This window comes from Ochrobactrum sp. AP1BH01-1 (assembly GCF_018066705.1).
Lineage (GTDB): Bacteria > Pseudomonadota > Alphaproteobacteria > Rhizobiales > Rhizobiaceae > Brucella.
The window spans coordinates 115,343-230,434 of the sequence record NZ_JAGPOU010000004.1 but is presented as its reverse complement, the minus strand read 5'-3'; the positions used below and the strand labels follow the sequence as shown (position 1 = coordinate 230,434).

Here is a 115,092-nt window from a genome sequence, read left to right as displayed (position 1 = left end):
GCGTCAGCCATGAGGCAAAGCAGATTCTCGCTGTCGTGGCGGGCGGCATTGCCGGGGTTATGGCAATCATCGGTGCCAGCATGCTGGTGCATCGCCGCCTGTTCGATCCGCGTGTCCGCGCATCTTCAAGGCCGACCGATACGCTGATCATCATGCTGTTGTGGGTGCAGCTTCTGCTGGGCCTCGGCACCATTCCGATCTCGCTGCAACATATCGACGGTGGCGAAATGGTGACGTTCATGAACTGGGCGCAGGGTATCTTCACCTTCAACCCGGCTGCATCGAGCTACATCACCGATGCGTCGTTTGTCTTCAAGATGCATATCTTCCTGGGGCTGACCATCTTCCTGCTGTTCCCGTTCACGCGTCTTGTGCATATGCTGAGCGCGCCGGTGCGCTATATCTGGCGTCCGGGCTATCAGGTGGTGCGTGAGCGCAACCATACGGCTCAGCCCTCACATATGCGCGTTCCTGCGGAGTAGGGCTGATGGTGACGCTTTTCGACCGGAAACAACCCGCTGCCGGGCAGCACAATCACCCAACCGGCTACACGACCTATCAGGAGCCGGATACGCGGGTTCCGCCAAAGCCGCGTCCGGTTTTCGATGCGGTGTCCGTCAATGGCGTGGCGATCAACGAAACCGACATTCTGACGGAGGCGCAAAACCATCCGTCGGACAATCCGGGCGCAGCACTTCTTGCCGCTGCCCGCGCGCTCGCGGTCCGCGAGCTTCTTTTGCAGCGCGCAAGGGAAGCAGGTATCGTGCCGGAACGCGAGAAAGACGCCGAGGGCCGCAGCGAAACCGACGAGGATGCGCTGGTGCGCATGGTGATCGAACTGGAGGTTGAAGTGCCGTCCGCCACGCGGGAAGAAGCCTTGCGCTTTTACGAAAACAACCGCCATCGCTTCGCCAGTGCACCCATTCTGGAGGCAAGCCATATCCTGATCACCGCCGATCCTGCCGACAGCCAAGCCCGCGAAAAGGCCCGGACAACCGCTGCCCGCCTGGCTTCGGCGGTGATTGCCGAGCCCACTACTTTCGCTTCCGTTGCGCATGAATATTCGTCTTGCCCTTCGGGCGCGCAAGGCGGCAATCTGGGCCAGCTCACGCGCGGCAGCACGGTGCCTGAATTTGAAAGGGCGCTGGAGCGCATGGCGGGAGGCGAGATCACGGCCAATCCGATTGAAAGCCGCTTCGGTTTTCATATCGTGCGGCTTGACCGCCGCATCGAAGGCGAGGAACTGCCGTTCGACTATGTGGCCGACCGGATTGCGGGCTGGCTGGAAGCCTCCACCTGGTCGAAGGCCGTGTCGCAATATATCGCGATCCTCGCAGCCGATGCTGATATTACCGGCATCGATCTGCTGTCGAACGAGGGAGCTGCGGCATGAGCCTCGAACCGATGCTTGCCGCCATCCTCGCCGCAAAGGATGTGCCGGTGGACCAGCTTCTGGCAGGTGTGGCGCACCGGGCGAGGCAGGCTGGCCTGCGCGTGGCGGGCTTTCTCCAGCGTCGCGAAACCGGCGGGGAGGAATGCTGCCGCGATATAGAGATCGAGCATATCGGCACCGGCGTCACGCAGATCATTTCGCAGTCGCTCGGTTCCGGGTCGAAGGGGTGCCGCCTCGATCCGGCAGCCCTTGCCGATGTGGCAGGTTCGCTTCTGGCGGAACTAGACGACGGCGCCGATATTCTGATCCTCAACCGTTTCGGCAAGGGCGAGACGGAAGGGCATGGTTTCCGCTCCATCATCGAAACGGCCTATGCGCGCCAGATTCCGGTGCTGACCGTGGTGCGCGAAACCTATGTGGAGGGCTGGAACGACTTTGCCGGGGATTGCGGCGTTCTTCTGGCGCCCGACAGCAAGGCCGTGCTCGGATGGTTCGACCGCGTGGCGGAATCCCGGCAATCGCTGGAAGTGATTTAACAGCTGCCTACAGATCCAGTTGATCGCGGCGGTCTTCCGCAATCAGCTTGCGGATCTGATAGACGATCTGATCGCCATGCGCCTTGCCAAGCAGATCGGCGGTGTCGACATCCCGCTCTTCGATAGCGCGGATCATGTCCTCATGCTCGGTGACGTAACGCTCCGGCAGGCGATCAGCGAAGGACTGATAATAGAGGCGCAGCAGCCTGCGTCCCTCATCGAGAAGCCGCGAAAAGAACGTGGTATAGAAGGGATTGCGGCCCGCTTCGGCAATGGCGGCATGAAAGTCGCGGTTCGTCGCGATCATTTCCAGCGCGTTTTGCGAGCGGACGGCGCGGGCAAAAGCTTCCTGATGCGCCCGGATGTTCTCAAGGTCCTTGTCGGTCCGGTTGCGGGCGGCAAGCCGCGTCGTCACGCGGTACATGAGCGTTACCGCGTCGAAAAAGGCGGGCAGGCTCAGAAAATCGATATTGGAAACAACCGTCGAGCGGTTGGGCAGCGTGGTCACGAAGCCGTCGCTCGCAAGCCGCACCAGCGCCTCGCGGATCGGCGTGCGCGACATGGAAAAGCGCTCTGCGAGCTGGTTTTCATCGATGGGGCTGCCCGGCGCGAGCGAAAGATCGATAATTTCGTCACGCAGCACGTCGTAAACCAGCTTTACGCCTGAACCCTTCTTCCGGTCGGCTGTCTGGTTTGCGTCGTCTTTGTCCATGTCCTGTCTGTCCTCTTTCGGTGTATGCGACGCAGCACAACTGCATTCTAACACCAGTTTAAATCGCACCCGTCAAGCAATCCTAACCCGAAACAAAATTTTGGTCGACAAGAAAAATACAAAGTGTATATTTGATTCAATACAAGGTTTGGCAGACCGATTGTAGATCCAGCTTGCGTGAAAACGCTCAAGGAAAAACGTCCAAGGAACGACGCTATGACCTCTAACATTTTCTCCGGTTGCATTCCGGCCCTCATGACCCCCTGCAAGCCCGACCGCACCCCGGATTTCGATGCGCTGGTCCGCAAGGGCAAGGAACTGATCGCGAAGGGCATGTCTGCGGTCGTCTATTGCGGTTCGATGGGCGACTGGCCGCTCCTCTCGGACGAGGAACGCATGGCTGGCGTCGAGGCGCTTGCTAAAGCTGGCGTGCCTGTCGTCGTCGGCACCGGCGCGGTCAACACGAAGATTGCCGCCGCCCATGCCGCGCACGCGCAGAAAGTCGGCGCGAAGGGCCTGATGGTTATTCCGCGCGTTCTCTCGCGCGGCTCTTCGATCTCGGCGCAGAAGGCGCATTTCAAGGCGATCCTGTCGGCTGCTCCCGACCTTCCGGCTGTCATCTACAACAGTCCGTATTACGGCTTTGCGACCCGCGCCGACCTGTTCTTCGCGCTGCGCGCAGAACATCCGAACCTCATCGGCTTCAAGGAATTCGGCGGCGCGGAAGCCATGCGTTACGCTGCTGAAAACATCACCAGCGCCGATGACGATGTGACCCTGATGGTCGGCGTCGATACCGGCGTCTTCCACGGCTTCGTCAATTGCGGCGCAACCGGCGCGATCACCGGCATCGGCAATGTGCTGCCGAAGGAAGTGCAGCATCTGGTTGCCCTGTCGAAGGCCGCAGCCACCGGCGACGTCGAAGCGCGCAAGCTGGCGCTGGAACTCGAAGCCGCGCTCGACGTTCTGTCGTCCTTCGATGAAGGCCCGGACCTCGTTCTCTTCTACAAGCACATGATGGTCCTGACCGGCAATCCCGAATATGAGCTGCATTTCAACGAGACGGACAAGCTCTCCGATAGCCAGCGCGGCTATTGCGAAACCCAGCTCAAGCTGTTCCAGGACTGGTATGCAGGCTGGAACAAGCAGGGCAGCGCGGCAGCAAAATACGCCGCCTGAAATCATCATAAGTAAAGAAAAAGGCGCCGAGTTCGGCGCCTTTTTTATAAGATCAGGACACGGCGTCCAGACTCTTTTCCTTCAGCTTTTCCAGCAGCGCCATTTCGGCGGCGGTCAGCGTGATGCCTTTGCTGAGTGAATCGCGGCGGGCGGCAAAGCGGCGCTGCGACGGCAGGCGCGCGCCCTGTCCGGCAATCGCATCAATCAGGATTTCGCCGCGCTCCTGCGGGTTGCCGCGACCGCCCGCCATGCGGGCAGGGTCGAAGGCGATGATGAGCTCGCCATGGCGCGGCGCAAGCGTCGTCGTGCCGAGGAAGTCGAGCGCTTCGGGGCTGGTGAAATCACCGATCATCACACCGGCCAGAAGTTCGATCATCGTGGAAATGGCCGATCCCTTGTGCCCGCCAAATGGCAGCATCGCGCCCGCAAGGGCGGCTTCCGGATCGGTGGTCGGATTGCCGTCCGCATCGACGGCCCAGCCTTCGGGCAGCTGCTTTCCGGCGCGGCGATAAAGCTCCAGCTCGCCACGCGCGGCAACGCTGGTGGCAAAGTCGAACACATAAGGATAATCGCCGGGGCGCGGCCAGCCGAAGGCAAACGGGTTGGTGCCGAGAAGCGGCTTCGTTCCACCTGCGGGCGCAACGGTTGCATAGCTCGGGCACATGGCGATTGCGGCAAGCCCCTGTTCTGCGAGCGCTTCCACTTCAGGCCAGAGGGCTGCGAAATGGGTGCAGTCGTTGATCGCCAGCGCCGCGACGCCGAGCTTGCGCGCCTTCTCGACGAGGGCAGGCGTGCCGCGTTCAAAGGCCAGATTGGCAAAGCCGCCCTTGGCGTCGACGCGAACAACGGCGCTGTCGTCGGTCGTGACGACCGGATCGGCATCGGCAATCACCTTGCCGCTTTTCAGCGTGCGCAGGCAGCCTTCAATGCGGTAGACACCATGCGATTTGCAGCCGTCGCGCTCGCCCGCCACAATCGTCTTGGCGATGGCTGCGGCATGGTCGGCGCTGAAACCCGCCTTGTTCAGGATTTCCCGCACAAGCCCGGCGAGTTCGTCTGTCGAAATCGAAATGGTGTCGCTCATTCTCTCATCCCTTGCAGCGAATATTGTTCCCTAAAATGCATACAAGATGCATGCAGGGTTGTCATGCCGGGCAAGCGGACCGGAGCCTGCGGCAAAAGGGCTGTCAGCCGTCCGGAATGATGCGATGGCCGGGCGCGGAAAATCAATCGCTTGTTCCGATTGAAATTTGAGCGATATTATCATGAATAACTCAGACTGTTTGATCCAGATCAAAGAGATCGGCAGGCGGCAGGTCTAAATCCCGTTGTGTGGCGCGTTGAAGCCGAGACGGCAGCTGCGCCCATCCGATGGAGATCAGGACGAAAATGCGTAAACTCGCAATCAAATTTGCTGCAGCAGGCATTCTTGCTGTGCTGGCGGCCCCCGCTCTTGCCGAAAATATCGAAGTCCATATGCTCAACAAGGGTGCTGAGGGCGCCATGGTTTTCGAACCCGCCTATATAAAGGCCAATCCCGGCGACACGATCACCTTCGTGCCGGTCGACAAGGGACACAATGTCGAATCCATCAAGGACATGATCCCTGAAGGCGCGGAGAAGTTCAAAAGCAAGATCAACGAGAATTATGTGCTGACGGTTACCGAACCCGGCGCCTATCTGGTAAAGTGCACCCCGCATTATGCCATGGGCATGATCGCGCTGATCGCCGTCGGCGACAGTCCGGCCAATCTCGACCGGATCGTTTCGGCCAAGAAGCCGAAGGTCGTTCAGGAGCGGCTGGAAAAGGTCATCGCCAGCGCTCAGTAATATGGCAAGTAGTATCGAAACTCGATGAGCCGGACTTGACCGGCTTCATGGCGAGGACATCATGACCAGACAGCCAGGCCTGCAGGCAGTACCTGCTGCGATGCCATCCGATCAAAAAGGTATGCCGCGCGGACTGAAGATGACCGGTCCCGTCCTCCTCAGCTATGGCTTCCGCCCATTCTTTCTGGGCGGAGCCATATGGGCCGTTCTGGCCATGCTTTTGTGGATATTGTCGCTGACGCTCGGGATGCCGCTCGGCGGTTCCTATGGCGGGCTGAACTGGCACGCCCATGAAATGGTGTTCGGTTTCTCTTCCGCCGTTCTCGCAGGCTTTCTGCTGACAGCCATTCCGAACTGGACGGGTGGCCTGCCCGTATCGGGAACGCCGCTCGCTATAATTGTCGGCGTGTGGCTTGCGGGGCGGCTGGTGTTTCTGGAGCCTGACCTTATCGATGTGCGGTTTGCCGTTGCGGTCGAAAGCCTGTTCCTGCCTTCGCTGCTTTTCATCTGCGGGCGGGAAATCATCGCCGGACGCCAATGGAAAAACCTGAAGGTGCTGATTGGCGTCGCGACGGTGATGGTCGCCAACCTGGTCTTTCATTATCTGATCCTGACCGATGGCGATGTAGCCTTGGCCAACCGCATCGGGGTCAGCGCCTATGTCCTGCTGGTGATGGTGATCGGCGGGCGCATCGTACCGAGCTTTACCCGCAACTGGCTGAACAAGATGGGGAAGGCGCGTTTTCCGGTGCCGTTCAACCGTTATGACGGGTTCAGCATTATTGTCGGCGCGGTGGCCTGCATCGGCTGGATCGCCGCTCCCGACCAGACGATCACCGCAGTTCTGGCGTGGATTGCGGCGCTGTTTCATATCGTGCGGCTTTATCGCTGGCGGGGATGGTCGGTTGCGCGGGAAAAGCTGCTGCTCGTGCTTCACGTCGCCTATGCCTTCATCCCGCTCGGTTTCATCGCCATCGGTCTCTCAGCCATCAATCGCCTCAACCCTTATTCGGCCTTGCATGTGGTGACTGTGGGCGCGATGGGCTGCATGATGCTCGCCGTCATGACGCGGGCGACACGCGGCCACACCGGGCGCGAACTGACAGCCTCGCCCATCACGCAGGTCGCTTATCTCTGCCTTGTCGCTGCTGCCCTGATCCGCCCGCTGGCGGAAATCATGCCGAATTTCTTTCACACCATCCTCGCCGCATCGGCCTTGCTCTGGATGGGCGCTTTCGGGCTTTACGTTCTGGAATATGGTCCGATGCTGCTGCGGGAACGCCGCCAGCGCATGGCGGGCGCGTAATCCACCCATCGCAAGGATCATTCCAATGGCAGTCCGTGGTCATCCATGGGCTGCCTTTTGCGTTTTGCGGGTGAGTCGCGACGCTGATTCTGCGATTTCGCCCGTCTGGCGAGGCTAAAACAGGCGTGTGGAAAGAAAAATCACACTCAAGATCACATTTAAATCGTTATAATGTTATGACCATATTGTTATGCTTTTGAAACGGTGTTACCGGAATTGGTGTCCGGGGCCGACCCTCACAGGACCGCGCAATCCCGGGCAGCATGAGCGCATTGCATCCAGTCGCCGTTACACAATGCGCCCTGGCTTTGTTGTTTATACGCCTGCCGGAGTCGGAACCCGGGTTTCGTTTGCCGGAAATGCCTGAGACTTTGCATTTGGCAAGGAGGTTGCCGCCGATGAATTTCGCCCCGCCCGTATCAGATATGCTGCAACTCGCCAACTGCATTCGCGCTCTTTCGATTGATGCCGTCGATGCCGCCAATTCCGGCCATCCGGGAATGCCGCTCGGCATGGCAGATGCCGCCGCCGTTCTGTTCTCGAAGCATCTGAAATTCGACGCCTCGGCACCCAAATGGGCGGATCGTGACCGTTTCGTGCTTTCCAACGGCCATGGTTCGATGCTGCTTTACAGCGCGCTTTATCTTGCGGGCTACAAGGACGTGTCCATCGACGAGCTGAAGAACTTCCGCCAGTGGGGTTCAAAGACCGCAGGGCATCCGGAATATGGCCACACCGAAGGCGTGGAGCTGACCACCGGGCCGCTCGGTCAGGGGCTTGCAAGCTCGGTCGGCATGGCAATCGCCGAACGCGCGCTGGCCGACCAGTTCGGCAAGGATATTGTCGATCATCGCACCTATGTTTTCTGCGGCGACGGCTGCCTTATGGAAGGCGTGGGACAGGAAGCGATTTCGCTTGCCGGCCATCTTCGCCTCGGTAAGCTGATTGTGCTCTATGACGATAACGGCATCACCATCGACGGCAGCACGGAAATCGCCTTCACCGACGATATTCCGGCCAAGTTCAAGGCTTGCGGCTGGAATGTCGAAAAAGTCGATGGTCATGATCACGACGCCATCGATGCGGCTTTGACCCGCGCAAAGGCTCAATCTCACCGCCCGACGCTGATCGCGCTCAAGACCGTCATCGGCTACGGTTCGCCGAACCGCGCCGGTACGAGTGGGGTTCATGGCGCGCCGCTCGGTGCCGCTGAAAATGCCGCCACCAAGGCAGCGCTCGGCTGGACGGCGGAAGCCTTTGAAATTCCGGCCCCGTTGCTCAATGCCTGGCGTGAAGCCGGTGCCCGCGGCGCGTCCGAACGCGAAGCCTGGCAGAAGCGCGTCGATGCGCTGCCCGTGAGTGAACGCGCCGAATTCGACCGCCGTATTGCCGGCACTCTGCCGGAAAGCTTCCAGAAGACCGTTGCCGACGCCAAGCAGCGCCTGCTCGACAAGCCGCAGAACGTTGCAACCCGCAAGGCAAGCCAGATCGCGCTTGAAAGCCTGACGGCGGCGCTCCCGGAAATGATCGGCGGCTCGGCTGACCTCACCCGCGTTCCGGCTGTCGACAGCGATTTCACGCCGGAAAAGAGCGGCCGCTATGTAAGCTACGGCGTGCGTGAGTTCGCTATGGGCGCGGCCATGAACGGCATTGCGGTCCATGGCGGCTTCATTCCTTACGGCGGCACCTTCATGGTGTTCTCCGATTATGCCCGCAACGCCATCCGCCTTTCGGCGCTGATGGGCGTGCGCGTTATCCATGTGCTGACGCATGACTCCATCGGTCTTGGCGAAGACGGCCCGACGCACCAGCCGGTCGAACATCTGGCCAGCCTGCGCGCCATGCCGAACCTTCATGTCTTCCGCCCGGCGGATACGATTGAAACGCTGGAATGCTGGGCTGTGGCGGTTTCCGACCCGCATACGCCTTCGGTTCTGGCCCTGTCGCGCCAGAACGTGCCGCAGTTGCGCACCGACAATGGCGAGAACCTTTCCGCACGCGGCGCCTATGTGCTGCGTGAAGCAAAGGGCGAACGCCAGATCACGCTGCTTGCCACGGGCACGGAAGTCTCGCTCGCTGTGAAGGCTGCCGAAAAGCTCGCCGAGGAAGGCATCGCAACGGCGGTTGTCTCCATGCCGAGCTGGGACCTCTTTGAAAAGCAGAGCAAGGAATACCGTAACGGCGTGCTGGGCGATGCGCCGCGCATCGCCGTGGAAGCTGCGGGCAAGTTCGGCTGGACACGCTATGTCGACAGCGAAGACGATGTGATCGGCATGGATGGCTTCGGCGCTTCGGCCCCTGCCGAAGTGCTTTATGAAAAATTCGGCATCACGGCGGAGGCGATTATCGCCCGCGCAAAATTCTTGCTGGAGCAGGGCAAATGACGATGGCTGGCAATTTTTCTCCACTGGTTCTGGTGGGCGATAGCGATCGCGTGGAAGCCGAAGCGGTCGGAGCCTATCTCGACAACTGGGCTGGCAAGGATGGTTTGCGCCTTGCGACCGCCGATGCGATCAAGGCCATTCTGGCTGGCGCGACGCGGCTTGCCGGTCGTATCGCACGCGGCTCGCTTCCCGGCGATCCGGGCAAGCTCGTTGGCGTCAACAGCGATCAGGACCAGCAGAAGTGCATCGATGTCGGTTCGCACAACCTGTTTGTCGAACTGCTGATTGCCGCAGGCGCTGCCTCCATTCTTTCGGAAGAAGCAGACCTGCCGGTGGCAGGCAAGGCCGATGGATTGATCGCCGTCGCCATCGATCCGCTTGATGGCTCTGGCAATGTGGGTCTCGGTGCACCGCTTGGCACGATCTTCTCGATCCTTCCCGCCGATGTGGAAGAGCCGTTTTTGCAGCCCGGCAACCGCCAGATTGCAGCCGGTTATGTTTCCTACGGCAATTCGGTCGATCTTGGCTTTTCGGTCGGCGAGGGCGTGATCTTCGCGACCTTCGACCCGGCGAGCGGTGTTTTCCATATCACGCGCCGCAAGGTGACGCTGCCGGAACGCACGTCTGATCTGGCGTTCAACGCATCCGTGTATCGTCATCTGTCCCCCGGCATGAAGGCCTATGTGGACGATGCCTATAACGGCAAGGACGGTCCGCGCGGGCGCAATTTCAACATGCGCTGGCTTGGTGCCGCGGTGGGCGACATGCACCGCATCATGCAGCGCGGCGGTCTGTTCTTCTATGTGAATGACAGCCGCCCCGGCTACGAGAAGGGCCGCCTGCGGCTCGTCTACGAAGCCAATCCGATTGCCTTTCTCGCCCGCGAGGCAGGCGGGAAGGCAACCAATGGTGCAATGCCGATCCTCGATATCGTGCCGCAAACCTATCATGAGCGCAGCGCGCTGGTGTTCGGTGTGGCCGAAGAGGTGGATATCCTCGGCGAATATTTCGCGAAATAGTCTGATAGTGGGAATTCAAGGGAGTCTGGAAAATGGCGCGCATTACGCTGCGGCAATTGCTCGATCACGCCGCTGAAAAGGGTTACGGCGTACCGGCATTCAACATCAACAACATGGAACAGGCGCTGGCCATCATGGAAGCGGCGGATGCCGTCGATGCGCCGGTGATCCTGCAGGCTTCGCGCGGCGCGCGTGCCTATGCCAACGATATCATGCTCCGTCACATGATGGACGCGGTGACGGAAATCTATCCGCATATCCCGGTCTGCGTGCATCTCGACCACGGCAATGAAGCCGCCACCTGCATGACCGCCATTCAGGCAGGCTTCACCTCCGTCATGATGGACGGTTCGCTGAAGGCGGACGGCAAGACGCCTGCCGACTGGGACTATAACGTCTCGGTCACGCGTCAGGTCAGCGAGATGTCGCATCTGGGCGGCATTTCGGTGGAAGGCGAACTTGGCGTGCTGGGCTCGCTCGAAACCGGCATGGGCGATGCCGAAGACGGCCACGGTGCGGAAGGCGTGCTGTCGCACGACCAGCTTCTGACCGATCCGGACGAAGCCGTGAAGTTCGTGCGCGAAACCAAGGTCGATGCGCTGGCGATTGCCATGGGCACCTCGCATGGCGCCTACAAGTTCAGCCGCAAGCCGGACGGTTCCGTCCTCGCCATGCATGTGATCGAGGAAATTCATCGCAAGCTGCCGAACACGCATCTTGTCATGCACGGCTCGTCGTCGGTGCCGGAAGAATTGCAGGAAATCATCAACAAGTATGGCGGCCAGATGAAGCCGACGTGGGGCGTTCCGGTCGAGGAAATCCAGCGCGGCATCAAGCATGGCGTGCGCAAGATCAACATCGACACGGATAACCGCATGGCGCTGACCGGCCAGATCCGCCGCGTCCTGCAGGAAGACCCGAGCGAGTTCGACCCGCGCAAATACCTGAAGCCAGCAATGGCTGCCATGACCAAGCTCTGCAAGGAGCGTTTCGAGCAGTTCGGCACTGCCGGTCATGCCGCCTCGATCCGCCCGATCCCGCTTTCGGACATGGCAAAGCGCTATCGCGATGGTTCGCTGGACCCGAAGTTCAGCTAAATCTTTGCTGAAATGACAAAAGAAAAGCGGAGGGGAAACCCTCCGTTTTTTTGCTTTTGAGGAGCGTTGATAATAGTTGATAATGGCCTTATCCTGCGATCCCGCAACCAATGGAGGCCAACCATGATTAGCGCAGACCTTGGCAAGCAGCTTGAAAGCTACATTCAAAACCTTGTCGATACGGGGCGATACGGCTCGAAAAGCGAGGTTTTGCGAGAAGGCGTGCGTCTGGTTCAGGAGCGGGAGACCCGGCTTGCTGCGCTCGACGCCTCGATCATGCGCGGGATTGCCGACGCTGATGCGAACCGCACATCCGGCTCGGAGGAGGTTTTCGGGGCCTTGCGTAAACGCTATCAGGCAATGCTGCCGGACACGACCGAATGAAGGTCCATTTCACGGACGAAGCGACGGATGACCTCCTGCGGATAGGCGACTATATCGCGAGGGACAATCCGCTCAGAGCTTTATCCTTTATTGATGAAATAGAACGGGAATGCCTGGCGCTTGCTGCCTCTCCAAAGGCTTTTCCCATAGTGCCCCGATATGAAAAGCAGGGCATTCGCCGAAAGGTTCACGGCAATTATCTGATCTTTTACCGTGTGGATGCCGACCAGTTGGTTGTCGTCCATGTCCTGCACGGCGCAAGGGATTATGCCGCCATAATTCCTGAAAATTGAGGCGTTCCGTTCACACCGGCCCGAAAATCATTTTCGGGCCGGTGTGACAAATCCGGACAATCAGGCCTTGTTGTATTTCGCGTCAACTTCGTTGATCGCGTTGACATTGCCAGCCGAACGGCCGTTTTCGTCAAAGGTCTGCGCGAGGAAGGCATCGGCAATGGTCTTGGCCACTTCCGAACCGATGACGCGGGCGCCCATGGTGATGATCTGGGCGTTGTTGGAAAGCGCTGCGCGTTCTGCCGAATAGGTGTCGTGCGTCAGCGCGGCGCGGATGCCCGGAACTTTGTTGGCGGCAATGCACACGCCGATGCCGGTGCCGCAAACGAGGATGGCGCGGTCATAGGTGCCGTCGAGAACAGCGGAAGCCACGCGGTCGGAAAGGTTGGCGTAGAACGCATCCGCGCCAGCATCGGTGCGCGAGATTTCCGAAACCTCGAAACGGTCCTTGAGATGATCGGCGAGAACCTTGGCCAGACCTTCGCCGGCGCTGTCGCCTGCTACTGCTACTTTCATGGGATTGCTCCTTTAATTGGATTGAATCTTTCTGGCGCACTTGTCCAGAATGTCGAGATAGCCTTCCACGTTCCACGCCGAGCGGCCGATGAACAGGCCGTCGATATGCGGGCAGGCAATGAGTTCTTCGCAATTGCCGGGATTGACCGAGCCGCCATAGAGGCAAGGCACGCGGCGTCCGAGAACGCTTTCGGCAACAGCAATGATTTCGGCCTGCCGCGCGTCGGCATAATCGGCGGAAGCGGGGATGCCGTTCTCGCCGATGGCCCACACGGGCTCATAGGCGAACAGGATTTCAGCCTTTTTCTGGTCGTCGGAAAGCTTGGCAAGCGCACCGCGCACTTCTTCTTCCAGCACTTCAGCCGCGCGTCCGCTTTCGCGGTCTTCCAGCGTTTCGCCGATGCAGATGAGCGGGATCAGGCCGTGGCGCACGGCGGCTTCCACTTTCAGGCCAACCGTCTCGTTGGTCTCGCCGAAATGCTCGCGGCGTTCCGAATGGCCGAGTTCAACAATGTCGAGATTGCAATCTTTCAGCATCAGCGGCGAAACTTCGCCCGTCCATGCGCCCTGGTCGGCCCAGTGCATGTTCTGCGCGCCCACCTTGACGGAGGTGCCGGACAGGATTTCCTTCACTTCGCGAACGGCGGTGAACGGTGGAATGACGAAGCGCTGGATATCGGCGGAACGTCCGCCGTCGGCAGCTTTCAGCGCTTCCGCAAAGACACGGGCTTCGGCCAGCGTCTTGTTCATTTTCCAACTCGTTCCAACCCAGAATCTGCTCATGCGTAACTGTTCCTAGTCTGCTGCTATTGTCAGTCTGATCCCGGCCTGCTCTAGCTCGTCCAGTATGGCCGCGCCGGGTGATGAATCGGTGATGATCGCGTCGAAATCCGACAGGTTTGCCATGACGTGGAGGGCAGGGCGTCCGAACCGCTGGTGATTGACGAGAAGGCAGGTGCGGGCGGCAGATGCGGTCATGGCGCGCTTGGTGCGCACCACGTTTTCATCCATGTGATAGACAAGCTGCCCGTTGACGGCGGGCGACGAAATGAAGGCGATATCGGCGCTCAAATGCGACAGCGCTTCTTCCGTCAGGATACCGAAAAACGCGTTGAACTTGGCTGAATAGGTCCCGCCGAGCGCGATCAGATTGATCCCGTTCTCGCCCTTCAACTCATCGACGATGACGGCATTGTTTGTGATAACGGTCAATGGGCGCTTTTCCAGCAGCATGCCGCCGAGAACCGCCGCCATGGAACCGTCATTGACCATAACGGTCATGCCGGGTTCGACAAGCTCGAGCGCGGCGCGGGCCATTTTCTGTTTTGCTTCGCCGTCCTGCCGCTCGCGGAAACGGAAATCGCTTTCGAATTGGGTGCCGGTATCGATGGTCGCGCCGCCGCGCACCTTGCGTAGTACGCCGGAATGCTCCAGCGAATCCAGATCGCGGTGGATCGTCATTCTGGAAACCGCAAACCGATCCGCCAGATCGTCCAGGTCGACGGCCTGATTTTCGATCAGAAGGTTTATGATCGCCTGTCTTCTGTCGTCGCGCTTCACGCTTTATCCGATCTGTTGGCGGAACATTTATTGCATGAAGTTAGATCACAAAATCACAAAAAAATCCACGAGAAAATGTGATTTTGTTATTTTCCATTCGGTTGCCGGACAAGGGCCTTTGCCGTGCGCTCATCTGTAATGAGACCGTAGAGCCGCCCGCTTTTCAGCACGGCGCGAATGGCTTCCGCCTTGGAGATGCCGCCCGCAAGCCCGATGATTCGGCTCATATCGGCGTTTTCCACCGAGGCGGCGATGGTGCGGGCGGTGAGCGCGGTTTCGAGACGCTGGCCGTTTGCGTCGAAGAAATGCCCGAGCATTTCACCGACGCCGCCGAGGTTGGCAATCTCCTCGACTTCACTCAATTCTATCATGCCGGATGTGACGAGCTGGGCTTGCGCATCAACTGTGCCAATGCCGACGATCTTCAGTTCGGCGCGGCAACCCATGTCGAAAACAGTGGTGACGCCGCGCTGGGCGAGCAGCACTTCACGGTCTTCCGCCGTGTTGGCGAAAAACGGAACCGGCATCACATAAGCGGGCATGCCGGTTTTTTCCGCGATGCGGTGCATCACATCATGCGGGTTGGCGGCGAAATTGCGCGTGAGGCCACCCAGCAGCGAAACGAAACGCACATTGCTGGCCGCAACACGCGGCATGTAGCTGACGGCGGCAGACAGCGTGCGGCCATGGCCGATGCCGATGACTTCATGATCGCCATGCTCGATCTCGCGGCGCAGAAAATCCGCTCCCGCATGGCCGAGAACCATCAAGGGCAGGCCTTCCTCGCCAATGTCGGGCGCGACCTCGCAATAGTCGAGGCCGTACATATCGGCGAGACGGTTTTCGAGGTCGATGCATTCGGTAATGTCGCCGTCGATACTCACCTTCACCGCGCCGTCGGCAACAGCCTTGGCGATCAGGCGATGCGCCTTCACCGAAGGCAGGCCGAGGCGCTTGGCAACGGCTGACTGGGTCATGCCGCCCACGAAGTGAAGCCAGGCGGCGCGCAGCGCCAGTGAATCGTCAGCATCTGCCATCGAAAACGGTCCGGTTGGTGAAATTACCTATATTTTCAAGTCCTTGGCGCCGGTGTCAATGTGGGGAGCCCAGAAAGCCACACTTTCCGCAATCTGCGGAATGACTTCGCGGTCGTTCGGCTCACGTTCCTTGAAGGAAAGTTCGAGGCAGATTTCATTATCCACCGCGCCGCCCTCGGCGAAGGCTTTCAGGAGCGGCTCCGGCTGGATGCGGCCCTTGGCGTTGAACGCGGCGGTGAATGGGCGATGCCCGCCCTTGTCCATCAGGCTCTGCTTGATATGGATGATCGGCGAGACTTTCGGCACGGCGCGCGCCCAGGCATAAGGGTCGTAGTCGTCCGGGTTGGACGAGGTCACGTCGCCATGGTCGATGTCGGCCATCATCCACATGGGGATCGCCATGTCGGCGGCGGTGAGGCGATCCTGAAGCTTCATGCATTCGGCGATCGTCTCGCCGAACTCGCGCCCGATGCTCATCGGCTCCCAGAACACATAGTCGAGACCGGCGTCCGCCGCATGTTCAGCAACTTCAGCCCAGCAATCGATGGCGATCTTGATGAGGTCTTCGCGGCGCGCCGGGTCGTCGAAATCCTTATAGGTGAAGATCGCGAACTGCGTGCCGACCGACTTGCCGCCGAGATCGCCGATGATGTCGGCAAAGATCTTGAACCAGTCGACATAATAGCGGCGCACTTCCGCATCTGGATGGCCGAAATGGTTGAGACGGCCATACGGACCGGTCATGCCGGAGGTGACGCGAACGCCGGTGCGCTGCAAGGCCTTGTCCATGTCACGCGTCAGGCGACGGATGGTCGAGGCGTGCCAGCTCGGATTGATGAATTCATGCGTAAGCTGGAGGTCGCGCAGGCGCAGGTCGCGGGCAACCGTTTCGATCAGGTCGCCCGGTTCGGCAAAGCGATTGACCAGCGGATTGGTGTTGAGCGAAAGCGTAAGGGCCATGTCGTCCTCAAGCAACTAGATTGGCGTTGTCGAACCATTCCACGAATGCGGCGCGTTCGGCTTCGGTCAGGTGCAGATAGTGCTTGGTACGGCGATAGAGAATGTCTTCCGCCGTCTTCGCCCATTCCTTGGCCACCAGATAGCGCACTTCGGCTTCGTGGAAGTTGCCGCCGAAATGACGGCCAAGCCCTTCGAGGTTCTGTGCGCCCGCAACCACGTCCTTGGTGCGTGCACCATAGAGACGCCCGTAATGATGGACGAGCATGCGCGGCATCCACGGATAGGTGTCGCGCAGGGAATTGGCGAAGGTTTCATAATCGGCATTGGCGATTTCGCCGCCCGGAAGCGGCGCGTCATGCGTCCAGTCGCCGCCCATGTTCGGGAAAATGTGCTTGAGGCGATGCATGCCGCGCTCCGCCAGCTCGCGGAACGTGGTGATCTTGCCGCCAAAGACATTGAGCAGCGGCGCATCGTTGGTTTCATCGAGGTCGAAGACATAATCGCGGGTGACGGCGGAAGGATTGCCCTTGCCATCGTCAAACAGCGGGCGCACGCCGGAGAAGGAGTGCAGCACGTCCTCGCGGCGCAGCTTTTCCTTGAAATAGCGGTTCACGGCGGTCAGCAGATATTCGATTTCCTTCTCGTCCGCCGCAACGTCTTCGGCGCGACCTTCATAGGCAATGTCGGTGGTGCCGATCAGGGCCTTGTCGCCCTCATAAGGGTTGATGAAGATCACGCGCTTGTCGTGGTTCTGGACCAGATAGGCATTTGCGCCCGACCAGAATTTCGGAACGATGATGTGGCTGCCCTTGACCAGACGCACATTGCGCGACGAGTTCGATCCGGCGACATTGTGGATGACGTCCGTGACCCATGGCCCGGCGCAATTGACGATGCAGCGGGCGCGTAACGTCCGGATCTCGCCGGTATCGCGGTTCTTCGTTTCCACGATCCAGCCGCTTTTTTCGCGACGGGCGGAGACGACAGGCGTGCGGGTGAGGATGGTCGCGCCCTTTTCGGCAGCGCCCACCGCATTGAGTGCCACCAGGCGGGCATCGTCCACCCAGCAATCGGAATATTCAAAACCCTTGGTGTACTGGTCGAGGATCGGCGTGCCTTCCGGGTCGCGGCGCAGATCGAGCGTGCGCGTGCCGGGAAGCTTCTTGCGTCCGCCGAGATGGTCGTAGAGAAACAGGCCGAGCCGCACCAGCCAGGCCGGGCGGTCCTGTGGGCTGTGCGGCAGCACAAAGCGCATCGGCCAGATGATGTGCGGAGCGGCGTTGAGCAGCACTTCGCGCTCGATCAGCGCCTCGCGCACAAGGCGGAACTCATAATATTCCAGATAGCGCAAGCCGCCATGCACCAGCTTGCCGGAGCGCGACGACGTCCCCTGCGCCAGATCGTCCTTTTCCGCCAGCACGACCTTGAGGCCGCGGCCGGCAGCGTCGCGGGCCACGCCCGCGCCGTTGATGCCGCCGCCGATTACAAACAGGTCGCAGGTTTCCGGTTCAGCCATTTCAATGTTTCCTTATTTGCCGGAAGCGAGTTTGTCCCAGACCGGCGTGAGAGCCAGCCGCGCTTCCCGATAGGCAACGAAAAGTTCTTCATAATGCCGGGCGCGCGCCGCATCCGGGGCTTCGCTCGCGCCCAAAAGCGGCTCCACCCATTCGGCGATGCAATCGTCCATGCTCGGATAGGCGCCGATGGCGACCGCAGCCATCATGGCGGCACCAGCGGCACCCGCTTCCTCGCGGGCCGAAACACGCACCGGCGCGTTGACCGCAGCCGACAGCGTGCTGCGCAGCGCTTTCGAGCGCGCAGCGCCGCCTGTAATGCGCAGTTCGGAAGGCATTTCGCCCATGGCGGCGTAGCAGTCACGTGTCGCCATGCCGAGGCCTTCCACGACCGAGCGCACCAGTTCCGGAAAACGGTCGCGGCTGGAAAGGCCGATGAAGCCGGCCCGTGCATCGGCATTCACGAAGGGGCCGCGCTCGCCTGCTTCCGAAATATATGGATGGTAGAGGATGGCGCCCGGACGGCTGGCGTTGAACCAGTCGTCGAGGCGCGGAATGAGATCGCCAAGCGAAACCGGCTTGTCCGGCGTCGACATAAGGTCGGCTGCGACTTGCAATATCCAGTCGATATTGATCGTCGCGCCCATGTTGGTCTGCACCTGCGTGACGATGCCGGGGATCGGCAGCGCGATGACGTAGCCGGTGCCTTCCTTGTTCAGATGAATATCGGCGACCGGCTTGGCGCGCATATGCACGCCTGTCGAACCGATGGTCGAGCACCCGGCGCCTGCCGTGCCGCCGCGCACGCCAGCCCCGAGCGCTGTCATCGCCATGTCCACATAGGCAAGGCTCACCGGCGTTCCCGCCCGCAGACCCGTCGCAGCTGCCGCTTCGGGGGATAGCGGATGCTGGACCTCGGTGCCGTCGATGATCTCCGGCAGCAGCTTGCGCCGCTTCTGCAAGCCAAGCGCTTCGATCACCACATCGTCATATTGCCGATTGCGGAAATTGCCGAAGGTGAAGCTTGCTTCCGAGGGATCGGTGGCGCGAACGCCGGTGAGATTGAGATAGAGCCAGTCCTTGCAGTGAAGGGCCGCTTCGGCATTGTCGAGAAGCTCCGGCGCGGTGGCGTCCATATGCGCCATCTGCGAGCCCTGCTGGCAGGTATTAAGCCCGGTGCCGGTCGCTTCAAAGCGCGCGCGGTTCATCGGGCCTGCGGCAAGCTGCGTGACGGTCGAGGCGGCACGGGCATCGAGCCACAGCCATGCGTCGCCTACAGGCTGGTTGTCGCGGCCGACAAGCCAGGTTCCATCGCCCTGTCCGGTGACGGCAATCGCCGCCGTGCGTTCGGCAAGGCCCGGCACCTTGGCGCCAAGATCGCGCAGGGCGCGCGCGCAGTCCTGCCACGTTTGGGAAAGCGATTGAGTAACGGCGCCGTGATCGCCGGTATCGTATTTGTTGCGAACCGCAGCAGACTCAATCTGGCGTCCACGGAGATCGAAAGCGACCGCCTTGAGCACGGATGTGCCTGCGTCGATCCCGATGATGATGTCACCTGTCTCACGCATGGCGGGTATGTGCCTTTATTGACATTTGGATTCCTCCCGCGACTGAAAATGCATCGCTCGCGGCCCCGTTTATAATGAAATCGGGCAATGGCGTATGCTGGAGATAACATAACACTATCATGTTGTCTGTAAAATTTTCGAGAGCGCGCATTTTTTTTCACCAAAGAGTGAATGTGGGGAAAGTCGCTACGCCTTCAGATGCGGTATTTGCCATGTTTTTCGCGGTTGGATCGTCCTCTTGCGTCGTGCAAATTCTATACATCTTATTGAAAATAAAACAGAAAAATGTTTACTTCAGTTAGGGTGGGCTGGGGCTCTCCTGGAAAAGATAGTGCTGTGAATGCTGCCAGCGATAACGAATTATGTAGTGGATTTCCCTGGATCGTGAACGTGATTCAGCGTGAAATTGTGCTAATTGGCGGGTGTTTCGAAAACATCGGATTGACAGCTTTCGAGCTTTATAACATCATTATTGGAGTTAATAACACGCCGCTATCATAAGTTCCGATCGCGGCGCATCTGTTCCAGGATGCACGGAGGAGCGGCCCTGGATTCACGTGGAGGATATCATGCTCTCGTCCGTCGCATCTTGCACCGCTCCGGCGGAGGCTTTCGTCTACCCGGCGAGCGCGGAAACGATGGTCAAGGATAGTCTCCGGGCGGTCTGATTTCAGCCGCATCTTCTGTTTCAATAACGACAATCCGGCAGAATTGCTGAAGGCGTTTGATAATGAGTGCACAAACCAGTCAAGTTTCACAAAAACCCGCCAAGCTGAGCCGCGCCATCGTCTGGAGCGTGATCGCTGCGGTTGTGGTTGTCGGCGCGATTGCTTTCGACACGAAGGTCGTGAAGATCGGGTCTGATTCCGATGTGCGCCAGCAGGCTTTCTCTCCCGATGCCTATGGCGCTTCCGAATTCCCCAAGGTCAAGGCCAGCGTCGAGCAGCGCGCCGTCGATGCCGTCGAAGTGGGCAATGCGCTTGTCGCTGACAAGGCTGCGGCCGGAAAGAAATATGGCGTTGGCGACGTCAATCCGGTCATCCCGGTCAAGTTCACCGGCACGGTCGAAGAGCGCAAGTCCAACTACAATGTCATCAAGGTCGATGGCTTGCCGGAAGGTGTGGCGATCCGCGTTCAGACCGGTCCCGCCGTCAACGGTACGGACCTGCGCGACGCGACCGGCGAAATCCAGTTCGGACAGTTCAAGAACCAGATCGAATATCAGAATGCCGGTTCGGCCCTGAACAATGAGATGAAGAAGCAGGTGCTTGCGGGCGTCGACGTGGAAAATCTCGTCGGCAAGACCGTAACGGTTGTCGGCGTGTTCAAGGTCGTCAATCCGAAAAACTGGCTCGTCACGCCGGTGGGGCTCGAAGTGAAATGAGCACCGCTCCGAAAATCGAAGGCAAAAACGGCGATGTCGTTCTTGCCGCGCACAACGTCGCCAAATCCTACGGGCGCATTCATGCCCTGAAGGGCGTGAATTTTGAAATCCGCCGTGGTCAGGTCACGACGCTTTTCGGCGAAAACGGCGCAGGCAAATCGACGCTGATGAAAGTGCTTTCGGGCGTCATCCAGCCGACTTCCGGCACGATCATCCTTGATGGCGAACCGGTAACGTTCAACTCGTCCACCGAAGCGCGTGACCATGGCATCTCGATCATCCATCAGGAGCTGAGCCTCGCGCCCAACATGAATGTGCGCGACAACATCTTCATGGGGCGAGAAATCCGCACCGCCACCGGCGTCGATTTTGCCGAGGAAGAACGGCTGACGCGCGAGCTTCTGAAGGAGCTGGAAGAGGACATCGACCCGCTGACGCCGGTTGAGGAACTTCGCCTCGGCCAGCAGCAGGTGGTTGAAATCGCCCGCGCGCTTTCGGTCAATTCGCGCATCCTCATCATGGACGAACCGACTTCGGCGCTCAGCGCCTCGGAAGTGGAAGTTCTGTTCAAGGTCATTCGCGACCTGACGGCGCGCGGCGTCGCCATCGTCTATATCTCGCACCATCTGGAAGAAGCGCTGCAGATCACCAACCATGCGGTGGTGCTGCGCGACGGAACCATGACGGCCTACGCGCCGCGTGAGGAAATCGATCTGGAATGGATCGTGCGCAACATGGTCGGCGAGAATTTCGATCTCGGCTCGCCGCCGACCGGATATGACTGGGGCGATGTGGCGCTCTCCGTCGAAAACCTGACCGTTCCCGATCCGGGCGGCGCGGGCTTCTCGGTGGTCGACCGCATGTCGCTCGATGTGCGCGCCGGTGAAATCGTTTGCATCTATGGCCTCATGGGTGCCGGTCGCACGGAACTGCTGGAAACTATCGCCGGTCGTCTCAGGGCAAGCGGCGGACGTGTGCTTCTGAAAGGGCGGGATGTTTCCGGCCTCACCATCGCGCAACGCATCGAAAAGGGGCTTGTGCTGGTGCCGGAAGACCGCCAGCGCGACGGTCTCGTGCAGACGATGACGGTCGGCAAGAACCTGTCGCTCGCCAGCATCGCCGAAATGACCAAGGGTCTTTTCACATCGCGCAAACGCGAAAAGCAGATCGTCGATCAGTCGATCAGGAATGTGCACATCAAGACGGATGGCGGCGAAGCGGCCATCGGTTCGCTTTCGGGCGGCAACCAGCAGAAGGTCGTGATCGGCAAGATGCTGGCGACCGAGCCGGAAGTCATCCTGCTTGATGAGCCGAGCCGCGGCATCGACATCGGCGCGAAGGCGGAAGTGTTCAAGCTTCTGGCCGAAAAGGCGAAGCAGGGACTGGCTGTGGTCTACACGACTTCGGAAGTCGGCGAATGCCTCAGCATCGCGCACCGTATCATCGTCATGCACCGTGGGCGCATCTCCGCCGAATTCGGATCGGACGTGTCCAAGGAAAAGATCATGGCCGCCTCGGGCGAAGCCATGGTCGGTCACTAAAATAGTCATGGAGCACTGATAGAATGTCAGTCACAAGCACCAACAAGGAAACAGCGGCTCCGAACGGCGCGAAGCGGAAACCCGGCCTCGTGCATCTGCTGCTCGAAGGTCGTGCATTTTTTGCACTGATCGCGATCATCGCAGTTTTCTCGTTCCTTTCGCCTTATTACTTTACGGTCGACAATTTCCTCATCATGTCGTCGCACGTGGCCATTTTCGGCCTGCTTGCCATCGGCATGCTGCTGGTCATTCTCAATGGCGGCATCGACCTTTCGGTCGGCTCCACATTGGGCCTTGCCGGTGTGGTCGCCGGTTTCCTGATGCAGGGCGTGACGCTGCAGGAATTCGGTATCATCCTCTATTTCCCGGTATGGGCGGTTGTGCTGATCACCTGTGCGCTTGGCGCATTCGTCGGCGCGGTCAATGGCGTGCTGATTGCCTATCTGCGCGTTCCGGCCTTCGTCGCGACGCTCGGCGTGCTCTACTGCGCCCGCGGCGTGGCGCTGCTGATGACCAACGGTCTGACCTACAACAATCTCGGCGGACGCCCGGAGCTTGGCAATACAGGCTTTGACTGGCTCGGTTTCAACAAGCTGTTCGGCGTGCCGATCGGCGTTCTGGTTCTGGCGGTTCTGGCCATCATCTGCGCAATCGTTCTCAACCGCACCGCATTCGGCCGCTGGCTCTATGCATCGGGCGGCAATGAACGTGCGGCTGAACTGTCCGGCGTTCCGGTCAAGCGCGTCAAGGTGTCGGTTTACGTCATTTCCGGCATCTGCGCCGCCATCGCCGGTCTGGTTCTTTCTTCGCAGCTGACGTCGGCAGGTCCGACGGCAGGCACCACCTACGAACTGACGGCAATCGCTGCCGTGGTTATCGGTGGCGCTGCGCTCACTGGGGGGCGCGGTACTATCCAGGGGACGCTTCTCGGCGCCTTCGTGATCGGTTTCCTTTCCGACGGCCTCGTGATTATCGGCGTTTCCTCCTACTGGCAGACCGTCTTTACCGGCGCGGTCATCGTGCTCGCGGTTCTGCTCAACAGCATTCAATACTCCCGGCGATGATCGGTAGCGGCTCTTTCCACCGTTCCGGACGAAGCCGCGAAAACAGCCGGGCGTATCGAAAGACTTCCAAAAGGGCACGAAATCTCGAAAACGGCCTGATGGAAATGAGTACCGCCGGGGAACCGGCATAACGCAAACGAAAATGTTAAGGGAGTGAGACCATGTTCAAGAAGGGAATGCGCGTTCTGTTCGCCGCGGCGGCAGCGTTGCCTCTCATCGCCAGCTCGGCCTGGGCCGAAGGACTGATGACGATCATCGTCAACGATCCATCCAACCCGTACTGGTTCACCGAAGGTGAAATCGCCAAGAAGACCGCTGAAGGTCTCGGCTACAAGGCTGTTGTCGGTGGCCACAAGGGCGACACCAACACCGAAAGCAACCTGATCGACACCGCCATCACCAACAAGTCGGTGGCAATCATTCTCGACCCGGCCAATGCGGACGGTTCGGTCGGCGCGGTCAAGCGTGCAATCGCCGCCAATATTCCGGTTTTCCTCGTCAACGCGGAAATCAACCAGGAAGGTCTGGCCAAGGCGCAGCTCGTTTCCAACAATGCACAGGGTGCGGCCATCGGTGCGACCCAGTGGGTCGAAAGCGTTGGCGACAAGGGCAAGTATGTCGAGCTGTTCGGTTCGCCATCGGATAACAACGCCGCAACGCGCTCGAACGGCTATGAAACCGTTCTGTCGCAGTATCCGGATCTGGTGAAGGCCGGTCAGGACGTGGCCAATTGGGACCGTACCCAGGGTCACGACAAGATGCAGGCCCTGCTTCAGGCCAACCCGGACATTATTGGCGTTATCTCCGGTAACGACGAAATGGCTCTGGGCGCGATTGCCGCTCTGAAGAAGGCTGGCAAGCTGGACCAGGTGAAGGTCGGTGGTTTCGACGGTTCGCCGGATGCGGTTGCAGCCATCAAGGCCGGTGAACTGCAGTACACCGTTCTGCAGCCGGTTGCCGTGTTCTCGGAAGCTGCCGTCAAGCAGGCCGACAACTTCATCAAGACCGGCAAGACCGGCGTGGATCACGAAAAGCAGCTCTTCGACTGCATCCTGATCACCAAGGACAATGTCGACAAGTATACCTCGCCGTTCGTTCTGGAACAGTAAGGTTTGAAAAGGCGCATCCCGACAGCCGAAATGCTTTCGGGATGCGTATTCTGAAAGTCCTCTTCTCAGGAAATTCCCCGCAATCACTCGCTGGATTTCGGGGCTGAAGACGGCGCAATATAAAGCCTATCCGGCGATTCCGATGCGTTTGGAACGCGCAAGCATGGGGACAAGTGGCAGGCATGGCAGTGAGCAACAAAGCAAGCATTGACAAGCTGATGACCGATGGCCTCATGACGGGGCAGGTGCCGAATGACAGCCGGCATGCGCGTCAGCTCGTCCGACGCCAGCAGATTGCTGAAACTGTAATGGCTGAAGGCTCGATGCGTATCGAGGACCTTACCGAGCGGTTCGGCATCAGCCTGATGACGGCGCATCGCGACGTCGATGAACTGGTAAGCCGCGGCCTGTTTCGCAAGTCGCGCGGCATCGTGTCGGCGGCGCCCACGAGCCTCATCGAGGCAAGCGATCTTTATCGCGTCACCCGCCAGTCGGAAGAAAAGAAGCTGATCGCCGAAGCTGCGATGCAGTTCGTCGAACCCGGCCAGGCGATTTTCTTCGATGATTCCACCACCGTCCTGCAAATGGTGCCGCATCTGCCGGAAAAGGGGCCGCTTACCGTCATCACCAATTCGCTCATCCTGATGAACGAAGTGCGCGACATGAAGGACGTGACGCTGCTTGGGCTGGGCGGCCAGCTTTATAACTGGTGCAACGCATTTGTGGGCGGCATGACGATCCATGAAATTCGCCGTCTTCGCGCCGATGTGGCTTTCATATCGATTGCCGCGATCACCGACGATCTTCTGTTCCATCAATCCCCGGAAATGGTGGAGACCAAGCGCGCCATGCTGGATTGCGCCGCCAAGCGCATCCTGCTGGCCGACCATACAAAGTTCGAGCGGCGCGCCCTCCATAATTTCGGTGCGCTGACCGATTTCGATGTCGTCATCGTCGATGAAGATACGCCTTTTGCGCATATCGAGCGGATGGAAGCGCAAGGCATCAATGTGGTGGTTGCGCGCGCCCGGACGGGTGGCACGCAGGAATAGCCTCAGCATATTTATCAGGAATACGATACATGCCTTCTCTGCTCGGAATCGATAGCGGCCTCACCGTCACCAAAGCCGTATTGTTCGACGTTGACGGAACCACCCTTGCCGTTGCGCGCCGCCGTGTGGCGCAATCATTCCCGCGCCCGCGCCATGTCGAACGCGACATGGATGAATTCTGGAGCGCGACCGCCGATGCGATTGCTGAAGCCATCGCCAAAAGCAGACGGCCAGCTTCCGACATTCTGGCAATCGCCACGACTGCGCATGGCGACGGCATCTATATGCTGGATAAGGACCGCCGACCGCTCGGCGCGGGCATCCTCTCGCTCGACAGCCGCGCCGTGGATGTGGCGGAGCGCTGGGTGAACAGCCCTGTCGCGGACCGCGCCATTGCCATAACCGGCCAGTTGCCCCATGCGTCGGCACCATCGGCCATTCTGGCGTGGGTGAAGGAAAACGAGCCGGAACGTTATCACCGTATCGCCCATGTGATCGCCTGCAAGGACTGGCTGCGCTTCTGTCTCACGGGTGACGTGGGTACGGATCGCACCGAAGCCTCCACTTCGTTTACCGATGTGAACACGCAGGAATATTCGAAGGAAGCGCTCGCCTTGTTCGGGCTCGACGCGCTTTGGGATGCGCTGCCGCCCATGTCGCGCTCTGATGAGATCGTGGGCAATGTTTCCGCCGAATGCGCGAAGCGCACCGGTCTCGTCGCCGGTACGCCGGTTGTCGGCGGCCTGCACGACGTGACGGCCTCCGCGCTCGGCGTGGGCGGGCTTGGCATCGGGACCGTTGCCGTGGTTGCCGGGACCTATTCCATCAACGAAACGCTGTCGTCCGAACCCCGCGTCGATAAAAGCTGGTTCTGCCGCAACGGCATTGCGCCCGGCGAATGGAACAATATGTCGATCTCGCCCGCATCGACCGCCAATTACGACTGGTTTCTCGACAAGCTTTGCCCGGCGGAACGCCGCGAGGCGGAGGAAACAGGGCGTTCGATCCACGACATGCTGCGTCCGGAAATTGATGCCGCATTGGCCAAGCCTTCGACAACGATGTTCCACCCTTATCTTTTCGGCTCGCCCTATGGGGCGATGGCGAGCGGTGCGTTTTTCGGTCTGCGCGGCTGGCAGGATCGAGGCGACATGCTGCGTGCCGTGTGGGAAGGCATTGCCTTCAACCACCGCATCCATGTCGATCACCTGAAGGATGGTTTCGCAATTTCAGCCGCGCGACTTACCGGCGGCGTGTCGCGCAGCCCGGCTTTTGCACAGATGTTCGCCAATGTGCTCGGCATGCCCGTTACCGTAACGGATACGGACGAGGCTGCGGCGTGGGGCGCGGCGCTTTGCGCTGGCAAAGGCGCTGGCGTTTTTGCCGATGTCTACAGCGACCCGCGCGATCTCGATGCCATCGGGCGGACCTATCAGCCGGATGCGGAGCGGAGCGCGCTCTATCAAAAGCGCTATCAGCTGTTCAAGGAAATCGCGTCGGCACTCGGGCCGATCTGGCCGAAGATCGAAGCCCTCACGGATTGAAATGAAGGGCGTGTCCCGCGCCTCAGAGAGAATTGAAATGAACGATTTCGTAAGTCATGCCGACATGAAGAACCGCATCGGGCAGCTTGAAGCCGGGGGCGTGGATGTGCTCATCCTCGGCGCGGGCGTCAATGGCGCGGGGCTTTATCGCGATCTTTGCGAACAGGGCGTGAATTGTCTCATCGTGGACAAGGCGGATTTCGGTTCCGGCACGAGCGCCGCCCCGTCGCGGCTTATCCATGGCGGATTGAAATATCTGGAAACCGGCGAGTTCGGCCTTGTGGCGCAGTCCACGCTGGAGCGCAATCTCCTGCTGAAGAACGCGCCGCACAATGTCGAGCCGCTGCCAACCTTTATTCCCGTCTTTTCGTGGACCAAGGGTATCACGGCGGCGCTGCGCACCCTGTTCGGCTCGACGACCGCGCCGCGCAGCCGTGGCGCCGTGCTTATCAAGATCGGCCTGGCGCTCTACGACTATTTTGGCGCGCGCGAACGCGTCATGCCGCGCCACCGTTTTCTGCTGAAGGAAACGGCGACGAAGGAAATGCCCTATATCACGCCTGCAATCGTGGCGGGCGGCATCTATCACGACGCGAAGGTCAGCCAGCCGGAACGTCTGGTCTATGAACTCGTCAGCGACGGCCTGCGCGCCAATCCGAAAAGCGCCGCCGCCAATTTCACGGCGCTCGTTTCCGCCGAAAATGGCACGGTCGGTTTCGAGGGGCCGGACGGGGCGAAGTTCGCCGTCAGGCCGAAGCTCGTCATCAATGCAGCCGGTCCGTGGATCGACCGGGTCAATGCCGCGCTTGGCAAACCGACCAAGATGATCGGCGGCACCAAGGGCTCGCATATTCTTGTCGATCATCCCGAACTGGTGAAGAGCCTGAACGGGCGGATGATCTATTTCGAGGCAGATGACGGGCGCATCTGTCTCGTCTACGACTATCACGGTCTGGCGCTGGTGGGGTCCACCGACATTCCGTCAGACGATCCCGACAATGTGCGCTGCGACGATCACGAGACCGATTATTTCATCGACAGCCTGCGCTCGCTGTTGCCGAAGCTCAAATTCGACCGCAGCCAGATCGTCTATACCTATAGCGGCATCCGCCCGCTTCCCGCTTCCAACGCTTCTGAACCGGGTCTCATCAGCCGCGATCACTCCGCGCCCGTCATCGAGCCGGATAGTGAACGTCCATTCGCGATCATTGCGCTGGTTGGCGGCAAGTGGACCACATTCCGCGGCTTCGCCGAGGAAGTGGCCGACAAGGTTCTGACCCGGTTCGGCAAGACGCGGCAAGTGTCCACGCGCAACCTCGCCATTGGCGGCGGCAGGAACTATCCTGCCGATGATCGCGCCCGCAAGGCCTGGGTGACGAAATATGCCACCGAAACACGGCTGCCTGCCGCACGGGTCGAAACCCTGTTGAAGCGTTATGGCACCACGGCCCTGCCCATCCTCCGGGAAGAAGCCGAGGCTCCGGTCTCGATGCTGCCTGAAACCGATACCGTCAGCGCGACGGAAATCGCATGGATCGCGCGCAACGAGTTTGTCGTGCATCTGGCGGACGTCGTTTTGCGGCGCACCACGCTTGCAATCGACGGCGCGCTGACGACCGGCAATCTTGCCGCAATCGCCAATATTCTTGCGCGTGAGCTTGGATGGGATGATGCGCGCAAGGCGCAGGAAATCGAGGCGGTCAACGTCGAGCTTGAAAAACGGCATAACGTGATTTTGCAGGGACAGCCCGCCAAAAGGCGCTGATCTCCCCGCCAACTTGATCTATGGTGCACCTCTCATATTCGAAAGGAAATGCGCCATGGATATCAAGCGAAACGGAACCGATCCTTCCGGCAAAGGTCCAGCCGACTGGTTTACGGGCAATGTCCGTATCGATCCGCTGTTCTCTCCAAACAATGCCAGGCGTGCCGCGGCTGCGACCGTGACCTTCGAGCCGGGTGCGCGCACGGCCTGGCACACGCATCCGCTTGGCCAGACGCTGATCGTGACTGCCGGGCTTGGCCTCGTGCAGCGCGAGGGCGGGCCGATCGAGGAAATCCGGCCCGGCGACGTCGTGTGGTTCGAGCCGGGCGAGAAACACTGGCACGGCGCATCGGCCAGCAACGCCATGACCCACATCGCCATTCAGGAACAGCTCGACGGCAAGGTTGTGGACTGGATGGAGCATGTCAGCGACGCGCAATATGGTGCGGGCAAGTAAATCTTGTCCCGGTTTTGCGCAGCTTTCTAAAACCAACCCGGCCAGTTGAGGGCCAAAGGCTGCGCAAAACGCAAAGATGATTGCGCATATTGCGAAGAGGCGTTTCCTGTTTTCCCTATCATGTTGTTTCCAATAAAAACAAAGGGGAGAAGAGAATGAAACACCTATTTCTTTTGCTTGCTGCAAGCGTCGCTAGTCTTGCCAGTGTGCAGGCGCACGCCGCCGAAAGCGAAACCTGCAAGGCGCCCAAATTCTCCGATGTCGGCTGGACCGACATTACCGCAACAACGGCGCTCGCTTCGCTGTTGCTGGAAAAGGCCGGTTATCAGCCGCAAACGACCATTCTTTCGGTGCCCGTCACCTTCCAGTCCCTGGAAAACGGACAGATCGACATTTTCCTCGGCAACTGGATGCCGCTTCAGGAGGAAGCCCGCAAACCCTATCTGGACAAGAAGGTGATCGAGCAGGCCGGCATAAATCTTGAAGGCGCCAAGATCGGTCTTGCGGCGACGGGCAAGGACCTCGGCATCAAGACCTATGCAGACATAGCGAAATTCAAGGACCAGCTTGGCGGCAAGATCTACGGCATCGAGGCCGGCAGCAGCGCCAATGCCACGATCCAGTCGATGATCGAGAAGGACAAGTTCGGTCTCAAGGATTTCCAGCTTGCAGAGTCGAGCGAGCAGGCCATGCTTTCACAGGTCCAGAACGCTGTGCGCAAGGAAGAGCCCGTCGTGTTCTTTGCCTGGACGCCGCATCCGATGAACATTCGCTACAAGCTGACCTATCTGCAAAATGGCGAGAACCTGTTCGGCCCGGAAGATGGGGCTGCGACTGTCGAAACATTGACCCGCAAGGGTTATGCTGCGGATTGTCCCAATGTCTCGCGCTTCCTGTCGAACCTGAAGTTCAACACGGAAATGGAAAGCACGATGATGAATATGATCCTGAATGACGGCATGGAAGCCAAGGACGCCGTTACGAAGTGGATCAAGGAGAACCCGGCGCAGCTCGACGCATGGCTCGACGGTGTGACCACCGTCGACGGCAAACCGGCACTTGCAGAAGTGAAGTCCGGTCTGGGCCTCTAAATAAGGCGCTTTTACTGCCGCAACTTGCTCGGCGACTGACCGAAATGCCGCTTGAAGGCGCGTGACAGCGAACTGATTGACGAAAAGCCGGTCTGTTCCGCTGTGTCCGCCATCGAAAGACGGGTGTCGAGGATCAGCCGCCGGGCAGCTTTCAGCCGGAGCGACAGATAGTAATTGCCCGGTGACTGCCCGATCACATTGGCGAACAGCAATTCAAGGCTGCGCGTCGAAAGGCCGAGCCTGCGCGCTATGCTCGACACGGGGATCGGGCGGTCGATATGGGTTTCCATGATTTTTATGGCATCGGCCAGTCGCGGCTCGCGATTGAGCAATCGGCCAAGGGAAACCAGCGGCTGCGCATCGGAAGCCTGTTTCACCTCATCGTAGATATAGAGGCTCGCCACATCCAGCGCGATGGAATAGCCGTGGCGGGCGCGAATGAGCGCGAGCATCATGTCGAGCGCCGGGGCAGCACCGCCGGTCGTCAGGAGAGCCCCGTCCCGCACCCAGCGATCCGATTGCATTTCGACTTCCGGAAAGCGCTGCGAAAATGCCTCCAGATCTTCCCAGTGCGTGGTGGCCTTGCGCCCGTTGAGCAATCCGGCTTTTGCCAGCACCCATGATCCGGCTTCCACACCCACGATGAGCTTTGATTGCTTGGCGGCCTGGCGCAGCATGGCGAGAAGCCTCGGTGTCGCATGTTCCAATGCATGAAAGGCGCTGACGATGATGAGAATGTCCTGCGCACCGGCCTCGAACTTCCCGTCCGCCGAAACCTTGAGGCCGCTGGATGTGACAGGATCGCTGCCGTCCGGTGAAACCACGCGCCAGCGATAGAGCGAGCGCCCGGTGACGCGGTTGGCGCCGCGCATAGGGTCGAGCGTCGCCGCCAGCGACATGAGTGAACAATCCGGCAGGACCAGCAGCGTAACGCTCAGTTCTTCGTCGGACGGTTCAAAGATCATGCTCTTCGCTCTTCGCCAAATAGATTTCGTAAAATGATAATCCCGGCATTTCGCGACCTGTCAAGCTCGGCGAAAATTGAGGGAAACGAACATGCCTTTAAAGCCCGCCCGCGAAATATTCATCACCGCTGCCGTCACCGGTGCCGGAGCAACGACCCACCGCTCGAACAAGGTGCCCATTACTCCCCGCCAGATCGCGGATGCCGCCATTGAAAGCGCCGAGGCAGGCGCCGCCGTCGCGCATATTCATGTTCGCGATCCCGAAACGGGCGAACCATCGCGCAAGCTGGAGCTTTTCCGCGAGGTTGTGGACCATATCCGGGCGTCCGGCGTCGATATCGTGCTGAACCTGACCGCAGGCGTTGGCGGCGATCTGGTTCTGGGGTCGGCAGAAGCCCCGCTGCCGCCGGATGCCGCCAAGACCGACATGGCGGGCGCGACGGAGCGGCTTGCCCATGTTGCTGAACTCCTGCCGGAAATCTGCACGCTCGATTGCGGCACGATGAATTTCGGCGAGGGCGATTATGTGATGACCAACACGCCTGCCATGCTCAAGGAAATGGCCGCGCAGATAAAGCGGCTTGGCGTGCGCCCCGAAATCGAGATCTTCGATACCGGTCATCTGCCGCTCGCCCAGTGGCTGCAGCAGCAGGGCCTGCTTGACGATCCAGTTCTGGTGCAGCTGTGCATGGGAATCCCGTGGGGCGCGCCCGACGATCTGGCGACGCTGGTTTCGATCCTCCACAACCTGCCGGATAACTGGATTTTCTCGGCATTTTCCATCGGTCGCAATCAGTTGCCTTATGCAGCGCTCGCGGTGCTTGCAGGCGGCAATATCCGCGTGGGGCTGGAAGACAATATCTGGCTCGACAAGGGCGTTCTGGCGTCCAATGGCGATCTGGTGGAACGGGCCAAAGCCATCGCCGTCAATATGGGAACGAAGGTTCTGACGCCCGCCGAAGTCCGCGAAAAACTCAAGCTTACCAAGCGCTGGTGATATTCATGAACAGCCATCCTCCCAAGATTGCCTGCATCGGCAGCGGTGTCATCGGCAGCGGCTGGGCCGCGCGCTTTCTGCTCAATGGTTTCGATGTCGCGGTCTACGATCCGTCGCCCGATGCCAAGGCGACGACCGAACATATTCTCGACAATGCGCGCAAAGCTCTGGCGGCGCTGACAACAGTGCGTCTTCCGCAGGAGGGGCGGCTGTCCTTTTCCGCTTCGCTGGCGGAGGCTGTTGCAGGCGCGGCGCTCATTCAGGAAAGCGTGCCCGAGCGCCTCGACCTGAAGCTTGCCGTGATGGCGGAGATCGAAGCGGTTTGCGCAGACGATGCGTTGATTGCCTCATCGACTTCCGGCTTTCTTCCAAGCAAGTTGCAGGCCGGGTTGCGGCATCCCGAACGGCTCCTGATCGCGCATCCCTATAATCCCGTTTATCTGCTGCCGCTGGTGGAACTTGTTCCCGGCGAAAAGACCGCCGCCGCCCCGATTGAAGCCGCTTCTGCGCTTTATCGCCGGACCGGCATGGAGCCGGTGGTGCTGGAAAAAGAGATCGACGCCTTTGTCGGCGACCGGCTTCTGGAAGCGTTGTGGCGCGAGGCCCTGTGGCTGGTGCGCGACGGTATCGCCACGGTTGAGCAGATCGATGACATCATCCGCTATTCCTTCGGGCTGCGCTGGGCGCAGATGGGGCTGTTCCAGACCTACCGCATTGCTGGGGGTCCCGCAGGCATGCGGCACTTCCTTGCGCAATTCGGGCCTGCGCTGCAATGGCCATGGACGAAACTGACGGATGTGCCCGACCTCGATGACAGCCTGATCAATCGCATCGCCGATCAGTCGGACGCGCAGAATGAAGGGCTTTCAATCCGCGATCTGGAGCGGATCCGCGACGAGAATCTGGTGGCGATCATCCGAGCTCTTTCGCAACAACAGCAGGGCAGGGGTTGGGGCGCGGGCGCGCTTCTCAACGGCTATAACGCGCGGCTTGAAACGGCGGCAGACCGCCCCGATGCGGGTTCCGGCGCTTTGCGGCTTCTCGACGTGCGGGTGATCCCCGAATGGATCGATTACAACGGACACATGACCGAGCATCGCTATCTCGACGTGTTCGGGCAGGCGACGGACAGATTTCTGGCGCATATCGGCGTAGACGAGGCCTATCTGAAATCAGGGCACAGCTACTACACGGTCGAAACCCATATCATGCATCGCGGCGAGGCGAAGGCAGGCGATGCGCTGCATGTCGAAACGCAATTGCTCTCCTTCGACGAAAAGCGCGCGCATGTCTTTCACAGCCTCCGGCGCGGCGATACGGAAATTGCCAGTGCCGAGCAGATGCTGCTGCATGTCGACAGCAAGGCGGGCAAGGCGGTGGCGGCAAAGCCGGGCATATGCGAGACTCTGGAGCAGGTCTTTGGTTCGCATCGGAATATGCCCGCACCGATAGCTGTCGGACGTCATGTCGGCAGGCGTGGCTGACACGTCTGCGTTTGTCAGAAATCCAGTTACCGGGCGACCGCGGCGCTTATTCCGCCGCAGGCCGCAGCGAACAGCGGACCGTAGCCCCCGAACGGCCTCCGTTGTTCGCTTTGCTTGACATTTAATCAATCGATTGATTAAATAAATTGTATGAGCACATCGGCAAATATCGCGAAGGCGCAAGGTCGTCCGTCTGCGGAGCAGACACGCGCCGCGCTTATTCATGCGGCATTGCAGCTTTTCGGGACGAAAGGTTTCGACGCCACATCGACACGCGAGATCGCGGGTCTCGCCAAGGCGAATATAGGCTCCATCGCCTATCATTTCGGCGGCAAGGAAGGGCTTCGTCTGGCGGCGGCGGACTATATTGTTGAAACGATACAGGGCGTAGCCGGTCAGGCGCTCGGCCATTATGCGGTGATCGGCGCGTCCGCCAACACGAAGGAAGAGGCGCGGCAGCTTCTTGCCATGGCGGCCGAGCGGATGACGCGGTTCATCGTGGCGCAGCCGCAATCCGGCGAAATCGTGCAGTTTCTTCAACGCGAGCTGGCGCATCCGACGGCTGCGCTCGACCGCATCTATTCGGGCGTGTTCGAGCCGACGCATAAAAGGCTTTGCGCCATCTGGGAAGTCGCTACGGGCGAGCCCGCCGAAAGCGAAAGCACGCGGCTCGTGATCTTCACCCTGATCGGCCAGATCGTTTATTTTCGCATCGGCCGTGAGGCAGTGAAACGGCGCATGGGCTGGTCCACGATGGGCGAGGACGAGGCTGCGGCGATAGCCGCCATTGTGCGGCAGAACCTTGCAGCGATCCTCGCAGCCAAAGATGGCAAGGTGTTGTCATGAGCCTTCTCTGTGTTCTTCCCTTCGCCTCCTATCTTTTCGCTGCCTGTAGTGCGCAGCCGCTTGCGGTCGGTTATGTCGAGGGGGAATTTGTGCAACTCGCCCCGCTGGAAGTGGCACAGGTTAAGTCTGTCGCCGTCAGGCGCGGCGATCGCGTTGAGCCGGGCAAACCGATTGCACAAACAGAAGACGCAGACGCAAAGATCGCCGTCGCGCAGGCCGAAGCCGCGCTGGAGCAGGCACGCGCGCAACTGGCCGATTTGCAGGTGGGCAAGCGCCCGGATGAAATCGCCGTTCTGGAAGCGGCGGTCAGAACCGCGAGGGCGCAAGCCGACGATGCCCGCCGAACGCTTTTGCGCACGCAGGACCTGACGAAGCGCGGAGTGATGACACAGGCGCAGCTCGACGATGCGGCGACAAAGGTGGAGGTGGCGGAAGCCGCCATCAATCAGGCGACGTCCAATCTGGCGGTCGGCCGGCTTCCGGCCCGTCCCGAAACGATCAAGGCGGCGGAAAATGCCGTCAAGAGCGCAGAAGCGCAGCTCGATTCCGCCCGCTGGCATCTGGCCAAGCGAACCATCGAAGCGCCCGCGCCGGGACGCATCACAGATGTCATCCGCAATCCCGGCGATATTGCCGGTCCGTCCGCGCCGGTTTTGACCATGCTGCCCGACGGCGCGGTCAAGCTGAAGGTTTACATACCGGAAGACAAGTTTTCAGCGATACAGGTTGGCGATATGCTGTCGGTGCGCTGCGATGGTTGCGTTCCGGGTTTGCAGGCCCGCGTCAGCTATGTTTCGCCCGACCCGGAATTCACGCCGCCGGTGATCTATTCGCTCGAAACGCGCCAGAAGCTTGTCTATCTGGTCGAGGCGCATCCCGTTGATCCCGCGTCGCCTCTCCAGCCCGGCCAGATCGTGGACGTCGATCTGGCCCCCCGGTAAGCGGAGGCGGCAATGTCGAACGCCATTGAAGTCAAGGGATTGGTCAAGCATTTCGGAAGCGCCACCGTTGTCGATCACGTGAGCATGTCGGTAGCCGAGGGTGAAATTGTCGGCTTTCTGGGGCCGAATGGCTCCGGCAAGACCACCACCATCCGCATGATGTGCGGTTTGCTGACGCCCGATGAGGGCGAGGGCGAAGTGCTGGGTTACGATCTTCGCACGGAAGGGCTGAAGATCAAGCGCGAGGTCGGCTACATGACGCAGCGCTTTTCCTTCTATGAAGACCTGACCATCGCTGAGAACCTCGAATTTGTCGCGCGGCTTTACCGGCTGAAGCCGGTGAAGGAGCATGTAGCGCGCACGCTTGACGAGCTGGGCCTGACCTCACGCGGCAACCAGCTTGCGGGAACGCTCTCAGGCGGCTGGAAGCAGCGGCTGGCGCTGGCCGCCTGCATCATGCACAAGCCGAAGCTTCTGCTGCTGGACGAGCCGACCGCAGGCGTCGATCCCAAGGCGCGGCGCGATTTCTGGGACGAGATTCATCGTCTCGCCGATGGCGGTCTGACCGTGCTTGTCTCCACCCATTACATGGACGAGGCCGAGCGCTGCCACCGCATCAGCTATATTTCCTATGGCAGGCTTCTGGCCACCGGCACGGTGCAGGAGGTGATCGACAAGGCCGGGCTTTTGACCTTCATCGTCAGCGGCAAAAGGCTTGGTGAGATTGCTCGCCTGCTGGAAGGCGAACCGGGTGTGGAGCAGGTGACGCCCTTCGGCGCGACGCTGCATGTGGTCGGTTCCGACCGCGCCAGGCTCGAAGAGGCGCTTGAAAAAGTCCGGCATCGCGACGGGATCAGCGTCGAACCGGGCGAAACGAGCCTTGAAGATGTCTTCATCCAGTTCATGGCGAATGCGCGTGACAATATGTCGAAGGAAGGTCCATCATGAGTGGCGGGTGGTTCTCGTTCGAACGTCTTGGCGCGATGCTGATGAAGGAATTCATCCAGATGCGGCGCGACCGCATAACCTTCGCCATGATGCTGGTGGTTCCCTTGATGCAGCTTTTGCTCTTCGGCTTTGCCATCAACAATGATCCGAAAAGCCTGCCCAGTGCCTTGGTTGTAACCAGTCAGGATCACTATACGCGGGCGATGGTGTCGGCGCTGGAGACAACCGGCTATTATCGCTTCGACCATGTCGTGCAAAGTGCTGCGGAAGCCGAGGCGCTGATCGCAAGCGGCACGGTCTCCTTCGTGGTGACGATCCCGTCCGATTTTGCAAGGCGGGTCGATGCGGGCGACGGGCCGCAAATCCTCATCGAAGCCGACGCCACCGACCCCTCGGTGGCAAGCGGGGCAATATCGACGCTTGGCACCATGGCCAGTCAGGCGCTCCTGCGCGAACAGGGCAAGCAGGCCGAGGCCGAGAATGCCGCACGCAGCCAGCTTCAGGTCGTCGTGCACCGCCGCTATAATCCGGAAGGCGTGTCGCAATACAATATCGTTCCGGGGCTTCTAGGCGTCATCCTGCAAATGACCATGGTGATGATGACGGCGATGGCTTTGACCCGCGAGACGGAACGCGGCACCATGGAAAACCTGCTCGCCATGCCAGCCACCCCTGCGGAGATCATGCTGGGCAAGGTATTGCCTTTCCTTGTGGTCGGCGCGGTACAGGTGGTGGTGGTCCTTGTGGCCGCGAAGCTTTTGTTCGGCGTGCCATTCGTCGGTTCGCTGGCGCTTCTCCTGACCTGCGTGCTGATCTTCGTCCTGTCGCTGGTGCTGCTCGGCTATACGATCTCGACGGTTTCGCGCACCCAGATGCAGGCCATGCAGCTTACCTTCTTCTTCTTCCTGCCGTCGCTGATGCTGTCGGGATTCATGTTTCCGTTTCGGGGCATGCCGGATTGGGCGCAGACGCTGGGCGAGATTTTTCCGCTGACGCATTTCCTGCGTATCGTGCGGGCGGTCATGCTCAAGGGCGCTCACCTTTCCGACATTGCCGGAGAGGTGAACGCCCTCTTATTCTTCGTATTCCTGTTCGCGTCGCTTGCGCTGCTTCGCTTCCGGCGGACGCTTGATTAAGCTTGCGCTACGGGTTCAGCAAGCCGAGACGGCTAGCGCCGCTTTCGGACGGCGCGACAGTGTGAACAGCAGGCCCGCCGCTGCGAGAAGGCCACCGGCCATCGGAATTGCCGCATAACCATAACCCATGCTGATGACACCGCTGCCCAGAGCCGCGCCAACGGCATTGCCGAGGTTGAACGCTCCGATATTGATCGACGATGCCAGCCCAGGGGCTTCGGCGGCGGCCTGCATGACGCGGGTCTGGACCGGCGGCACGATGGCGAATGCCGCGGCACCCCAGGCGACGAGACCGAGAGCGGCACCGACATGGCTGGTAAGCACCAGCGGCAGTGCAAGGCTGATAATCGCAAGTGCCGCCAGGAATATGCGCGTCGCGCCGTCTAGCGACCAGTCGGCCAGACGTCCGCCAAGCGCATTGCCGATGGTGAAACCGAGGCCAATGAGGACAAGCGCCAGCGTCACAAAACCTTCCGATGCGTGGGTCAGGTCGGTCAGAACGGGCGCCACAAAGGTGTATAGCGTGAACATGGCGCCTGCGCCCATCACGGTCGTTGCCAGCGACATCAGCACCGTCGGGCGCATCAACACGCCAAGCTCCTGCCGGATATTGGGCATCTTACCAGCTTCGCCACGCGGCAAGGCAAGCCATAGCGCGGTGATCGTGACGAGACCCAGAACGGCGGTTCCGGCAAAGGACATGCGCCAGCCGATCTGCTGGCCGACCCATGTTGCCGCCGGAACCCCGCCAATATTGGCAATGGTCAGGCCCATGAACATGGTAGCGACGGCACTTGCGCGCTTTTCAGGCGGCACGACGCTGGCTGCGACAACGGAACCGAGCCCGAAGAACGCACCGTGGTTGAGGCTGGTCACGAGGCGTGCTGCCAGCAGCGTCCAGTAATCCGGCGAGAGCGCGGACAGGATGTTGCCAAGCGTGAAGATTGCCATGAGCAGCATCAGCGCCGTGCGCTTGCCAAAGCGTCCGAAGGCCAGCGTCATGATCGGCGCGCCGACCATCACGCCAACTGCATAGGCGCTGACGAGAAGGCCCGCCGTCGGGATGGAGACGTCTACGCCGTCCGCGATGACGGGCAGCAGGCCCATCGGCGAAAACTCGGTGGTGCCGATGCCGAAGGCACCGATTGCAAGCGCGAGCAGCGGCCAGTTGAAACCGGCCGCCTTCGTCGCGCTGTCGTGAGGTTTTGTAGCGCTCATGATGAGATTTCCTATTTGTCCCAGACGGGAGCCAGACCTTCGGGGCTGACGATGCGGCCGTCAGGGCGGGCAAGCTTTGCGATAGCGGCCATGTCTTCCGCGTTCAGTTCAAAGTCGAAGACATTGAAATTTTCCGCTACGCGTTCCGGCTTGGCCGTCTTGGAAAGGGCGATGAAGCCGCGTTCGATCAGCCAGCGCAGCCCGACCTGCGCGGCGGTCTTGCCGTATTTCGCGCCGATGGCCTGAAGTGTGGCATCACCTGGCACCGCGCCGTCGGCCATGCCGTAATAGGCCGTGATGGCGACGCCGGCGTCCCTTGCGGCCTTAGCAATTGCATCCTGAGCGAGATAGGGATGGACCTCGATCTGGTTGGTCACGATGGGTGCGGCGCTCCGCTCAATGGATTCACGCATCTGCGCGATGTTCTGGTTGCTGACGCCGATAAAGCGGGTCTTGCCTGCTTCGCGTACGGTGTTCAGCATGTCGATCTGGTTGGCGATAGCGACCTTGTCGGCGGGCCAGTGCAGAAGCAGAAGGTCCACCTGATCGACCTTCAGCTTGTCGAGGCTTTCATCGACGGAAGCCGCAAATTTTTCCGGGCTGTAATTATCGACCCAGACCTTGGTGGTCAGGAACAGGTCGTCGCGCTTTGCTCCGGCTTTTTGTAAGGCGCGGCCGAGGGCAGCTTCGTTGCCATAAATCTGCGCCGTGTCGAAATGGCGAAAGCCTGCTTCAAGAGCGGCCGGGACAACGCTTTCCACTTCGGCGTCCGTCATGCGGAACACGCCGAAACCAAGCGCGGGTATGGTCGCGCCATGTGCGTTTACGATTTTCATGTTATCTCCTGTCGATTGGCCTTCGGCATATCGCGTCGATTGCGCGAGCTTGGGAGGCTCATGCTTCGGGCCTTAAATTTGCGATCCTGTACCATCTCGTTTCGGCCAGGTCTGATCTCGGATGCAGAAATAGGATAATCCCGAGGGCTTGAAAATCCGCTCGGAAACCACATTATCTGTGAAACGATTTCACAGATGGAGCGGGATGATGGACAATCGCGTCGGCGAAATGCAGGTTTTCCTGCGCGTCGTGGAAACGGGCAGCTTTTCCGAAGCCGCCCGCCTTTTGCGCATGAACCCTTCGACCATCAGCAAGCTCATATCCCGCATAGAGGCGCGGCTGGGGGTGCGGCTTCTGGAACGCTCTTCACGCAGGCTGTCGCTGACGACAGAGGGGCAGATCTATTATGAGCGCAGTCAGGGGCTGCTGCACGATTTCGAGGAAGTGGAGCGCGAGCTTTCACAAGGGTCGGCAAGCACGGGCGGCACGGTGCGGGTCAACGCGTCCGTGGCTTTGGGCACGCTGGCTCTGGAACCGCTGTTGCCGGAGTTTCTGGCAGCTTACCCGAATATCGTGATTGATCTCTCGCTGTCGGATGAACTGGTTGATCTTTATCTCGATCGTACCGATGTGGCGTTCCGTATCGGCACCTTGCCCAATTCCAGCATGACGGCGCGCAAGCTCGGCACGGCCCGGCGCAAGATCGTGGCTGCGCCCTCCTATCTGGCGCGTCACGGCACGCCTATGACCGTGGACGATCTCGCCGATCACAACTGCATCGGGTTCAATTTCCGCCGCGCTGCCCCCGTCTGGCCGCTCAAGGAAAGCGGCCGCATCGTGGATCGCGCCGTCTCCGGCTCGCTTCTGGCCAATAATGGCGAGACTGTGCGCCGCATGGCGGTCGCGGGGCTGGGGCTCGCCCGCATCGGTGATTTTCACGCGCGCAACGATCTTGCTTCCGGCGCATTGGTGGAGGTCCTCGCCGATGCGGTCGAGAACGATCTGGAGGAAGTTCACGCCGTCTTTCTGGGAGGTGCGCGGCTGCCGCAACGTGTCCGCGTTTTCCTGGACTATGTGGTGCCGCCGCTTCAGGCTTATATCGCGGCGCAATAGACTCATCTGGTTGGAATCCATGGGCTGGGTGCCGGAAATCCCGCCTTCCGGACCGGAAACAGACTGTTCAGCAAAAAATTTGGTATTTCGATAGGCGAACGATTTCAAGTCGTTGCCTCTGGCGCGTCGTCTGTTCACGGCTTGGTGCTCCGCTTTTGTGTTGACTATTAACATTGCGTTAACCACAGTTTGTTGCAATATGTAACACAGCGTTACATTTCTTGATGGCAAACGAGGTATGGATTGAGCAGAAACCGGCAGACCAGACAGCAATCCTTGCAGGCAAGGGAGAGGTCTGCCGTGGCTGACATGACGTCGTTCTGGGGGCTGATGCGCGCCTACTGGATCTCCGACCGCTGGAAGGAAGCCTGGGCTCTCACACTCGCTATTTTTCTGATGACGGCGTTCGTCAGCAAGACCACCGTCTGGGTGGCGGAGGCTTCGGGCCTGCTGATGAACTCTATCGTCAACGTGAATACCGCACCGGTCCAGCACCCGCTTGTGACGATTGCCGCCAACGCGGGCGTCCTCGTTCTCCTGATGCTGGCGAAGGATGTGCTTCTGGTCGGTTCACGCCATTTCCTGTCCACCACGCTGCACCGCAAATGGCGCAAATGGCTGAACGACCAGTTCTCGACGGCACTTCTGAACGGCGGGCACACGCACTTCCATCTGCAGCAGGGGCGGGCCAAGGACCAGCCTGACAATATCGACCAGCGCCTGCAGGAATCGATCAAGGGCATGACCGGCGGCGCCATTGGCCTTGTGATGGGCATCGTTGGCGTGTTCCTGTCGGCGTTCTTCATCGGGCAGAAGCTGATCGAGATGTCCACCCATGTGGAGGGGCTGGATTTCCTCGGCAGCTATGGCAGCGCGGTTCTCGCCTTTGCGGCAATCGCCGTCTATGTCCCGCTCGGCACGCTGGTCGCCATCAAGATCGGCAAGCGTCTGGAGCGCCTCAATCTCGGCATCCAGAAGGCCGAAGGCTCCTATCGTGGCGAATGGACGACGCTTCTGCGCCGCAGCTTCCAGATTTCCGCGTCTGGCGGCGAGGCCGTGCAGCGTTCGGTCAATGACCGCCTCTACAGGGAGGTGGACGGCACATGGAACCGGCTCAACCGTTTCGATGCCGCCTATCTCGCCTTCTCGCAGGCCTATGGATTTCTCTCGAACCGTATCGTTGCCTATATTCCGGGTCTTCTGCCCTATATGAGCGGTTCGGTCAGCTTCCGTAACTATGTGACGGGTGCGGAACTGGTTGCCGCGATGATCAACGATTGCTCATGGTTCATTCAGGTCATGCCCGCGATTGCCAATCTGCGCGCCAATGCTGGCCGCGTGACCGGCCTCGCGCAGGCCATCGAGAATGTTCAGGAGCCAGCCGAGTTCTACAGGCGGTCGGGCATCAACCGTTTTGCTTTCGCCGAACAGCATCCGCGCTTCGGCCTGACGGTGCGCAACCTTACCCTTATGCAAGGGCCTGACAGCGAAGCGCCGTTCCTGCGCTCGGGCGTGATCAATATCCGCGCCGGTGACTGGGTCTATATGCGCGGTGAATCCGGCTCGGGCAAAACCTCTTTCGTGAAGGCGCTGAACGGCCTGTGGCCCTATGGCACCGGCGATATCATCTATCCGCAGAACGCAACCTCGTTTTATGCGACCCAGGAGGCCAAGTTCCCTTCGGTGTCCCTGAAACAGCTTGTCAGCCTGCCTGCCGACGAGGGCTTGTTCAGCGATCTGGCCGTCGCCGCCGTGCTGCATGAGGCGGGACTGGGTGAATTCATTGAACGCATGAACGACCCCGACGCCGGCGGTGCGCCGTGGGACATGATCCTGTCGGGCGGGCAGAAGCAGAAGGTCGTTCTGGCACGTATTCTCCTGCACAAGCCGACCATCATCTTCCTCGATGAAGCGACCGGCGCGCTCGACCCGGCTGCGAAAATGCGGTTCCACGAAGCGCTGAAGGCGCGCTGCCCGCAGTCCATCGTCATCAGCATCATGCATGAGGAAAAGCTGCCGTTGCTTGAAAACGGCCAGGATATCTATTCGCATGTGCTGGATATCCGCAACGGCTATGTCTCGCTGCTTCCCGTTCATTTCGATACGATGCCGGAAATCGCAGCCGAAACCGCCCTCATTGCCGCCGAATAGGGCCTCTCTGACCGGACAAAACACAGTGAGGTTGCATTAGTCCAAATTTGGACTATATTCTGATCTGGATGATCGGAGGCAATCATGGCCAGAAGCAATGCGGCGTTGAACACCAGGATAGGCAAGGGTCCGGATATCCTCGATGCCGCCCGTTTTGCTCCTCACTCGCGCAAGCGGTTGAGCGGGCCGGGGCTTCGCACTTTCCTGACTATTGCCGATCTGTGGGGCCTGGACGAACAGCAGCGGCTTATGGTGCTGGGGCTGCCTTCAAGATCGACCTATTACAATTGGGTGAAGGCGGTACGCGAGCGTCGCGACATTACGCTGGATGTGGATGTGCTGATGCGATTATCCGCCGTGCTCGGCATCCATCAGGCGCTGGGTGTGCTTTATCCTGATGAAAAGGCTGGTATTCGCTGGCTGAACACACCCAACCAGGCTGGTGTCTTCGGCGGGTATCCACCATTGCGGCTGGTGACGAGCGGCTTGCAGGACGGGTTGCTGACCGTCCGCCGCTTTCTGGATGCGGCACGCGGGGGGCTTTATATGGAGCCGAACGAGTTGGACCGCGAGTTCCGGTCTTATCGCGACGAGGACGTGGTGTTCTCTTGAAACGCAAGCCTGCTCCACAGCCGAGCTATCGACTGATCCCGTCGCGCTTTCCGCCGATTGGCCTTTTCGACACGGTTGCCACCGCGGCCGATCTGGAAGCGGTGATGGAACTGGCAGGCTGGACGAATGACCGTCTTTTAGCCGAGCGATTGCAGCGCCTTCCCCGCGAGGAATGGGTGTTCGGCAGGCCCAATTCCAGCATCGTCATGGCCACCTTTCTCCATGTTGCGCCGGGCGGCATGCGCTTTAACGGACCGGAGCTTGGTGCATGGTATGCGGCAGCGCGGCTTACCACCTCCGTCATCGAGGTTGCGCATCACATGCGTCGTGAAGCGGTTACGACAGAGCAGGACGGTCTGGCCCGCACCTTCCGGGTCTATACCGCAAAACTGGAAGAGGATTTCGTCGATATATGCGGCGAGCAGGCAGCACTGCCTGCCGTCTACGACCCGGCAGATTACTCCGCGTCACAGAAGTTCGGCGAGGAAATGCGCAAGGCTGGCGAGTTCGGGATCTTGTTCGACAGCCTGCGTCACGAAGGCGGCATCAATGCCGTTGCATTTCGTCCGAGCAGGATCGCGGATGTGACGCAGAGCGATCATTACGAAATCACGGTTGAAAGAGCATCCAGCCGTATTCAGGCGAAAAAGCTCAGTGCCTGATGAGGCAGGCATCGCCGCCCGCCTGATTTCGTCCAATCATGACCAGCCATATTCCTCATCGAGATCCTGAAATTTTTTCAGGTCAACGATGTCGCAATATTGCTGATAGGTGATCATGTCGCCCGCGCGGGCCCTCGGCGTGCCGTCGCGCTTCAGGACTGACAGCGTGTCGCTCACCGCCTTCACTGCGGAGAACAGCGTGGACAGAGCATAGAACACGACGTTGAAGCCCATTTGTTCGAGATCGGCGGCGGTCAGGGCCACAGTTTCATTGCCATCGACAATGCTCACCACCTTCGGTCCTTCGACGTGCCGGGCCACGGCTTCAACTTCCGCAATGGTCTTGATGCCATCGACGAAAACAAGATCGACACCCGTATCCTGATACATTTTTGCGCGGCGAATGGCTTCTTCGGCACCGGCTGCGGGCATGGCATCGGTACGGGCGATAATGAGTAGGTCCTTGTCAGAACGCGCTGCAATCGCGCATTTGAGACGGCGCACATTTTCTTCCGCCGGGATCAGCCGGATACCGGCAAGCTGGCCACAGCGCTTCGGCGCCATCTGGTCCTCCAGATGAATGGCCGCAACGCCGGACTGGATATATTCCTCCACCGTGCGAACGATATTGGCCGGGCCTCCATAGCCCGTATCCGCATCGGCGATGACGGGAATATCCACCACGCGGGTCATATCCCGTGCGTGGGTCGTCATCTCGGTCTGTGTGAGAAGGCCAAGATCGGGCGTGCCGAGGCGGCTCGCCGTCGCGCCGAAGCCGGTCATATAGATAGCGGGAAACCCTGCCTGCTGCACAAGGCGGGCGGTCAGCGGATCAGGCGCTCCCGGCGCCTGAACAATGCGGCCGGTTTCGATGAGGTTTTTCAGGGCCTTGGCCTGCGTCATCGTCGTCTCCTAGAGCATTTTCAGCAAAAGTGTGAAACGGTTTTGTGTAGGAAAATGCGAAAAAACAAATAGTTAGAGCGGTTCTGGCGATTCTGTTAAAACAGGAACCGCTCTATCTCCCGCCTGAAACATCGAGCACGACCCCGGTGATATAGGCTGCTCCCGGCGACAGCAGCCAAATGGCCGCGTCGGCAACTTCATCGGCAGTTCCAAGCCGTTTCAGCGGAATGAGGTCCGCCATCTTCGCGATGCTGGACGGATCTGCGAACACGTCTTTCTGAATTTCCGTGTCGATCACGCCGGGGGCGAGAGCGTTGACGCGGATTTCCGGCGCGAGTTCCTTGGCAAGCGCATAGGTATAGGATGCGATTGCACCCTTGGTCGTCGCATAGGCGATGTTGCCGACCATGCCGCCGGTGCGCCCGGCGATCGAGGACAGGCCGACCACGGATTTGTTCGGCTTCGTGCCCGGATTGTTGAGGAACGCGCTGGAAACGTAGAACACGCTTTTCAGGTTGACGGCCAGAACCCGATCGAGTTCGTCCGCATCGAAATCCTTCACGGTCATGCGCTGGCCGATGATGCCCGCATTATTGACCAGATGGTCGATGCCGCCCCATCTGGTGGCGATGTCATGCGCTGCGCGGTCAACCGCGGCCTTGTCTGAAACGTCCACACGGGCGGTCAGGACCTGCTCGCCGTGCCTTTCTGCCATTTCCTCTAGGCGCGCATCATTCACGTCCCAAAGCACGACCCTGGCCCTGAGCGCGATGAGCTTTTCGGCAATGGCCTTGCCGATACCGGATGCGCCGCCGGTGACGAGCACCACCCGGTCTGCGAAGAAATCGGTCGGGAACGCTGTCGGGGCGTTGTTTGCGGTCATGTTATTCCTCCTCGAAAACGAACGCTGCCGCGCGTCCAGGGGTCGCCGAAGAGAAGCCTGGGACTCGTCCATACGGCGACGGTAGCTTTAAAAGCCATGTGAACAGAGCTCTGTCAATCTAAGGTACAAGATTTTGTATGCTACTTGTAAAGTGATTGTTGCCACGCTAATCATTGCAACGGATTGAGATGATCACGACCGGGTCCGCGCCAATGGCTCGCCGTTCGCGATTGTCCATCCGAAACGGGAGGCGCGCATCACCGCGTGACAGCTTCCGCAAAGATTATTGCATGCCGCTCATGCTGGGACGTGGGCGGAGATATGGGAGGATATCGTGGTCAATTCCACTGTGAGTGCAGTCGGCGCAACGCCTGACCTGCGCGACAGCACCATTCGCAAGCTCAATCTGCGGATCGTTCTGTTCTGCTTCATCTGCTTCATCGTCAACTATCTTGATCGGGTGAATATCGGCTATGCCGCGCTTCACATGAACAATGATATTGGCCTGACACCCTATATGTTCGGCGTCGGTGCCGGCATCTTCTTCATCGGCTACATGCTGTTTGAAGTGCCGAGCAACATGATGCTGCACAAGCTTGGCTCACGCGTGTGGATAGCGCGCATCATGGTGACGTGGGGGCTTGTGTCCTGCGCCATGGCTTTTGTGCAGGGGCCGGTTTCGTTCTATATCCTGCGCTTCCTGCTGGGCGTTGCGGAAGCCGGTTTCGCGCCGGGCGTGCTGCTTTATCTCACCTATTGGTTCCCGGCCAAGGAACGTGGACGCGCAACGGCCCTGTTCATGACTGCAACCGTGCTTTCCATCGTCGTCGGCGCGCCGTTCTCCGGCTGGCTGATGGATGCTGGCGAGGGGCTTTTCGGGCTGCATGGCTGGCAGGCCATGTTTATTCTGGAAGGGCTTCCCGCCGTGATCCTCGGCGTTGTAACGTTCTTCTATCTGGTCGATAGTCCGGAAAAGGACAAGCACTGGCTGACGGCGGATGAGCGCGCCTGGCTGATGGCTGAACTTGCCAGGGAAAATCAGGGCAAGCAGCCCGATACCCGTCATTCGCTGAAAGAAGTTTTCAGCGACTACCGCGTCTGGCTTCTGACGCTCGTCTATATGTTCAACGGCATTGCCGTTTATGGCGTCATCATGTGGCTGCCGCAGATCGTCAAAAGCCTTGGTGATTACAGCGCTGCCCAGACGGGGCTCATTTCGGCCATTCCATTCGTGTTCGCAGCCATTGGGCTTGTGGTGATTTCGCGCAGTTCGGATCGTACTGGTGAACGCAAGATCCACACGGCGATTGCCGGCCTGTTCGGCGGCGTGTTCCTTGCCGCCAGCGCGCTGTCTCCTTCGCCGGTCCTGAGCCTCGTGCTCCTCTCGGTCTGCGCCTTCTTCCTCTGGTCCTATCTGGGCGTGTTCTGGACGCTGCCGACCCAGTTCCTGTCGGGCGCGGCAACCGCTGGCGGGCTTGCCGCCATCAACGGTTTCGCACAGCTTGGCGGCTTTACCGGACCTTATCTCGTCGGCTGGGTCAAATCCACCACCGACAGCTTTTCGCTGTCGCTGCTTGCCCTGTCGATATTCCCGATTATCGGCTTCTTCCTCTGCATGAGCCTGAAAGCCAAACGGGACTAATCCGAGCGACGGGCCTGATCTTCGATCAGGCTCGTTATCCTTACGAGTGTAATTTGAATGCGGTTTCAACCGCTCTGTACGTTGCAATAAGGCGTCTGTAAGATTCGGGCATGAAAGAGATTCGAGGCAAGAACAAGAAGTCGCTGGCAAGCAGCATCGCCGAACGTATTCGCGGTGCGATTGTCGATGCGGAGTTTCTATTCGGGGAAAACCTCTCCGAAGACATGCTTGCTGCGGCTTTCGATGTCAGCCGCACGCCGGTGCGCGAGGCGCTCAACATTTTGCAGATGCAGGAACTCGTCCACATCGTTCCGAAGTCCGGCACCTATGTTTTCACGCCGACGCAGGAAGACATAGCCGAGCTGTGCGATTTTCGCGTCGGTCTTGAGGATCAGGCCATGCGTCTGGCCCTGATCTGCAATCGCAAGAAACTCGTTTCGCAATTGAAAAAGCAGTACGATCTCATGCGTACGGCAATAGACGAAGACGATCTGCGCGCTTACGGGCGCTGCGATACGGAATTCCATCTGGCTTTCTTCCGTGTCTGCGGCAACCGTTATCTTGCGCGCGCTTATGACAGCATTCTCGGGCGTGTCGCAGCCTTGCGAACTCATCTGGCCATCGGCGCCGAGGGGGAGCCTGCACGCTCATTCGCCGATCACGCCGCCATCATCGAACTGGCTAATGCCGATAAACCTGAAGAACTGAGGGAAATCCTGGACGCGCACATCATGCGCACCAAGAGCAATTACCTGAACGCCTTCAGCCGGTTGCCCCGCCAGCCGGGCGACAGCCGCACGATGCGGCTGCGCCGTCAATTGTCGCTGACCAACGAATAAGGCTTCAGGTCAGACTGCCCATTCCACATCCGTGGTGAAAGCGATGGTCAGCCACCGGTCGGGCCCTTCGCCGCCGAGCGCATTGCCGACTTCATCGCGCAATGCATCCCACTCCTCAAGCTTTCGCGGTGGAAGGTTGGGCGGAACGATGAAATAGAGTTCGATCTGCTTGCCGCGACCGACCTTGGCGACATAAGCGCGGAAGGAGAGGAAGCCGTGCTGCCGGACGAACTCTTCCGCAACGGCATCGACATGCTTCTTGAGGTCCAAGGGCGTCACAAGGAATATGTCGGCCAATGCCTGCCTGATCGTGCCGATCGGCATGGGAATGATGACAAGACAAACGACCGCCAGAACTGCCGGATCGATATAGGGCGTCAGCCAGCCGAGTTCTGTTCCTTCGATGGCGTAGCCGATCGAAAAGGCGATCAGAAGCGCTGCCGTAATGCCGCCCGACATGATCCAGGCTTTGGCATCGAGCGCAACGAAATCCGATTTCAGGGTCCGGTTTGCGCGTGTTTCCAGTAACGCCATGCCGAGACAGGCGATTAGCGCAACGATGGCATAGAAGATCGCATAGCTGAATTCGAGATCGCGTCCGCCATCCATCAGGCTGCCGACAGCGTTTATGAGGGCATAGATCGCAACGCCGGTCAGCATCATGCCGTTGAGGCCGAGCACCATGGGTTCCAGATGCCAGAAACCCATCGTGAAGCGATCACGCAGCTTTCCGCGTGGCTGCTCGGGCAGGGCAGAGAGTGCGATGAGACGCGAGACGAGCAGCGCAAGCCCGCTCATGGCTGCGTCGGCAAGCATGTAAACACCGTCGAACACTATAGAAAATGAGCCGGATAACAGGCCGAAGACGACGCCGAAACCAGCAACCATAATAGTAACTGCTATTGATATTTGAAGAATAGATTGTTCACTGCGCAATTTTTACTCCGATTTAACCACATGCAACGCGGTTTGGCTTCGGAATGCGCTTCTTCAAGCGCCGAGCCAATTCCGCGTTGCACGGCAAATCTACACCGGCAGCGTGAAACTGGCAAATCATGTCAGCTATTCGATATTTCAGGCCCATTCGGGTACACGAGTGGCCGATTCCCGCAGGATGAGCTCGACCGGCCATAATTCATGGATATCGGATGCGGCGCGTCCGTCCAGTATGTCCATGAGAAGATCGGCGCAACGTTTGCCCGCAGCGCGCATCGACGAGCGCGTCGCCGTCAGTGAGGGGACCATATTGTCGGCGCTCAGAAACGAGATGACGTCGTCATGGGCGATGACCGAGATATCCTTGCCGATGGTCAGGCCGAAGGAGCGCGCGGCCCGGTATATGCCAAGTGCGGTCATCATGGAACCGGCAACGAACGCCGTCGGGCGCGGATCGCGCTCCAATAACTTGCGGGCGAGGCGATAGCCGATTTCATCCGTGAAATCGCCGTGCTCGACAAGTTCCGGATCGAAGGCAATGCCTCTGCTCTCAAGGGCTTTGCGGTAGCCTTCGTCGCGGTGCAGCGAGAAGGTGAAACCGTAGCGCCCATTGATCATCGCAATGCGCCGATGGCCGAGATCGAGCAGATGGGCAGTCGAACGATAAACCGCGCCTTCGTTGTCGATGTCGAGCCATGCGTGCGGAATGTCTATTTCCGAGCGTCCGTGAACGAGAAATGGCATGCCCAGTTCGTGCAGCATGCGGATGCGCTCGTCATTGGGCTTGGGAGACGTCACGATGACAGCATCGACACGGTGACTGGTGGCGAGCCGCCGGCACAACTGCACTTCGTCATCGGTTCCATTGTTGGCGATGGGGCTGACAAGAATATCGACTTCGTCCTGGCTGAGCCGTTCCGCCATGCCCCGCATGAATTCGGCGAAGTGAAATTCGCTATTGCGCCCCATCACGACACCGATTGCACCTGCGCGACCTGTAACAAGCCTGACCGCGTTGACATTGGGTCGGTAACCGAGACGCACCGCCTCGTCCATGACCCGCTTGCGCGTGCTTTCCGCCACTTCGGGATAGCCGCTCAACGCCCGGCTGACGGTCGTGGCCGAAAGGCCCAGATGTTTGGCGAATTCACGGAGTTTCATTTGGCTTTCGAATTATACAGGCAGGCAAGGCGGCGGATTATAGCCGCTTCCCTGCGATTAACAATTGGTCGGCTGAGTTCTTTGCGTGCTGCAACGTATAGGGTGCATGAAATCCAAACCGATTTCAAGTTTGTTCGGATTCTTGCTCCAGCGGGCCGCAAGGAAAGCCCGCCCGAAATGCTGATCAACAGCGGAATGAAATCCTAACCCTTTGAATTATCTTGAAGCGCAGATCGGGAATGGGTGAAATGGATCGCACTGTAGATTCTGCTGCTTGACAGAAATGCGGTCCTCTGCAACCTTTTCGCCATCCAAACCGTTTTCGATTTTATCAAACCGCTTACAGAATGGATGGGAGGAGGGAACTATGAAGACTTTTCAAGGTGTGCTCGCAGCGTGCGTGGCGCTTGGTCTGGCGACGGTCAGCGCCCATGCGGTGGAGATTTCCATCGCGGCCAATTCGACGGGCAACAACATCAAGTTTCTGCAGGAGCAGATCGTCAAGTTCGAGAAAGATACCGGCAACAAGGTCAATATCGTCTCGATGCCGCCGTCGAGCAGCGAGCAGTTCAGCCAGTATCGCCTTTGGCTCGCAGCTGGTAACGCCGATATCGACGTCTACCAGACGGATGTGGTCTGGGCGCCGCAACTGTCCGACCAGTTTGTCGATCTGACGGAGGCGACCAAGGACGTGACTGGCGCTCACTTTCCTTCCATCATCGCATCGCAGACCGTGAACGGAAAGCTGGTTGCCCTGCCATTCTACACCGACGCGCCAGCGCTTTTCTATCGCAAGGATCTGCTCGAAAAATATAACAAGCAGGTTCCCAAGACCTGGGACGAGATGACCGCAACCGCCAAGGAAATCATGGACAAGGAGCGGGCCGAAGGAAAGTCCGATCTCTGGGGCTTCGTGTTTCAGGGCAATGCCTATGAAGGACTGACCTGCAACGCGCTTGAATGGATCAAATCATCAGGCGGCGGCCAGATCGTTGAAGCCGACGGCACGATCTCCATTAACAACGAGAAGGCTGCGGCAGCCATCGACCGCGCCAAGGGCTGGATCGGTTCGATTTCGCCGCAAGGCGCGCTTGCCTATCAGGAAGAGGAATCGCGCGGTGTCTGGCAGACTGGCAATGCGGTCTTCATGCGCAACTGGCCTTATGCCTATGCGCTCGGCAACAGCGCGGATAGCGGCGTAAAAGGCAAGTTCGACGTCGCGCCTTTGCCCGCCGGTGCGGAAGGCGATGCGCCATCCTCGACGCTTGGTGGCTGGAACCTCGCCGTTTCCAAATATTCCACCAAGCAGGATGCGGCCATCGCACTGGTCAAATATCTGGCCTCGCCGGAAGTGCAGAAGGTTCAGGCAGTGGAGATTTCGCGCCTGCCGACCATCGAGGCGCTTTATGATGACAAGGATATCATTGCGGCGCAGCCTTTCATGGCCAACTGGAAGCCGATCTTCCAGAATGCCGTGCCACGTCCGTCGGCTGCGACAAAAGTAAAATATAATGAAGTCTCATCGAAATTCTGGACGGCAGTGCACAAGACGCTTTCGGGCAACGGCACTGCGGCGGAGAATCTCGAAATGCTTGAGGTCGAGCTGACTGAGCTGGAAGGCTCCGGCTGGTAGGACCGATCAAGCCGCGTTCGGGCGGCCTCCCAAGCCCCTTTTGGGCAGCCCGAACGCTCCAATCCCTCTGATCAGGACCAAGAGTGGGATCATGACGGAGACTTCTCTCGATATTTCGGGGAGTTCGGCCAGGAAAAGCCGGGTTCACTCCGATCTGCGCGCGCAGCGTATCCGCTCGGCGTGGCTGTTTCTCGCCCCAACCTTGTTCGTGCTGGCGCTGGTGGCAGGCTGGCCCCTGCTGCGGACCGTCTATTTCAGTTTCACCAATGCCTCGCTGACGAGCCTTGGCACGGCGGAATTCGTTGGCCTCAACAATTATCTGTCGTGGGTGACGCTCAAGAGCGGGCGAACCATCTATCGCGGTCTACTGGCCGATCCCGCCTGGTGGGGCGCGGTCTGGAATACGATCCGGTTTACCGTTCTTTCGGTCAGTCTGGAAACCGTCTTCGGATTGATCGTTGCATTGGTGCTGAACGCAAATTTTCGGGGGCGCGGCCTTGTGCGCGCCGCAATCCTGATCCCATGGGCGATCCCCACCATCGTCTCGGCCAAGATATGGCACTGGATGCTCAACGACCAGTTCGGCATTCTCAATCATATTCTGCTTAATCTGGGACTTATCAGCCAGAAGATCGCATGGACCGCCAATCCTGACACGGCGATGATTGCGGTGCTGATTGTGGATGTCTGGAAGACAACGCCCTTTATGGCGTTGCTTATTCTGGCCGGTTTGCAAATGGTGCCCACGGACATTTACGAGGCGGCCAGGATCGATGGCGTGCATCCGGTCAAGGTGTTCTGGCGGGTGACGCTGCCGCTGATCCGCCCGGCGCTGATGGTGGCGATCATCTTCCGTATGCTGGATGCGTTGCGCATCTTCGACCTGATTTACGTGCTGACGCCCAACAATGCGCAGACCAAGACCATGTCGGTCTTTGCGCGTGAGAATCTGTTCGATTTCGACAAGTTCGCCTATGGCGCGGCGGCATCGACAATGCTGTTTCTCATCATCGCAGGCATCACCTTGATCTACATGTTCTTCGGACGCGTCAATGTCGGCGGCAGGGGAGAGTAGCGTGATGCGCTTTATGAAAACCTTCGGCTTCTACCTGCTCGTGGCGCTCATCATTCTGGTTGCTGTCTTCCCGTTCTATTATGCGATCATCAGCAGTTTCAAATCGGGAACGGCGCTGTTTCAGGTCGATTACTGGCCAAGCGCTTTCTCGCTTGAGAACTATGCCGGTGTCCTGACACAAGGCAGCTTCCTCCGCAGTCTTGGCAACTCGCTGCTGGTGGCAACTGTCGTCGTGGCGATCTCGCTGTTGCTCGCGGTCACGGCTGCCTATGCGCTGGCGCGCGTGAGTTTTCGCGGGCGAGGGCTTTTGCTTCTCACCATTCTTTCGGTGTCGATGTTCCCGCAGATCGCAGTTCTGGCCGGCCTCTTCGAGCTGATCCGCTTCCTTGGTATTTTCAATACGCCGCTGGCGCTGATCTTTTCCTATATGATCTTCACACTGCCGTTCACGGTCTGGGTTCTCACCACCTTCATGCGTGACCTGCCGGTCGAGATCGAGGAAGCGGCAATCGTGGATGGCGCATCACCATGGATCATCATTACGCGGGTTTTCATGCCGCTCATGTGGCCCGCTCTGGTGACGACAGGGCTGCTTGCCTTCATATCCGCGTGGAACGAGTTCCTGTTCGCGCTCACCTTCACCTCTTCCGGCAGCCAGCGCACCGTGCCGGTGGCAATCGCGCTTCTGTCGGGCAGCAGTCAGTTTGAAATTCCATGGGGAAACATCATGGCGGCTTCCGTTATCGTTACGGTTCCCCTCGTCATCCTCGTTCTCATCTTCCAGCGGCGGATCGTGTCCGGCCTGACGGTAGGCGGCGTAAAGGGTTAGGTACAACCATGGCAGAACTTCAACTGCGCGATGTGCGCAAGTCATTCGGGAATTTCGAGGTTATCAGGGGCGTGGATATGGATATCCGGCCCGGCGAGTTCATGGTTTTCGTCGGCCCTTCCGGTTGTGGCAAGTCCACGCTGCTGCGTCTCATCGCCGGGCTGGAAGAAATCTCGTCGGGTAGCCTTACCATCGACGGAACGGTGGTCAACGGCTTCGCGCCGTCGAAGCGCGGCATTGCCATGGTGTTTCAGTCCTACGCGCTTTATCCTCATATGACGGTCTATGAAAACATGGCTTTCGGCATGCAGCTTGCAGGCAAGAGCAAGGATGAATGCAAGGAGCGCATTCATCAGGCCGCAGACATGCTGCAACTGACGCCTTATCTGGAGCGCCTACCGCGCCAGCTCTCGGGGGGGCAGCGTCAACGCGTTGCCATCGGTCGCGCCATTGTGCGCGACCCGAAGGTTTTCCTCTTCGATGAACCCTTGTCCAACCTCGATGCGGCACTACGTGTGGCTACAAGGCTTGAGATCGCCAAGCTTCACCAGAGCATGGAAGACACCACCATGATCTATGTGACGCACGATCAGGTGGAGGCGATGACGCTGGCCGACCGCATCTGCGTCCTGCGCGATGGACGCGTGGAGCAGATCGGCACGCCGCTCGAGCTTTACGAAAAGCCAAATTCGCTTTTCGTCGCCGGGTTCATCGGATCACCGAAGATGAATTTCCTGACCGGCAGACACAGTGAGCCTTTTGGCGCGCATATGGTGGGCCTGCGTCCCGAACATCTCGCCATTGTGCCCGAACGAGGCCACTGGACCGGTCAGGTGATCCATACCGAAATCCTCGGTTCCGATACCTATGTCTATATCGATCTCGGCCTGGAGGAGCCGCTGGTGGTCCGCGAAAGCGGCGTGGCAGCGCGTAGACCGGGCGAGACGCTTTCGGTTTCCCCCATGGGGGAAAATATTCATCGCTTCGATGAAAAAGGCCGCGCCGTCTGACGCCGACCTCCCAAGTTCAACGACACGTGAGACAAATGGGCCGTGATGCCCGCAGCAAGGAGAATACTCGTGCCTATTCGCACAATCGTCTGGGGTGAAAACATTCACGAGCAGATCAATGAAACCGTGCGTTCGGTCTATCCGAACGGCATGCATAACACGATCGCCGACGCGCTCAACAAGGATGGTGCTATCGAAGCGACGACTGCGACCTTGCAGGAGCCGGAGCATGGCCTGACGGAAGAGCGTCTTGCCGGAACCGACGTGCTGGTCTGGTGGGGGCATAAGGATCATGGCGGCGTCAGCGACGAGGTGGTGGAGCGCGTGACAAAGCGCGTTTTCGAGGGCATGGGTCTGATCGTGCTCCATTCCGGTCATTTCTCCAAGATTTTCAAGCGCCTGATGGGTACGCCCTGCGCGCTGAAATGGCGTGAGGCGGGCGAGCGTGAACGGCTCTGGGTTGTCAATCGCGGCCATCCGATCACGCAGGGACTGGACGAGAATTTCGTGCTGGAAAACGAAGAAATGTATGGCGAACAGTTCTCTGTGCCGGAGCCGCTCGAAACGGTGTTCATTTCGTGGTTCGCTGGCGGTGAAGTGTTTCGCTCCGGCATGACATGGCGGCGCGGCGCGGGCAATGTGTTCTATTTCCGCCCCGGTCACGAAACCTATCCGACCTATCACGACGCGAATGTGCAGACCGTTCTGCGCAATTCCGTGAAATGGGCCTATAATCCGCAACCGGCATGGACGGGCATTCATACCGCGCCGAATGTTCCGGTAGACAAGGCGCCGGAGCCGATCGTGGAGCGCGGTCCGAAATTGCACAAGCCGGGCGAAGCCGGCTATCGCTGAGGTGCATCATGCGTCTTCTTATTCTGGGTACTGGCGGCATGGCGAAGAACCATGCCGAAGCCTTCAAGGTCATCAACGGCGTGGAGGTTGTCGCGGCTTGTGATGTTTCGGCCGTACGGGTCGACGCGTTTTCGGAAAATCATGGCATTCACAACCGTTTTACGCGGCTTGAGGATGCGCTGGAGTGGAACCGCTTCGACGCGGTGGCCAATGTAACGCCGGACGCCATTCACCATCCGACCACCCTTGCGCTGGTCGGTGCAGGCAAGCATATTTTCTGCGAAAAACCGCTGGCTGAAAGCTATGAAAAAGCTGCGGAAATGGCCGATGCCGCCGAGCAGGCGGGCGTGGTCAATATGGTCAATCTCACCTATCGCAATGTCGCGCCCTTGCAAAAGGCGCGTGAAATGGTGATGGCGGGCGAGATTGGTCAAGTGCGCCACTTCGAGGCGTCATACCTGCAAAGCTGGCTTGTCTCGAAAGCGTGGGGTGACTGGAAGACGGAAAGCAAATGGCTCTGGCGCCTTTCGACCCGGCACGGTTCGAACGGGGTTTTGGGTGATGTCGGCATCCATATTCTCGACTTCGCGACCTATGCCATTGGCAGCGATGTGGAGCGGGCTTCGGCGCGTCTCAAGACTTTCGAGAAGGCGGACAACAATCATATCGGCGAATATGTGCTGGATGCCAATGACAGCTTCGTCATGATGGCCGAATATGCCAATGGTGCGCTGGGTGTCATTCACGCCAGCCGCTGGGCTACAGGTCACCTCAACGAGTTGCGGCTGCGTATCCATGGAGACAAGGGCGCGCTGGAAATTCTCCACACACCAACCGGCTCAAGTTTGCGCGGTTCCATCGGCGATGACATCGAAACGCCGGTATGGCGTGACATAGATGCCGGAACTGTAGAGACGAACTATCAGCGTTTCGCTCGTGCGGTTGCCGATGGCGCGCAACTGGAGCCGAGTTTTCGGCACGCCGCCAATCTGCAACGCGTTCTAGATCATGCGATGATCGTGGACAGGCCGTTGCCTGAGGTCGTAAGCGGATAAAAAAGGCGGGAGCCCTCCCGGGAAGACCGGGAGGGCTGTCAATCAGTTGTCCTTGGTAAAGGTGTTATCGACCTCGCCACGGAAAAAGTCGCGGCCATAGATCAACAGGCATAGCACAACTCCGGTCGCAAAAGCCCAGGCAGCACCACGGGTGGCAAGAACTGCGCCGACCACGCCTGCAATGCCGAGATCACGTTGGGAGCGCGCTTCAAGAATACCGACGCGAACCGAGACATACCCCTGAATGAGCAGGGTAAGCGCGAGCGCGACGCCGAGGATCGGCTGCACGAGCGTTACGATCGGCATCAGGAACAGGCCGGTATTGGTTCCCCAGCGGAACGAGCCCGCGCCGCCAAAGATCGAATGCATGGCCTTCTTGCCCTGCGAGAAACGCTCGGTAATGACCACATGCATGGCCGACCAGAGCGGACCGCACATGCATACATCCGGCCCAAGAACACTCATCGCCGCATTACGTCCGCCGAAAATGAGATGCGCCCGATCGGGGTTGTAGTCCACTTTTTCATCGGGGCGCGCCTCGTCAGCTTCCTTCAGAATAGCGCGGCTTTGCAGCACGTCGCCGAATACGACGATATAGGCTGCCAGCATGGTGGGAATAGCGCTGAGGAACATCGAAAGGGGCGGCAAGCCGAGACCGAAAACAGTATATTCACGCCAAAGTGTCGAGAAATCCGGGCTGGTTATCGACCATTCGAGCTTCGGCCATTGCGCTTCGCCGAAGAGGGGAGCGATAATGACCGCCAGGAGAATAATCGGAAATACGCCAAGTTTTCCAATGATGGCGAGCACCGGATTGCTGTTTTTTATCCGTGCAAAGTGCCGGGAAAAGATGACATAGAAGCCGAGACCTACGGCGATTGTGATCGTGAAGGGGAACGTATCGAAACGCCCGCCAAGCTGGAAAACCGATATGACGGCAGCAAACCCTGCGCCGACGATGATGCCCGCTTTGATGGCCGCCGGAATAAGTTGCACCACCCGGTGCGCCATACCCGTTGCGCCGATGAATATCGAGAATATGCCGAGCATCATCTGGAACGCGACCAATGCGTGAACGCGCTCCGGCCCTTCGGGGAAGGTGGCGCAATATGCCATCAGAAGCGGAATGGCAGGCGTAATCCAGCCCGGCACGACGGGGTCGCCAAGAAGATGGTGGGCAAGATAGAAAAGGCCGTTCAGGACGACAACGGCCAGCGCAACCTCGAAGGGCATTCCGAGCAGTTCGGTCATCAGTGGAATGGCGGACAGGTCCACCGCACACATCAGCAGGCCTTGAAAATAATCAGGCCATTCGAATTTGTAGTGAACGAAAGGCAGGCGAATTTTGAATGGTCCGGCAGGCCAAAAAGGCTGCTCCTGACCATCGATACGTTCAGTGCTCAATTTATTCTCCGGAGACATAAGGAACGGCTGCGGAGAAGCGGCAATCAGCTCACCTCCCCGCTGCGCGGTCCGTCAGGTCGTTATGTTTGATCAGAAAGCTTCGCGATAAAGCGCCAGGGCGTCAGCCTCGGTCACGTCCACCGGATTGTTGCCCAGGAGCCGGGTTTGCAGCATCGCGTCGCGCGCCAGCATTTCAAGGCTCTCTTCCGTCACGCCGACATCGCGCAGGCGGCGCGGCGCGCCCGACTTGTTCATCAGCTCTTCCATATAGGTGACGAAAGCCGCCGAGCGCTCTTCCGTTGTGCCGGCAGATTTCTCCAGCAGCAGATCGGCAAGTTCGGCGTAAAGCGTAGCCGCGCCAGCCATATTGTAGCGCAGGACCGGACCCAGCATCAGCGCATTGGAAAGGCCATGCGGCACATGATAGTGGCCGCCAAGCGGATAAGCCAGTGCGTGAACAGCGCCGACCGGCGAGTTGGAGAAAGCCTGGCCGGCATAGTTGGCGCCGAGCAGCATGGCCTCGCGGGCATGACGGTCATTGCCGTTTTCGCAAGCCGCGATCAGATTGGCCGAAAGAAGCTTCAGGGCTTCACGCGCGAATGCGTCTGACAGCGGGTTCTTCTTGATCCGGCTCGTATAAGCCTCAATCGCGTGAACCATGGCGTCGATGCCGGTTGCTGCCGTATGGAGGGCTGGCAAGCCGCAGGTCAGTTCTGCGTCGAGGATAACGAAGTCGGCGTAGAGCTGACGGGCAACGACGCCCATTTTTGTGGTTTCGCCAGTCGTCAGAATGGTGATGTTCGTGACTTCCGATCCTGTCCCGGCGGTGGTGGGGATCTGGATCAGCGGGAGACGGCTGCCCCGCACCTTGCCAATGCCGTAAAGCTCGGAAAGTTCCTGTTCGGAGACAAGCAGCACTGCTGCGAGCTTGGCAATGTCCATGGATGAGCCGCCGCCCAGGCCAAGCACGATATCGCAGCTCGCGGCCTTTGCCTGCTCGACGCAGGCAAACAATACCGATTCCGGCGGATCGGCCACGACGTCGTCGAATACGCTGATGCCGAATCCTGCCTTTTCAAGCGAGGCCAGCGCATGGTTGAGGACGCCGGCCTTGTGCAAGCCCTTGTCCGTCACGATCAGAATCTTGCGTTCCGAAAACCGCTCTCCGAGAATTTCGCCGAGGCGCTGCGCAGCGCTCCATTCGACGAGCATCGAGCCAACGGTATCGAACGAAAATGGCTTGATCTCTGTTGTCATCATTCCACCCTTTCACTTTCACCAGCGCCGAGGTCTCTCATTTCCTCACCGGCACACAACGCTGGGTTATCCCGGAAGCGCTTCTGTCTTGGGAAGGAAGCGCCCGGTAAATTCTCCGATGCAGCCGATGCACCGGCAGTTCTGAAAGAAAAGCCTTGGGAGAAACTCTTCCTTTGTTCAATATATTGAACAATGTTCAAAACTGAATGGTCGATACAGGATAAGAAGCTGGACTGTCAATTTCTCCCTTAGACCAAGACGCCGAAATCAGTCTTTGAAAGTGCATGATGGAAATGCCCGGGGCGATAAGCGATTGAAAAGGTTGCCCATCACCTCTGGAGCGTCACACGACTTTGTGAATATTCAAGCAAAATAACTTGCCGGGCTTCGCCCGAGACTGCGCTTGAATGTTGCCGCGAAAGCGCTTGCGCTTTGGTATCCGCAATCCAGTGCTACGGTAACGACCGGTACGCCTGCGGCAAGTGCAGGCAAGGCGGCGAGCAGCCGGGCCTGCTGCCGCCAGCGGCCATAAGTCATTCCGGTTTCACGCTCGAAATGACGCATGAAACTGCGCCTGCTCATGCCCGTTCGACTGGCTGCTGCATCAAGGGACAGTTCAGTATCGGGCTCCGCCTGCATTATCTGGCAAAGCCCACGGAGCCGCTTATCCGATGGCATGGGCAGATTGAGTGGTTCGACGGGTAGAAAAGTGAGTTCTTCCAGCAGCAATTCGCAGACACGTCGAGCAAACGGCGTGGCAGCGCGATCCTGCAATTCAACAAGACGCAGGATCAGTTCGCGCAGCAAGGGCGAAACTTCCACCACGCCACAGGACGAGGGAAGGGAGTGGGCCGCATCCGAACGGACAAAAATCGTACGAAACTGGACCGGTCCATGGCTGCGCGTTGCATGCTTCACCATCGGCGGTACCCACACCGCACGATTTGGCGGTACGACCCAGGTGCCGCTCTCCGTTGTGACGGACACTACGCCGGATCGCGCATAGATCAGTTGCGCGTCGCGGTGCCGGTGCAGTGGCGCTGCAAAGGATGCGTCATCCTGAGCCAACGCAGTTACGGCGAGTGCCAGGGGGACGGGATAATTCAGTGACATGGATTGACCCTTTTGCGCTCAATAATGACCTTAAAGCGCAGGAATGCCAACATCTGTTTGCCTATTATGGGTGGTAGAAGCCATTTTTAAGAAAGCCAGACAGTGTCCGCTTGCGCCTGCCACAAGACACTTGTTTCAACGGAGCTGAGCGCTCCGGTTGGCGGCGCACGCCTGGCTTTTTCGTTTCTTCTCCTTCGACTTACTGGCGACCGTTGGGCCTGATGGCATCCCGGCGGTCGTAACCTGCCGTCAATCCCTTTTCCATTGTCGCAGTTGCTGCTCCGTGCAGCCGAAGGAACTATTGTCATGATGCAGAACCCGGATAGCAAATACCGTCCCTTCATATCTCCAATTGAACTGCCGGATCGCCAGTGGCCGAACCGACGGCTGACGCAGGCGCCGCGCTGGGTGTCGACAGATCTGCGCGATGGCAATCAGGCGCTTGCCGACCCGATGGACGGCGAAAAGAAAATGCGCTTCTATCGCATGCTTCTGGAAATCGGTTTCAAGGAAATCGAGGTCGCATTTCCTTCCGCATCGCAGACAGAGTTCAATTTTGTTCGCCGTCTGATCGAAGATAATCTGATACCCGACGATGTGACCATTCAGGTGCTCACCCAATCGCGCGCCGACCTCATCGCACGCACTTTCGAATCCCTGCGCGGTGCGCGTCAGGCCATCGTTCATCTTTATAATGCAACTGCGCCGCTGTTTCGTCGTGTGGTGTTTAAAATGGAAAAGGACGAGATCATCGATCTGGCGGTCAGTGGGGTTACCGCCATGCTGGAAGAAAGCCGGAAGCAACCAGAGACACGCTGGACTTTCGAATATTCGCCGGAAACCTTCTGCTTTACCGAGCCTGATTTCGCGCTGGAAATCTGCGAACGTGTTCTGGATGTCTGGCAGCCAACGCCCGAAAACAAGGCGATCCTGAACCTCCCTGCTACGGTCGAAGTGGCAATGCCGAATGTCTATGCGGATCAGATCGAATGGTTCTGCCGCAACCTGTCGCGCCGTGACAGCGTCATTATCAGCGTGCATCCGCATAATGACCGAGGCACGGCGGTGGCTGCGACGGAACAGGCCTTGCTGGCTGGCGCCGATCGTGTCGAGGGTTGTCTGTTCGGCAATGGCGAGCGCACCGGCAATGTCGATCTCGTTACGCTGGCGCTGAACTTCTATACGCAGGGCATCGACCCCAAGCTGTATTTTCCGGAAATGCGATCCGTGGTGCGAACGGTGGAGCATTGCAACCACTTGCCGGTGCATCCGCGCCATCCCTATGCCGGCGAACTGGTCCATACTGCCTTTTCCGGCTCGCATCAGGATGCGATCCGCAAGGGTTTTGCCGCGCATCAAAGCCGCAATGACGGCATATGGGAAATGCCCTATCTGCCCATTGACCCGAAGGATATCGGTGAAAGCTATGAAGCGGTCATCCGTGTCAACAGCCAGTCGGGCAAGGGCGGCGTGGCATGGGTGCTGGAGCAGGACCGGGGGCTGAAACTGCCGCGACCGCTGCAAATCGATTTCAGCCGCCGCGTGCAGGCCTTTGCCGACGATACCGGCAAGGAAACGACTGCCGAAATGATCTGGACGCTGTTCCGCGATGTGTACCATCTGGAAGAGAATGCCGATTTCGAGCTTCTGAATTACAAAGAAAGCAGGTCGGCACGGAGCGGAGAAGCGCGTGTCTTCGCCGGGCGGATTCGGCATCGCGGCAGGGAAATAGCCATAACCGGGCGGGGCAATGGTTTGATATCAAGCGCTGTTTCGGCATTGCAGACCGGTTGCGGGATCGATCTGGAAGTCGTCGATTATCACGAGCATTCGCTGAAAAGAGGCACCTACGCGCAGGCTGCGGCTTACATCGAATGCCGGACGCACGATGGAGCGAAAGTCTTCGGCGTCGGGATCGATGATGACATCGCAACCGCGTCGATACGGGCGGTGTTGAGCGCTGCCGCGAACTTTCCCGTCAGCGGCGTCTAAAAAGTGAGGAAGCAAACGCGATTTGCTCTTGACCTCAACCAAGGTTGAGGAACTAGAGAAGCATGGCCGATCATTTGGAGTATCGTCCATGCGCTTGTCGCTTCTTCTTGTTCCCCTTACTTTTTCCACTGTCCTTCTTGTTTCGACAGCCGCCTCTGGTGACGGGGCAGATGCTGCGGCGGGGGAAAAACTCTTCAAGCGATGCTCCGTCTGCCACACGGCGGATGCCGACGAAAGCAAACGCGGCCCATCACTGAAAGGCGTGGTGGGCCGCAAGGCCGCCTCCTATCCGGGCTATCCCTATTCGGATGCAATGCGCAAGGCGGCTGCCGACGGGTTGGTCTGGAACGACGAGGAGTTGAACGCTTTTCTCAAGAAGCCGCAGGCCATGGTGAAAGGCACCTGGATGGCTTTTGCCGGGCTGACCAGGGAGAAGGACCTCGAAAACATGATCGCCTATCTGAAACAGCATTCCGAATAGCTGTTTGGAACCGATATGGCCAAACGGACATCCCGACGTGAGGCCATGGCCGGTCGGAAGCGCTGCGGGGCGATTCCGACCGGCGCCATGCAGGGACACCAGCCAAAGGTTGCTTCTGATGAACAGAAACGTGCTGCATATAGACCGCGACGCAATTGGCGCCGTTTCGAAACGAGAATTTGCGGATGCGATGTCGCGGATGGCCGCGACCGTGTCCGTGGTGACCGCATGCGATGCCGGGAAAGCTCATGGCCGCACGGTGACGGCGGTGTTGTCGCTTTCCGCCGAGCCGCCCATGATTTTGGTTTCGGTGAAAAGCGACAGCGCGCTGGCAACGGCGATCCTTTCTGATGGTGGGTTCTCGCTGGCCATGCTCGCGGAAGGCCAGGAGATGATCGGTGATGCCTTCGCGGGCAAGGTTCCCTACGCGCAGAGATTTCTCATTGGTGTGTGGGGCGAGTGGCCGTCTGGCAGACCGCATCTTTTCGGTGCTTCGGCTGCCATTGATTGCGAACTGGCGGGCAGTGTTCCGATGGCGGACCACACGCTTTTTGCCGGGCTGGTAACGAATACCGATTTGCCGCTGCATTCGCGCCCGTTGCTATGGGCCCGCCGCAATTATCGCGCACTGAGACATGACGCGGATTTATGACGCGCCTTGCAATTGTGCGGGGCTGCGGCCTACACATTCGGCATGATCGAGTTTGACGATATGGAACATTCAGGTCTCAAGAAAAGCCTGACAGTTGGTGACGTTTCCCGGCGCGCCGGAGTGGCGGTCTCTACGGTCCATTTCTATGAAACCAAGGGGCTCATCGAGGGCTGGCGCACGGAAGGCAACCAGCGCCGCTATCACCGTGCCGTGCTGCGCCGCATCGCCATCATCAAGATCGCGCAACGCGCGGGCATCCCGCTTGCTATCATTCGTGAAGCGCTGGCGGATCTTCCGCACGATCACGTACCGACAACGGAGGACTGGAGACGTTTTTCGGAAGCCTGGAAAGATATGCTTCAGGAGCGTATCGACAGTCTCATGCAGCTTCGCGATCAGATAACGAGCTGCATCGGCTGCGGTTGTCTCTCGCTGTCCGAATGCCCGTTGCGCAATCCCGACGACGTCCTTGGACAACAGGGCGCCGGTCCCAGAAGATTGATCGTCAAGAGCGACAATCTCATCTGATTTTCCAGCACCCGCACTGAGCCTTCCCAACCGCCATTGCGCTCCTTCGCAGTGGCGGTTTGGCTTGGTTTTGGACACCTTTCGGACTTGCCCGAACCCCATGTTTTGAGAGGAAAATACCCTATTGACCTCAATCAAAGTTGAGGTCCTATAAACCCGTCGGCAACAAATCAGTTCATGGAGGCCGACAGTGCAAAGTTCGATCGAAGAGACAATTCCGGCGGGAGATGCAGGCTACAGGCCTGGAGGCTGGGGTGAGCTTCTAAGCGGTAAAAACGGCCTCTATGCCCTGGCCTTGGCCGGTGGGGTTACTCTCCATGCGGTCAATATGTACATCGCCACCACAGTCATGCCGAGTGTGGTGCAAGATATTGGCGGCATGGATTTCTATGCCTGGGCCACGACATTGTTCGTCGTTGCCTCCATTCTCGGAGCGGCACTTACCGCGAGGCTTCTGAAAAGTGCGGGTCCGCGAGGTGCCTACGTCGTGGCGACCCTGCTGTTCGCAGCCGGCACACTGATCTCGTCTCTGGCCATCAACATGCCGGTCATGCTGGCGGGGCGGAGCGTGCAAGGCCTCGGTGGCGGATTTCTTTACGCGCTTGCCTATGGTCTCACCCGTGTTGTGTTACCGGAGCGTCTGTGGGGCAGGGCTATCGGTCTCATTTCTGCAATGTTCGGCGTGGCGACACTGATCGGTCCGGCGATTGGCGGCATCTTTGCCGAATATGGCGCATGGCGCGCCGCGTTCTGGTCGCTGCTGCCGGTTTCGGGACTTTTCGCTGTGGTGGCATTCGCAACTCTGCCGCGTTCGAGCTGGGACAAGAACGAACGCGTATCGGTACCGGTTCTCCAGCTTATCCTGCTGACGGGGGCGGTCCTCGCCGTGTCAGCGGGGAGCCTATCACAGGAAACGCTATGGAAGGTCGTCGGTCTGGGTGCTGCGATATTCATGATCGCCATCATCGCAGTTGTGGACCGCGATGCCAAGGCCCGTCTGCTGCCGCGCCGTTCATTCAGCCTGTCGACGCCGCTCGGTGCTCTCTATCTTACGATTGCGCTTTTGATGCTCAGCATGCAGCCTGAAATCTACGTGCCTTATCTGCTTCAGCACCTTCACGGCCAGTCTCCGCTATGGGCGGGGTATCTGGCGGCGCTGATGGCGATTGGCTGGACAGTGGCATCCTTCCTCAGCTCCAAATGGCAGGAGAAGGGCGGCGACAAGCTCGTCGTGGCAGGCCCAATCCTCGCACTTGCTGGCCTGGTGTTGCTTGCCGTGTTTCTTCCAGTTCACGGTAACGGCAACTGGTCATTGCTCGCGCCCGTTTGCCTTGGCCTCATCCTGATCGGTTTTGGGATCGGCCTGGCCTGGCCAAGCCTCGTCACCGGCGTTTATCAAAGCGCTCCGTCGACCGAGCAGGATCTTGCTGCGGGCGGTATGACGACCGTGCAGCTCTTCGCCATTGCTTTCGGAACGGCCCTTGCAGGCATGGTTGCGAATTTCGCTGGTATTGCCGCGCCCGGAGGCGCGGAAGGCGCGGCAAATGCCTCGCTCTGGCTCTCGGTGATTTTCGCGCTCGCGCCAGCGATTGCCGTGGCGGTCGCATTCAAGGTTATCCGTATTACCGGCGGAAAGGGTTGACCAATGCCGCGTTTCATCGCCAACATCCTCGATTCCCGTGCCGGTCTTTTGCTGGCGCGGATCGTCCTCACCTTCGTCTTCTGGTCCAGCGGGCTGGCCAAGCTCTTCGATTTCGGAAGCAATGCTGCGGAAATGGAAAGCTTTGGTCTTCTTCCCGGTTGGCTGTTCAACAGCGCGACCCTGCTTTTGCAAATCATCGGATCGCTGATGATCATCTTCAATCGCGGAACCTGGCTGGCTTGTGGTGCTCTTGCTATCTTCACGTTCCTCACCATTCCCGTTGCGCACCCGTTTTGGGCAAAGGAAGGAGAAGAAGCTTTTCGGGATATGACGGTGGCGCTGGAGCACATATCGCTGATCGGTGGCCTGGCTGTCGTCGCCATTCTATCGCGCAAGGTTTAAACCACTGGACGCACGGATTGCCCTGCCTGTACCTTGCCTGTCGTCTTAACGATAGGCAGGGAGGGCCGCGCATGGATGTGACGATCATAACGGGAGCATCGGATGGTATCGGCGCGGAAACCGCGCGGCAGATCGCCCGGCGCGACCGCGCCAATGCTGCTCTTGTGCTTGCTGCTCGCAATATCGACAAGCTGGAGAGGCTTGCCGCCGAATTGCGGCAACTGGGCAGCTCGGCCCTTGTGATACCCACCGACGTTAAGGATCGCGCTGCCTGCATCGCCCTGATCGACAAGGCGGTTTCCGCCTATGGCCGCATTGACACGCTGATCGTGAATGCCGGCATGTCGGCGCATGCCAATTTTGCCGAGATCAAGCCGGATGATCTCGATTGGATGCATGATTTGATGGAATTGAACTACTGGGGCAGCGTCTGGCCTATCCATGCCGCACTTCCATATCTTGCTGCAAGCAAGGGGCGGATCGTAGCTGTCTCATCCGTTGCCGGATTGATCGGCGTGCCGGGTCGCACTGCCTATAGCGGAACCAAGTTCGCTCTTTCCGGGTTTTGTGAAGCACTTCGCGCGGAACTGGAACCGAGCGGCATATCGGTAACGATCGTCTATCCGGGTGTCGTCAAAACGGACATTCGCAAAGTTGGCTACAGCGCAAGCGGTGCCGCTTTGGGAACGAGCGGCGTGCTTGAGGACGACATGATGCCGGTCGAGGAAGCCGTGCGGCTGATGCTAGCGGGCGTTCAGGCGCGCAAACGCGAAGTGTTGATGACTCGGCAGATGCGGTCGGGGCGCTGGTTGAAGCTTATAGCGCCCGCTCTGGTGGACCGCATGGCGCTCAAGGCTATCAAGCCCGAGTTCAGGCCGAAACCGATCAACCCCGCAAAATAGACAGCGATAATTCTGCCATTCGTAGGGTTGCCGGAATGGTCCGCTAGTTTTTACGCCTTGTTTCTGACTATCTATTGACGAGTTTTTAACTTTAGCTACTATATATAGTGTTCTAGGTTCTTTCGATTCGTCGGATCGAAAGCTAAGACGGGAATCCGGTGGGTTTCATCCATGATGGATGCAGCAAAGCCGGAGCTGCCCCCGCAACTGTAAGCGGAGAGTTCTGTCCATCACGTCACTGGCTTTGGCTGGGAAGGCGGACAGGACGTTGATCCGTGAGCCAGGAGACCTGCCTTGAACGAGTACGTCCACGGGCGGGGTGTCCGGTTGGCGCGCAATCTTATATGGCAAGCTTTGCCTTGCCGGTTGCTGCCCCGAACTTCCCGCTTTGTTTTTACGCATTATCCTAAGCAAAGCCGCTTCGTACTTTTGCTGGGATGTAGCTTCGGGGTGAAGTCCATGTTCAGTTTATTCAGTTTCAGTTCGGGTCCTCCTTTCGAGTTATAGTTTATGCGATCCGGCTGCTTATTCGCGGCTGGCCGATCCCCTGTTCCATCTCCTTTGACGCGCATTTTGCGATGCGCGAACGGTTTTTTGCGTCCTCCCAACCAGCGAGAAAAAAATGAACGTCACCGTTTACAGCAAGCCCGCCTGCGTCCAGTGCACGGCTACCACACGCGCCCTTGATCGCCAGGGCATCGAATATGAGATCATCGATATTTCCGCGGATGCCGATGCTTTCCATCTCGTTCAGGGCATGGGCTACCGCCAGGTGCCGGTGGTTGTGGCGGGAGAATCCCATTGGGCGGGTTTCCGGCCCGATATGATCAGCACCCTCGCCTGAGGGCCGCGGTTTCATGAGCCTGATCGTCTATTTCTCCAGCCGGTCGGAGAATACGCACCGGTTTGTTGAACGGCTTGGAATGCGGTCGAACCGCATTCCGATGGACGGTTCGGGCGGGTTGCAGGTGCGCGAGCCATTTGTGCTCGTCACGCCCACTTATGGCGGAGGCGGTTCCAAGGGCGCTGTCCCCAAGCCTGTGATCCGCTTCCTCAACGACGAGAGCAACCGCTCTTTCATCCGCGGCGTCATCGCCGCGGGAAACAGCAATTTCGGCGAGGCTTTCTGTATCGCCGGCAACATTATCTCCGCCAAATGTCAGGTTCCCTATCTCTACCGCTTCGAGCTTCTGGGGACCGATCAGGACATAGGCAATGTCAAAAACGGGATGGAACGATTTTGGACACGGCAGACACGACCCTGATCCGGGAGCGCGAAGCACGGCCAGTGCCGCAGCAGGATGCGGCTCCAGTGGCAATTTCCAGCAGCAAACCGCCAAAATCCTCGGACGGGCTGGATTATCATGCGCTCAATGCAATGCTGAACCTTTACGATGACGAGGGCAGAATCCAGCTTGACCGCGACCGGCAAGCCGCACGGCAATACTTTCTCCAGCACGTGAACCAGAACACGGTCTTTTTCCATAACCTGCGGGAAAAGCTCGATTATCTGGTAAACGAAGGCTATTATGAGCAGGAAGTGCTGGATCAGTATTCCTTCAACTTCGTGCGCGATCTTTTCGAAGAATCCTATGCAAAGAAATTCCGGTTTCCGACCTTTCTCGGCGCGTTCAAATATTACACCAGCTATACGCTGAAAACATTCGACGGAAAGCGCTATCTGGAGCGTTATGAAGACCGCGTCTGCATGGTGGCGCTGGCGCTGGGGCGCGGCAATGAACAACTCGCCCGCGATGTGATGGAAGAGATTATTTCGGGCCGTTACCAGCCTGCGACGCCGACTTTCCTCAATGCAGGCAAGAAGCAGCGCGGCGAGCTCGTATCCTGTTTTCTGCTGCGGATAGAGGACAATATGGAGTCGATCGGGCGCTCCATCAATTCAGCTTTGCAATTATCGAAGCGGGGAGGTGGCGTCGCCTTGAGCCTCACCAATATCCGCGAGGCGGGCGCGCCCATCAAGCAGATACAGAACCAGTCATCGGGCATCATTCCGGTGATGAAGCTTCTGGAGGATTCCTTTTCCTACGCCAATCAGTTGGGCGCACGGCAGGGTGCGGGCGCGGTTTATCTGCACGCGCATCACCCGGACATCATGCGTTTTCTTGATACCAAGCGCGAAAATGCCGACGAGAAAATCCGCATCAAAACACTGTCGCTGGGCGTCGTCATTCCCGACATCACCTTCGAGCTCGCGAAGAACAACGAGGATATGTACCTCTTCTCGCCCTATGATGTGGAGCGGGCGTACGGCGTGCCACTGACCGAGATTTCGGTGACCGAAAAATATCGGGAAATGGTCGACGACGCGCGCATCACCAAGAAAAAGATCAATGCTCGCGAGTTCTTTCAGGTGTTGGCGGAAATCCAGTTCGAATCCGGTTATCCCTATATCATGTTCGAGGACACGGTGAACCGCGCCAATCCGATCGACGGGCGCATCACCATGAGCAATCTATGCTCGGAAATCCTGCAGGTCAGCGAGGCAAGCACCTTCGGCGAAGACCTTTCCTATGAACATCTCGGCAAGGATATTTCGTGCAATCTGGGTTCGCTCAATATTGCAGCAGCAATGGCCTCCCCAGATTTTGGCAAGACCATCGAGACCTCCATCCGTGCCCTGACCGCCGTTTCCGACACGAGCCATATCGGTTCCGTGCCGTCGGTCGCTCGCGGCAATGATGAAAGCCATGCCATCGGTCTCGGCCAGATGAACCTGCACGGTTATCTCGCCCGCGAGCGGATTTACTACGGTTCGGACGAAGGCGTCGATTTCACGAATATCTATTTCTATACGGTCACCTATCACGCGATCCGCGCATCCAACCGGATCGCGGTTGAAACGGGCAAATCCTTCAAGGGGTTTGAGAAATCCAAATATGCATCGGGCGAATATTTCCGCAAATATACCGAGCAGCTTTGGCAACCGGCGACGGAAAAGGTTCGTGAACTCTTCGAAGAGGCTGGCATTGCCATCCCGACACAGGACGACTGGCGGGATCTGAAGAAAGCTGTGATGGAGGGCGGACTCTATAACCAGAACCTTCAGGCCGTGCCGCCGACCGGCTCGATCTCCTATATCAACCATTCGACCTCATCGATCCATCCGATCGTGTCGAAGATTGAAATTCGCAAGGAGGGCAAGATCGGCCGCGTGTACTATCCGGCAGCCTTCATGACCAATGACAATCTCGACTATTATCAGGATGCCTACGAGATCGGGCCGGAGAAGATTATCGACACTTATGCGGCGGCGACGCAGCATGTCGACCAGGGCCTGTCTCTGACACTGTTCTTCCGCGATACCGCAACCACTCGCGACATCAACCGCGCGCAAATCTACGCATGGAAGAAGGGCATCAAGACCATTTACTACATCCGCTTGCGCCAGATGGCGCTCTCCGGCACGGAAGTGCAGGGCTGTGTTTCCTGTGCCCTCTGACCACTGGTGATGACCGATGAATATTCAAATGAAGACCAAGCACCCGAAACCTGTTGCAGTGCGTGCGATCAACTGGAACCGCATCGAGGATGAGAAGGACCTTGAGGTCTGGAACCGTCTGACAGGCAATTTCTGGCTGCCGGAAAAGGTGCCGCTTTCCAATGACATTCAATCGTGGGAAACGCTGAAACCGCAGGAAAAGCAGCTGACGATCCGCGTTTTCACCGGACTGACGCTTCTCGATACGATACAGAACGCAGTCGGTGCAGTGAAGCTGATGGACGATGCGGTGACGCCGCATGAAGAAGCGGTGTTGTCCAACATCTCCTTTATGGAGGCGGTTCATGCGCGATCCTACTCCTCGATTTTCTCGACATTATGCCTGACGCCGGATGTTGAAGATGCCTATCGCTGGTCCGAGGAAAACGAGTTTCTGCAGCGCAAGTCCGCTCTGATACTCGATCAGTATCGTGCCGACGATCCGCTGAAGAAGAAGATTGCCAGCGTCTTTCTGGAAAGTTTTCTGTTCTATTCCGGTTTCTATCTGCCGATGTACTGGTCGAGCCGCGCAAAGCTCACCAACACGGCCGATCTCATCCGGCTTATCATCCGCGATGAGGCCGTGCACGGCTATTACATCGGTTACAAATTCCAGCGCGGATTGGATCGTTTGGGAGAGGAGCAGAAGCAGGAAATCAAGGATTTTGCCTTCGAGCTTCTCCTTGAGCTTTATGACAATGAAGTCCGCTACAGCGAAGCACTTTACGATGACGTGGGCTTGACCGAAGACGTCAAGAAATTCCTGCATTACAACGCCAACAAGGCCCTCATGAACCTCGGCTATGAGGCACTCTTCCCGGCGGAAGCGTGCAAGGTCAATCCGGCGATACTGTCCGCGCTTTCACCGAATGCAGACGAAAACCATGACTTTTTCTCCGGTTCCGGCTCGTCTTACGTCATCGGCAAGGCGGTCGCGACCGAGGATGAGGACTGGAGTTTCTGACGAGACTCTGGATTTGTTTTGGAACTGGAGCGCCGTGCGCCCATTCGGGCTTAAGGCGCCCACGCTCAAAACGCGAGTTTCGCGCAATCTACATCGAAAAAGTTCATTTTTCATTTGGCTTCTGTCACCGTCTCGTTACAAGGGAGGCTCGGGTGGAAAAGGGCTGAAAATGGACGTGCGGGGGCAGGGCAACAAGGATGTGCCGCTGGCAGTCGATCTGGACGGAACTCTGGTTTCGACCGATCTGCTGTGGGAGGGCATTTTTCTTCTTCTGAAGAAGAACATTCTGTTCGTCTTCATGTTGCCGGTCTGGCTGTTCTCAGGAAAGGCATATCTCAAGCAACAGGTAGCTGACCGCGTGACACTGGATGCTTCGCGGCTTCCGTATCGGGCAGAATTTCTGAATTTTCTGCGCGCAGAACATGCATCCGGGCGGATATTGGTGCTGGTGACGGCGGCTGCCGAGCCGCTGGGCAAGGCTGTCGCGTCGGAGCTTGGTATTTTTAACGCTGTCTATTCAACTTCCGCAGCGAAGAACCTCTCCGCAACAAGCAAGGCCGATCTGCTGGTGGAGCGCTATGGGCGACATGGGTTCGATTATGCGGGAAATGATCGCGAGGATTTGCCGGTTTTCGATGAGGCTCGACAAGCGATCGTGGTCGCGCCTGATCGGGCGGCGGCTCAGTTCCAGAAGCGAACGAGTTCTCAACTTTTCGATGCCGGGAAACCGACTCTCCGAACCTACGCGCGGATGCTGCGTGTTCATCAATGGCTGAAGAACCTGCTCGTCTTTGTTCCGGCTACTTTGGCTCATGATATAGTGAAGCTGGACGTGTTCATCGCCGTTTGTCTGGCGTTCGCCGCTTTTTCTGCGACAGCATCTGCAATCTATATCATCAATGACATTATCGATCTTCCGGTTGACCGGAGACATGCCCGGAAAAATCAGCGGCCCTTTGCGAGCGGACAGGTATCCATTCCTTTCGGCCTCGGTGTCGTGGCTCTGCTGCTGCTTTTGACTGCGTTCATCTGTTTCTTCCTGCCACCTGCTTTCACGCTTGCGATCGTCACCTATCTGGTTTTCACCACCGCCTATACATTTGCCTTGAAGCGCATGTTGCTGGGCGACGTGATTTGTCTCGCGGGGCTTTACAGCTTGCGTCTTTTGGGTGGGTCGGCTGCGTCCCATGTTCCGCCGTCTTTCTGGCTGATGGCCTTTGCCATGTTTTTCTTCCTTTCGCTGGCATTGGCGAAGCGCTATGTGGAATTGCAAGGCGCGATGGCGACGGAAAAGGACAAGATTGCCGGGCGAGGCTACCGCCCTGAAGACCGCGATATCGTCGGTCAGTGCGGGGTTGCCGCCGCATTTACCGCGGCACTGGTTCTGGCCCTTTATATCAACAGCGATGCGGTCAAGACCCTCTACACCTATCCCTGGCTGATATGGCCTCTCGGCCCGATGGTCCTCTACATGAACGTCCGCATATGGATATTGGCGCACCGGGGCGACATGGATGACGATCCGGTTCTCTTCATGGCCAAGGACTGGCGCAGTCAGGTCGTCATCGCGTTTGGCGCTGCACTGCTACTTGTGGCTGGACTGCGCTGATGGAACAGTCTTTCGACAGTTTCGGGCGTGTTGACCGGCGGCAGCGGCGCTTTCTACCGCTGGATCTGCTGGAGGCCGATTTCGCCGGTGCCTTGCCCGAAGGGGCGAGCCTGCTGCCGTTTGGAAATGGTCGTTCCTATGGTGACAGTTGCCACAACGATGCGGGCTTTCTCGCGCCCATGCAGGCCCGAAAGAGGATACTGCACTTCGATCCCGACACGGGATCGCTGACGGCCGAAAGCGGTGTGCTTTTGAGTGAGATCATCGCGCATGTCGCGCCGCATGGTTATTTCCTGCCCGTCACGCCGGGCACCCAGTTTGTCACACTCGGCGGCGCCATCGCCAATGACGTGCATGGCAAGAACCACCATCTGCGGGGAACCTTCGGGTGTCACGTCAAAGAGCTGGACTTGCGTCGCTCGGACGATGTTCATTACCGATGCTCCGATACGGAAAACGTTGATCTGTTTCACGCAACAATCGGCGGGATGGGCCTGACCGGATTGATCCTCCGCGCAACGATCCGTCTCATGCGCGTCGGTGGCCTCGATATTGAGGAAAAGATTCTGTCTTTCACTAATCTCGATTCATATTTCGATATGGCAGAAGCCGCGGATCGCGAAAATGAATATGCCGTTGCCTGGGTCGATCAACTTTCCGATGGCCGGGGCCTGCTGATAGTCGGCAATCATGCCGCCCGGCCTGCTGGCACATATATTTCGAGAGCGGCGCGGTTTGGTGTGCCTTTTGAATTGCCATTCTCGGCGTTGAACAGGGCAAGCGTGTCATTGTTCAATGCGGCCTATTTTCGGCGCAAGATGCTTCTGAAAACGGCGCATAGGGTGCCATATCAAAACTTCTTTTATCCCCTCGACAGTATCAGAAACTGGAACAGGCTTTATGGCCCGGCCGGCCTTTACCAGCACCAAAGCGTCATTCCCTCCGATGCAGCCCGAAAGGTCATTCCTGAGATGCTGGAGGCAAGCCGCTCTGCCGGGCAGGTTTCCTTCCTGACCGTGCTCAAACGTTTCGGATCGGTAAAGTCTCCCGGTCTCATGTCGTTTCCAATGCCGGGATATACACTGACCATGGATTTCCCCAATCGTGGTCAGAGAACGCTGGAATTACTGGACCGATTGGATCGGCTGACCGTCGAGGCCGGTGGTCGCATAAATCCCTACAAGGATCAGCGGATGAGCGCGGAGATCTTTGCTGCAAGTTATCCGCGCTGGCGTGATTTTGAGATTTTTCGCGACAGGGCTTTCAATTCCAATTTCTGGCGCCGCACGGCTTTGACGCTCGGTGAGGCAGGTTAGGAACCGTGATGAAATATATTCCCTTTATCCTGTTCACAGTCATGACCAATGCTGCGGCGCAGCTGATGTTGAAATATGGCATGCTGTCGCTCGGCCCGATCAGTTTTTCCGCTGAAACAATTATTCAGCGCATATTCCAGATCGTGTTCCACCCTTGGGTTTTTGCGGGGCTGCTGACCTTTGTGATCTCGATGGCATCGCATCTTTACGTGCTGTCGAAGACGGACCTTTCCTTCGCCTATCCATTCCTCAGTCTTGCATATGTGGCAGTCGCGCTCTTCGCCTGGCTTTTGTTCAAGGAGGAACTGGGTGCATACAAGATCGCTGGCATCGCATTCATCTGCATCGGGACGGTGCTGATCGCGCAAAGCGGCAAATCGTCCGAACCGCAGGCGGATACGGGTGTTAGCCAGCAGACACATGGTTGAACGGGGCGGTATGATGAGACACGTAATTTTCGGCGGCGATGGATTTGTCGGTCGCTATCTCACGCCCAAATTGCTCGCCGATGGTCATGAGGTCATTGTCGCAGATATCGTGAAAAGCGATCTGCCGCATTATGGTGACGCCGCTTTTGTCGCGACCGATGTAACCGATCCGGAAGCGATCCGCAGGTTAGGCATTCGCGCTGATGACGTGGTTTACAATCTGTCCGCCAAAATGCTCTCGCCAATACAGGTCCGTGCGAAGCGGCACGATTTCTTCTTTCCGGTCAATTATTACGGGACTGAAAACATCATCAGGGCAATGGATGTGGCTGGCGCGAGCAAGCTTGTCCATTTCACCACCGACATGGTGTATGGGCACACTTATACTTGGCCGCAGAAGGAAGACCATCAGTGCAAGCCGCTTGGCGAGTACGGGCTTTCCAAGCTGAAGACCGAAGAACTTGCCGTTGAGTGGCGCGAACGGGGCATGAATATTTGCCTGTTTCGTCCTCGTCTTATCATTGGTCCCGGACGCCTCGGCATTCTGGAAAAGCTGTTCAAGCTGATAGATAACAATTTGCCGGTCCCAATGATCGGTTCGGGCAGAAATCCCTATCAGTTTATTTCGGTGTTCGACTGCGCAGAGGCAGCGCGTGCCGCTTTCAAGGCTGGCGTCCCCAACGAGGTCTATAATCTCGGCTCGCTCAATCCGCCTCCCGTCCGAAAACTGCTCGGTGATCTTATTCGTCACGCAGGATCAAAATCCATTCTGTTGCCGACACCAGCCTGGGCGGTGAAGCGGACGCTAGATCTGCTCGACTGGATGAACATGCCGATCATGGATCCGGAACAGTATCTGATTGCGGACGAAATGTGCGTTCTGGATGTCTCTAAAGGTGAACGTGAGCTGGGCTGGGTGCCGCAATATCGCGATGAGGACATGCTGATTGCAGCCTATAGCGAATATCGCAGGAAAATCGGCGCAGCATCCTCGGGTGCTCGGGCTTTTGAAACGGCATAGGGGCAGAAATGACCAGGACCAACGCAACGCCAAAGCCGAAACTGCTGACCGTCAACGATGCAAAGGCGCTCGATCTGCCGCAGATTACGGAGCTTTTCACCGCCCACCTCAATCCGGGTCAGCTTCATTTCATGAAGCTGCTCGGCTTTCACAAGGTGAAGATCGAACGTGCCGAAGGCATGTATTATTACGATCAGAACGGGCGCCCTATTCTCGATTTCTTCGGCGGTTTCGGATCGCTGGCTTTCGGCCATAATCATCCGCGTATTCTCGAAGCACGTCGCCAATTCCAGGAAGAGATGCGCCACGAGATTGCGATCGCCTTCATGTCGCAATATGCGACCGCTCTTGCCTATGACATCGCGGCCTGCTCGCCGGGCGATCTGGACATGGTGTTTCTGGGGTCCTCGGGTTCCGAAGCCATGGAAGCGGCGATCAAGGTTGCCGAGCGCGCCGCCGGTCCGGACAAGCCGAAAATCGTCTATGCGGAAAACTCATTTCACGGGAAGACCAAGGGCGTTCTGTCCATCACCGATGGCGGGCTTTATCGCGGCGAATTCAAGCTTGTAGACAACACCGTTCGGGTACCCTTCGGTGACATTGCAGCCGTTGAAAATACGTTTCGCTCTGACCCTGATATCGGGGTGATCGTGCTGGAGACGGTGCAAGGTGGCGGCGGGATCATTCAGGCTGATATAGAATTCTGGCAGAAACTACGCGGCCTTTGCGACCAGTATGGTGTGATCTGGGTTGCCGATGAAGTGCAGTGCGGATTGGGGCGGACGGGGAAATTTTATGCTTTCGAGCATTATGGCGTCATACCGGACGTCACTGCGCTGGCGAAATCGCTGGGCGGGGGAAAGACGGCGATGGCCGCGATGATTGCCCGTCGCGACATCTATATGAAGGCGTACGGGTCGCCCAAGACAGCAATGATCCATGCCATGGCAACTTTTGGCGGTATCGGCGAAGCGTGCGTCACGTCGATTGAAGCCCTGAATGTCCTGTACGACGAACATCTCATCGATAACGCAGCCGATGTTGGGGATTATCTTCTGGAGAGGCTGCGCGACTTGCAGAGCCGCTATCCAGCGCTTGTGAAAGACGTGCGCGGGAAGGGGATGATGGTGGGACTGGAATTCCATGATTTTTCCCAGACCATGCCGGCTGTGTTGCGCCCTGTTCTGGGGATGCTGGATGAAAAGCTGAAAGGTTCGCTTCCCGGCTTCATCGGCAGCCATCTGCTGCGCGATCACGGCGTTCTGGTCGCCTTTACCGAGTATAATCGAAATGTCATTCGTCTCGAGCCGCCGCTGATCTGCGGGCGTGAGCACGTGGATGCGTTCATTAAAGCGCTGGATGAAGTGCTTTCACGCGGTATCGTCCGGATCGTCCGGGATTTCGTCAAGGCTCAGATCAGGTGATCTGTTTCTGATTACGGAGCAAGACCGGGACGAAGCAGCAAATCCCAACACGGGTTCAAAGCGATAGCCATTCGGTTCTGTAGCGCTTCCTCGTATATTTTTTGCAGGGCAAGACGATTGGTTGTCGTCGGACATTTCGGACGCAATATGCCATCGGTTGCTTCCAAAGCGGCTTTTGCTTCCTCAGACAGAGCAGGCACCGTTCGGAAAGGATCGTTGCCGATCTGGATATGTCGCGTGGCATCGCGATCCAATATCCAGGCGAACGGGTTAACGAAGTCCAGCGACATGATGCTTTGAAGGCGGATATTGTTCCGCATCTCGAAGGATTTCAGGTCCGTTATCATCTGGTTTGCAGAAAGCAGCCAGAAAACCTGAAAGTCGATTTCCGAATAAAGCTGCCAACTGGGTAGCTGCCCCTGTTTGGCCAGTGCGTCGTAGGCTGCATTGTTCTCCGGGTAATGGGACTGGAAAAGTTCTGCTCGCTGCAGGAAGTCGGGCCTGGTCAGCACCTGACCCAGGTTCTTCAATTGCGGCAATAACGGCTGAACATAAGTCGGGGCCACAGCGACGGCGCGCAAGGTCCTGTGCGCAACCTTGGCGAAAGTTGGAATGACGCAGAAAGCGGCCAGTACCGTGAAAGCGATCTTGAAGTTCTGGCTGCGAACCTGCACCCGCTGAAAGATCATGACCAAAACGGGCCAAAGAAAAATAAACTCCTGGCTTCCGGTGTTCTGTGTTTCAAGGATGATGCCGCCAAGAAGCCCGATAGCGAGCCAGACGGAACTCCTGTCGAAGAAACGGGTTTGTTCGCTGGTGGTTTGGTGCTGTTCCTTCCAGAAAAGGAGCAGGAAAAGAACTGAAGCTGGCAGAATGACGTCGAGCTTCAAGGATATGACCGTCAGGAACCGTGGGAGCAGAGCCTCTTCATTCAATGCTAACAACGTGGCGATATCGCATATATAAGCGCCGATAATCCCGTTATGCAGCTCAAGAACAGACAGCGCGGCTGATGCAACGGCCGTGGCTAGAAGAACATGGCGGACCGAGATCCGGCCAGCCAGAAGTGCTGCAAGCCCGAACAGTCCGCCTGCGAGAAAGCCGGTAATTTTCATCAGGAACAGGGCGACCATCGCCGCCGCGCAAAACAGGGCGAGCTTCGCACTATCACGCATGAACATCAGTCCACACATGAGAACGTAAAGCAAAAGCGATGTGTGGCGGTTATAAATACCGAAACCGTCCAAACCGGGATACGGATAAAAACTCTGCGTATTGGCCGGGAAGATCGCGAAAACCAGAAATGGGATAAGGATAAGAAATCCGGTTGTACGGTTCCGGGGGTGAAACTCGGCCAGCACTCCGATCATCAGCGGGGCCGCGACGATCAGTATGGACCACTGAACGAGCAGCAGCGGCTGCGCTTTGGGGAACAGGGATAGTCCCCATGCAAAAAGGTAATAGCCAAGCGGTCCGACCGGTGTGGAGAAATCTACATTGGGAGTTTGGCCCATCTTTATGCGCTGGGCCGCATCGAAATAGATGTAGCTGTCCCAGTACATGGGGCCGATAGGGGCATTAAGCTGCAACGACAGCAGTACGATCAGCAGGAGGAGCGCAAAGACGAGCCAGAACAGAGGTCCGCCTAACAGTGGCGCTTTTGCCATTTTGAAGGTCGTGCCGAAGAACATGAAACCCCACTCTCGTGCATCATGCGCAGAAATTATCGGCAAACCCTTAAAACTACAGAAATAGCGAGAGGCCGCTTATTCCAGCTTGATTTCAAAAAGGAAGAGGAGTTCCATAAATGAGAACGCCCACTGCACTGGGAGGAGGAGTGTGCAGTGGGCGGATTTATAAAGCGCGATTGGGAGGAGGAGTATCGCGCTTTGGGTTCGGTTTTTGGGAGGAGGAGTAAAACCGAACAAGCAAAAAATAGGAACATGGCGCGCCGCTTACAAGGGGCAACCTTGCAATGCAGATATGCATTTTCGGGTAGCTAAAAAGAAACCGCCCCGCAGCGGTCTAGCGCGCTGGGGCGGTACTCCCTCCTCCAAGTGGGACGAACAATAACCCCGCTCATGGAGAAAGCAACCCCATAATATAAATCTCTAATTTTCAGAAAATACAGAAATTTTTGTAGGATCGTTGGGTGGCCCGCACCCACAGATAAGCTAACATTGCGGCCTCGCTTATCCGGCATCTAATTGATTGGCTACGCGACGGCCAGCGGGGGAGCGTTCCGAAAGATAATGGCTTTCAACCTGTGGGCGATATTGTTCGGCGGATTTTCTAACAATGGTACAAAATGTCTATTTATTTTTGTCAAAGCTGTGATTAAGTTCCCCCATCTTCTTCGATTGGGGGCTTTCGGAGGAGATACGCCGCCTCAGCGCGTTCATTCGCTGCGGGGCGGTTTTTTATTTGGGTTTGTTGAAAGTGCATATCAGCAATGCAAGCTTGTTGATTGAGCGGGTGGGCCGAAGAGACTATTAAAAAGTCGTCCCGGCTTGCTCCTCCTCCCAAAAGCCGGGCCCGAGCGCGATACTCCTCCTCCCAATCGCGCTTACCGATCAAGTCCGCAACGCTCACCTCCTCCCGAGCTTTGCGGACTTTTTTGTATTCCGGTCACGTAATTTTTCAGGTTGGAACGTATTGTTAGTTCCAGAATCGCGGCTAACGTTACATTTTCATTGAGCGTGCACTCCTGAGAGCTCGCCCGCCTCGCGCCCCTAAGCCCCCCGCCCAAACGCGAGGCGGTTCCTTTTGAGCGGAACCTTCCCAAAGATTATATATTCCCTGCGTCTGGGAAAGGAATTATTCCGACGGGAACAGCCCTGTTCGACGGGACAGAACGCGCCGGAAGACTTCTGTTTCTCCGGCGGATTATACTCATTACTGTGCGGATTACATCGCTTCGACGAGCAGAAACAGGTGCAGTATGTTGCGTATTGCTTCCAGAACTATGGATTTCGTCGTGATAGTACAGGATGATGGCTCTTAGAGTGTCGGAATTTTTATAAATTAAATAAAATATACTTGTCGAATCGCAGCGTAAATTTTCATAATCTTCTTCTATACGTAAGATTTTCATTTTACCTGGCTAAATAAAATGTATTATAAATTTATAATACATTACGTAGCGTCACTTTTGATTGAAATTTAAGTTTATGTTTTTCTGCGTGGTCTTCTGTGGACGGTCGAAGAAACGGCAATTATCGCTCCAGTTATCCGTTTACAATGAAAAAGAAGCTGAGTCGCTTTCGAATCCAAGGCGCCTCTGGCTGTTCGAGCTGGCATGATGTTGCGTTCTGTGCCCGGCGACGGATTCCTTGCGGATAGTTGTACCTGATCGTCGGAAAGGAACGGTTTCTCCAACTTATGGGACCGTTCAGGCTTCAGAAATTAACTATCTGTTAACCATTGCGCATATAGACCGGATAAACCGTTTTTTAACCAAGATGAATCAAGTGCTAACACAGTCTCGTCCGATCCGCTTGAAAGGGAGGTCCTTTCTTGCGCTGGTCCTCTCGCCTGAATTGCCGCTCGATGGCTGGCTCGACAAGCTGGACGATCTTGCAGCACGTTCAGTTGGGTTCTTCCTCAATCGCCCGATCGTTCTCGATCTGGAGAATGTAGCGATTGAGCGCCCGCAACTGGTGCAGTTGCTTGAAGATCTGGTTAGCCGCGGTGTCTGGATCACAGGTTTTGAAAATGCGCGGCCCTCTCTTCTGGGGCCCGGAATGCCGCCAGCGATGCGTGGTGGTCAGCCTGCCGCCGATTTCGACCCGGAGATCGTGGAACCGAAACCGAAGGAACGTGCGCCGGCCGCGCCGGCATCGGTGCAGCTCGTCAAGGCGGTTCCTTCCATGGTCGTCACCGAGCCGGTCCGGTCTGGCCAGTCGATCTATTTTCCGGATGGCGATGTGACGATTGTCGGTTCTGTTGCATCCGGTGCGGAAGTGGTGGCTGGCGGCTCGATCCACGTTTATGGCGCATTGCGCGGCCGCGCGATGGCGGGAACCGCCGGTAACGCCGATGCGCGCATTTTCTGCCGCAAGATGGAAGCTGAACTCGTCGCTATCGATGGCCTCTACAAGACGGCGGAAGATATGGAGAGCAGGTTGCGCGGACAGGCGGTCCAGCTCTGGCTCGACGGCGACTATATGATGGCCGAAACGCTGGGCTAGCAAGTTCCCGATAGGGCTGAAATGTCCTCGGGAAACATATGTCCAAACTGATTTTCAGGCACGTTTGAGTGCCAAAAAGGAAAAGCAGAGCATCTCATATCCCGGGTAACGGATGCTTTGGGGGCGCGCGGGAGATACAGGAGACAAATATGGCAAAAGTGATTGTTGTAACTTCCGGTAAAGGTGGCGTTGGCAAAACGACATCCACCGCCGCGATAGGCGCTGCGCTGGCGCAACGCGGCGAGAAGACTGTCGTTATCGATTTCGATGTCGGCTTGCGTAATCTCGACCTCGTCATGGGAGCAGAACGTCGCGTCGTGTTCGATCTGGTCAACGTCATTCAGGGCGACGCGAAGCTTCCGCAGGCTTTGATCCGTGACAAGCGTCTTGAAACGCTCTACCTGCTGCCAGCCTCGCAGACGCGTGACAAGGATAACCTGACCACCGAGGGTGTCGACCGCGTTATGGAAGACCTCAAGAAGGAGTTCGACTGGATCATTTGCGACAGTCCCGCCGGGATTGAACGCGGCGCCACGCTCGCCATGCGCCATGCCGATATGGCGGTCGTCGTAACAAATCCCGAGGTCTCGTCGGTGCGTGATTCCGATCGCATTATCGGTCTGCTGGATGCCAAGACGCTCAAGGCCGAGCGCGGCGAACGCGTGGAAAAACATCTTCTCCTGACCCGTTACGATCCCGTTCGCGCTGAACGCGGTGACATGCTGAAGGTCGAGGATGTGCTCGAAATCCTGTCGATCCCGCTTCTGGGTATCATTCCCGAGAGCCAGGACGTCCTGCGGGCATCCAATATCGGCTCACCCGTAACGCTAGCCGATCAGCGCAGCGCGCCCGCATTGGCTTATCTCGACGCAGCCCGCCGCCTCGCCGGTGAAGAAGTGCCGATGACTGTTCCATCCGAAAAGCGCGGCCTTCTGGGTAAACTTTTCGGAAGGAGAGCGGCATGAGCCTGTTTCGTTTCTTCAGCAAGCCTGCTTCCGCGCCGCAAGCGCGTGAACGGTTGCAGGTTCTGCTCGCCCATGAAAGGGCGTCACACGAGCATTCCGATCTTGTGGCTGTGCTGCGGGAGGAAATCCTCGCCGTCATCGCCAAGCATATCCAGATCGACCGCGATAAGGTCAGCGTGAAGATGGACCGGGGTGATCAGATGTCGACGCTCGAAGTCGATATCGAACTGCCGTTGAAAACGAAAGCGAAGGTGCGGGCAGCCTGATTAACACCAATCTTGCGGATAGCCAGAAAGATGGAGGGAAAAACCATGAACCGAGGTGCACTTCTCACCAGATTGAAGGAGCTTCAGGAACTTCCAAAGTTTCAGAAGCGGGATATCTGTAGCATAAGCGCTTTCTTGCAGCTTGAAGCACTGGCAGAGCATGTCAGGGTCTGCGAAGAAGCAGCAGGTGTTGCGCAAACGGGGCAGGATCATTGATCCTGCCTTTTTGTGATCCGCTTGGATGAACTGCCAACTCTTCGGCAGGGTGACCGGAGAGTGGATCAATGCGGTCATGCGTTCACGGCACGGCAAAGAACATCTGCAAATAGCAGCCGAGAAAGACAAGAGCGATCAGCGCCGCGATGAGGAACAGGAGCTTCATCCTTCATGCATCGCTCAATCGCTGTTCACGTTCAAGAAAACAGATGGTGATTGACGGCCACGGTAGGGAAAGCCTTTCCCTGGTCCGTTGCTTTAACGACAGCGCGTGCGGTCAGGTGACTATCATTTTTGCAGAAGTGGCGCGAGTTCCTGACGTGCTGTCATGAGGACGGTCTGCGTCAAACCTGCAAGTCTGTCGGCTGCCAGGCGGTTCACCTGCCAGAACAAGGGAATATCCAGAGCCGTCTCGGGGATGAGTTCCACCAGCCGCCCGTCTTTCAAATGCTGATCGACCAACTGCACCGGGTTCATCCCCCATCCCATGCCCGACAGGCTCGCATCGACGAAGGCCTGTGTCGACGGAAGCCAATGTGTCGGGCAGGTCATATCCGCTTTGAGAGCGGTACGTACCCACTGATCCTGCAACCTGTCCTTCTGGTTGAATGTCAGTGCCGGGGCCTTGGCAATAGCATTGCGGGTTACGCCGTGGGGAAAGTACCGGGCGATGAACTCCGGCGATGCCGTGGCGCGGTAGCGGAGAATACCAAGCGGAGTGAGGCGACAGCCTTGCACCGGTTTGGACAGGGACGTGACGGCTGCAATGACGCGTCCCCGTTGCAGCCATTCGGCGGTATGATCCTGGTCATCAACCGCGATGTTGAACAGATAGTCCGATGTCGTGCTGAAATGCGAAATCGCTTTCAGAAACCACGTGCCGAGACTATCAGCATTGGCCGCTATATGCAGTGTTACGCGCTGCGCAGTATTTTCGCTGCCGGACAGTCCGGGCAGTTCCGCCAGAAGCTCGCGTTCGAGCATGCCGACCTGCTCGATATGACGGCATAGCCAGTCACCTTTTTCAGTGGCAATGCAGGGCGTGCCGCGTTCAACCAAGACAGCGCCCAGCCGTTCTTCCAGATGTTTCACGCGCTGCGAGATTGCAGATGGAGTGACGTTCAATGCACGCGCTGCCTTCTCAAAACTGCCCGTCTGAACCACCATTGCCACTGCTCTCAGTGCAGAATAGTCGATCATTAGAATCTCTAAACTGAATTTATGATAATTAACTATTCTAACGAGCTTCCATCCGCTATCCAAGTGCCAACCTACTCCCAGATGGCGACCACTCATGAATCCCTCAGTTTACGTAACCGGCCTTACCATGGGCCTGAGCCTGATCGTTGCTATTGGCGCGCAAAACGCCTTCGTATTGCGGCAGGGATTGCGGGATGAGCATGTGTTCGCAGTCAGTCTCGTTTGTGCCATATCGGATGCTGTCCTGATCCTCATTGGCGTGACGAGTTTCCAGAAGATCGCTGCCATCATGCCAGCCCTCGATCCCATCATGCGGTATGGCGGGGCGGCTTTTCTTATCTGGTATGGTGCGCGAAGCCTTCATTCCGCCTTCACATCATCTGCCGCACTGGCAACGGCGAACGGGGCGTCGGTAAGCCTTACAAAGACACTGGCGACCTGTCTCGCGCTGACATGGCTCAATCCGCATGTATATCTGGATACGGTCATCCTTCTCGGAACGATCTCCACGCAGTTTCCAGGTCTGGAAACATCGTTTGCCGCAGGTGCGATCACCGCGTCTTTCGTGTTTTTCTTTTCCCTTGGCTTCGGTGCACGCTGGCTGCGCCCGATTTTTGCCCGGCCATCTTCGTGGCGTATTCTGGAAGGCGTGATTGCCGTCACGATGTGGTCAATTGCATGGAAGCTCGTGATCGGCATGTAAGGAAAAGCCGGACACGTTAAACGCATCCGGCTCTTTCAGTTTTCAAAGGGAATTTGTCTACAGCCCCATGGCCTTGAGCTCCTGAAGCGGAGGGATCGTTTCGTACATGACGGGATCGAGGCGGTCCCAGATGATTCCGCAGGTCGGCTTGTGCGGGTCTTTAACCTCTATGGTGCGAGTGGGCGTGAAAATAACGTCCGCAACCGTGTCGTAGACATCGGGTGTAAGCTTTTCGGCCAGAACCTGGCAGTCATGTACAATAGCGGCTGCTGGCGTCGCAGCGGTAATGCGGCCCAGACGATAAAGCATGCCCCATTCGGCATCAAAGAAGCCGTGACCTTTTCCGAAGCGGACGCCTTCAAGATTGATAGCGCCGGTGCCGGTGACCATGTAGTCGACAACCGGCATGGATGAAATGTCTTTCAGCGTTACCGGTTGCCCAACGCGCTCCATGCCGTCGAGCGTCGAGGCATAAAGATAATGATCCGGCGAAATCAGTTTCGGATCGAGAACCCAGAAGCCGCGTCTGATGGAATAAGTGGTTATCAGAATGGTCTTGCCGTCTTTCAAAGCCTGGAGGCGAAGACGGTCCAGACAATTGTCGGGCGTGATGAAGATGAAATCGGCGTTCTGGTAGTATCGATGGTTGGTCAGGCGAGCGACTGCCTCCTCGCCGCCTTCAAAATCCGCGATGAATTCGCCAAAGTCGAAATGGAAACGGCTGTCCGGAACAGCGACCTTGCGCAACTCGCTCCAAACACGTTCGCGAACGGAAGCTTTGTGATCGGTAATTTCCATGGGGACTCCTTGCATTTTAGTCTGCCGGGCTCATACCCCGGCGGGCGAGCACATGGCGCTCGCAAAGGGCTACGATCTGGTAGAAAAAGACGGACAGCATGACGGACAGCACGGCGACGGCCCAGATCATGCCGTAGTCGAGATATCCGCGGGATTGGTTGAGCAGGTTTCCAAGGCCTGTTCCCGTTGCCAGCCATTCGGCAATCATGACGCCGAGGAGCGCGCGTGGCACAGCCAGGCGGATGGCAGCGAAGAGATAGGGCAGGGAGGCTGGCACCGATACCAGGCGTATCTGTTTCCAGATGCTGGCACCGTATGCACGGGGCACATCCAGTGCCGCACGAGGAACCAGTGCCATGCCCTGAGCCATGGTCACGAAGGCGGGAAAGAATGTGACCGAAATGGTAATCCAGAGGATGACTGACGGTCCTCGCCCCAGCAACAGAACGAGCAGTGGCGTCAGTGCAACGAGAGGCATGGTCTGTGTGACAAGGGCGATCGGCATGAAGCCACGCACAATGGCAGGCTTGGCGACTGAGGCTATGGCGAGTGCAAAGGCAAAAAGGATGCCTGCTGCCATACCGAGAAATGTGAGGGGCAAGGTCTGCGAAAGCGCTGTCAGCAATTTTGCCTGTGCGGGAGCTGCGGACGGAGCGAGAAACAGATAATCGAACAGTCCGGCAGGCGTTTTGGCAATCATGGCCGGTGTTCCCATGACGACGAGCAACAGCCACCACAAGAGGAACGGCAGCGCGACCGAACAAATGGCGAGAACAAAATTCAGACCGTAGGAGCTGCGCGGAGCCGCATCTGGAGCGTTGGCGGGTACGGTGATAGCCTTGGTGCTGCCGGTCAGCACCTTTGCAGCAATGGAAAAAAGCGCATAGGCCAACCCTGCGAGCAGGGTGGCGCACAAGCCGATACCCCATAGCCGGGTCGGTTCGGCTCTCCCGAGAGAACCGATAAGATAGGCACCGAGACCGAAGCGGCCGCCGCCGCCGAATTCGGCCAGAATGGAGCCCAGAACTGCGTTCGGAGCGGCAATGCGCAGACCTGCGAGGATCGACGGCAGGGCTGACCGCCATTGTGCCAGATACAGCACTTTCCATCGGTTGCCGCCATAGGCGCGGACGATATCGACCATGCGCCGGTCCGTCTGGCTGATGCCGGTTACGGTGGCGGCCATGGTGATGAAATAACAACCAAGTGCCGCCAGCGTGACACGCGGCGTCATGCCTGAAAAAGTCAGCACCAGAATGGGGGATATGGCAATCGGAGGGAGGGCGAAAATCGCGATGTTGATGCCACGTCCCAGTTTAGCGGCGGCGGGAAACAGAGCGAACAGGATACCTGCTGCAACGGCAACGAGATTGCCGATGATAAAGCCCGCACCTGCGCCCTGAAGTGTGGCCAGTATGTGGGCTGGATAATCGGCGCGGTCGATCCACAGACGAGCCAGGATCGCCGAAGGTGCCGGCAAGGCGCCACCTGCGATCAGCGAAAAGCGACCGCATATCTCCCATACAGCAAGAAGGATAATCCAGTTGCGCAAGGTGGTGAGATGGTTCGATGGCTTCCCGTCAGCCATGCAGGGCCTCTGCGACGGCGTCCTCCAGCGCATGGAACTGCGATGTGCTGAAAATCTCGGGGCTGCGTGGACGTTCAAGCGGAATATCTATGATTTGTGCGATGCGCCCGGGGCGGCTGTGCATCACCACGATCCGGTCGGCAAGGAAAACTGCTTCGTCAATTCCATGGGTAACAAGCAGCGTTGTCGCTTTGCTTTCCAGCCATATGCGTTGAAGCTCAATGTTCATCTGACGGCGCAGTATCTGATCGAGCGCCCCGAAAGGTTCATCAAGGAACAGAACGCGCGGATCGGTAACCAGAGAACGGGCGATTGCGACGCGCTGGCGCATGCCGCCCGAAAGCTCGCCGGGAAGCGCCTTTTCAAAGCCTTTGAGGCCGACGAGAGCAATCAGTTCCGCAATCCGTTCATTCTTTGTAGAACGCGCAACACCGAGAACATCCAGCGGTAGGGCGATGTTGTCTTCGACGCTGCGCCACGGCATCAGCGCCGCGTCCTGAAAAGCCACGCCGGTCAAGCCGGCTTTTGCAGCCTCGATCGGGCTTTTGCCCATGACAGAAATCGAACCATTATCGGGCCGGTCAAGGCCTAGTGCCAGCCGCAACATGGTGGACTTGCCGCAGCCGGACGGTCCGATAAGTGCAGTAAACGAACCTGTTGGGCATTCAAGCGAAACGTCGGAAAGTGCAATCACATTCGTGCCGCGCCCCGAAAAGGAGCGCGTCACGTTTTCAAGTTTGATCCCGGACATGTCAGGCATCAAATCTCTTCGAGAAGGGTTGTGTCGAAATGATCGCGCTTGGCGGCGATGCCGATAGTGCCGAGCGCCTTGATCGTTTTCTCGATGGCTTCTTCGCTCATGGAAAACACGCCATTCGGCGTCTCGATGAGTGGCTTCTGCGCAGTGTTGAAATAGACTTCATTTTCGACAGATCGACCGGTGCCCTTGAACCAGCTGTCGGCAAACTTGGGCGGATAAGCTGCGGGGTCTTTGAGATTTTCGTTCCAACCCTTGCGGCTTGCGCGAAGGAAAGCAACAATATCCTTGCGCTTTGCCTTGAGCGTTTCTTCCGTCACGACAACCGTATCGTTGAAAATGGTGAAGCCGAAATCGTAGAGCAGGAAGGACACCGCCTCTTCACCGGCCTGCTTGATGGTGAAAGGAACATTGGTCGTAAAATCGAGCGATGCGTCGATCTCACCCTTGATGAGCGGCGTCGGGTCGTAAGCGTAGGGAACGATATTGACCTGGGATGGGTCGATACCTGAAATTTTTAACATGGCTTCGACCGAGATTACGTTGACCGGCGGCACAGCCAGCGTCTTGCCGATCAGGTCCTTTGGTTCCTTGATCGGATTTTTGGCAAGCGAAATAATGCCGATAGGATTCTTCTGGTACTGGGCGCCGATGATCTTGAAAGGTGCACCCTGCTCGACGATGGCCTTGATCGTCGTGTCGGGGGTGGTGAGGGTCAGGTCAGCCTTGCCCGCAATGATCGCGCTTTCTGGAATGACATCCGGACCGCCGGAAATGTAATTGAGATCAATGCCTTCTTCGCGATAAAAACCCTTGTCGGCCGCAACGAAATAGCCGCAGAATTCTGCGTCATTGATCCAGGAAGCCTGAAAGCTGAACGGTGAGTCCGCGGCGGCAAAACGGCTCATAGCAGGAAGGGCGGCTGCAGCACCCATAAGTCCGAGAAAACGGCGGCGATCCAGGGCTATATTCATTGAAACTTCCTTTTTGGTGCTGAATTGTCACGCAATACCGCGCATGCGGGCAAGTTCACGCAGCGGTGGAATCGACTGTATTTCCTCCGCGGAAACTTCGTTCCAGCGGATACCGCGCGGTCGGCGGCGATTGCGCGAGATTTCAATCAGGCGGCTTGGTGTGGCAATGAAATCGAGAGCAATATCGCTTTCGGAAACGTTGAGGCGCTCTTCAACGATCTGTACGTCGTGGACGGCTGCGACAATCAGGGATTGCTCGTCTGCAAGTCCCAGGTCGGTAAACATGCCCCATTCCAGATCGAAGAACGCATGGCCTTTGCCAAAGCGTACCCCATCAATGGAAACAGCGGATGCGCCAGTCGCCACGACATCAAATCGGCCGATATGGGTCAAATCTTCGAGACTGACCGGTCGGCCGAAATGTTCCATCCCATCAAGCCAGGCTGCGGCTTTCTCCAACCCCGGGGGAACGGATCCCGGTTCCAGCAGGAGAAAGCCGCGCTGCATGCCGTAGGTCGGCATGATGAATGGTGTACCCGCCTTGATCAGGCGACGGCGCAACTCGATCATGGAATTATCCGGGGTGACAAAAACCAGCTCGGCTTTCGCAATCCCTTCAAGCGCCAGCAAACGATCGGTAGCTGCCTCGACGCCTTCAAAGTCCGGAATGAATTCCGAAAATTTGAGGTGGAAGCGTGCATCAGGACGTGCGACCTCTTTCAGTCGCTCCCAGATGCGCTGCCGGGTATTGCGGGAATACGCCATGGAGATTCCATGAATTTCAATGTTTCACTATCAATGAAACAAATGTTTCAGTATTGCAAGAGGCAATGATAGGCTTTTTTAGTGCATTAGAGATTCGGAATAAACGCACATGGCTTCACGTCTGGTACTGCGCATACAGGAGCGCTACGCAAAGCTCACAGCAGGTGAGCAGAAAATCGCGCAGCTGATTCTTGAACGCGAGGACGACATTCTGATTCACTCCGCTACCGAGATCGCGGAGATGGCCGGTGTATCCAAGGCAACCACGGCTCGTTTCTTTCAGCATCTGGGCTATGCCGATTTCAATGAAGTGAAACTCCAGGCGCGTGAGGAGCGCAATCGCACCGAGCCTTACGAATATTCGGCCCAGGTTGATGAAGAAGTGCCGCTGGTGCGTACCATCAGCGCGCATCTCGATCTGGAGATCGCCAATATCACGCGAACCTTCGAGGCGCTGCGTTCCGACAAGATGCGCGAGGCTGCGGAACTCATGGCGGCCGCGCCCCGCGTCTGGGTGATCGGTATGGGCGATGAGGAAGGGTTCGCACGCTACGCGCGGCTCCTGTTTTCCAGGCTGCGGCACAGCGTGATGATCCTTGGCATCAATCAGGGTTCATGGGCTGAAGATCTGGCAATGACTGGCCCGAAAGACGTGTTGTTGCTGATTACGTTACCGCCGCATCGGGCCCTGCTAAAGCAAATTCTGGGATATGCCGCTACGAGCCGGCTGAATATCGTGACCATTACGGACCGGGGATCGGTTTCGGAGGCGCAGCGTTATGCCCGTGTCGTCCTTCCGTGCCATGTGGACAGTTTCGCATTGGGGGCATCCTATACGGCTGTCAGCAGTGCCATTCGGCTACTCGCATTGACCTACGCTTCGCTCGCGGGCAAATCGGCGCAACAGCGGTTGGAGATCGTTGCCGGAATTCACGACGAACTCGACGATATAGACTGAAATCTCCCGCTCAGTTGTCGCGGACATGCTCCGGGCGAAAGCCGATCCCGATCAGTCTGCCCGCAAGATGTGCAAGGATTGGCCAACGGGCGAGATGACGCATGAAAGCGGGCGGCCCATCTTTTCTTGTGTCATTGGTTTCGCGTCTGCGGCGATCGCTGCGCATCATGAGCTGCAACTTTTGCGTAGCCTTTGTCGGAAAGCGGCGTCGCGCTTCAACGCCTGCAAGATGGCGGGACGAGGCCCCGTTTCCCTTGAGTGGTCCGGCCAGAATATTTGCCGCTGCGACGGCATCCTGAATGGCGAGATTGACACCGAAGCCGCCGATAGGTGACATGGCATGGGCGGCATCGCCGATGCACAAAAGTCCGGGTTTCCACCATGTCTTCAGCCGGTCGATGCGCACACTCAACAGATGGACGTCGTCCCACGTACGTATTTCATCCATTCGTTCAGGGGGCAATGGGGATACGTTCGCTACCGCTTCCCTGAATGCCTCAAGCCCCTTCTGCTTTACCTCGGTGAAAGTCTGTTTGCGGAGTACGTAACCGCATTGCCAGTAGTCGCCGCGATCGATCATGACGAAACCTTGTCTTGGGCCGCCATGACCCATCGTATAGGGCGGATCGTTGGGGAGGTGAGACAGTTTCATCCAGAGTATTTCGCTTGGCGAGCCAAAGCTTTCGATCTCCATACCGGCTTTTGCGCGCACCACGGAGTTTCTGCCGTCGGCGCCCACAACGAGTTTGGCACTGATGTTGATGGTTCCATCGGGCGTAGCCGCGACGAGACCAGTGACATTTCCGTCCCGTTCAATCAGTTCCACCACGCTGGCTGGCATGACGAGTTTGAAATTGGGGTATTTCGCAGCTTCGCGTGCGATATAATTGAGAAATTCCCATTGCGGCATGAAAGCGATGAAATGGCACTGCGCCGGAATCTTCGAAAAATCCGCTATCGTTATGTCCTGACCGCCGATTTCCGCATGCAAGCGATATGCCTTGGTATGGGGTAGCGCAAGGAGCCCGTCCAGCAAGCCAAGTTCATGCATGATCTGAAGAGTGGATGGATGAATTGTGTCGCCGCGGAAATCGCGCAGAAAATCCTGATGCTTCTCGAGAACGGTTACGTTCACGCCTGAACGCGCAAGCAGAAGCCCCAGCATCAGCCCTGCTGGCCCGCCGCCCGCTATCGCGCAGTCCGTCTTCATGCAGTTGATATCCGATGTGACTGGTTGCGTCATGACATATCCACTCAACAATGCAGGGGCGGTTCGGAAGACATAAAAAGACCGGCGCTCTCATAGGTCAAGCGCCGGCTGGAAGTCTACGCGACCAGAAGAGGTCAAAACATGAATTAAATTATCATGTTTTATTTGTCAAGCTCACAGGGCCAGTTGTCGGAAGCGGGTGGGCAAATAACTGTTGCAATTTGGTCGGGATTTTCGACGGCAGGAAGTCGTAGGGAGAGTGTTTATCTAGCCAAGAGCGGGCGGCTTGCTTCTACCGAGTTGACGTTCGCGGAACACAGAGAACAGTCCGGCGCCAACGACGATAAGCGCACCAACGACGATGTTCCATGTCAATTGTTCATGGAATACCGTAACCGCGATAAATGCACCGATAACGAGCTGAAGATAGGTGAGCGGCTGCACTTCTCCTGCTTCCAGAATATCGTAAGCGCGAATGAGGAAATAATGGCTTGCGATGCCGCAGGCACAGAGTGCCGCCATCCAGAACCAGTCACTTCGCGCGATAGGCATCAGATAGAAGCTACCGACAAATGTCAGCGCCACAGCACCCGCCATCCCGGTATAGAAAAAGCTGGTCATGGCATCGTCGCTCTTGCTGACGGCGCGTGTCGCTACGGCATAGACGGCGAACATGACCATCGCGGCAACAGGCAGAAGCAGGGACGCGCCGAATTTCGCATTAACAGGATTAATGATCACCAGGACGCCGATCAGCCCGACGATGATCGCCGTCCAGCGCCTCCAGCCTACCTTTTCACCCAGAAAGGGTACGGAAAGCATGGTCACCAATAGCGGCGCGCCTTGAAATATCGATTGCGCTGTCGCCATGCCTGCGCGGCTGAGGGCGAAGATGAAGGTCACGATTTCGGCGGCAAGCAGAATACCGCGAAAAAGCTGCAGGAATGGGCGTTTCGTTGCGGCGGCTTTGGCGATGCCACCGGAACGGATTGCAAGCAAAAGAACGAAAGCTGCAAAAACCCAATAGCGGATCATCGTTATGAGGATAGGCGAATAATGGGTGCCAAGGTACTTCGAGATACCATCCTGCGTCGCAAAAATGGTAACCGCGAGAAGTGTGAAGAGGTAGCCCTGGCCTTTGCGTGTCATGGGCGCACTCATATCGAGCCTGCCCTGGCGCTGCCACCCATAAAATCAGAAATGCCCACAATGTATGAACAATCCGCCTCTATCGACGGAAGATTCCGGTCGATGAGCTTTGATGGATTGACACCCTCTCGTTCTTAGGTATTCTTTTATAAAAGCTTATATAACATAATTACGGAACAATTCGAAAAATGGGGGTTCGGCCTTGCGGATCAAACTAGCACTTCTTCTGGCTTCTGCCATGATCTTCAGCCCCGGCGTTTCGCTGGCGCAGGACAAGGGGGGCGTTATCAACGTCGCGACCATTGGTGAGCCGCCGACGCTTGACCCGATGGTGTCCACAGCGGATCTCGTGGGTATTGTCACGCAGCACATTTTCGAAACGCTTTATACGTTCGACAAGGAGTGGAAGCCGACGCCGCTGCTGGCTGAAAGCCTGCCTGAAATCAGCGCAGACGGAAAAATCTATACGATCAAGCTGCGTTCCGGCATCAAGTTCCACGATGGCAGCGATATGACATCGGAAGATGTGGTTGCGTCGCTGGAACGCTGGACAAAGCTCGCCTCGCGCGGAAAGCAGGCGTCGGCCTTTATCGAAAATATCGCGGCGACTGATCCGGCCACAGTGACGATAACGCTCAAGCAGCCTTATGCGCCATTGACCTCCCTGCTTGCCTTCAACAATTCTGCGGCAATCATCTTGCCGTCGGAAAAACAGGCCGAACCGATGACCGAATTCATCGGTACCGGTCCCTACATGCTCAAGGAGCGCAAGGCGGATCAGTATATTCAGCTTGTGCGTTTCGACGGTTACAAGTCACGTGACGGTGAGAGTGATGGTTATGGCGGTGCGCGCCATCAATATCTCGATGAAATCCGCTTCGTATCGGTCCCGGACGCCAACACCCGCGTCGAGGCTGCGGTTTCTGGACAATATGACTATGTCGATTCCATTCCGGTCGAGTCATTCGACAAGATAAAATCGTCGACGGCTTCCCAGCCATTGCTCCTGAAGCCTTTCGGCTATCCTGTCTTTGTGTTCAACACTAAGGAAGGTGTGGCCTCAAAACTGCCGGTACGAAAGGCCCTGACCCACGCATTGAGCATGGAGGACATGCTTGCGGCTGCGTTTGGCAGTACGGAATTCTACGCATTGGACGGCGCTTTCTACCCGTCCAATTTCGTCTGGAATACGGAAGCTGGCGTCGAAGGGAATTATAATGTGGCCCAGCCAGAAGCCGCGGCGGAAGAATTGAAGGCCGCCGGCTACAATGGCGAACCGCTGCGTATCCTGACAAGCCGCCAGTACGAGTTCCATTACAAGATGGCGCAGGTCGCTGCCGAATATCTGAAGCTTGCCGGTTTCAACGTGGATTTGCAGGTTGTCGATTGGGCGACGCTGACGCAGCGCCGTGCTGATCCCAAGCTCTGGGATATCTACATAACGCACAGCCCTTTCCTGCCCGAACCTGCTTTGATGGGGTCTCTGTCGACCAGTTCGCCGGGCTGGTGGGACACGCCAGCGCGTAAAACCGCAGTCGATGCTTTCACGTCCGAATCCAATCCGGAAAAGCGCGTTGCGCTGTGGGCAGACGTTCAGAAAACTATTTATGACGAACTGCCTCTGATCAAGATCGGCGACTTCAATGCTGTCGCGGCTATGTCCACCAAGCTGGAAGGCGTCGAGCCCGCGCCGTGGCCTTACTTCTGGAATGCTTCGTTGAAGAAGTAACTTCCGGCAATGCGAATGCCGTCCATCCGGTCGGCATTCGCTGAATGGTTCAATCTGGAGAATCTGATCGTATGGTGCGCTACATTCTGCAGCGGTTTGTCGGCATGGCCGTTGTCATGTTTCTGGTCGTGACGATCGTATTCGTGATCGTTCGGGTGACGCCTGGCGATCCTGCTGCTGTCATGCTTGGACCGGACGCATCGGCGCAGGACATTGCCGATCTGCGCGCCCGGCTCGGCCTCGATCAATCGCTGGTCATTCAGTACTTCTACTATATCGGTCAACTCCTGAAAGGTGATCTGGGTCAGTCGATCTTTCTTAATATGCCGGTAGGTGCAGCCTTGCTTGATCGGGCCGAACCAACGTTCTTTCTGACGATTCTTTCTCTTCTTATCGCCTGCATTATCGCGCTGCCGGTTGGCATTTACGCGGCCTACCGGCGCGGTTCCTTTGTCGATCAGGCCGCAACGACGGTTGCCATGCTCGCAGCAAGCATACCGAGCTTCTGGCTCGGTCTCATTCTCATGCAGTTTTTTGCCGTCCGGCTGAACGTGTTTCCGGTGTCAGGCTATGGCGGTCCGGGTTCGAGTTTTGTGGATCGGATGTATCATCTGATCCTGCCTGCCATCGCGCTGGGGTTGGTGTCATCCGCTCTGATCCTGCGCTTCACGCGTGCCTCGATGCTCGATGTTCTCGGCGACGATTACATTCGCACGGCACGGGCAAAAGGGTTGATCGAGCGGCGCGTTGTCATGAAGCACGCCTTCAAAAATGCTCTGATCCCGATCCTGACCGTTATCGGTCTCACCGCAGCCGTCCTGATCTCAGGGGCCGTGGTGACTGAAACGGTCTTCGGCCTGCCCGGGGTAGGCAATCTTGTCGTGTCCGCCGTTCTGCGACGAGACTACCCGGTCATTCAGGGTGCGCTGCTTGTTATCGCCGGGCTCTATGTCCTGATCAATTTCATCATCGATATGCTCTATCTGTTCGTCGATCCGAGGGTTCGCTACTGATGGCCGATCTTGTTACGACCACGCAAAAAACCCCTTCGGAACGCGCTTTGTTCATCCGTCGGCTATTCAAGCGCAAGACAGTGGCGGCGGGCATTATCGTGCTTGCGGTCTTTGCTATCCTCGCGTTGCTGGCTCCCTGGATTGCGCCTTATTCGCCCTCGAAACTATCCATCGTCAACCGCCTCAAGCCACCGAGCGAGATGTTCTGGTTCGGCACGGACGAGTTCGGGCGTGACGTCTTCTCTCGTACGATCTATGCCGGACGGCTGTCGCTTATGGTTGGCGCGGCGGTTGTTGTCCTGTCGGCGATGATCGGGGTGACGCTCGGATTGCTCGCAGGCTTCTTTCAGCGTCTGGATACGCCCATCGCCCGCCTGATCGATGCGATGATGGCATTCCCCGACATTCTGCTGGCCATTGCATTGGTCGCCGCGCTCGGACCGTCGCTGGCGACGGTCATCGTTGCGCTGTCTGTTGTCTATTCACCGAGGCTGGCGCGCATCGTGCGCGCCTCGACGCTGGTGATCCGCGAGCTGCCCTATGTGGAAGCGGCCCAGTCGCTCGGAATTTCCACATTCCACATCATGACACGGCACGTGCTGAGAAATCTGATCTCGCCGATCATCGTACAGTGCACATTCCTTTTTGCGAGCGCAATGCTCGCCGAAGCGGGGCTCTCCTTCCTCGGTCTCGGTGTCAGTCCCGAAATCCCGACCTGGGGGACAATGATAGCCGCAGGACGCCAATATATCGGCCAGGCCGACTGGATGACTTATTTCCCCGGCTTGGCCATCATTCTTTCCGTCCTCTCACTCCAGATGGTTGGCGACGGACTACGCGACATGCTCGATCCAAGACTGCGAAGGGATTTGTAATATGATTTCCGGTGAACAGGCGAAGCCGCTTCTCATCACCAATGTCAAGCCGGTAGCTTTCGGTGCAGAACATTCCGATACGACGACCGATATTCTGGTCGGGAAAGATGGCAATATCAATGCCATCGGCAAGTCGTTGAACGCACCTGCCGATGTGGAGCGTATCGATGGCAAGGGAGCCTGGATTTCGCCGGGTTGGGTCGACCTGCATGTCCATATCTGGCATGGCGGTACGGATATTTCGATACGCCCTTCGGAGTGTGGCGCTGAGCGAGGAGTGACGACGCTCGTCGATGCCGGATCGGCGGGGGAGGCGAACTTCCACGGCTTCCGGGAATATATCATCGAACCTGCCAAGGAACGGATCAAGGCCTTCCTCAATCTTGGCTCTATCGGACTTGTCGCCTGCAATCGGGTTCCGGAGCTACGAGACATCAAAGACATTGATCTTGACCGTATTCTCGAATGCTACGCAGCCAATAGCGAGCATATTGTCGGGATCAAGGTCCGGGCCAGCCATGTCATCACCGGGTCATGGGGCGTTACGCCGGTCAAGCTTGGCAAGAAGATCGCCAAGATACTCAAGGTGCCGATGATGGTGCATGTGGGCGAACCGCCGGCGCTTTACGACGAAGTTCTTGAAATCCTCGGCCCCGGCGATGTGGTCACGCATTGCTTCAACGGCAAATCCGGCTCCAGCATCATGGAAGACGAAGATCTGTTCAACCTCGCGGAACGTTGCGCGGGCGAAGGCATCCGGCTGGACATTGGCCATGGCGGGGCGTCCTTCTCGTTCAAGGTCGCGGAGGCGGCAATTGAACGGGGTCTCCTTCCATTCTCGATCTCGACGGATTTGCACGGCCACTCGATGAACTTCCCCGTCTGGGATCTGGCGACAACCATGTCCAAGTTGCTGTCCGTCAACATGCCGTTTGAAAATGTGATCGAAGCTGTCACGCATAATCCGGCGTCGGTGATCAAGCTCTCGATGGAAAACCGGCTGTCTGTAGGACAACGTGCTGATTTCACGATCTTTGATCTGGTTGACGCCGACCTGGAGACGACGGATTCCAATGGCGATGTGTCTCGCCTGAACAGGCTTTTTGAGCCCCGCTACGCAGTCATTGGCGCTGAGGCGATTACGGCCAGCCGCTATGTGCCGCGTGCGCGCAAACTCGTTCGCCACAGCCACGGCTATTCGTGGCGCTGAAACTGTCGGCGCGCATTGAATTTTGCGGGAACGTCCCGTGACGAAATGATGAGGAAAATTCGTGTCTCATTCTCCCCTGACGACTGAAGTACAGCATTCCCCCTATGACCGGCTGGCTTCGCTCGGCATAACTTTGCCGCCGCCGCCGCCGCCCATCGCGAATTTTGTCACGCATGTTCAGGAAGGCAATATCCTCTATCTTTCCGGACAGGGCCCCCGGGAAGAGAGCGGTCATTTGCGCGCGGGCAAGGTCGGTGGCGATATCGGCGTGGATCAAGCTTATCAGGATGCCCGACTGACGGGCATCAATCTGCTGGCTGTCATGCACGGGGCGCTTGGTGACCTTTCCCGCGTGAAACGGGTCGTGAAGCTCTTGGGGATGGTCAATGCCGTGCCGGACTTCGAACTGCATCCCAATGTCATCAATGGCTGCTCCGATCTTTTCATCGAAGTATTTGGTGCTGCCGGACAACATGCACGTTCAGCCGTGGGCTTCGGTTCCTTGCCGGGCAATATCACGGTTGAAATCGAAGCGATCGTTGCCCTGAAAGACTAGGACAGCCTCAATGATCGCGCCAGCCCATCAGCTTTTCGATCTTCGCTGCCGAAGCGCGCACCTGACTGGTGTAGCGGCTTTCGTCGGAAAGCACCTTCTGTTCCGGGAGCACGATGGAGATCGTCGCAACGCATTGTCCATCGGGGTCGCAGATCGGGGAAGCAATACAGGCAACTGCATAGTCGGATTCCGCAATCTGGATCGAGAGCCGCTCATCAAAGGCTTTTGCCGCAGCTTCCGAGAGGCTGGCGGCGTCGATTTCGGCCCGACCGGTCGGCGACGTCCGCGCGCAACGCTTGAAAAGCTCGACCCGTTCATTCGCAGGCAAATGACCGACCAGAAGGCGGCCGGAAGCAGTCCAGTTCAACGGGACTCTCGTACCGACACGCGAGGCAACCTGAAACGGGCTGGGGCCATCCGCCATGGCCAGAACAAGCATATGATCTCCGTCCCGGCCGCACAGCTGTACCGCTTCATTTGCTTCGCGGCACAGATCATGCATCTCGTGCGTAGCGACGCTCATAAAATCAAGCGACCGGGCGTAAGCAAGACCGTAATGATAGAGCCGCGCTCCGAGCCAGATTGCACCATCCGCGTTGCGGGCAAGCATATTCTTTTCTACGAGATCGTCGATGGTCACATAGACAGTCGACAAAGGCGCCTTGATCGCCTTTGCAATCGCATAGGGACCAGCCGGAGCACCGGTTTCATAAAGGTAATCAATCACCTGCAACGCACGATCTATGCCGCTCACACGCGAGCGCCGTGTTGACTTGGTTTCGGTGTCGTTCACGAGGGAAGTTTCGGCAGGGATAGCGGTTGACGATACGCTCACGCAAGGGCTCCATATGAAATTCGAGAAGTTATTACATTATTATGGCATAAATGTCGATGCCTGAGACAGCGAAAGAAATGGGAGAATTGAAATGACCGATGATATCCGCCGCAAGATCGGGCTTCGACCAGTCATTAATGTTTCCGGGACGATGACGTCGCTTGGCGCGTCCATCGTGGCGCCGGAGGCAATAGCGGCTATGGCAGCGATCCTGCCGCAATTCGTCGAGATCAATGATCTCCAGCGCAAGGCAAGCGAAGTGATTGCCCGACTGACGGGTGGCGAAGCCGGCTTCGTTACAGCGTCCTGCTCGTCAGGCATTACGCTTGCCGTGGCCGGTGCGATGACGGGCAATAATCTTCTCGCAATTGAGAAATTGCCGGATGCTACACCGGAAAGGAATGAAATCCTTGTGCAGACTGGCCATGTGGTCAGTTATGGCGCTCCGGTCGATCAGGCCATCCGGCTTGCGGGAGGCAAGGTGGTCCTGATCGGACAGGCAACATCGGCTCATCGCTATCACATGGAAAATGCGATTACCGAAAAGACGGCCGCGGCGGTTTACGTCGTATCGCATCATGTCGTGGACTACGGGCTTCTGCATCTAAGCGAGTTTGTCGAGATCGCGCATGCCAAGGGCGTGCCCGTGATCGTGGATGCCGCGTCTGAATATGACCTGAGGCTGTTTCTGGAAAAAGGCGCAGACATCGCGATCTATTCGGGACACAAGTTCCTGGGCGGCCCGACCTCCGGCATCGTTGCAGGCAAGAAGGAACTTGTCCGCAATGCTTTCCTGCAAAATCTCGGCATCGGGCGCGGCATGAAAGTTGGCAAAGAGAGCATTTATGGCGTTATGGCGGCGCTCGAAGCTTGGGAAAAGCGCGACCATGCCGGGATCCGCGAGAGGGAGACCGGATATCTGGAACTGTGGAAGAAGACGCTTGATGGCCGTCCTGGTATCACTGCCCTTATCGAGCCGGATCCGACGAACAATCCGCTCGACCGCCTGCGGGTGATCGTATCCCCTGCTGATGCCCACATCACGGCCTGGGACTTGGTGACTGTTCTTGCGCGAGGGAACCCGCCCATCATCACCCGCGACCACGAGGTAGAGCACAACTATTTCTATCTCGATCCCTGCAATCTGCATCCAGGTCAGGAGACCATCGTTGCTCAACGACTGGGCGAGGAACTCGACAAAGCGCGGGCATCAAACGAGATTATCGCCACGCCCTTTGAGGAGCGAAGCAAGCATCGCTTTGACGGTTTGCTGCGCTGGCCGGATTGATGGCCGACGGTGTCTGATGAAAGCGGAGGAACATCATGATGGCTGAGAATGTCGCGACGGTTGGAAAACATGAACCTGTTCTATCCGTTCGAGGACTGACCACGTCTTTTCTGGTCGATGGTGCCTGGAAGCCGGTTGTCGATGATGTTTCCTTCGATGTTCATCCGGGAGAAACGGTGGCAATCGTCGGGGAGTCCGGTTCTGGCAAGAGTGTTACTTCGCTGTCGATCATGCGCCTTCTGCAGAAGGATACGAGCCGCATCGAAGGCAGTATCAGGCTGGGAGATCGTGAGCTTCTGACGCTCCCGGAAGAAAAAATGCGCCAGATACGCGGCAACGAAATCGCCATGATCTTTCAGGAGCCGATGACGAGCCTCAATCCGCTCTTCACGATCGGGGACCAGATTTCGGAAGCGCTGCTTTGCCATTCGCCAATGTCAAAAGCAGATGCGCGCGCTGAAACGGTTCGTTTGCTTGAAAAGGTGCGCATCCCGTCCGCCGCATCGCGCTTCGATGAATATCCGCATCGTTTTTCGGGCGGTATGCGTCAGCGCGTCATGATCGCAATGGCCCTGGCATCAAGACCCAAACTGCTGATCGCCGACGAGCCGACAACGGCTTTGGATGTGACCATTCAGGGGCAGATACTTGATCTTATCAAGACGTTGCAGGAAGAAGAGGGCACGTCCGTTCTTTTCATCACACATGACATGGGCGTGGTAGCTGAAATATCGGATCGTACTGTCGTCATGTTTCGTGGCAAACAGGTTGAGACAGGAGGGACAGCCGATATTTTCCGGCAGAGCAAACATCCCTATACGCGAGCACTTTTGTCGGCGGTTCCTGTACTGGGGTCAATGCAGGGCTATCAACGTCCTCTGCGGTTTCCGATAGTAGACAATGCGACCGGCCTTTCGGAAAAGCCGGTCGAGGTGGCAGATACGGTCGACAAGATCGATGTGCCAGTGTTGGAAGTGAGAGGACTTACCAAGCGCTTTGATATCTATTCAGGCTTCATGTCTCGTCTGAGCGGGCGCGTTCATGCCGTGGAAAATGTGTCCTTCGATCTGCGCAAGGGCGAAACTCTTTCGCTGGTTGGCGAGAGCGGGTGTGGGAAATCGACGACCGGACGCGCCATCATGCGACTGACCGAACCGGATTCCGGTGAAGTCCTCGTTGAAGGGCGCAATATTCTGACGCTCGACAAGCAGGCCATGCGCGAGATGCGGCGAAAGGTTCAGATGATCTTTCAGGATCCCTATGCATCGTTGAACCCGCGCATGACGGTGGGAGCCGCTATCGCGGAACCTTACATCGAACACCGGCTGGGCAGCGCAAAGGAAGCGAAGGAAGTTGTTGCAGACATGCTGGAAAAGGTTGGCCTGACGCCGGATATGGCACAGCGCTATCCGCATGAGTTTTCCGGTGGGCAAAGACAGCGAATCTGTATCGCGCGTGCGCTGGCCCTGAAGCCGAAAGTTATTGTTGCCGATGAAAGTGTGTCGGCGCTGGATGTCTCGATCAAGGCACAGGTCATCAATCTCATGCTTGATCTTCAGCAGGAGCTTGATCTGGCATTCCTGTTCATCTCGCACGATATGGCCGTCGTCGAGCGCGTAAGTCACCGTGTGGCAGTAATGTATCTGGGAGAGATCGTGGAAATTGGTCCGAGGTCGTCGGTGTTCGAGAATCCCCAACACGACTATACACGCAAGTTGATGGCGGCCGTTCCGGTTCCTGATCCTGACCGGCGACGGGCTAAGCTTTCAAGCGAAACGGGAGAACTCAAAAGCCCAATCCGTCCGGCGGATTTCGTGGTGCCTCTGCGCGAATACCGCGAGGTGTCACCTCAGCACTTCGTGGCGTTGTAGGGCAGGCGGGCCGGTATACGAAGAAGGTGCATCAATAGATTATACGGCATCACGCGACAAAAGGTCGGCACATATGGCCGACCTTTCTGAGGTTGAAACGGCTTTCAATCAGTTTTCTATAGTTTGCTGTTTGGTCAGGTCCTCGACACTCATATCCGGTTCGTTGCGGGTTTTATAAAGCGAATACAGTACTCCGCTTGCGAGGATCGCCAGCGTTACGACAAGCGACAGCAGCGTATTGATGTGGACGCCCAGCGGCACGAGGAAAATCTTGATGCCGATCAGCACCAGAATAATTGCAAGCGATACCTGCAGATAACGGAACCGGTTCATCGCTGCGGCGAGCGCGAAATAAAGCGCACGCAAACCCAGAACGGCGAAGATGTTCGACGTATAAACAATGAACGTGTCCTGGGTAACGGCAAATACGGCGGGCACGGAGTCGACTGCGAAGATCAGATCGACGGTTTCCACCATGATGAGAGCAACTGCCAGCGGTGTCAGCCAGGTAACCACCTTGCCGGTCTTGGGATGCGGTTGTTTGACCGTAAAATTGCGGCCGTGCAACTCACTGGTGATGTTAAATCGCCGACGCAGAAATTTGAAAACGGCATTCTGTTCGATGTCGGGCGTTTCGTCCTTGTGGCCGAACATTTTGAAGCCGGTGAAAACAAGGAATGCGCCGAAGAGAAAGAGAATCCAGTTGAACTCGTGCACAAGTGCGGCACCAAGCCCGATCAGAACCGCTCTGAAGGCGATAACACCGAGAATACCCCAGAACAACACACGGTGCTGGTAAAGACGGGGGATGCCGAGGAAGCCGAAAATCGTTGCGATAACAAACATGTTGTCCATCGCAAGGCTCTGCTCGATCAGATAACCGGTATAAAACTCCAGACCGGATTCCGCTCCGCGCTGCCACCACACCCAGCCGCCGAAAGCCAGTGCGATCAGGACATAAAAGCCATAGAGCAGCAGACTTTCCTTGGCTTCGATCTCGTGTTCGTCACGATGGAGAATGCCAAGATCGAAAACGAGCAAGCCAACCACGACAATGATAAATGCCGCCCAGAAATATACAGGTGTACCGAGAAAATCGCCCGATAGGGCTACAATAAGCGAATCCATCGCCGGACCATCTCCATTTGAATAAGTGGAGCAGCCCCGACATCGCCATAGCGGTAGCCATGACCAGAGGGGCCCGGCGCTGCATTTCCTCAGATGTGTATGGTTTTGAGGAGTTCAAGGGCGAAGCTGAAAATTTTGCTTGTTTCCAACTGATAAAAAAGCCGTTCTGGGACGGCACTTTACAATATGCTGGCGGCTTGCAGTGTAAGCCACACGCCACCGAGTATGTTGCGTTTCATGTCGCGTGGGCTTACCGCGATTCTTTGTAACCAGTTGTAATTTAATGGAATCTATTTGCAGCAAGACGCGACATAATACGCCTTAAAAAATCCAACCGTAGCGTATCATGTTGATTTTCTTGAAGAAAGTTTGGCTGGGGGACCTGGATTCGAACCAAGACTAACGGAGTCAGAGTCCGCTGTTCTACCCTTAAACTATCCCCCAGCAGGGATTTGCATATGCCTTCAATTTGGAGGCCCGCAAGCGCGACAGAAGCGTTAACTCGTTCGCGACGGACCCCATCTAGCGAACTCAAACACCGAACGCAACACTTTTCTTTGAAAAAAACAAAGCGATTTCGGTTATCCAGCAATTGCTTATTTCGAGCGTGAAAACCGCAATAAACGGGCTTGCACACAGGTACTTTCCGGAAGTCGGCGCAAAAAAAGCCCGGCCAGCGGAGGAGCGAGCCGGGCAAGGGGCAGGCTGGCCGAGAGGGGACCCGGCATGTGAAGGTGGCGCCTGCCAGATATGGACTGTGTGAGTACAACAAGAGCCACGCCTTGCCGAACTCCACAGGGATGTCCGTTCAGCAAATCTGGCGTGTAGCCTTGATCCGCAGACGTGCATCTGCAAGTTCACGGAGAACGTGGGTAGGGTCGTCTATGCCACGATAATGGACCGCCGTGTAAATATCCTCACGACGCAGCCCGATATCACGCAGCATGTGATCGTCAAAATCACTCAGGTTCAGGAGTTGCCGTCGACCATTGGAAAACGTCCAGCGACGCATGATCGACGCGAATACGGCTTTCACCATTTGCTTGAGCGTGGAGGTCGATGCGCTCGTTCCCGGTAAATGCGTGGTCGTTATCTTGCTTGTCGCTGTCATGTCCGCTCTCCTTTGATTTAGCGGGGCTAGGTAATCCTTATCGTCAGGGTCATTCGCTTGCGCGGCTCCTTTTCCTTTACGATGGCGGCTTTATCCAACAATCGAATTGATTGTTCCAACGAATGTTTTTAATGTCATTCTTCAATATTAGTGATGGATCACGCCAATGAGCACGCCTCTGGATCTCGATCAGTTGCAGACCTTCATAGCCATCGCGGATACGGGCAGTTTTACGCGTGCCGCAGACGCTGTCTTCAAGACGCAGTCGGCTGTATCCATGCAGATGCGCCGTCTGGAAGAGCGTATCGGCAAGCCCTTGTTCGAGCGCGACGGACGGACCAATCGTCTTACCGAGGAAGGCGAGCGGCTATTGCTTTATGCGCGCCGCATGATGCAGCTCAATGGTGAAACCATCGCGGCATTCGATGATACTCAACTGGAAGGTCACGTTCGCATCGGCACACCGGACGATTATGCCGATCGCTTCCTGCCGGAGATCATGGCTCGATTTGCACGATCAAACCCCCGCGTGGAACTGTCAGTCGTGTGCGAACCGACCGTCAATCTGGACGAAATGATTCGCCGCGGAACGCTGGATATTGCGCTTGTGACTCAGTGCGATGACAAACGCCGGTCCGAAGTGGTTCGCACGGAGCCCTTGCTTTGGGTTGCGTCCGCCAACCACGCGGTGCATGAAGAAGCCGTATTGCCGCTGGCTGTCGGGCGTCCAACCTGCATCTGGCGTCATGCTGCTATAAACGTGCTGGAAGCGGCTCGGCGTGATTACCGCATCATAATCACGAGTTGGTCTGCGACAGTACTGGCGGCGGCGGTTCTTTCCGGGCTTGCGGTTTCGGTGCTTCCGGAGTGCGCGCTCCGCCCCGGTATGCGTGTTCTCGGCGAAGCTGACGGCTTCGGAATGTTGCCAGAATTCGGCATTGGCATCATGCGCGGCCACACAAAACAAAACGCTGTCGTAGATGCACTTGCGCAGCACATCATTGAAAGTCTAGACAATATATCGTCACCGCAGCCCGGCGCGATGGCTTCGGCGGAAATTTCGCCGTTTCCGGCGGTTCGTACGAGGAGGGTACGAGCCAACGAATTGCTGCCAGGCTGGTGATGAAGCAGTAAATCGCTGCATGGCTCCTTGACCAGCCATGCCACCTGGTTGCCTATGATGGGATGAGCATGGGTTCCGATTCGAGTTTTACCGGCGCATCGTCTAATGTCGCCGAGTATAGCGTTTCCGAAATTTCCGGCGCGTTGAAGCGCACGGTCGAGGACGTGTTCGGGCATGTGCGCGTGCGTGGCGAAATTTCCGGTTATCGTGGTCCGCATTCGTCAGGACATGCCTATTTCGCCTTGAAAGATGATCGTTCGCGGCTTGAAGCCGTAATCTGGCGCGGCTCGATGAGTCGGTTGCGATTCCGTCCCGAAGAAGGGATGGAGGTCATTGCCACGGGCAAGCTCACGACCTATCCGGGTTCGTCGAAATATCAGATTGTCATCGAACAGATGGAGCCTGCCGGTGCGGGGGCACTGATGGCGCTTCTGGAGGACCGCAAGCGACGATTGGCGTCGGAAGGCCTGTTCGATCCGGCCGTCAAACAACTCCTGCCCTTCATGCCTCGTGTAATCGGGGTAGTGACCTCCCCAACTGGAGCGGTTATTCGCGATATTATTCACCGGATCGCAGACCGCTACCCGCTGCACGTCATTGTCTGGCCCGTGCGTGTGCAGGGCGAAACAAGCGGACCCGAAGTGGCCGCCGCTGTGGATGGTTTCAATGCTCTGCCTGAAGACGGGGCAATTCAGCGGCCGGACGTGCTCATCGTGGCGCGCGGCGGCGGCAGTCTGGAAGACCTGTGGGGCTTCAATGACGAAATAGTCGTACGCGCTGTTGCCGCATCCCATATACCGGTGATTTCAGCTGTCGGCCACGAAACCGACTGGACCCTGATCGATCTTGCAGCCGACATCCGCGCTCCCACGCCGACAGGTGCGGCGGAAATGGCGGTACCGGTAAAGGCCGACCTGCTGGCAGCTCTGGCCGGGCAATCCGCACGGCTTTCCTCGGCCATTTCCCGTTTTATCGATCTCAAACGGCAAGCACATCGTTCGGCGGCGCGCGCGCTTCCATCGGCTGACCAGTTGCTGGCTTTGCCGCGTCGCCGTTTTGATGAAGCAGCCTCACGTCTTACGCGGGCACTGTTCGTCAATACGCAAAAGAAACGGGTGCACTTTGAAGGCCACGCGCGACAGTTATCGTCACGTCTCCTCCAGCGGCGGTTTACTGAACTGGAACGTGGGGTTTCCGTGCTTGGGCAGAGGTTGCCCCGCGCGCTTGAGGCATTTCTGCGAGAACGGCGGACTGCTTTCGCACATCGGTCAAATCGTCTTTCGTCCGAGCCTATATTGCGACGTACGAAGCTCACGGCTATTTCGATAGAACAGCTGGACCGCCGTCGCGACCAGGCGGTGCGGCTTCTCATTGAAAGGGCCAAACGGCGCGGACAGGAACTGGAACGTCTCATGCGCACGCTTTCTTATGAAAGCGTGCTGGAGCGCGGTTTTGCGGTTGTCTTCGATGCACAAGGTAAACCGGTAAAGCAGGCTGCATCCGTGTCGGCTGGTGACACATTGTCCGTCCGGTTTCGCGATGGTGACGTGGCGGTCGTTGCGGGCCACGGCGAAGAAAGTGAGCCCTCGAAGCCTTCACAAGCCAAAAGGTCGGCATCGCAAGGTTCCGGCAATCAGGGATCGTTATTTTAGCAACAGTCTGTCGCGGTGTTTTCCGATTTCTGCTGAGATCGCGTGGCCTTAAGGCTGACTTAAGCTTGACCTCCTTTTTCTCTCGCATCTGCCATTGTTAGAGATTCAGGATGTCGCGTAGAAAAACCCAGAACCACCCCACAAACGGCTTTGCGAAGACTAGTTTCAACCGTCGCGGTTTTCTTATAGGGGCAAGCGCGATTGCGTTGTCGGGCTGTGTTTCGACTGTGCCCCAGCCGTCTCAGCCGGTTAAAAAGCCGGGTCCGTCTGCGCCGTCGCGTCCCGTGCCGCTGATGTACCAGGCATTGCCTGACGAACAGTTCCCGATCCCGGCGGTCGACACGAACAAGGTCGATCCCAAATTCTGGCGGCAGGAAGTTGACTATCCGACAGATGAAGTGAAAGGCACCGTCATCGTCGATACGCCGAACAAGTATCTTTACCATGTGCTCGGCAACGGACGGGCCATGCGATACGGCATCGGTGTCGGGCGCGATGGTTTTGCATGGGCCGGACGCGCAAAGATTGCCTATAAACGTCAATGGCCCCGCTGGACGCCGCCGGACGAGATGGTCGCGCGTCAACCCGCGCTGGAGCCTTACAGCATCGCCAATGGCGGAATGCCTCCGGGGATCAAGAACCCGCTCGGCGCGCGAGCGATGTACATTCACAAGGATGGGCGCGATACGCTTTATCGCATTCACGGGTCGCCGGAAGCCTGGAGTATCGGCAAGGCCGTATCCTCGGGATGTATCCGTATGCTCAATCAGGACGTGATCGATCTTTACAATAATGTGCGCGATGGCAGCACGATTGTCGTGATCCCCGATCCGACCAAGGGCCAGCAGGTCACAAGCTGAGCAAAACAAAAAGGGCGCGGATAACGCGCCCTTTTTGTTCGATATGTTTTATAACTCGATGCTCAATAGGCATATTCCAGAAAGATTGGGTCGACCGATCCTGCCCACACACTGTTATATGCCTTCAGCATACGCTCAGCATCCGTGACGCCTGCCGCAACGATTTCCTCAAGTGGTGCGAGGAAATGCGTTTCGTCATGGCCTTCGCTGTTAAGCTTATTGCGGTTCAAAAGTCCGAGTCTGGAGATTTTCAGAGTTTCGCGCGCAATCTGTTCCAGCGGCTTGCCGCGGAAGGTCGTGTTCAACGCCTTGGCCGGAACGTCGTTGCGAAGTGCTAGTACCTCTTCATAGGTCCAATCCTTGGTGAGAAGCTCAGCCGCTGTCAAAGCCTCTTCGTCGTAAAGCAGGCCGACCCAGTAGGCCGGAAGCGCGCAGATGCGGCGCCATGGGCCACCATCGGCCCCTCGCATCTCAAGGAAGCGTTTCAGGCGCACTTCAGGGAAAAGAGTCGAAAGATGATTGGTCCAGTCGCCCATATTGGGAAGCGGATCACTTACTTCGCCTTTCAACGCACCATTCATGAACTGGCGGAAGGTGACATGAGTGCAGTCGTGATAATGACCGTCGCGCAGGATGAAATACATCGGGACATCGAGTGCCCATTCGACATAGTCGGCAAAACCAAAGTTCTCCGAGAAGACGAAAGGCAGAACGCCCGAGCGCTGATTGTCGGTATCGCGCCAGATATTCGAACGCCAGGACAGCAGGCGGTTCGGCTTGCCTTCCGTGAAGGGAGAACTGGCGAAAAGTGCCGTTGCCACAGATTGCAGTTTCATCGAAACCTGCATCTTGCGGCGCATGTCCCGTTCAGAGCTGAAGTCCAGATTTACCTGAATGGTCGATGTGCGATACATCATGTCCAGACCTTCATGCCCCACTTTCGGCATGTAGTTGGTCATGATCTTGTAGCGCGATTTCGGCATGACGGGGGTTTCGGCCAGAGTCCATTTCGGACTGCCGCCAACGCCTAAGAAGCGGATGCCCAGTGGTTCCGCGATTTCGCGAACCTGGGACAGATGCGCATTCACCTCGCGACATGTCTGGTGGATGGTCGAAAGCGGCGCTCCGGAAAGCTCGAACTGTCCACCAGGCTCAAGCGAAATCGCACCCTGTCCGGTTGGTTCCACCAGACCGATGATATTGCCTTCATCGACAATGGGCTCCCAGCCAAGCTTGGCCTGCATGCCTTCGAGTATTGCTTTGATGCCGCGCGGTCCCTCATATGGGACGGGACTGTTATCGGCTGTATAGAATGGAAATTTTTCATGCTCGGTGCCGATACGCCAGGCGTCCTTGGGCTTGCATCCGCCAGCCAGATAACCCGCCAGTTGTTCAACGCCCGTCAGTGCCGTTTCGTCCGTCGTATCGCGCGCCATGCAGTGTGTCCCTAGTCGATTTTTCGCGTTTCAGCGTGATTGGACAAATTTGTCAAATCGCGCAAGTCAATTCCATTGAACATCAGATTTCGAGAACGTCATCCTGCATTCCGCCAGTCCCCGAGCACAGATTGCACCAAAGCCATGGCTGCGACGGCAGCAGTATCGGCGCGCAGGATTCGCGGGCCAAGCGGAATAGCCGTTACGAACGGGAGCTTTCGGAGCGTCTGGCGCTCGCTTTCTGAAAACCCGCCTTCCGGGCCGATCAGCAACGCGACAGGACCCGGTGTTATCCCCTGCAGGATAGTCAGTGGATCGTCCGATTCGTGACCTTCGTCGCAGAAGATGAGGCGCCGGGTTTCATCCCACTGGCAGATCAATCGGTCAAAGCGGATGGCCTCGCGGCATTCAGGCAGGGAAAGAACGCCGCACTGTTCCGCCGCTTCTATTGCATTAGCCTTGATGCGGTCCGTTCCGAGTTTCGGTACCTGCGTGTGCTGTGTGATGACGGGTTGCAGAACGCCAGCACCCATCTCCACCGCTTTTTGCACCATATAGTCCAGCCGTCCCTGTTTCAGCGGGGCGAAGCAATAGATGAGGCCGCTTTCCGGGGGCTGTGGCCGCGTCTGCTCGAAGGGCTCAAGGAAAAGTCGTTTTTTACCCTCCGGCTTCAGCCGTGATTTCCATTCACCGTCACGCCCGTTGAAGGCGAGAATTTCATCGCCGTCCTTCAATCGCAGGACATGGGTAAGATAATGTGCGGCCTGCGAGGCGACCTCGATCTGGCTGTCAGATTGGAGGTCGTTTTCAACGTATAGTCTCTGCATTTTGTAATTTGCGCGCATGTCACCATCGATGGCAGAGGGCAGGGGCGGCGGTCAAGCGCTTTGGCGACGCAACATGAGGCAACTGATGAGCATTCCTACACAAACAATTGATGGGAAATATTATGCAAGTTGCATTTAACTAGATTGTATCCATATAGGTATGAAGCTATCTATTTGAATGGAATTGATGTGATGAAACAAGCGTGGGTCGAATTCGCACCGCTTCTTGCGAGTACCGCCAGAGGATGGCGGAAAGCTTTCGATGCGGCGATGGCGGAACATGGTCTTTCCGACGCGAAAGCCATACCGCTGATGACCCTCTTGCGGCACGGAGATCGTGTCCCCCAAGGTGTGCTGGCCGAAAGGGTCGGTATCGAGGGGGCAACGATTGTCCGGGTCGTCGACGAGTTGGAAAAGGACGGCCTTATCCAGCGGATTGGCGATGATGCCGATCGTCGCGTCAAGCTTATTCAACTGACAGAGGACGGTCGCGCGCTTGCCGCCAAGGTGGAAAAGTCAGCTGCCCGTCTTCGCGCTCTTTTCCTCGGTGATTTCGATTCCGATGCGGTCGATGTCGCCATGGAAGTCTTGCGCAAGCTGAATGAGAAATTTCAAACAGAGTCTTTCTGATCAGCCGTCTGACCGGAAGACGCAACGCGTTCAACCGGTACCGCCACAAGCCATGACGAAACCAGCCGAAACAACCCCCAAATTTTGGGATGTCGTCTTTTCATTGAAGACTTTCGCTGCGGGCATGCTTGCGCTGTGGATCGGCTTGATGGCCAATCTGCCCAATCCCTACTGGTCGATAGCAGCCGTCTATATCGTTGCGCACCCGTTGTCCGGAGCCACGACGTCGAAAGGGTTCTACCGCCTCGTTGGAACGATCATCGGCGGGGCCGTGACCATTTTATTTGTGCCGCATCTGGTCAATTCGCCTGAAATTCTCACCATGGCCATCGGGCTCTGGATGGGTCTTTGCCTTGCAGTCAGCTTGCTTGACGGCACGCCACGCAGCTATCTGTTCATGCTTGCCGGTTATACGGTGGCAATTGCCAGTTTTGCTGTTGTTTCTGCACCGGAAACGACATTTGACTATGCCGTAGGGCGTGTGGAAGAAATCGCGATCGGTATTATTTGTGCCGCTGTTGTCAATCGCCTCGTTTTCCCGCGGCACAGCGGTCCGGTGCTTGTCAGCCGTATTGATAACTGGCTGCGTGATGGCTCAAAGCTCGCACTGGCCAGCATGCGGGGAGAAGGTGCGACACCCGAATTCCTTCGGGATCGTCAGCGCCTCGCAGCCGACGCGCTGGAGCTGCGCAACCTGACTACGCATGTAGCGTATGACACCTCGTCAATAAGGAACGTCGGCAGGCTGCTTCATGTGTTGCAGCAACGTATGGTGGCTGTGCTGCCGATCATATCAAGTTTGCACGATGTCCTGGCGCTTAAGCCGGGCGAAGACGAACAGCCCTGGCATCCGGCGGTGCAGAAGCTCCTGGACGAAGCTTGCGACTGGATAGAAAGCGGCGAGAACCTGACGGATGAACGCCGTACTGTTCTTTTGCAACTGATTGAAGAAATCGATCGCCACGGGAAGGACGCGACGAGTTGGGGTGAATTGCTGCCTTTCAACGTAGCTGCGCGCGTTCGCGATCTGGTCCAGATATGGAGCGATTGCATCACATTGCGCCAGGATATCCTGTCCGGTTCACGGCATTCGTTGCGGTGGCGCCGTTATGACGCCCATTTGAAAGCTCGCCCCATGCATCGTGACTATGGCATGGCATTTCTGTCCGGCTTTTCTGCCTTTCTGGCAACTTGCGTGGCAACCGCCTTCTGGATCGCAAGCGGCTGGTCGCAGGGCAGCGCAGCAGCCATGATGGCTGGCATCTTCTGCTGTATCTTCGCAACCATGGACGATCCGGTCCCTGTCATGCGCAAGTTCAACTGGCTGCTTTTGATCGTCATTGTGGCTGCATTCATCTTTGAATTCGCCCTGCTGCCGCTCGTGGATGGCTTCTTCCCGCTGGTCCTGGTTCTGGGACTTTTCCTCATCCCCGCAGGTCTGCTGCTTGCGATACCTTCGCAATTCCTGCTGGGAATGGTTCTTTGCGTAAATTTGCCGAACATGCTCATGCTGCAGGGCCATCTGACCCACGATTTTGTGAGCTTTGCCAATGCCAATCTGGCCACGGTTCTCGGGATCGTTATAGCCGCCGTGGTGACCTCAATTGTACGATCGGTAGGCGCGGAGTGGAGCGTCCGCCGCCTGATCAAGGCAGGCTGGAACGACATCGCGCTTGCTGCTGAGCGTCGCCCTGGGCGACACCGCCGCCAGCGCATGAACCGCCTGCTGCTTCGCATGATCGACCGCATCGGCATGATGACGCCACGTCTGGCGCTGGTTGCGGCGTCGGATGTCGCGAAGGTCGATCTGCTGCGCGACCTGCGAAATGGTATGAACACAATCGATCTTCAGCAATATCGTTCCAAACTGCCCGAAAACTGTCGGTCGGCTGTCGATGCAGTTCTGGATGGTGTCGGTGCGCATTACCGCGCCTTGGCCAGCAGGCCGCAGGAGGCTGGTGAAATCGACAGGAATTTGCTCGGCGCCATCGATAAGGCGATCACGACCATTATCGAGAGCGGATCACCGGCAATAGCTAAACGTACAAGAATGGCGCTGGTCGCCCTGCGCTTCAACCTTTTCCCAAAGGCGCCACCTTTTGCCTTGCCGCCGCGTCCGCTGATGGAACTCCCACAAGCAGCCTAGAACAACAATGTGATCTGTGATGCAACCTGAACTCGACATTTACGGAATTTACATTCCGACCCTCGGCGTGCTGGCGCTCGGAGCGTATTTCGCAAACACGGTTATGCAACGCCTTCTGGCGCGCGCCCGCTTCTATCGTTTCGTATGGCACCGGCCTTTGTTCGATGCTGCCATGTATTTTTGCATTCTCGGCTCAGCAGCCGTCATTCTCAATGGAATACCGCTATGAAAAAGCTCTTTGCACATTCAGGCCGTGTCTTTGTAACAGTCATCATGGTCACGATGGCAGGACTTCTTGGCTGGCATTTATGGGACTACTACATGAACGCGCCTTGGACCCGTGACGGCAAGATCCGTGCAGATGTCGTGCGTGTCGCGCCGGACGTTTCGGGACTGGTAGGCGAAGTGCTTGTCCATGATAACGAGGCAGTCCACCGCGGCGATGTGATCTTCCGCATTGATCAGGCCCGTTACAAACTCGCCCTGCAAACGGCAGAAGCCAAGGTCGATAGCAGCAAGGCGGCGCTGGACATGGCTAACCGCGATCTGATCCGCTATCGCCAGCTTAATGATACGACCGTGACGCGCCAGAAACTGGAGCAGGTTGAAACGACGGCCCAGCAGGCAGAGGCTGCTTATCGCCAAGCGCAACTGGATCGTGATCTCGCTGCACTCAATCTGGACCGCTCGTCGGTGAAAGCTCCCGTAAACGGTGTGGTGACCAACTTCTCGCTTCAGCCGGGTGACTACGTTTCAGCCGGGTCGGCTGTGACTGCCCTTGTTGATACGGATTCCTACTACGTGTCTGGTTACTTCGAGGAAAACAAGCTTGAACGTATCCAGGTCGGTGATCCGGTCGTGATCGATATCATGGGCAGCAAGGTTCAGCTCAAGGGGGAGGTCGAAGGTATTGCCGGAGGAATCGAGGATCGCGAGCGGAGCGATTCATCCAGCTTGCTGGCGAATGTTTCGCCAACGTTCAACTGGGTCCGGCTTGCGCAACGCGTGCCGGTGCGTGTGAAACTTGAGGATGTGCCGGATGGCGTGCACCTTGTTGCCGGCCGGACGGTCAGCGTTTCGGTAGTGAACTGATCAGGTCCCGGCTGTCGTCCGGGACCCTTTCATGTTATCGAAAGTGAAAGTCGGTGGGGTTTCTCATGAGTGTGCTGGTCGTTCAAAACTACCAAGGGTCCGGATTGGGGCAGATCGAATCCGTTCTGGCAGATGCTGGCTTTTCGATTGACCTGCGTCATCCCTATAACGGTGACGCGCTCCCCGCTGACGAGAACGGGCACGAAGCCCTGATCGTTCTCGGGGGCGAGCAGAATGCGCTCGCTGACGTCCAATGTCCTTATTTCCCACATTTGCTCAATCTGATACGCAGATTTGGCGACAAGGATAAG

General features: G+C 57.6%; 110 protein-coding genes, 1 tRNA gene, 1 pseudogene and 1 riboswitch (2 of these 113 only partly in view). Of the genes and pseudogenes, 76 read left to right on the top strand and 36 right to left on the bottom strand.

Features of this window, described 5'->3' with window-relative positions; all coding sequences use genetic code 11:
* The 3 genes in view from narI to J9800_RS16000 are tightly spaced (at most 5 nt apart) and all read left to right on the top strand, a layout consistent with a single transcriptional unit that may run on beyond the window.
* Positions 1-482, top strand: the 3' portion of a protein-coding gene (gene narI / locus J9800_RS16010; protein ID WP_114216003.1) for a respiratory nitrate reductase subunit gamma. It extends 241 nt beyond the left edge of the window; only the last 482 of its 723 coding nucleotides appear in the window; its start codon lies beyond the left edge, outside the window; its stop codon occupies positions 480-482.
* Positions 483-487: 5 nt separating this feature from the next.
* Positions 488-1,393 carry a peptidylprolyl isomerase gene (locus tag J9800_RS16005; protein ID WP_210845878.1) on the top strand — a complete coding sequence of 302 codons (906 nt, stop codon included), beginning with the start codon at positions 488-490 and terminating at the stop codon, positions 1,391-1,393.
* The gene (locus J9800_RS16000; RefSeq protein ID WP_114216001.1) at positions 1,390-1,929 is read left to right on the top strand and encodes a DUF2478 domain-containing protein; all 540 of its coding nucleotides are present in this window, start codon (positions 1,390-1,392) and stop codon (positions 1,927-1,929) included. The genes J9800_RS16005 and J9800_RS16000 overlap by 4 nt, the downstream gene beginning before the upstream one ends.
* 7 nt (positions 1,930-1,936) lie before the next feature.
* Here J9800_RS16000 and J9800_RS15995 read toward each other — a convergent pair whose 3' ends face one another.
* Positions 1,937-2,641, bottom strand: coding sequence for a GntR family transcriptional regulator (locus J9800_RS15995; protein WP_006468363.1), 705 nt, complete (start codon positions 2,639-2,641; stop codon positions 1,937-1,939).
* 216 nt (positions 2,642-2,857) lie between these two features.
* Here J9800_RS15995 and J9800_RS15990 point away from each other — a divergent pair, with 216 nt between their 5' ends.
* The gene (locus J9800_RS15990) at positions 2,858-3,820 is read left to right on the top strand and encodes a dihydrodipicolinate synthase family protein (protein WP_112586337.1); all 963 of its coding nucleotides are present in this window, start codon (positions 2,858-2,860) and stop codon (positions 3,818-3,820) included.
* Positions 3,821-3,872: 52 nt separating this feature from the next.
* Here J9800_RS15990 and J9800_RS15985 read toward each other — a convergent pair whose 3' ends face one another.
* Entirely contained in the window at positions 3,873-4,904 is a 1,032-nt protein-coding gene (locus J9800_RS15985; protein ID WP_114215999.1) for an Ldh family oxidoreductase, read from the bottom strand.
* A 305-nt stretch (positions 4,905-5,209) separates the two neighbouring features.
* Between J9800_RS15985 and J9800_RS15980 the strand changes: the two genes are divergently transcribed.
* The 7 genes from J9800_RS15980 (at position 5,210) to J9800_RS15950 (ending at position 12,133) form a co-directional block, all read left to right on the top strand.
* Complete coding sequence (locus J9800_RS15980; protein ID WP_112586333.1) at positions 5,210-5,650, top strand: pseudoazurin; 441 nt, start codon at positions 5,210-5,212, stop codon at positions 5,648-5,650.
* Positions 5,651-5,711: 61 nt separating this feature from the next.
* Positions 5,712-6,956, top strand: a complete 1,245-nt coding sequence (locus J9800_RS15975) for an NnrS family protein (protein WP_114215998.1) — start codon at positions 5,712-5,714, stop codon at positions 6,954-6,956.
* A gap of 398 nt (positions 6,957-7,354) precedes the next feature.
* Positions 7,355-9,340, top strand: a complete 1,986-nt coding sequence (tkt, locus tag J9800_RS15970; protein ID WP_210845877.1) for a transketolase — start codon at positions 7,355-7,357, stop codon at positions 9,338-9,340.
* Positions 9,337-10,359 (top strand): class 1 fructose-bisphosphatase, encoded by a 1,023-nt coding sequence (locus J9800_RS15965; RefSeq protein WP_114215996.1) that lies wholly within the window; start codon positions 9,337-9,339, stop codon positions 10,357-10,359. The genes tkt and J9800_RS15965 overlap by 4 nt, the downstream gene beginning before the upstream one ends.
* A 32-nt stretch (positions 10,360-10,391) precedes the next feature.
* The gene (fba, locus tag J9800_RS15960; RefSeq protein WP_006472452.1) at positions 10,392-11,456 is read left to right on the top strand and encodes a class II fructose-bisphosphate aldolase; all 1,065 of its coding nucleotides are present in this window, start codon (positions 10,392-10,394) and stop codon (positions 11,454-11,456) included.
* Positions 11,457-11,579: 123 nt separating this feature from the next.
* Entirely contained in the window at positions 11,580-11,840 is a 261-nt protein-coding gene (locus J9800_RS15955) for a type II toxin-antitoxin system ParD family antitoxin (RefSeq protein WP_112586324.1), read from the top strand.
* Positions 11,837-12,133: a type II toxin-antitoxin system RelE/ParE family toxin gene (locus tag J9800_RS15950; RefSeq protein ID WP_114215995.1), complete on the top strand. Its 297-nt coding sequence runs from the start codon at positions 11,837-11,839 to the stop codon at positions 12,131-12,133. The genes J9800_RS15955 and J9800_RS15950 overlap by 4 nt, the downstream gene beginning before the upstream one ends.
* A gap of 60 nt (positions 12,134-12,193) precedes the next feature.
* On the opposite strand, the gene derI is transcribed toward J9800_RS15950, so the two are convergent.
* From derI to J9800_RS22125, 8 genes and pseudogenes are all read right to left on the bottom strand, one after another.
* Positions 12,194-12,649, bottom strand: a complete 456-nt coding sequence (derI, locus tag J9800_RS15945) for a D-erythrulose-4-phosphate isomerase (protein WP_114215994.1) — start codon at positions 12,647-12,649, stop codon at positions 12,194-12,196.
* A gap of 12 nt (positions 12,650-12,661) precedes the next feature.
* Complete coding sequence (locus J9800_RS15940) at positions 12,662-13,432, bottom strand: triose-phosphate isomerase (protein ID WP_114215993.1); 771 nt, start codon at positions 13,430-13,432, stop codon at positions 12,662-12,664.
* 12 nt (positions 13,433-13,444) lie between these two features.
* Entirely contained in the window at positions 13,445-14,209 is a 765-nt protein-coding gene (locus tag J9800_RS15935; protein WP_112586316.1) for a DeoR/GlpR family DNA-binding transcription regulator, read from the bottom strand.
* An 86-nt stretch (positions 14,210-14,295) separates the two neighbouring features.
* Positions 14,296-15,246: a sugar-binding transcriptional regulator gene (locus J9800_RS15930; protein WP_112586314.1), complete on the bottom strand. Its 951-nt coding sequence runs from the start codon at positions 15,244-15,246 to the stop codon at positions 14,296-14,298.
* Positions 15,247-15,273: 27 nt separating this feature from the next.
* A complete protein-coding gene (locus J9800_RS15925; protein WP_114215992.1) occupies positions 15,274-16,206 on the bottom strand; it encodes a sugar phosphate isomerase/epimerase family protein in 933 nt (310 codons plus the stop codon).
* Positions 16,207-16,213: 7 nt separating this feature from the next.
* Positions 16,214-17,722 (bottom strand): glycerol-3-phosphate dehydrogenase, encoded by a 1,509-nt coding sequence (locus J9800_RS15920; RefSeq protein ID WP_114215991.1) that lies wholly within the window; start codon positions 17,720-17,722, stop codon positions 16,214-16,216.
* A gap of 12 nt (positions 17,723-17,734) precedes the next feature.
* Positions 17,735-19,288: an FGGY-family carbohydrate kinase gene (locus tag J9800_RS15915; RefSeq protein ID WP_114215990.1), complete on the bottom strand. Its 1,554-nt coding sequence runs from the start codon at positions 19,286-19,288 to the stop codon at positions 17,735-17,737.
* A gap of 645 nt (positions 19,289-19,933) precedes the next feature.
* Positions 19,934-20,039, bottom strand: a pseudogene (locus J9800_RS22125) (ATP-binding protein); the annotation flags it as partial.
* On the opposite strand from J9800_RS22125, the gene J9800_RS15910 reads away from it, so the two are divergent.
* The 9 genes from J9800_RS15910 to choX all read left to right on the top strand — a co-directional run bounded on the left by J9800_RS15910 (position 20,019) and on the right by choX (position 30,295).
* The gene (locus J9800_RS15910; protein WP_114215989.1) at positions 20,019-20,672 is read left to right on the top strand and encodes a DUF2291 domain-containing protein; all 654 of its coding nucleotides are present in this window, start codon (positions 20,019-20,021) and stop codon (positions 20,670-20,672) included. The pseudogene J9800_RS22125 and the gene J9800_RS15910 overlap by 21 nt on opposite strands.
* On the top strand, positions 20,669-22,213 hold the full coding sequence (locus J9800_RS15905) for a sugar ABC transporter ATP-binding protein (protein WP_114215988.1): 1,545 nt from the start codon (positions 20,669-20,671) through the stop codon (positions 22,211-22,213). The genes J9800_RS15910 and J9800_RS15905 overlap by 4 nt, the downstream gene beginning before the upstream one ends.
* A gap of 23 nt (positions 22,214-22,236) precedes the next feature.
* Positions 22,237-23,277, top strand: coding sequence for an ABC transporter permease (locus tag J9800_RS15900; RefSeq protein WP_114215987.1), 1,041 nt, complete (start codon positions 22,237-22,239; stop codon positions 23,275-23,277).
* A gap of 161 nt (positions 23,278-23,438) precedes the next feature.
* Positions 23,439-24,386, top strand: coding sequence for a D-ribose ABC transporter substrate-binding protein (locus tag J9800_RS15895; RefSeq protein WP_114215986.1), 948 nt, complete (start codon positions 23,439-23,441; stop codon positions 24,384-24,386).
* Between the two features lie 182 nt (positions 24,387-24,568).
* Entirely contained in the window at positions 24,569-25,438 is an 870-nt protein-coding gene (locus tag J9800_RS15890) for a DeoR/GlpR family DNA-binding transcription regulator (protein ID WP_114215985.1), read from the top strand.
* A 29-nt stretch (positions 25,439-25,467) separates the two neighbouring features.
* Positions 25,468-26,982 (top strand): FGGY-family carbohydrate kinase, encoded by a 1,515-nt coding sequence (locus J9800_RS15885; protein ID WP_114215984.1) that lies wholly within the window; start codon positions 25,468-25,470, stop codon positions 26,980-26,982.
* A 37-nt stretch (positions 26,983-27,019) separates the two neighbouring features.
* Positions 27,020-28,747 (top strand): glycerol-3-phosphate dehydrogenase/oxidase, encoded by a 1,728-nt coding sequence (locus tag J9800_RS15880; protein WP_114216123.1) that lies wholly within the window; start codon positions 27,020-27,022, stop codon positions 28,745-28,747.
* A 55-nt stretch (positions 28,748-28,802) separates the two neighbouring features.
* A complete protein-coding gene (locus J9800_RS15875; RefSeq protein WP_114215983.1) occupies positions 28,803-29,204 on the top strand; it encodes a (R)-mandelonitrile lyase in 402 nt (133 codons plus the stop codon).
* A gap of 155 nt (positions 29,205-29,359) precedes the next feature.
* Complete coding sequence (gene choX, locus J9800_RS15870) at positions 29,360-30,295, top strand: choline ABC transporter substrate-binding protein (protein WP_114215982.1); 936 nt, start codon at positions 29,360-29,362, stop codon at positions 30,293-30,295.
* A gap of 11 nt (positions 30,296-30,306) precedes the next feature.
* Here the strand turns inward: choX and J9800_RS15865 are convergent, their stop codons facing one another.
* On the bottom strand, positions 30,307-31,260 hold the full coding sequence (locus J9800_RS15865; protein WP_114215981.1) for a GlxA family transcriptional regulator: 954 nt from the start codon (positions 31,258-31,260) through the stop codon (positions 30,307-30,309).
* A 91-nt stretch (positions 31,261-31,351) separates the two neighbouring features.
* Here J9800_RS15865 and J9800_RS15860 point away from each other — a divergent pair, with 91 nt between their 5' ends.
* The 6 genes from J9800_RS15860 (at position 31,352) to J9800_RS15835 (ending at position 37,612) form a co-directional block, all read left to right on the top strand.
* Entirely contained in the window at positions 31,352-32,257 is a 906-nt protein-coding gene (locus J9800_RS15860; RefSeq protein ID WP_114215980.1) for a beta-keto acid cleavage family enzyme, read from the top strand.
* Between the two features lie 5 nt (positions 32,258-32,262).
* A complete protein-coding gene (locus J9800_RS15855) occupies positions 32,263-33,741 on the top strand; it encodes a carnitine 3-dehydrogenase (protein WP_114215979.1) in 1,479 nt (492 codons plus the stop codon).
* A gap of 150 nt (positions 33,742-33,891) precedes the next feature.
* The gene (locus J9800_RS15850; RefSeq protein ID WP_114215978.1) at positions 33,892-34,587 is read left to right on the top strand and encodes a CerR family C-terminal domain-containing protein; all 696 of its coding nucleotides are present in this window, start codon (positions 33,892-33,894) and stop codon (positions 34,585-34,587) included.
* Positions 34,584-35,528: an HlyD family secretion protein gene (locus J9800_RS15845; RefSeq protein ID WP_114215977.1), complete on the top strand. Its 945-nt coding sequence runs from the start codon at positions 34,584-34,586 to the stop codon at positions 35,526-35,528. Before J9800_RS15850 ends, J9800_RS15845 begins: the two co-directional genes overlap by 4 nt.
* 12 nt (positions 35,529-35,540) lie before the next feature.
* Complete coding sequence (locus J9800_RS15840) at positions 35,541-36,476, top strand: ABC transporter ATP-binding protein (protein WP_210845876.1); 936 nt, start codon at positions 35,541-35,543, stop codon at positions 36,474-36,476.
* A complete protein-coding gene (locus J9800_RS15835; RefSeq protein ID WP_114215975.1) occupies positions 36,473-37,612 on the top strand; it encodes an ABC transporter permease in 1,140 nt (379 codons plus the stop codon). Before J9800_RS15840 ends, J9800_RS15835 begins: the two co-directional genes overlap by 4 nt.
* Before the next feature lie 15 nt (positions 37,613-37,627).
* Here the strand turns inward: J9800_RS15835 and J9800_RS15830 are convergent, their stop codons facing one another.
* Positions 37,628-38,830, bottom strand: a complete 1,203-nt coding sequence (locus J9800_RS15830; RefSeq protein WP_114215974.1) for an MFS transporter — start codon at positions 38,828-38,830, stop codon at positions 37,628-37,630.
* Between the two features lie 11 nt (positions 38,831-38,841).
* Positions 38,842-39,666, bottom strand: coding sequence for an aldo/keto reductase (locus J9800_RS15825; RefSeq protein ID WP_114215973.1), 825 nt, complete (start codon positions 39,664-39,666; stop codon positions 38,842-38,844).
* A gap of 208 nt (positions 39,667-39,874) precedes the next feature.
* Between J9800_RS15825 and J9800_RS15820 the strand changes: the two genes are divergently transcribed.
* The 4 genes from J9800_RS15820 (at position 39,875) to J9800_RS15805 (ending at position 44,205) form a co-directional block, all read left to right on the top strand.
* Complete coding sequence (locus tag J9800_RS15820) at positions 39,875-40,780, top strand: LysR substrate-binding domain-containing protein (protein WP_114215972.1); 906 nt, start codon at positions 39,875-39,877, stop codon at positions 40,778-40,780.
* A 300-nt stretch (positions 40,781-41,080) separates the two neighbouring features.
* The gene (locus tag J9800_RS15815; protein ID WP_205315942.1) at positions 41,081-42,931 is read left to right on the top strand and encodes an ABC transporter ATP-binding protein/permease; all 1,851 of its coding nucleotides are present in this window, start codon (positions 41,081-41,083) and stop codon (positions 42,929-42,931) included.
* A gap of 84 nt (positions 42,932-43,015) precedes the next feature.
* Entirely contained in the window at positions 43,016-43,543 is a 528-nt protein-coding gene (locus tag J9800_RS15810) for an MbcA/ParS/Xre antitoxin family protein (protein WP_114215970.1), read from the top strand.
* Positions 43,540-44,205, top strand: coding sequence for an RES family NAD+ phosphorylase (locus J9800_RS15805; RefSeq protein ID WP_114215969.1), 666 nt, complete (start codon positions 43,540-43,542; stop codon positions 44,203-44,205). Before J9800_RS15810 ends, J9800_RS15805 begins: the two co-directional genes overlap by 4 nt.
* A 36-nt stretch (positions 44,206-44,241) precedes the next feature.
* Here the strand turns inward: J9800_RS15805 and J9800_RS15800 are convergent, their stop codons facing one another.
* Positions 44,242-45,108 carry an isocitrate lyase/PEP mutase family protein gene (locus tag J9800_RS15800; protein WP_114215968.1) on the bottom strand — a complete coding sequence of 289 codons (867 nt, stop codon included), beginning with the start codon at positions 45,106-45,108 and terminating at the stop codon, positions 44,242-44,244.
* A 112-nt stretch (positions 45,109-45,220) separates the two neighbouring features.
* On the bottom strand, positions 45,221-45,991 hold the full coding sequence (locus tag J9800_RS15795) for an SDR family NAD(P)-dependent oxidoreductase (RefSeq protein WP_114215967.1): 771 nt from the start codon (positions 45,989-45,991) through the stop codon (positions 45,221-45,223).
* Positions 45,992-46,325: 334 nt separating this feature from the next.
* Between J9800_RS15795 and J9800_RS15790 the strand changes: the two genes are divergently transcribed.
* Positions 46,326-47,633: an MFS transporter gene (locus J9800_RS15790; protein ID WP_114215966.1), complete on the top strand. Its 1,308-nt coding sequence runs from the start codon at positions 46,326-46,328 to the stop codon at positions 47,631-47,633.
* A gap of 110 nt (positions 47,634-47,743) precedes the next feature.
* Positions 47,744-48,472, top strand: a complete 729-nt coding sequence (locus J9800_RS15785; RefSeq protein WP_210845875.1) for a GntR family transcriptional regulator — start codon at positions 47,744-47,746, stop codon at positions 48,470-48,472.
* 9 nt (positions 48,473-48,481) lie between these two features.
* Here J9800_RS15785 and J9800_RS15780 read toward each other — a convergent pair whose 3' ends face one another.
* A complete protein-coding gene (locus J9800_RS15780; protein WP_114215964.1) occupies positions 48,482-49,408 on the bottom strand; it encodes a cation diffusion facilitator family transporter in 927 nt (308 codons plus the stop codon).
* Positions 49,409-49,546: 138 nt separating this feature from the next.
* Positions 49,547-50,569, bottom strand: a complete 1,023-nt coding sequence (locus tag J9800_RS15775) for a substrate-binding domain-containing protein (protein ID WP_114215963.1) — start codon at positions 50,567-50,569, stop codon at positions 49,547-49,549.
* Between the two features lie 367 nt (positions 50,570-50,936).
* Here J9800_RS15775 and J9800_RS15770 point away from each other — a divergent pair, with 367 nt between their 5' ends.
* From J9800_RS15770 to J9800_RS15745, 6 genes are all read left to right on the top strand, one after another.
* Positions 50,937-52,202, top strand: a complete 1,266-nt coding sequence (locus J9800_RS15770; protein WP_114215962.1) for an ABC transporter substrate-binding protein — start codon at positions 50,937-50,939, stop codon at positions 52,200-52,202.
* 91 nt (positions 52,203-52,293) lie between these two features.
* Positions 52,294-53,277, top strand: coding sequence for a carbohydrate ABC transporter permease (locus J9800_RS15765; RefSeq protein WP_114215961.1), 984 nt, complete (start codon positions 52,294-52,296; stop codon positions 53,275-53,277).
* Between the two features lie 4 nt (positions 53,278-53,281).
* A complete protein-coding gene (locus J9800_RS15760) occupies positions 53,282-54,106 on the top strand; it encodes a carbohydrate ABC transporter permease (RefSeq protein WP_114216122.1) in 825 nt (274 codons plus the stop codon).
* Between the two features lie 8 nt (positions 54,107-54,114).
* The gene (locus tag J9800_RS15755) at positions 54,115-55,116 is read left to right on the top strand and encodes an ABC transporter ATP-binding protein (protein WP_114215960.1); all 1,002 of its coding nucleotides are present in this window, start codon (positions 54,115-54,117) and stop codon (positions 55,114-55,116) included.
* 69 nt (positions 55,117-55,185) lie between these two features.
* The gene (locus J9800_RS15750) at positions 55,186-55,971 is read left to right on the top strand and encodes a ThuA domain-containing protein (protein WP_162792656.1); all 786 of its coding nucleotides are present in this window, start codon (positions 55,186-55,188) and stop codon (positions 55,969-55,971) included.
* Positions 55,972-55,979: 8 nt separating this feature from the next.
* Positions 55,980-57,026, top strand: coding sequence for a Gfo/Idh/MocA family protein (locus tag J9800_RS15745; protein WP_112586244.1), 1,047 nt, complete (start codon positions 55,980-55,982; stop codon positions 57,024-57,026).
* Positions 57,027-57,068: 42 nt separating this feature from the next.
* Here the strand turns inward: J9800_RS15745 and J9800_RS15740 are convergent, their stop codons facing one another.
* The 3 genes from J9800_RS15740 to J9800_RS15730 all read right to left on the bottom strand — a co-directional run bounded on the left by J9800_RS15740 (position 57,069) and on the right by J9800_RS15730 (position 60,800).
* A complete protein-coding gene (locus tag J9800_RS15740; RefSeq protein ID WP_205315941.1) occupies positions 57,069-58,430 on the bottom strand; it encodes a hypothetical protein in 1,362 nt (453 codons plus the stop codon).
* 90 nt (positions 58,431-58,520) lie between these two features.
* The gene (locus J9800_RS15735; protein ID WP_114215958.1) at positions 58,521-59,690 is read right to left on the bottom strand and encodes an iron-containing alcohol dehydrogenase; all 1,170 of its coding nucleotides are present in this window, start codon (positions 59,688-59,690) and stop codon (positions 58,521-58,523) included.
* Positions 59,691-60,050: 360 nt separating this feature from the next.
* The gene (locus J9800_RS15730) at positions 60,051-60,800 is read right to left on the bottom strand and encodes an AraC family transcriptional regulator (RefSeq protein WP_114215957.1); all 750 of its coding nucleotides are present in this window, start codon (positions 60,798-60,800) and stop codon (positions 60,051-60,053) included.
* Between the two features lie 306 nt (positions 60,801-61,106).
* Between J9800_RS15730 and leuA the strand changes: the two genes are divergently transcribed.
* The 16 genes from leuA (at position 61,107) to J9800_RS15650 (ending at position 77,660) form a co-directional block, all read left to right on the top strand.
* On the top strand, positions 61,107-62,792 hold the full coding sequence (gene leuA / locus J9800_RS15725; RefSeq protein ID WP_114215956.1) for a 2-isopropylmalate synthase: 1,686 nt from the start codon (positions 61,107-61,109) through the stop codon (positions 62,790-62,792).
* Positions 62,793-62,880: 88 nt separating this feature from the next.
* Positions 62,881-63,273 (top strand): c-type cytochrome, encoded by a 393-nt coding sequence (locus J9800_RS15720; protein ID WP_114215955.1) that lies wholly within the window; start codon positions 62,881-62,883, stop codon positions 63,271-63,273.
* A gap of 118 nt (positions 63,274-63,391) precedes the next feature.
* Complete coding sequence (locus tag J9800_RS15715; RefSeq protein WP_286167550.1) at positions 63,392-63,925, top strand: flavin reductase family protein; 534 nt, start codon at positions 63,392-63,394, stop codon at positions 63,923-63,925.
* Between the two features lie 60 nt (positions 63,926-63,985).
* Positions 63,986-64,453 (top strand): redox-sensitive transcriptional activator SoxR, encoded by a 468-nt coding sequence (soxR, locus tag J9800_RS15710; RefSeq protein WP_162707429.1) that lies wholly within the window; start codon positions 63,986-63,988, stop codon positions 64,451-64,453.
* A 190-nt stretch (positions 64,454-64,643) separates the two neighbouring features.
* Positions 64,644-66,095: an MFS transporter gene (locus tag J9800_RS15705; RefSeq protein ID WP_114215954.1), complete on the top strand. Its 1,452-nt coding sequence runs from the start codon at positions 64,644-64,646 to the stop codon at positions 66,093-66,095.
* Positions 66,096-66,098: 3 nt separating this feature from the next.
* Positions 66,099-66,497 carry a DoxX family protein gene (locus J9800_RS15700; protein ID WP_114215953.1) on the top strand — a complete coding sequence of 133 codons (399 nt, stop codon included), beginning with the start codon at positions 66,099-66,101 and terminating at the stop codon, positions 66,495-66,497.
* 71 nt (positions 66,498-66,568) lie between these two features.
* Complete coding sequence (locus tag J9800_RS15695; RefSeq protein WP_114215952.1) at positions 66,569-67,399, top strand: SDR family oxidoreductase; 831 nt, start codon at positions 66,569-66,571, stop codon at positions 67,397-67,399.
* A 97-nt stretch (positions 67,400-67,496) separates the two neighbouring features.
* Positions 67,497-67,710, top strand: a riboswitch (cobalamin riboswitch).
* A gap of 311 nt (positions 67,711-68,021) precedes the next feature.
* On the top strand, positions 68,022-68,243 hold the full coding sequence (gene nrdH, locus J9800_RS15690; RefSeq protein ID WP_114215951.1) for a glutaredoxin-like protein NrdH: 222 nt from the start codon (positions 68,022-68,024) through the stop codon (positions 68,241-68,243).
* Between the two features lie 13 nt (positions 68,244-68,256).
* Positions 68,257-68,664, top strand: a complete 408-nt coding sequence (gene nrdI / locus J9800_RS15685; protein ID WP_112586222.1) for a class Ib ribonucleoside-diphosphate reductase assembly flavoprotein NrdI — start codon at positions 68,257-68,259, stop codon at positions 68,662-68,664.
* Positions 68,640-70,859 (top strand): class 1b ribonucleoside-diphosphate reductase subunit alpha, encoded by a 2,220-nt coding sequence (gene nrdE, locus J9800_RS15680; RefSeq protein ID WP_114215950.1) that lies wholly within the window; start codon positions 68,640-68,642, stop codon positions 70,857-70,859. The genes nrdI and nrdE overlap by 25 nt, the downstream gene beginning before the upstream one ends.
* A 16-nt stretch (positions 70,860-70,875) precedes the next feature.
* Positions 70,876-71,862: a class 1b ribonucleoside-diphosphate reductase subunit beta gene (nrdF, locus tag J9800_RS15675; protein WP_114215949.1), complete on the top strand. Its 987-nt coding sequence runs from the start codon at positions 70,876-70,878 to the stop codon at positions 71,860-71,862.
* 169 nt (positions 71,863-72,031) lie between these two features.
* A complete protein-coding gene (locus tag J9800_RS15670; protein WP_114215948.1) occupies positions 72,032-73,471 on the top strand; it encodes a UbiA family prenyltransferase in 1,440 nt (479 codons plus the stop codon).
* Entirely contained in the window at positions 73,471-74,787 is a 1,317-nt protein-coding gene (locus J9800_RS15665) for an FAD-binding oxidoreductase (protein WP_114215947.1), read from the top strand. The genes J9800_RS15670 and J9800_RS15665 overlap by 1 nt, the downstream gene beginning before the upstream one ends.
* An 8-nt stretch (positions 74,788-74,795) precedes the next feature.
* Positions 74,796-75,215, top strand: coding sequence for an EamA family transporter (locus J9800_RS15660; RefSeq protein WP_114215946.1), 420 nt, complete (start codon positions 74,796-74,798; stop codon positions 75,213-75,215).
* 13 nt (positions 75,216-75,228) lie between these two features.
* Positions 75,229-76,236 carry an NAD-dependent epimerase/dehydratase family protein gene (locus tag J9800_RS15655; protein WP_114216120.1) on the top strand — a complete coding sequence of 336 codons (1,008 nt, stop codon included), beginning with the start codon at positions 75,229-75,231 and terminating at the stop codon, positions 76,234-76,236.
* 8 nt (positions 76,237-76,244) lie between these two features.
* Positions 76,245-77,660 carry an aspartate aminotransferase family protein gene (locus J9800_RS15650; protein ID WP_114215945.1) on the top strand — a complete coding sequence of 472 codons (1,416 nt, stop codon included), beginning with the start codon at positions 76,245-76,247 and terminating at the stop codon, positions 77,658-77,660.
* 11 nt (positions 77,661-77,671) lie between these two features.
* Here the strand turns inward: J9800_RS15650 and J9800_RS15645 are convergent, their stop codons facing one another.
* The gene (locus tag J9800_RS15645; protein WP_114215944.1) at positions 77,672-79,351 is read right to left on the bottom strand and encodes a hypothetical protein; all 1,680 of its coding nucleotides are present in this window, start codon (positions 79,349-79,351) and stop codon (positions 77,672-77,674) included.
* A gap of 561 nt (positions 79,352-79,912) precedes the next feature.
* On the opposite strand from J9800_RS15645, the gene J9800_RS15640 reads away from it, so the two are divergent.
* The 4 genes from J9800_RS15640 (at position 79,913) to minE (ending at position 83,081) form a co-directional block, all read left to right on the top strand.
* A complete protein-coding gene (locus J9800_RS15640) occupies positions 79,913-80,131 on the top strand; it encodes a hypothetical protein (protein ID WP_162792655.1) in 219 nt (72 codons plus the stop codon).
* A 990-nt stretch (positions 80,132-81,121) separates the two neighbouring features.
* On the top strand, positions 81,122-81,850 hold the full coding sequence (gene minC / locus J9800_RS15635; protein ID WP_112586204.1) for a septum site-determining protein MinC: 729 nt from the start codon (positions 81,122-81,124) through the stop codon (positions 81,848-81,850).
* A 149-nt stretch (positions 81,851-81,999) separates the two neighbouring features.
* A complete protein-coding gene (gene minD, locus J9800_RS15630) occupies positions 82,000-82,815 on the top strand; it encodes a septum site-determining protein MinD (protein WP_112586202.1) in 816 nt (271 codons plus the stop codon).
* Positions 82,812-83,081 (top strand): cell division topological specificity factor MinE, encoded by a 270-nt coding sequence (minE, locus tag J9800_RS15625; protein WP_006468449.1) that lies wholly within the window; start codon positions 82,812-82,814, stop codon positions 83,079-83,081. Before minD ends, minE begins: the two co-directional genes overlap by 4 nt.
* Here minE and J9800_RS15620 read toward each other — a convergent pair whose 3' ends face one another.
* The gene (locus J9800_RS15620; RefSeq protein ID WP_162792645.1) at positions 83,082-83,375 is read right to left on the bottom strand and encodes a hypothetical protein; all 294 of its coding nucleotides are present in this window, start codon (positions 83,373-83,375) and stop codon (positions 83,082-83,084) included. It abuts the gene before it with no gap.
* Here J9800_RS15620 and J9800_RS15615 point away from each other — a divergent pair.
* On the top strand, positions 83,323-83,517 hold the full coding sequence (locus tag J9800_RS15615; RefSeq protein ID WP_162792654.1) for a hypothetical protein: 195 nt from the start codon (positions 83,323-83,325) through the stop codon (positions 83,515-83,517). The genes J9800_RS15620 and J9800_RS15615 overlap by 53 nt on opposite strands.
* Before the next feature lie 68 nt (positions 83,518-83,585).
* On the opposite strand, the gene J9800_RS15610 is transcribed toward J9800_RS15615, so the two are convergent.
* Positions 83,586-84,497 carry a LysR family transcriptional regulator ArgP gene (locus tag J9800_RS15610; protein ID WP_114215942.1) on the bottom strand — a complete coding sequence of 304 codons (912 nt, stop codon included), beginning with the start codon at positions 84,495-84,497 and terminating at the stop codon, positions 83,586-83,588.
* A 94-nt stretch (positions 84,498-84,591) separates the two neighbouring features.
* Here J9800_RS15610 and J9800_RS15605 point away from each other — a divergent pair, with 94 nt between their 5' ends.
* Positions 84,592-85,200, top strand: coding sequence for a LysE/ArgO family amino acid transporter (locus tag J9800_RS15605; RefSeq protein ID WP_114215941.1), 609 nt, complete (start codon positions 84,592-84,594; stop codon positions 85,198-85,200).
* Between the two features lie 57 nt (positions 85,201-85,257).
* On the opposite strand, the gene J9800_RS15600 is transcribed toward J9800_RS15605, so the two are convergent.
* Genes J9800_RS15600 through J9800_RS15580 form a run of 5 tightly spaced genes read right to left on the bottom strand, consistent with a single transcriptional unit; the run spans position 85,258 to position 90,082 of the window.
* Entirely contained in the window at positions 85,258-85,998 is a 741-nt protein-coding gene (locus J9800_RS15600) for a 5-formyltetrahydrofolate cyclo-ligase (protein WP_114215940.1), read from the bottom strand.
* Positions 85,999-86,014: 16 nt separating this feature from the next.
* The gene (locus J9800_RS15595; protein WP_114215939.1) at positions 86,015-87,586 is read right to left on the bottom strand and encodes an ABC transporter permease; all 1,572 of its coding nucleotides are present in this window, start codon (positions 87,584-87,586) and stop codon (positions 86,015-86,017) included.
* Positions 87,579-88,346 (bottom strand): ABC transporter ATP-binding protein, encoded by a 768-nt coding sequence (locus J9800_RS15590; RefSeq protein WP_114215938.1) that lies wholly within the window; start codon positions 88,344-88,346, stop codon positions 87,579-87,581. The genes J9800_RS15595 and J9800_RS15590 overlap by 8 nt, the downstream gene beginning before the upstream one ends.
* Positions 88,346-89,317, bottom strand: coding sequence for an ABC transporter substrate-binding protein (locus J9800_RS15585; protein ID WP_114215937.1), 972 nt, complete (start codon positions 89,315-89,317; stop codon positions 88,346-88,348). Before J9800_RS15585 ends, J9800_RS15590 begins: the two co-directional genes overlap by 1 nt.
* Before the next feature lie 27 nt (positions 89,318-89,344).
* Positions 89,345-90,082: a 5-formyltetrahydrofolate cyclo-ligase gene (locus tag J9800_RS15580; RefSeq protein WP_114215936.1), complete on the bottom strand. Its 738-nt coding sequence runs from the start codon at positions 90,080-90,082 to the stop codon at positions 89,345-89,347.
* 109 nt (positions 90,083-90,191) lie between these two features.
* On the opposite strand from J9800_RS15580, the gene J9800_RS15575 reads away from it, so the two are divergent.
* On the top strand, positions 90,192-91,040 hold the full coding sequence (locus J9800_RS15575; RefSeq protein ID WP_112586185.1) for a MurR/RpiR family transcriptional regulator: 849 nt from the start codon (positions 90,192-90,194) through the stop codon (positions 91,038-91,040).
* A gap of 10 nt (positions 91,041-91,050) precedes the next feature.
* On the opposite strand, the gene J9800_RS15570 is transcribed toward J9800_RS15575, so the two are convergent.
* Both J9800_RS15570 and J9800_RS15565 read right to left on the bottom strand, forming a co-directional pair.
* On the bottom strand, positions 91,051-92,283 hold the full coding sequence (locus J9800_RS15570) for an FAD-dependent oxidoreductase (RefSeq protein WP_114215935.1): 1,233 nt from the start codon (positions 92,281-92,283) through the stop codon (positions 91,051-91,053).
* A gap of 234 nt (positions 92,284-92,517) precedes the next feature.
* A complete protein-coding gene (locus tag J9800_RS15565; protein ID WP_114215934.1) occupies positions 92,518-93,399 on the bottom strand; it encodes a DMT family transporter in 882 nt (293 codons plus the stop codon).
* A gap of 238 nt (positions 93,400-93,637) precedes the next feature.
* Between J9800_RS15565 and J9800_RS15560 the strand changes: the two genes are divergently transcribed.
* From J9800_RS15560 to J9800_RS15540, 5 genes are all read left to right on the top strand, one after another.
* Entirely contained in the window at positions 93,638-95,128 is a 1,491-nt protein-coding gene (locus tag J9800_RS15560) for an ABC transporter substrate-binding protein (protein WP_502696723.1), read from the top strand.
* Positions 95,129-95,199: 71 nt separating this feature from the next.
* Positions 95,200-96,141 carry an ABC transporter permease gene (locus J9800_RS15555; RefSeq protein WP_162792653.1) on the top strand — a complete coding sequence of 314 codons (942 nt, stop codon included), beginning with the start codon at positions 95,200-95,202 and terminating at the stop codon, positions 96,139-96,141.
* Positions 96,141-97,016 carry an ABC transporter permease gene (locus J9800_RS15550; RefSeq protein ID WP_114215932.1) on the top strand — a complete coding sequence of 292 codons (876 nt, stop codon included), beginning with the start codon at positions 96,141-96,143 and terminating at the stop codon, positions 97,014-97,016. The genes J9800_RS15555 and J9800_RS15550 overlap by 1 nt, the downstream gene beginning before the upstream one ends.
* A 1-nt stretch (position 97,017) precedes the next feature.
* Positions 97,018-98,226, top strand: a complete 1,209-nt coding sequence (locus tag J9800_RS15545; RefSeq protein WP_114215931.1) for an amidohydrolase/deacetylase family metallohydrolase — start codon at positions 97,018-97,020, stop codon at positions 98,224-98,226.
* A gap of 61 nt (positions 98,227-98,287) precedes the next feature.
* Entirely contained in the window at positions 98,288-98,782 is a 495-nt protein-coding gene (locus J9800_RS15540) for a RidA family protein (RefSeq protein ID WP_162792652.1), read from the top strand.
* A gap of 7 nt (positions 98,783-98,789) precedes the next feature.
* On the opposite strand, the gene J9800_RS15535 is transcribed toward J9800_RS15540, so the two are convergent.
* Positions 98,790-99,596, bottom strand: a complete 807-nt coding sequence (locus J9800_RS15535) for an IclR family transcriptional regulator (RefSeq protein WP_286167567.1) — start codon at positions 99,594-99,596, stop codon at positions 98,790-98,792.
* A 112-nt stretch (positions 99,597-99,708) separates the two neighbouring features.
* Here J9800_RS15535 and J9800_RS15530 point away from each other — a divergent pair, with 112 nt between their 5' ends.
* Both J9800_RS15530 and J9800_RS15525 read left to right on the top strand, forming a co-directional pair.
* Positions 99,709-100,905, top strand: coding sequence for an aminotransferase class V-fold PLP-dependent enzyme (locus J9800_RS15530; RefSeq protein ID WP_114215929.1), 1,197 nt, complete (start codon positions 99,709-99,711; stop codon positions 100,903-100,905).
* 35 nt (positions 100,906-100,940) lie between these two features.
* Positions 100,941-102,776 (top strand): ABC transporter ATP-binding protein, encoded by a 1,836-nt coding sequence (locus J9800_RS15525; protein WP_114215928.1) that lies wholly within the window; start codon positions 100,941-100,943, stop codon positions 102,774-102,776.
* A 108-nt stretch (positions 102,777-102,884) separates the two neighbouring features.
* Here J9800_RS15525 and J9800_RS15520 read toward each other — a convergent pair whose 3' ends face one another.
* The 3 genes from J9800_RS15520 to J9800_RS15510 all read right to left on the bottom strand — a co-directional run bounded on the left by J9800_RS15520 (position 102,885) and on the right by J9800_RS15510 (position 105,015).
* Positions 102,885-103,904, bottom strand: coding sequence for a TerC family protein (locus tag J9800_RS15520; protein WP_114215927.1), 1,020 nt, complete (start codon positions 103,902-103,904; stop codon positions 102,885-102,887).
* 370 nt (positions 103,905-104,274) lie between these two features.
* Positions 104,275-104,348, bottom strand: a tRNA-Gln gene (locus tag J9800_RS15515).
* Positions 104,349-104,712: 364 nt separating this feature from the next.
* A complete protein-coding gene (locus J9800_RS15510) occupies positions 104,713-105,015 on the bottom strand; it encodes a DUF1127 domain-containing protein (protein WP_114215925.1) in 303 nt (100 codons plus the stop codon).
* Between the two features lie 166 nt (positions 105,016-105,181).
* On the opposite strand from J9800_RS15510, the gene J9800_RS15505 reads away from it, so the two are divergent.
* From J9800_RS15505 to J9800_RS15495, 3 genes are all read left to right on the top strand, one after another.
* Positions 105,182-106,138: a LysR substrate-binding domain-containing protein gene (locus tag J9800_RS15505; RefSeq protein WP_112586163.1), complete on the top strand. Its 957-nt coding sequence runs from the start codon at positions 105,182-105,184 to the stop codon at positions 106,136-106,138.
* Between the two features lie 68 nt (positions 106,139-106,206).
* Positions 106,207-107,790 (top strand): exodeoxyribonuclease VII large subunit, encoded by a 1,584-nt coding sequence (gene xseA / locus J9800_RS15500; protein ID WP_114215924.1) that lies wholly within the window; start codon positions 106,207-106,209, stop codon positions 107,788-107,790.
* 110 nt (positions 107,791-107,900) lie between these two features.
* Positions 107,901-108,650 (top strand): L,D-transpeptidase, encoded by a 750-nt coding sequence (locus J9800_RS15495; RefSeq protein ID WP_114215923.1) that lies wholly within the window; start codon positions 107,901-107,903, stop codon positions 108,648-108,650.
* Positions 108,651-108,712: 62 nt separating this feature from the next.
* Here J9800_RS15495 and J9800_RS15490 read toward each other — a convergent pair whose 3' ends face one another.
* Positions 108,713-110,086 carry a glutamate--cysteine ligase gene (locus J9800_RS15490; protein WP_112586157.1) on the bottom strand — a complete coding sequence of 458 codons (1,374 nt, stop codon included), beginning with the start codon at positions 110,084-110,086 and terminating at the stop codon, positions 108,713-108,715.
* Between the two features lie 98 nt (positions 110,087-110,184).
* On the bottom strand, positions 110,185-110,931 hold the full coding sequence (locus J9800_RS15485; protein ID WP_114215922.1) for a 16S rRNA (uracil(1498)-N(3))-methyltransferase: 747 nt from the start codon (positions 110,929-110,931) through the stop codon (positions 110,185-110,187).
* 174 nt (positions 110,932-111,105) lie between these two features.
* Here J9800_RS15485 and J9800_RS15480 point away from each other — a divergent pair, with 174 nt between their 5' ends.
* The 5 genes from J9800_RS15480 to J9800_RS15460 form a co-directional block, all read left to right on the top strand.
* Complete coding sequence (locus tag J9800_RS15480; RefSeq protein WP_114215921.1) at positions 111,106-111,543, top strand: MarR family winged helix-turn-helix transcriptional regulator; 438 nt, start codon at positions 111,106-111,108, stop codon at positions 111,541-111,543.
* A 52-nt stretch (positions 111,544-111,595) separates the two neighbouring features.
* On the top strand, positions 111,596-113,689 hold the full coding sequence (locus tag J9800_RS15475) for an FUSC family protein (RefSeq protein WP_114215920.1): 2,094 nt from the start codon (positions 111,596-111,598) through the stop codon (positions 113,687-113,689).
* A 19-nt stretch (positions 113,690-113,708) separates the two neighbouring features.
* The gene (locus tag J9800_RS15470) at positions 113,709-113,918 is read left to right on the top strand and encodes a DUF1656 domain-containing protein (protein WP_112586573.1); all 210 of its coding nucleotides are present in this window, start codon (positions 113,709-113,711) and stop codon (positions 113,916-113,918) included.
* Entirely contained in the window at positions 113,915-114,781 is an 867-nt protein-coding gene (locus J9800_RS15465) for an efflux RND transporter periplasmic adaptor subunit (RefSeq protein ID WP_114215919.1), read from the top strand. The genes J9800_RS15470 and J9800_RS15465 overlap by 4 nt, the downstream gene beginning before the upstream one ends.
* Before the next feature lie 65 nt (positions 114,782-114,846).
* Positions 114,847-115,092, top strand: the 5' end (the start) of a protein-coding gene (locus J9800_RS15460) for a type 1 glutamine amidotransferase (protein WP_114215918.1). 453 nt of this gene lie beyond the right edge of the window; the window shows 246 of its 699 coding nt (coding positions 1-246); it begins with the start codon at positions 114,847-114,849; the stop codon falls past the right edge of the window.

Coding starts and splice junctions, on each gene's coding strand:
- J9800_RS15550 (WP_114215932.1), top strand. CDS start 96,141: ATGGCCGATCTTGTTACGACCACGCAAAAAACCCCTTCGGAACGCGCT.
- J9800_RS15605 (WP_114215941.1), top strand. CDS start 84,592: ATGAATCCCTCAGTTTACGTAACCGGCCTTACCATGGGCCTGAGCCTG.
- tkt (WP_210845877.1), top strand. CDS start 7,355: ATGAATTTCGCCCCGCCCGTATCAGATATGCTGCAACTCGCCAACTGC.
- choX (WP_114215982.1), top strand. CDS start 29,360: ATGAAACACCTATTTCTTTTGCTTGCTGCAAGCGTCGCTAGTCTTGCC.
- J9800_RS15775 (WP_114215963.1), bottom strand. CDS start 50,569: ATGAAACTCCGTGAATTCGCCAAACATCTGGGCCTTTCGGCCACGACC.
- derI (WP_114215994.1), bottom strand. CDS start 12,649: ATGAAAGTAGCAGTAGCAGGCGACAGCGCCGGCGAAGGTCTGGCCAAG.
- J9800_RS15735 (WP_114215958.1), bottom strand. CDS start 59,690: ATGATGACAACAGAGATCAAGCCATTTTCGTTCGATACCGTTGGCTCG.
- J9800_RS15980 (WP_112586333.1), top strand. CDS start 5,210: ATGCGTAAACTCGCAATCAAATTTGCTGCAGCAGGCATTCTTGCTGTG.
- J9800_RS16005 (WP_210845878.1), top strand. CDS start 488: ATGGTGACGCTTTTCGACCGGAAACAACCCGCTGCCGGGCAGCACAAT.
- J9800_RS15495 (WP_114215923.1), top strand. CDS start 107,901: ATGTCGCGTAGAAAAACCCAGAACCACCCCACAAACGGCTTTGCGAAG.
- J9800_RS15995 (WP_006468363.1), bottom strand. CDS start 2,641: ATGGACAAAGACGACGCAAACCAGACAGCCGACCGGAAGAAGGGTTCA.
- J9800_RS15885 (WP_114215984.1), top strand. CDS start 25,468: ATGCCTTCTCTGCTCGGAATCGATAGCGGCCTCACCGTCACCAAAGCC.
- xseA (WP_114215924.1), top strand. CDS start 106,207: ATGGGTTCCGATTCGAGTTTTACCGGCGCATCGTCTAATGTCGCCGAG.
- J9800_RS15655 (WP_114216120.1), top strand. CDS start 75,229: ATGAGACACGTAATTTTCGGCGGCGATGGATTTGTCGGTCGCTATCTC.
- J9800_RS15545 (WP_114215931.1), top strand. CDS start 97,018: ATGATTTCCGGTGAACAGGCGAAGCCGCTTCTCATCACCAATGTCAAG.
- J9800_RS15600 (WP_114215940.1), bottom strand. CDS start 85,998: ATGGAAATTACCGATCACAAAGCTTCCGTTCGCGAACGTGTTTGGAGC.
- J9800_RS15895 (WP_114215986.1), top strand. CDS start 23,439: ATGTTCAAGAAGGGAATGCGCGTTCTGTTCGCCGCGGCGGCAGCGTTG.
- minC (WP_112586204.1), top strand. CDS start 81,122: ATGAATCAAGTGCTAACACAGTCTCGTCCGATCCGCTTGAAAGGGAGG.
- J9800_RS15665 (WP_114215947.1), top strand. CDS start 73,471: ATGGAACAGTCTTTCGACAGTTTCGGGCGTGTTGACCGGCGGCAGCGG.
- J9800_RS15755 (WP_114215960.1), top strand. CDS start 54,115: ATGGCAGAACTTCAACTGCGCGATGTGCGCAAGTCATTCGGGAATTTC.
- J9800_RS15485 (WP_114215922.1), bottom strand. CDS start 110,931: ATGCGCGCAAATTACAAAATGCAGAGACTATACGTTGAAAACGACCTC.
- J9800_RS15835 (WP_114215975.1), top strand. CDS start 36,473: ATGAGTGGCGGGTGGTTCTCGTTCGAACGTCTTGGCGCGATGCTGATG.
- J9800_RS15595 (WP_114215939.1), bottom strand. CDS start 87,586: ATGGCTGACGGGAAGCCATCGAACCATCTCACCACCTTGCGCAACTGG.
- J9800_RS15670 (WP_114215948.1), top strand. CDS start 72,032: ATGGACGTGCGGGGGCAGGGCAACAAGGATGTGCCGCTGGCAGTCGAT.
- J9800_RS15925 (WP_114215992.1), bottom strand. CDS start 16,206: ATGGCCCTTACGCTTTCGCTCAACACCAATCCGCTGGTCAATCGCTTT.
- fba (WP_006472452.1), top strand. CDS start 10,392: ATGGCGCGCATTACGCTGCGGCAATTGCTCGATCACGCCGCTGAAAAG.
- J9800_RS15610 (WP_114215942.1), bottom strand. CDS start 84,497: ATGATCGACTATTCTGCACTGAGAGCAGTGGCAATGGTGGTTCAGACG.
- J9800_RS15760 (WP_114216122.1), top strand. CDS start 53,282: ATGCGCTTTATGAAAACCTTCGGCTTCTACCTGCTCGTGGCGCTCATC.
- J9800_RS15930 (WP_112586314.1), bottom strand. CDS start 15,246: ATGGCAGATGCTGACGATTCACTGGCGCTGCGCGCCGCCTGGCTTCAC.
- J9800_RS15940 (WP_114215993.1), bottom strand. CDS start 13,432: ATGAGCAGATTCTGGGTTGGAACGAGTTGGAAAATGAACAAGACGCTG.
- J9800_RS15795 (WP_114215967.1), bottom strand. CDS start 45,991: ATGACCGCAAACAACGCCCCGACAGCGTTCCCGACCGATTTCTTCGCA.
- J9800_RS15800 (WP_114215968.1), bottom strand. CDS start 45,108: ATGACGCAGGCCAAGGCCCTGAAAAACCTCATCGAAACCGGCCGCATT.
- J9800_RS15820 (WP_114215972.1), top strand. CDS start 39,875: ATGGACAATCGCGTCGGCGAAATGCAGGTTTTCCTGCGCGTCGTGGAA.
- J9800_RS15785 (WP_210845875.1), top strand. CDS start 47,744: ATGAAAGAGATTCGAGGCAAGAACAAGAAGTCGCTGGCAAGCAGCATC.
- J9800_RS15855 (WP_114215979.1), top strand. CDS start 32,263: ATGAACAGCCATCCTCCCAAGATTGCCTGCATCGGCAGCGGTGTCATC.
- J9800_RS15620 (WP_162792645.1), bottom strand. CDS start 83,375: ATGACCGCATTGATCCACTCTCCGGTCACCCTGCCGAAGAGTTGGCAG.
- J9800_RS15490 (WP_112586157.1), bottom strand. CDS start 110,086: ATGGCGCGCGATACGACGGACGAAACGGCACTGACGGGCGTTGAACAA.
- J9800_RS15645 (WP_114215944.1), bottom strand. CDS start 79,351: ATGTTCTTCGGCACGACCTTCAAAATGGCAAAAGCGCCACTGTTAGGC.
- minD (WP_112586202.1), top strand. CDS start 82,000: ATGGCAAAAGTGATTGTTGTAACTTCCGGTAAAGGTGGCGTTGGCAAA.
- J9800_RS15720 (WP_114215955.1), top strand. CDS start 62,881: ATGCGCTTGTCGCTTCTTCTTGTTCCCCTTACTTTTTCCACTGTCCTT.
- J9800_RS15615 (WP_162792654.1), top strand. CDS start 83,323: ATGAACTGCCAACTCTTCGGCAGGGTGACCGGAGAGTGGATCAATGCG.
- J9800_RS15560 (WP_502696723.1), top strand. CDS start 93,638: ATGATCTTCAGCCCCGGCGTTTCGCTGGCGCAGGACAAGGGGGGCGTT.
- J9800_RS15505 (WP_112586163.1), top strand. CDS start 105,182: ATGAGCACGCCTCTGGATCTCGATCAGTTGCAGACCTTCATAGCCATC.
- J9800_RS15840 (WP_210845876.1), top strand. CDS start 35,541: ATGTCGAACGCCATTGAAGTCAAGGGATTGGTCAAGCATTTCGGAAGC.
- nrdF (WP_114215949.1), top strand. CDS start 70,876: ATGAATATTCAAATGAAGACCAAGCACCCGAAACCTGTTGCAGTGCGT.
- J9800_RS15590 (WP_114215938.1), bottom strand. CDS start 88,346: ATGCCTGACATGTCCGGGATCAAACTTGAAAACGTGACGCGCTCCTTT.
- soxR (WP_162707429.1), top strand. CDS start 63,986: ATGGAACATTCAGGTCTCAAGAAAAGCCTGACAGTTGGTGACGTTTCC.
- nrdH (WP_114215951.1), top strand. CDS start 68,022: ATGAACGTCACCGTTTACAGCAAGCCCGCCTGCGTCCAGTGCACGGCT.
- J9800_RS15520 (WP_114215927.1), bottom strand. CDS start 103,904: ATGGATTCGCTTATTGTAGCCCTATCGGGCGATTTTCTCGGTACACCT.
- J9800_RS15950 (WP_114215995.1), top strand. CDS start 11,837: ATGAAGGTCCATTTCACGGACGAAGCGACGGATGACCTCCTGCGGATA.
- J9800_RS15875 (WP_114215983.1), top strand. CDS start 28,803: ATGGATATCAAGCGAAACGGAACCGATCCTTCCGGCAAAGGTCCAGCC.
- J9800_RS15890 (WP_114215985.1), top strand. CDS start 24,569: ATGGCAGTGAGCAACAAAGCAAGCATTGACAAGCTGATGACCGATGGC.
- J9800_RS15580 (WP_114215936.1), bottom strand. CDS start 90,082: ATGGCGTATTCCCGCAATACCCGGCAGCGCATCTGGGAGCGACTGAAA.
- J9800_RS15850 (WP_114215978.1), top strand. CDS start 33,892: ATGAGCACATCGGCAAATATCGCGAAGGCGCAAGGTCGTCCGTCTGCG.
- J9800_RS15965 (WP_114215996.1), top strand. CDS start 9,337: ATGACGATGGCTGGCAATTTTTCTCCACTGGTTCTGGTGGGCGATAGC.
- J9800_RS15765 (WP_114215961.1), top strand. CDS start 52,294: ATGACGGAGACTTCTCTCGATATTTCGGGGAGTTCGGCCAGGAAAAGC.
- J9800_RS16000 (WP_114216001.1), top strand. CDS start 1,390: ATGAGCCTCGAACCGATGCTTGCCGCCATCCTCGCCGCAAAGGATGTG.
- J9800_RS15955 (WP_112586324.1), top strand. CDS start 11,580: ATGATTAGCGCAGACCTTGGCAAGCAGCTTGAAAGCTACATTCAAAAC.
- J9800_RS15470 (WP_112586573.1), top strand. CDS start 113,709: ATGCAACCTGAACTCGACATTTACGGAATTTACATTCCGACCCTCGGC.
- J9800_RS15695 (WP_114215952.1), top strand. CDS start 66,569: ATGGATGTGACGATCATAACGGGAGCATCGGATGGTATCGGCGCGGAA.
- J9800_RS15860 (WP_114215980.1), top strand. CDS start 31,352: ATGCCTTTAAAGCCCGCCCGCGAAATATTCATCACCGCTGCCGTCACC.
- J9800_RS15700 (WP_114215953.1), top strand. CDS start 66,099: ATGCCGCGTTTCATCGCCAACATCCTCGATTCCCGTGCCGGTCTTTTG.
- J9800_RS15915 (WP_114215990.1), bottom strand. CDS start 19,288: ATGCGTGAGACAGGTGACATCATCATCGGGATCGACGCAGGCACATCC.
- J9800_RS15920 (WP_114215991.1), bottom strand. CDS start 17,722: ATGGCTGAACCGGAAACCTGCGACCTGTTTGTAATCGGCGGCGGCATC.
- J9800_RS15985 (WP_114215999.1), bottom strand. CDS start 4,904: ATGAGCGACACCATTTCGATTTCGACAGACGAACTCGCCGGGCTTGTG.
- leuA (WP_114215956.1), top strand. CDS start 61,107: ATGATGCAGAACCCGGATAGCAAATACCGTCCCTTCATATCTCCAATT.
- J9800_RS15900 (WP_114215987.1), top strand. CDS start 22,237: ATGTCAGTCACAAGCACCAACAAGGAAACAGCGGCTCCGAACGGCGCG.
- minE (WP_006468449.1), top strand. CDS start 82,812: ATGAGCCTGTTTCGTTTCTTCAGCAAGCCTGCTTCCGCGCCGCAAGCG.
- J9800_RS15640 (WP_162792655.1), top strand. CDS start 79,913: ATGGCTTTCAACCTGTGGGCGATATTGTTCGGCGGATTTTCTAACAAT.
- J9800_RS15570 (WP_114215935.1), bottom strand. CDS start 92,283: ATGACGCAACCAGTCACATCGGATATCAACTGCATGAAGACGGACTGC.
- J9800_RS15910 (WP_114215989.1), top strand. CDS start 20,019: ATGAGTGCACAAACCAGTCAAGTTTCACAAAAACCCGCCAAGCTGAGC.
- J9800_RS15810 (WP_114215970.1), top strand. CDS start 43,016: ATGGCCAGAAGCAATGCGGCGTTGAACACCAGGATAGGCAAGGGTCCG.
- J9800_RS15715 (WP_286167550.1), top strand. CDS start 63,392: ATGAACAGAAACGTGCTGCATATAGACCGCGACGCAATTGGCGCCGTT.
- J9800_RS15975 (WP_114215998.1), top strand. CDS start 5,712: ATGACCAGACAGCCAGGCCTGCAGGCAGTACCTGCTGCGATGCCATCC.
- J9800_RS15730 (WP_114215957.1), bottom strand. CDS start 60,800: ATGTCACTGAATTATCCCGTCCCCCTGGCACTCGCCGTAACTGCGTTG.
- J9800_RS15660 (WP_114215946.1), top strand. CDS start 74,796: ATGAAATATATTCCCTTTATCCTGTTCACAGTCATGACCAATGCTGCG.
- J9800_RS15480 (WP_114215921.1), top strand. CDS start 111,106: ATGAAACAAGCGTGGGTCGAATTCGCACCGCTTCTTGCGAGTACCGCC.
- J9800_RS15880 (WP_114216123.1), top strand. CDS start 27,020: ATGAACGATTTCGTAAGTCATGCCGACATGAAGAACCGCATCGGGCAG.
- J9800_RS15555 (WP_162792653.1), top strand. CDS start 95,200: ATGGTGCGCTACATTCTGCAGCGGTTTGTCGGCATGGCCGTTGTCATG.
- J9800_RS15865 (WP_114215981.1), bottom strand. CDS start 31,260: ATGATCTTTGAACCGTCCGACGAAGAACTGAGCGTTACGCTGCTGGTC.
- J9800_RS15475 (WP_114215920.1), top strand. CDS start 111,596: ATGACGAAACCAGCCGAAACAACCCCCAAATTTTGGGATGTCGTCTTT.
- J9800_RS15530 (WP_114215929.1), top strand. CDS start 99,709: ATGACCGATGATATCCGCCGCAAGATCGGGCTTCGACCAGTCATTAAT.
- J9800_RS15905 (WP_114215988.1), top strand. CDS start 20,669: ATGAGCACCGCTCCGAAAATCGAAGGCAAAAACGGCGATGTCGTTCTT.
- J9800_RS15575 (WP_112586185.1), top strand. CDS start 90,192: ATGGCTTCACGTCTGGTACTGCGCATACAGGAGCGCTACGCAAAGCTC.
- J9800_RS15990 (WP_112586337.1), top strand. CDS start 2,858: ATGACCTCTAACATTTTCTCCGGTTGCATTCCGGCCCTCATGACCCCC.
- J9800_RS15745 (WP_112586244.1), top strand. CDS start 55,980: ATGCGTCTTCTTATTCTGGGTACTGGCGGCATGGCGAAGAACCATGCC.
- J9800_RS15565 (WP_114215934.1), bottom strand. CDS start 93,399: ATGACACGCAAAGGCCAGGGCTACCTCTTCACACTTCTCGCGGTTACC.
- nrdI (WP_112586222.1), top strand. CDS start 68,257: ATGAGCCTGATCGTCTATTTCTCCAGCCGGTCGGAGAATACGCACCGG.
- J9800_RS15845 (WP_114215977.1), top strand. CDS start 34,584: ATGAGCCTTCTCTGTGTTCTTCCCTTCGCCTCCTATCTTTTCGCTGCC.
- J9800_RS15650 (WP_114215945.1), top strand. CDS start 76,245: ATGACCAGGACCAACGCAACGCCAAAGCCGAAACTGCTGACCGTCAAC.
- J9800_RS15585 (WP_114215937.1), bottom strand. CDS start 89,317: ATGAATATAGCCCTGGATCGCCGCCGTTTTCTCGGACTTATGGGTGCT.
- J9800_RS15825 (WP_114215973.1), bottom strand. CDS start 39,666: ATGAAAATCGTAAACGCACATGGCGCGACCATACCCGCGCTTGGTTTC.
- J9800_RS15830 (WP_114215974.1), bottom strand. CDS start 38,830: ATGAGCGCTACAAAACCTCACGACAGCGCGACGAAGGCGGCCGGTTTC.
- J9800_RS15465 (WP_114215919.1), top strand. CDS start 113,915: ATGAAAAAGCTCTTTGCACATTCAGGCCGTGTCTTTGTAACAGTCATC.
- J9800_RS15770 (WP_114215962.1), top strand. CDS start 50,937: ATGAAGACTTTTCAAGGTGTGCTCGCAGCGTGCGTGGCGCTTGGTCTG.
- J9800_RS15510 (WP_114215925.1), bottom strand. CDS start 105,015: ATGACAGCGACAAGCAAGATAACGACCACGCATTTACCGGGAACGAGC.
- J9800_RS15525 (WP_114215928.1), top strand. CDS start 100,941: ATGATGGCTGAGAATGTCGCGACGGTTGGAAAACATGAACCTGTTCTA.